The sequence below is a fragment of the Sphingomonas baiyangensis genome (assembly GCF_005144715.1).
Lineage (GTDB): Bacteria > Pseudomonadota > Alphaproteobacteria > Sphingomonadales > Sphingomonadaceae > Sphingomonas > Sphingomonas baiyangensis.
Map to the genome: position 1 here is coordinate 1,888,854 of NZ_SWKR01000002.1, position 109,501 is coordinate 1,998,354.

Sequence of the window (109,501 nt, forward strand, 5' to 3'; positions counted from 1 at the left end):
GCATATCGCCCGAGCGACCCGCAGATCGCGTTCCACCTCGCGCGCTTCATCGAGAATGTCCGCGGCATTCCTGCCGATCCTGTCGTGCTCCGCCAGAACTGGCTGCGCGGATATGACTTCACGACCGCACGCGGAGCGCTCGCGCTCAACGATTATGCGCGTAACAACGACCCGTTCGCGCAGGTCGGCAAGCTGCAGGTGGCGATCGACGTGTCGAGCGTGATCCGTGCCTCCGACGACAGCTTCCGCATCGCCTGGACCGAGCGGCGCTACCAGGACGGCAGCCTCGCCGCCACCGAGCGCTGGTCCGCGATCGTCACCGTCGCGATCCAGAGCCCGCGCACCCCCGACGCCCTGCGCAAGAACCCGCTCGGCGTGTTCGTCACCGCTCTCAACTGGTCGAAGGAGCTTTCGCAATGACCCGCAAAAGTATGGCGGTCGTGCCGCCCCTCTTCATGCTCGGCCTGCTGCCGCTCGCCGGCTGTGCGGCCTCGCGCGCGCAGACGCCTCCGCAGGCAGCCGAGGCGTTGGTGCCTGCAATTCCGGAGTCCGAGCAGCCGCGCAAGGTCGAGATCGTCCGCATCCCCGAACCGCTGCCGCTGCCCGGCCAGCTTAAGCCGATCAGGACCGCCGGCGTGTCAGAGACTGCCGATCCCAAGGCCCGGATCGGCAGCGCCAATGACGCCGCCCGCATGCAACCTGCGCGCGACGGCTTCCTCAATGCGATCCAGCAATATCCATGGGCCGAAGGCGCGCTTTACCAGCTCTACACCGCGCCGGGTCAGGTCACCGACATTGCGCTGCAGGAAGGCGAACAGCTTGTCGGCCCCGTTGCCGCCGGCGACACCGTGCGCTGGATCATGGGTGACACGCTGAGCGGCTCAGGTCCGGCGCAGCGCGTGCATATCCTGGTTAAGCCGACCCGGCCGGGTCTCTCCACCAACCTGGTCATCAACACCGACCGGCGCACCTATCACCTCGAACTGCGCTCGACCCCGGACACCTATATGGCCTCGGTCTCCTGGACCTATCCGCAGGATGCGCTGATCGCGCTTGCCGCGCGGAACCGTGAGGCCGCGGCGCCGCCGCCGGTGCCTGGTGTCAACCTTGAGTCGCTCAACTTTAGCTACCGGATCGATGGCGACCGCACGGCGTGGCGCCCGGTTCGTGCCTTCGACGATGGCCGCCAGGTCTTCATCGAGCTCCCGACAAGCATCGGCCAAAGCGAGCTCCCGCCGCTGTTCGTCGCAGGCGCGAAGGGCGCCGGCGAGCTGGTCAACTACCGGATGCGCGGCCGTTACCTCATCGTCGATCGGTTGTTCGGAGCGGCCGAGCTGCGGCTGGGTGGCGGCAAGTCGCAGAAGCGTGTGCGCGTGCTGCGCGAAGGTGCCCTTCCGGGCGAGAGGGCGAAATGAGCGAGCTTCCCCAGGCGCAGCCGATCGGTGCTGCCGCGCTGCGGCTGCGCGGAGACCCGCCCCGCGTGATGCGGCTCTCGCGCAAGACGCTGGCGGTCGCGGGTTTGGTGGTCACCGCCGGCATTGGCGGGGCGCTGATCTACGCGCTGCAACCAACCGCGCCCAAGGCACCGAACGAGCTCTACGAGACCGACAACCGGGCGGCCAGCGATGCGCTTGCCGGCGCGCCCAAGGACTATTCGCAGGTGCCCAGGCTCGGGCCACCACTTCCGGGCGACCTCGGCAAACCGATCCTCTCGGCCCAGCAGCGCGGCGTCGATGTGCCGCCCCCACCGAACGGCCAGCAAACCCAGCCGGGCGGACCGCCCGATGAGGCGCAGGCCGCGCGCGATCGCATCCGCCAGGAGCGAGACGCGGCCCGGACCAGCAAAATGTTCATCGGAAGCGAGAGCGCGGCGCCACAGACTCCTCCCGGGTCGCCCGCGGCGCTGCCGGCGCAGGGAACGGGCAGCGCGGCCGCGCCGTCGCAAGTGGTCGAGCGCCAAGGGCCGGCGAGCGGTCAGCCCGCGAAGCGCGATTTCGTGACGGCACGCAACGAGCATCCGGCCGAGAGCAGCCATCGGCTCGTTCCTGCCGCTTCGCCTTACATCGTCCAGGCAGGCAGCGTGATCCCGGCCGCGCTCATCACCGGCATCCGCTCCGACCTGCCGGGGATTATTACCGCCCAGGTGACGCAGAATGTCTATGACAGCGTGGCCGGCCGGCATTTGCTGATCCCGCAGGGCAGCCGCCTGATCGGCGAATATGACTCGCAGATCTCATTCGGGCAGAACCGCGTCCTGCTCGCCTGGGATCGGCTCATCCTGCCCGACGGTCGATCGGTCCAGCTCGACCGGCTGCCCGGCACCGATGCCTCGGGCTATTCGGGTCTGCAGGACCGCGTCGACCAGCATTGGGGCGGACTGTTCCGCGCCGCCTTGATCTCGACATTGCTCAGCGTCGGAACCGAGGTTGGCAGCGATGACGAGGACTCGCTGGTGCGCGCGCTGCGCGAAGGCACGTCTGACTCGATCGGCCGCACTGGCCAGGATCTCGTCCGTCGACAGATGAACGTGCAGCCGACATTGACGGTGCGGGCTGGCTTCCAGCTACGCGTGATCGTCACCCGCGATCTTGTGCTGGCACCGGGCGAAGGAGGTGCGAAATGACGCTGAAGCTCGGACCGATCGCCGACGACAAGCCGGTGAAGGTCACGCTCGACATACCCGCCGATGTCTATCGCGATCTCAGCGCCTATGCTGAAGCCCACGCCCAGGCCACTGGTCAAGCGTCCAGCGGCCCCGCCAAGCTGATCGTGCCGATGCTTGTCCAGTTCATGGCCACCGACCGCGGCTTCGCCAAAGCAAGAAGACAGCTGGGGGCCGGAGGATGAACTCGGCCCGCTGCCGTTCTAGTGCCGAACAGGGCGCTCGGGCGGTGCCCGGCCATATCGTCTCGCCGCCAGCGCCAGGAAGCGCGCGAGCGCGGGGTTCTCGTTCTCCTCGCGCCAATGGAGGGTCTGGCTGAGCCGCGTCGGACCGAACGCATCATGGACCTCGCGAAATGCCACGCCCCCGTCTGTCATCGACCCGGCGCCGGCCGTTACCGAGACCCGGTCCCGGGTGATGAGGCTGTGCAGATTGTCGCGGCTCACCGCCTGGGCGACGATTCGCGGCGCGTGGCAAGGCCCCGCGAGACGTGCCGCGATCATCGCTGCGATCAGATCGCCGGGATCGGCCCGGGTCACGAGGAAGGTCATCTCCCGGAGATCGGTCCAGTATAGTCGGTCGCGCTCGAGCAGCCGGTGCTGGAGGCTCAGGCCCACCGCCAGCGGCTCGCTCCACAGGCACAGCGCTTGCCCTCCAGCCCCTTCGCCGGCCACCACCGCCAGATCGAGACGACCCCGGTCCAGGCCATCGAGGAGTTGATCGCGGCCCGCCTCAATTGCCTCAAGCTCGACATCCGGGGCCTCGCGCCGGAAGTCCTCGATCGTCGCTCGCAGATCGCCGGCCGCCAGGGTGCCGTGGAAGCCGATGCGCAGCCTGCCACGCTCGCCGCTGGCGAGCGCCATGACATCGGTCGAAAGCATGTCGAGTTCGCCAACGATCGAGCGGGCCCGGGCGAGGAACTGGATCCCGCTCGGCGTAGGCGCGACACCCTGGGTCGAGCGCGTAAACAGCGGGACCCCGATACGAAGCTCGAGATGGCGGACGCGCTTGCTCAGCGTCGACTGCTTCACGCGAAACTGCTCGGCCGCACGGCTGAAGCTGCCGCTATCGGCCGCCGCCAGCGCATAGCGCAGGAGGTGGACCTCGATCATGGCGCATCCCTGTTCCGTCTTGCCCCGGCATCGGGGGGTGCTGTCGGTCAAGCGTGACGGCGAGTCGAAGCGCTGACAATTCCAAGAAATGGTGGAGTCGCACGGTCTTCGGAGGCGTGAGGGTCCCGTGGCGACTCCAGTCGCTTCGCTCAGTCGCTCCCTGGGTACACGCGCCACGGCCGAAGGCGCGAGGTTAGCCTAAGCCCCAACACCTGGGCGCGCCCCCGCACCGCATCGACCGTCCGCCCCAAGGCCCGGGCGATATCGGGCGTCTGCTGTTTCGCCGCTATCCCAGCCCGCAGCGAAGCATCGTCCTCGGCAGACCACGCCCGGGACGGCCTGCGTTGCGTTGGCTTGCCCTGCTCATCCGGCATCGCGCGCCTCATCGGCGGCATCCCTCAGGATTTCGATTCCACCCTTGATCGCAATCGCCGCCACCGCCACGCCGACAACGAGATCGGGCCAGTTCTGCCCGGTCCAGAGCACGACGCCGCCAGCCACTACGATTCCGCCATTGGAGACGAAGTCGTTGAAGCTGAAGGTCGTCGCCGCGCGCAGGTTTACGTCCGGCTCCTCCAGCCGCTTCAGCAGCCACAGGCAGATGCCGTTCACCACAGCGCCGATCAGCGCCATCGTGATCATCGCCGGGCCCAGCGGCTCGCTCCCCGTCAGGAAGCGCCGCACCGCGTCGACCAGCACGCCTGCCGCGAAGACCAGCAGCAGCACGCCGGAGACGCGCGCCGCGGCGCGCTTCCAATGGTCCGGGCGCGTGAGCGCGAGGAGGCTAATGACATAGACCAGCGCATCGGACGCATTGTCGAGGCCATTGGCAATGAGGGCGCTAGAATCGCCCAGCGCTCCCGTGATGCCGAATCCCGCCGCCAGCGCGACGTTCAGCGCCAGCACGATCCACAGCGTGCGACGCTTGTCCGCGGTGTCGAGCGACAGCCGTTCCTCGCTCATGCCACGACCTCCGCGCCCTCGCTCGGAGCCGGCATCTCGCGCCTGCCGAAGCGCGCGTAGAGCGTCGGCAACACGAACAGCGTCAGCAGCGTGGCCGAGATCAGCCCGCCGATCACCACCGTCGCCAACGGCTTCTGGACCTCGGCGCCCGCGCCATGGCCGAGCGCCATCGGCACGAAACCGAGCGATGCCACCAGCGCGGTCATCGCGACCGGGCGAAGGCGCGCCAGCGCACCCTCCCGCGCCGCGACCGCTCGATCGCGGCCGCGCGCGATCAGGTCCTGGATCGCCGAGACCATGACGAGGCCGTTGAGCACCGCGACGCCGGACAGTGCGATGAAGCCCACGGCCGCCGAGATGGAGAAGGGCATGCCCCGCAGCCACAGCGCCAGCACGCCGCCCACCAACGCCAGCGGCACGCCGGTGAACACGATCAGCGCGTCGCGCACCGAACCGAGCGCACCGTAGAGCAGAAGCATGATCACCACGAAGCAGATCGGCACGACGATCATCAGGCGGTCGCGGGCCGATGCCAGATTCTCGAACTGGCCGCCCCATTCGAGATAGGTGCCCGGCGGCATCTTCACCTGTGTGCCGATCGCCGTCTGCGCGTCGGCGACGACACCGGCGACGTCCCGGCTGCGCACATTGGCCTGCACCACCACGCGGCGCTTGCCGTTCTCGCGGCTGATCTGATTGGGACCATCGACGATGTTAATGTCGGCCACGGTCGAAAGCGGCACAAACCCCCCCTCGGCGGTCGGTACCGGCACCTGCGCAATCGCCGTGAGGTCCGATCGAGCGGCTTCCGGCAGGCGAATGACGACGGGGAAGCGCCGGTCGCCCTCGAAGATCATGCCGGCCTCGCGGCCGCCGATCGCCGCCGCGACCGTGTCCTGTACATCGCCCGCCGTCACGCCGACGCGCGACATGGCGGTGCGGTTTGGGCGGATGTCCAGCATCGGCAGGCCTTCGGTCTGCTCGACGCGCACGTCCGTCGCCCCTGCGGTTTTGCGTAAGGCGCTCGCGATCGCTTCGGCAGTCGCATTCATTTGGGCGAAGTCGTCGCCGAAAACCTTCACGGCGACATCGCCCCGCACGCCCGCGATGAGCTCGTTGAAGCGCATCTGGATCGGCTGGGTGATCTCGTAATTGTTGCCCGGCAGCCTCGCGAGCCGCTTCTCCAGGCGCTCGACGAATTCTGCCTTCTCCAGGTTCGGGTCCGGCCACTGCTCCCTCGGCTTCAGGATCACGAAGGTGTCGCTGATGCTGGGTGGCATCGGATCCGAAGCGATTTCCGAGGTGCCGGTGCGCGAGAAAGCGAACTGCACTTCGGGTTCTTTGGTGATCGCCCGCTCGACATGCGACTGCATCGCCTGGCTCTGGTCGACCGAGGTGCCGGGCACGCGGATCGCCTGAACCAGCACATTGCCTTCATCCAGCTGCGGCAGGAACTCCTGGCCGAGCGTGGTGAAGGCGACGCCGGCCAGCGCCAGCGCGCCGACCGCGACGCCCAGGGTGGCGCTCGGGCGACGCATCGCCGTGTCGAGGCCGGGCTCGTAGCGACGGCGCAGCCAGCTGACGATGCGCCCCTCCTTCTCCTCCACCCGCTTGCTCAACCAGATCGCGATCGCGGCGGGCACGAAGGTCAGGGACAGGATGAAGGCGAAGATCAGCGCGATGATCACCGTCAGCGCCATCGGCTCGAACATCTTGCCCTCGACGCCGGTGAAGGTGAGCAGCGGCGCATAGACGAGGATGATGATCGCCTGGCCATAGACCGAGGGACGGATCATCTCGCGCGACGAAGCAGCCACGATGGCCAGCCGCTCCTTGAGCGGCAGCGCATCCTCCCGGCCATGCTGCGCCTCGGAAATGCGTCGCAGCGAATTCTCGACAATGATCACCGCGCCATCCACGATGAGGCCGAAGTCGAGTGCGCCGAGACTCATCAGGTTCGCAGAGACGCCCGCCTGGAGCATGCCGATGCTGGTGAGCAGCATGGTGATGGGGATGACCATCGCCGCGATCAGCGCGGCGCGGAAGTTGCCGAGCAGCGCGAACAGCACGACGATCACCAGCAGCGCGCCCTCGGCGAGGTTGCGGGCGACGGTCGCGATAGTCGAGTTGACCAGGTCGGTGCGGTTGAGCACCGGCTTCACCACCACGTCCACCGGCAGCGACGGTCCGATCTCATCCAATCGCTTCGACACGCCGGTCGAGACGGTGCGGCTGTTCTCGCCGATCCGCATGACCGCGGTACCGACCACCACCTCGCGCCCGTTCTCCGATGCCGAGCCCATGCGCAGGCCTTGGCCGGTGCGCACACCCGCCACCTGGCTCAGCACGATCGCCACGCCCTCGCGCGTGGCGATCACGGTGCGGGCGAGTTCGTCCGCGGTGCGGATTCGGCCGTCCGCACGCACAGACAGCCCCTCGCCGTTGCGATTGACGATGCCGGCGCCCGTGCTCGTGTTGTTGCGCTCGAGCGCGGTGGCGAGGTCCTGCAGCGTGATCTTCATCGCCGCCATACGCTGGACATCGGGAACGACGAGATATTCCTTGGTGTAGCCGCCGAGCGAGTCGATCCCGGCAAGGCCGTCGGCGCCCTTGAGCTGCGGCGCGACGATCCAGTCCTGGACCGTGCGCAGATAGGTCGCCTTGTCGGCTTCGCTGACCAGATGGTCACCCTCGGGCGTGATATAGCTGCCGTCCGGCTGCAGGCCGGGCTCGCCGCTCTTGTGATTTACTTTGTCGAGCTCGCGATACTCGACCGTCCACATGAAGATGTCGCCGAGGCCCGTAGCGATCGGCCCCATTTCAGGGTTCACGCCTTCGGGGAGATCCTCCTCCGCGGTGCGCAGCCGTTCCGAGACCTGCTGGCGGGCGAAATAGATATCGGTGCCCTCGTCGAACACGGCGGTCACCTGGGCGAAGCCGTTGCGACTGAGCGAACGCGTATATTCGAGGCCGGGAATACCGGCGAGCGCGGTCTCGATCGTAAAGGCGACCTGCTTCTCGACCTGATCGGGCGAGAGCGCGGGCGCGACGATGTTGATCTGGACCTGATTGTTGGTGATGTCGGGGACGGCATCGATCGGCAGTCGCTGGAGCGCGAACATGCCGGCGATGGCGAGGGCGGCGGTGAGAAGCAGGACGAACCAGCGCCGCTCCACCGAGAAGGTGACGATGCGGGCGATCATGGATCAGTCCTCATGCTCGGCTTCGCCCTTGCCGAGCTCTGCCTTGAGGGTGAAGGAATTGGTCGAGGCGATCTGCTCGGTACCGTTTAACCCCGCGGTGACGACCACCTGGCCGCCGTTGCGCCGTCCGAGCGTGACCGGCACCGCCTTGAAGCCGGTGGGCGTCCGCACGAACACATGCGGCTTGTCCTCGATCATCTGGACTGCGGCCGAAGGCACCGCGACCGTGGTGTCGCCGCCCGCCGGCACGATGATCGAAGCGCTCACCGTCTCGCCGACCCGCCAGTCGTTCGCACCATTGTCGAGCGTGGCGATCACCGACACGAGGCGGGTGGTCTCGTCGAGGATTGGCGAGACGAACGTGACGCGCCCTTCCTGCCGCCGACCGGGAGCCGTCACCTCGACGCGCGAGCCGGGCCGCACGCGCCCGGCGTCCGCCGGAAGCAGCGACATCGCAATGCTCACCGTCGAGAGGTTGGCGATGCGGAACAGCTCCGCGTCCGCCGTGACGGTTTGCCCAAGCGTTGCCGACCGGGCGACCACTTGCCCGGAGATCGGCGCTCGCACCGTGATCCGGTTGAGGGCGCCGCCGCCGCCGCCCGTGGCGGCAAGTTGCTGCTGGGCCTGGCGCAGCGCGATGTTGGCCTCGGTTGCAGCCGTACGCGCGGCGATCAGGTCCTGCTCGGGCGAAACGCGCTCGGCGAACAGGCGCTGCTCGCGGCGCAGGTTCGATTGTGCCAGCGCAAGCCGCGCCCGAGCCGCCTCGATGTCGCCTCGCAGCGTCGCCGCCTCGCGGCTCTCGATCACCGCGAGCACGTCGCCCCTGGACACCGACTGTCCGAGATTCCTCGTCAGCGAGACCAGGCGGCCACCGATCGCTGCGGATGCTACCTGCACGCCCTGGGGATCGCCCTCGATGGTCGCGCTGACTTCGATCGCGCCGGCGACGCCACCGACGGTCGGCCGAACGACCTCAATACCCGCCTCCGCGATTTGCTGCTGGCTGAGCGTGACGACGCCTTCTTCTGCATGCCCTTCTTCCTCGGCATGCTCGGCTGCTTCATTCCCCGCAGGCGCGCTCCCGCCACCGCAAGCGACAAGCGTGAAAGCAAGGGTGGCGGGCGCGATCGCCCGCAGCATGGACATCTTCATGGGCGATCTTCCGTGATTGAGGGCGCGCGGGCGGTGAGCCGCTCCAGGCGGGCCTGTGCATCGTGATAGGCAGCGAGCGCGTCGATTGCCGCGGCGCGGGTCTGGGCAAGCGTGCGCTCAGCCTCAAGCAGGTCGAGCTGGCCGAACTTGCCTTCGCGATAGCCGATCCGGGCGATGCGTGCCGCCTCCTGCGCGGCGGCGAGCGCCGGCCCCGCAGCGGTTCGCGCGTTGGCTTCGGCGTTGGCGACTTCGGTCTCGGCGGACGCGATCGCCTGCTGGGCATCAAGAACCGCGCCGCGTCGCAGCGCCTCTGCCTGATCGCGCTGCGCGCGCGCCGCATCGAGATTTGCGCGGCCGTTGTTGAACAGGGGCAGCGGTACGCTCACCCCGAACACTGCCGCGACATCATTGGTCGCCTCGAGCCGCCGCGCGCCCGCACTGAGCGTCAGGTCCGGGACGCGCTGACTGCGCGCGAGGCGCACCTGCGCGTCGGCCGTGGCGATATCGGCCTGGGCAAGTGCCAACGCGAGCGTGCCGTCGGCGCTCTTCGACAGCTTTGGCCCAAGGCCGTCGGTTCGCTCGAACCATGCGAGATCCAGCCGGCCAGGTTCCCGGCCGATCAGCCGAGCAAGGTTTGCGCGGGCGAGCGCGGCGGAACGCTCGCCCTGTGCAAGCGCGGTCTCGGCGTTGATGCGCTGGACGTCGGCGCGCTGCTCCTCGAGCGGCGAGGCGCGCCCGGCACGGACCCGCACCCGGGCACCGCGCAGGCTCTCGTTCGCGATGTCGCGCTGATCGCGAGCGACGCCAAGCCGCCGCTCGGCTGCTGCCGCCTCGACGAACGCCTGCGTGACCTTCAACCGAAGGTCGGCCTGGGCGGTAATCACTTCCAGCCGGGCACGGGCGGTCTGGGCGTCCGCCACACCGATCCGCGCCGAGCGCTTGCCGCCGAGCTCAAGCGGCAAGGACATGCCGACCGTCGTTTCGGCCGAGCTGAGGCCGCTATAGGGCCCGGTGCCGATGACGTTCTCGGCTTCCACGTTGATTGACGGGTTCGGGCGCAGTCCGGCCGCCCGGCGCTGGGCCTCGGCGGCGCGCACGCCGGCGGTTGCTGCCTCGACCCCGGGCGCCGTGGCACCGGCGAGCTCGAGCGCCCGGTCGAGCGTGAGGGTCTCGCCCGTCGGCTCGGCAGCGGGTGGCGGACTGGTCTGCGCCTGCACGGGTTGCGTGCAGGCCGCTGCGGCCAGGACGGCCGCTATGACACGATACATTGGATTGCTCCTGACGATGACGAACAAGCCGCGCGCTGTGTCGCGCGGGCGATGATCGGCGTCAGGCGATCGGCGGCCTCAGCGACCGATCCAGGGGTGCAGCAGTCAGGAGCGTCGACCGAATCGCGAAGAAGCGTGCCGGCAGAACCGAAGGAGCCTCGGCCTCGGAGCTGCCAACGGGGTCGGCGAAGTGGTGACCATGGCAGCCGCCATGGTGGTGCGGAACGCCCCTCTCCGTGTCCGGTGCCTGGTCCGCGTCGCCGTCGACATGACCGGCAAGCGCCGCGGCTGCCACGTTGCCCGGCAGACAGAGCTGCTCGCTCGCATGCGCGAGTGGCGCCATCCCCACCGAGAGGAGGAGCGCCATTCCGACGAGAAGGCCAAGGAGCCGCTGCACCCCGCGGGCGATAGCAGCACCGGCATCACCTGTCAGCGTCCGAACCTTGCTCATCCGCCAGCCTCCTCAAGCGCGCGCCGCAGATCGCCGGGGACCGGCATGGGTGCGAACGGATCGACCCGCGCCCGTCCGGTGTTCCCGACGGGCGTCCGGCCGCTGAGCGTGCCCAATGGCGCAAGGGCCAGCCTCAGAAGCTGACCGGCCGCCTCGCGCAGGTCAGCGGTGCGGAGCCCATACATCAGCATGATCCCATGGACGCGCAGATGTAGGAACAGATCGGACTGGGAGACGATATGTGCCCGCTCCAGTGCCCACCAGGCGCTGCCGACGTCACCGACCGAGGCTGCCCAGCGTTGACGCTCGAGTTCGGCGTCCACGAGGCGGCGAAGGTTCGGATCGGCGGGCGAGTTCGCCATCATGCCACGCCGGCCAGCGGGTCGTCGCAGGCGTCGCGCTCGCCGGCGAGTTCGCGTCTGGCCTGGCGGATGATCTGTACGCCGCCCGAGATTCCGAGGAGCGCCATGATGGCAGCGACGATCAGGTCCGGCCAGGCGGTGCCGGTTCCGAACACGCCCGCCGCAGCCAGCACGACCGCGACATTGCCGATCGCGTCGTTGCGCGAGCAGATCCATACCGAGCGCATGTTCGCGTCACCCGAGCGGAAACGGTAGAGCATCAGGGCGACGCCGGCATTGGCGACCAATGCTGCCACGCCGACCACGCCCATGAGTTCGGCGTCGGGGGTGCGCCCCTGCCAGACCGCCCACAGGCTCGCGGCAAGCACATAGATTCCAAGGATGGCCAGCGTCGCGCCCTTGAGCAGCGCTGCGCGCGCCCGCCAGGCGAGCGCCATCCCGGCGACCCCGAGGCTGATGGCATAGTTCGCGGCATCGCCAAGAAAGTCGAGTGCGTCCGCCTGAAGCGCCTTGGAACCGCCCGCCACGCCCGCGGCCATCTCGGCCACGAACATCGCAGCGTTCACAGCAAGCGCGATCCACAGTGCGCGCCGCCACGTTGGATTATTGTTGGCGTCGGGCTTTGCCGACGCACAGCTGTTGCAGGCCATTTCCACCTCGAACGACTCGATGTGAGAGGCTATATGCACCCTGTAGCAACTCTAGGGTCAAGGGCTGGCAATGCAGATTGGCGAACTCGCACGATCGACAGCGACGAAGGTCGAGACAATCCGCTTCTATGAGAAGATCGGATTGCTGCCGGCTCCGGCGAGGACCGAAGGCAATTATCGCGACTATGGACACGCGCATCTGGCTCGCCTCTCCTTCGTTCGCCGGGCGCGCGACCTCGGCTTCACGCTCGATCAGGTGCGTGCGCTGCTCGCGCTGTCGGACGAGCGGGACGGCTCGTGCGGCGCGGTCGATGCGGTCGCGCGCATGCATCTCGCGGAGATCGACCGTAAGATCGCGGACCTACGCGCGCTGCGTCGCGAACTCGACGACCTGATCGGCCAATGCTCGCAAGGATCGATCTCGACCTGCCGGATCATCGAGGCGCTCGGTCCGGCGGAGGCGGCTTGACCCTAGAGTCACTACAGGGTGCACAATGTGTCCGACTCGCACGAGGAGGACAAGGTGGGCGAACAGAACTATACGCCACCGCTCGGAACCGGTGACACCCAGGACTATGATCGCGCAATCCGTATCTGGACGCGCGAGCGACGTTGGCGAAGCGCACTTCTACAGGCGACCGCGCCCGTAGCGGGCGAAACGATCATCGATTTCGGCTGCGGCACCGGCACCTTCGCCGTGATGCTGAAAACTGCGCAGCCCGACGTGCGCGTCATCGGCATCGATCCGGACGAGGAAGCGCTGACGATTGCCCGCGCCAAGGCCGAGCAGGCGGGTGTCGACGTCGAGTGGCGCCGAGGGTTTGCGAGTGATCTCGCCGGCGACTCAGCCGACGCGGCCGTGTCCAGCCTCGTTTTCCACCAGATGCCGGTCGTGGAGAAGGCGCGCGCCTTTGCGGCGCTTTTGCAGGTACTGCGCCCCCGGGGGCGACTCCTCGTCGCCGACTATGGCCGCCAGCGCGGCCTGATGCGGCTGTTGTTTCGAGCGACGATCCAGCGACTCGACGGCGTCGCCGACACCCAGCCGAATGCCGACGGCATTCTCCCGGACCTGATCAGCGAGGCAGGCTTTGTCGATGTTCGCGAGATCGACCGCGTGCACACGGTAACCGGCACGATCATGCTATTGGAAGCAAAGCGGCCCGCCTGACACAGGAGCAGGAATGGACGTAGTCATGGAACAACGGCTGGTGCGGCGCGGAGCCGTGCTGGCATTCGTCCTTACCGTCGCGGTCTGCACGGCATCGCTGCTGCTGTTGCCGCGCCTGATGGCATTGCCGTCTGAGATAGCGCCCAGGCTGGCGCTCGCGATCCAGACCAGCGTCCCGCATCTGCTGTGCGTTCTCGTCGCTATCCAGCTCGTGTCCAGCGGCAGGTATCGCTCGGCGGCCGACATCGCAGGCGCGGCGGCAGGTCCACCAAGCCCGCAGCTCGCGGTCAAGGTGGCGTTTCTGCAGAACACGCTCGAGCAGGCGTTCGTCGGCGTGTGCATGAACCTTGCGCTGGCTTCAGTTACGGGCGGCAGCGTCCTCGCGCTACTGATCGCCTCCGCCATCCTCTTCCCGATCGGTCGCCTGCTTTTCTACCGCGGATATCCAGGTGGCGCCGGCTCGCGAGCCTTGGGCATGGCATTGACCGCGCTCCCGTCGCTCGCCTGCCTCGGTGCCGCCGGCGTCGTAACGATAGCCAAGCTGGTCGGCGCGTAGAGCGACCAGCCGTGTGGCCATGGCGCGATGAGCGAAGCGAGAACATCGCGAATGCGGCCGGTAATATGGTCGACCTGCGAAAAGCCGCTTGACCCTCTAGCGGCTAGAGGGTGCAAATCGCGAACGATTCCTAAGAAGCGATTCCGTCAATGAACCGAAACTTTCGCGCTCCCATGCCTGCAGGAGATGTAAGCCGCCGATTCGGCAGGTGGCTGGCGATCGTTCTGGCGTTGCTCGCATTCTGCCTCCCGGCAAGCGCCTCGGCCAACGCTGCTGGCGTACAGACGATCTGGCGGCTGCTCGATTACATCGCAGTCGATTATGCCGGCGCCGTTTCGGGCGGCAAGGTCGTGAGCAGCGCCGAATATGCCGAAATGACGGAGTTCGCCGGGCAAGTCGAAGAGAGGGTGCAGGCGCTGGCGCCGACCTCGGCCAAGTCCGACCTGCTCCGGCGAACGGGGATTTTGCGCGTAGCAATTGCTGCCAAGGCTGACCCCAGGGCGGTAGCGGAGCAATCCAGAACATTGGCGTCGGCCTTGCTCGCGGCCTATCCGGTGCCTCTCGCGCCCACGTCTCCGCCTGATCTTGCACGCGCCGACAAGCTCTACGCACAGAATTGTGCCTCCTGCCATGGAATGAACGGCGACGGCCGCGGCCCGAATGCTGCCCGGCTCGATCCGCCGCCGATCGCCTTCAGCGACAAGGACCGCGCCGACCAGCGCAGCCTGTTCGGGCTCTATCAGGTGATCAGCCAAGGTCTCGACGGCACGGCGATGCAGAGCTTCGAGGCGCTACCCGAGATCGACCGCTGGGCGCTCGCGTTCCATGCCGGCCAGCTCGCTTATCCGGAAACCGCGGCGCGCGAAGGCGAGCGGCTGTGGCGCGAGGATGCGACGGTACGCGCCAGATATCCCAACCTGGCGGCGCTGGTCGGCTCGACACCAGCTGCGCTAGCGGCCGATCTCGGCGGCGAAAAGGCGCTCGCGCTTACTGCTTATCTGCGCCGTCATCCCGAAGCCGTGACCGCGCGCCTCCACGGCTCGCTCGCGCTGACCCGCGAACGGCTCGGGCAGAGCCTTGCCGCTTACCGCAAAGGCGACCGAAAGGGGGCGTCGGATCTTGCGCTCTCCGCTTATCTCGACGGCTTCGAACCGGTCGAGCCGGTGCTCGCAGCCCGCGATGCAACGCTGATGGCGAGGATCGAGCGTGGGATGGCGGAACTGCGCGCGGCAATCGGGGAAGGCCGCCCGCTCGGCGAGGTCGAAGCCGCAAACCGCGCGCTCGTCAGCCTGTTCTCCGAAGCCGAAGCCGCGCTGGCGCCGGATCGCGCGAGCGGCCTGTCCAGTTTCCTCGGCGCCTTCGGCGTGCTGCTGCGTGAGGGCCTCGAGGCGCTGTTGATCGTCATCGCAATGATCGCGTTCCTCAAGAAGACCGAGCGCAGCGAGGTGCTTGGGTTCGTGCATGGCGGCTGGATTGCCGCGCTCGTCGCCGGCGTCGCCACCTGGTTCGTCGCGACCTATGTCATCAGCGTGAGCGGCGCGTCGCGCGAGCTGACCGAAGGCTTCGGATCGCTGTTCGCGGCGATCATCCTGCTCACCGTCGGCATCTGGATGCACGGAAAGAGTAATGCTGAGGCCTGGCAGCATTATGTGAAGGAGAAGGTCAGCGCGGCGCTGTCTCGCCGGTCGGGTTGGTTCCTGTTCCTGCTCTCCTTCGTGGTCGTCTATCGCGAGGTGTTCGAGACGATCCTCTTCTATGCGGCCCTGTGGGCGGAGGGGAACGGGGTCGCCATGCTCGCCGGAGCCGCCGCTGCTGCAGCTCTGCTGGCAGTGATTGCATGGATCATGTTGCGCTATAGCGCTCGCCTGCCGATCACCCAGTTCTTCTCCTGGAGTTCGATCCTGATCGCCATCCTCGCGGTCGTGCTCGCCGGGAAGGGCATCGCGGGTTTGCAGGAGGCGGGCGTTATCGGCGTGCGACCGCTCGACAGCGTGCCACGTATCGACATCCTCGGCCTGTTCCCGACCGTCCAGACCGTGCTTGCCCAGATCACGGCGATCCTGATCCTGGCCGCGGGCTTCTGGTTCAGTGGCCGCAGCGCGGCCGCCACACGTTCGCCGGCGTCGCCAGCCGAATAGCGCTTGGCTCGAGTGCCGAGGCCGCGCCAGCCGTGAGCCGGCTATTCGGCGGGTGAGGCGACATCCCGGCCGGTGGACTGCAGCCGTGTGTCCGGACGGATGGCAATCGCCGAGTGATCCTGCTCGCCAGCCGCTGGCTTGTTCGCCGCCTTGCGCTCGGAATATCGATCGACCAGCTCTTCCCGATGCAGGCGGATCAGAATGGTGAAGCGAATCAGCTCCTCCATCACGTCGACGATGCGGTCATAATAGCTGGAGGGCTTCATCCGCCCAGCTTCATCGAACTCCTTGTACGCCATCGCGACCGACGACTGGTTCGGGATCGTGAACATCCGCATCCAGCGGCCGAGCAGCCGCAGCGTGTTGACCGCGTTGAACGACTGCGATCCGCCGGAGACCTGCATCACCGCGAGCGTGCGACCCTGGGTCGGCCGCATGCCCTTCATCTCGAGCGGCAGGTGATCGATCTGTGCCTTCATGATGCCGGTGATCTGGCCGTGCCGCTCGGGGCTGCACCAGACCTGCGCTTCCGACCAAAGCGCGTGCTCGCGCAGTTCGTGGACGGCGGGATGGTCGTCGCCCTGTACCTGATCCGGGAGCGGCAGGTCGCCTGGATCGAAGATGCGCGTCTCGGCGCCGAACAGCTGGAGCAGCCGCGCGGCCTCTTCTACGGCGAGCCGGGAGAAGGAGCGCTGCCGAAGCGATCCGTAGAGCAGCAGTATGCGCGGCGGCGGCTGATCGTCGCCAAGGCCGAGACCAAGACGCTTGCGCACGAACGCCGGGTCGAGCGCCGGCAGATAGTCTGGATCGACCAGGGTGCGGAGGCGCTTCATGCGGCTCTCGGCCCGAACAGGATAATGCCGGCACCAACGAGACAGATCACCGCCCCGCCCACGTCCCACCGGTCGGGCCGCAGGCCTTCGATCGCCCATAACCATCCCAGCGAGGCGCAAATGTAGACGCCACCATAGGCCGCATAGGCTCGGCCAGCTGCCTCGCTGTCCACCAGCGTCAGCATCCAGGCGAATAGTGCAAGCGACACCATGCCCGGCACGACCCACCATGGCGAATGTCCCAGCCGCAGCCATGCCCAGAAGGCGAAGCAGCCGGCGATCTCGGCGAGCGCAGCGCCAATATAGGCCAGCGGAGTCATGCGGCTTCGCACCACGGGCGCGTACGCTTCACGATCGCGACGACCGAGAGCATGACCGGCACTTCGACGAGGACGCCGACCACGGTCGCGAGCGCGGCGCCCGAGTGGAGGCCGAACAGCGAGATCGCCGCAGCGACTGCCAGTTCGAAGAAGTTCGACGCGCCGATCAGCGCGGCGGGGGCGGCGACGCACCAGGCGACGCCGAAACGCCGCGACAGCCAATAGGCGATGCCCGCGTTGAAATAGACCTGGATCAGGATCGGCACCGCCAGCAATGCGATGACCAGCGGCTGGCGGACGATCTGCTCGCCCTGGAAGCCGAACAGCAGGATGAGCGTGGCGAGGAGCGCGACCAGCGAGGCGGGACCCAGCCTGCCGAGCAGCCGATCGAGCGCCAGCTGACCGCCCGAGGCGAGCACCGCCGCCCGGACGAGCTGGGCGACGATCACGGGAACGACGATGTAGAGCACGACGGACAGGAGCAGCGTGTCCCAGGGGACGGTCACCGATGCGACGCCGAGCAACAGGGCGACGAGCGGCGCGAACAGGAAGATCATGAGCAGATCGTTCAGCGCGACCTGGCTGAGCGTGTAGGTCGGCTCGCCGTCGCAAAGGTTCGACCACACGAACACCATGGCGGTGCACGGGGCGGCGGCGAGCAGGATCAGGCCGGCGATGTAGCTGGACGCCTGTCCTTCGGGCAGCAGCGGCGCGAAGAGCCAGCCGATGAACACCGTGCCGAGAAGCGCCATCGAGAACGGCTTCACTGCCCAGTTCACGAAGAGGGTAACGCCCACTCCTTTCCAGTGCTGCCGCACCGAACCGAGCGCGCCGAAGTCGATCTTCAGGAGCATGGGGATGATCATCAGCCAGATGAGCGCCGCCACGACGAGGTTGACTCGAGCGACCTCCGCCGCGGCGATCGCCGCGAACGCGCCGGGCAGCGCATGACCGAGCGCAATGCCGATCACGATGCACAGCGCGACCCACAGGCTCAGATAACGCTCGAACAGGCTCATCGCCGGACGCGGCGCAGCGGATGCGAGAGTCGCCACTTCAGACCAGTCGATTGCCGGTGACGTCGACGACCTGTTCGCCATCTTCCTTCGCGAACGCGCCCTGCTGCGGTTGCGGTAGGATATCGAGGACCGCTTCTGAGGGGCGGCAGAGTCTCACCCCAATCGGGGTCACGACGAGCGGCCGGTTGATCAGGATCGGATGCGCCATCATCGCGTCGATCAGTGCGTCGTCGCTCAGGCTTTCGTCGGCCAGGCCGAGCTCGCCATATGGCATGCCCTTCTCGCGGAGCAGCGCGCGCGGCGTGATCCCGGCACGCTCGATCAGCTGGACGAGCAACGCGCGGGCCGGCGGCGTCTTCAGATACTCGACGACATGCGGCTCGATGCCGGCGTTGCGGATCATCGCCAGCGTGTTGCGGGACGTCCCGCACTCGGGATTGTGATAGATGATGACGTCGACGGACATTGGAGCCTCAGTAGCAGGTGGTGAGTTCGGCGACGAGCGGCCCGCAAAGCTCCGCGCGGCCCTGGCAGCAGTCCTTGGCGAGAAAGGTCATCAGGTCTCGCAGCGCGTCGAGGCGCACCCGCTGGATGAAGTGGCGACCCCGCTTGTCGGACTGAACAAGACCCGCCTTGGCAAGGACGGCGAGGTGAGTGGAGAAGGTGCTCTGCGACAGGGCCAGCGCTTCGACGAGTTCACCCGTCGAAAGGCCCTCGGGCTCGTGGCGAACCAGCAGGCGGAAGGTCGAAAGCCGCGTGGGATGCCCAAGGGCGGCGAGGATCTCGATGGCGCTTTCCTGGTCCATGCATCGGGAATAGCCGATGCAATCTGGGACCGCAAGACGTATCGTATTTTTCCGATGCGTTTGGTTGTCCCCTTGGCCACGGCGACGCGTCAGGGTCTCTGGATCGCACCATAGTGGTTTGACTTCATGGGTAGCTGCTTGCCAGAGAAGGTGTTGCCGGCCTAACCTTTGTCCGTGCCGTGACATCGGCACCGAGGCGTGAGAACCTCGTAGGGTACCCTGTTCACTGGCCGACCGCCGGGTGGCCGACGCGCATGTCCAGGCTTCGCAGCTAAAGGCGTCGGCGCATGTAAACCCTACGTGTTCTCAACACCCGGCTTCGCCGGAGCCGTCTCGATCGGGAGACGGATCATGACACGCGCGGCACGGGCGGACGATACTGGCAGAGGCCAAGGGTGAAGGGGCCGGCGACGTTCCCCTTTGCCCAGCTTGGCACCGCCGAGCCGGACGCCGTCGATATCGACCGGCTATACCGCAGCGAGCGTTCGTCGCTGATCCGCTTCTTCGCGCGCAACCGTGCATCCGCGCATGAAGCCGAAGACCTCGCGCAGGAAGCCTTTCTGCGCCTTGCCCGCGCCGACGACGGTCCGGCTTCGATCACCAGGCCCGCAAGCTATCTCCGCCAGATCGGCCGCAACCTGCTCAAGGATCGCGTGCGATCCGCCGAGTTCCGGCACATGGCGCCGGATGTCGATGTGGCGCACGCCATTTCGGACGTTGATGAGCTTGGCCGCCTGGAAGCGCGCGATAGTCTGCGCCGGCTCGAGACAGCCATGATTCGTCTGAAGCCGCGGTCGAGGGATATCTTCCTCGCCCACCGTCTTGATGGCATGACCTATCTCGAAATCGCGGAGAAGACGGGGTTGAGCGTGAAGCGCGTCGAGAAGATCATGTCGAAGACGATCGGGCAGCTGACGCGCTTCATGGAGCAGGATGCCTGATGCCGGGCGGCGAGGACGCGCGCGAGGAAGCCAGTCGCTGGTGGGGGCGCATGCACGGGCCTCATGCGGAGGAGTCGCGCGCCGAGTTCGAACGCTGGCGCGCGGCAGATCCGCGAAACGCGGCCGAATACGCCGCCCTCGAGCGGACCTGGACGCTGGCGGAAGGCCTGGGCGCCACTGCGGTCGGTCGGGACCGGTCGCTCAAGCCGCAGCCGCGCCCGCTCGCCTGGGCCACCGCGCCTCGTCTCGCGCTCGCTGCCGCCGCGATGATCGTCATAGCGCTGTTCGTGACCCTCCAGCCCGGGCGCAACCCGAACCTCTCGCTCGTATCCGTGGCGCACGCGACCTCGGTCGGCGAGATCCGCACGGTGACTTTGCCTGACGGGTCGTCGGTGACGCTCGACACAGACACGCGGGTGGAGGTCGCGTTCGACGACAAGGTCCGCAAGGTCAGGCTGCAGCGCGGTCGCGCGCGCTTCGACATCCAGCCCGATCCCGCCCGCCCGTTTCTCGTCGAGGCGGGCGGGAAGGTGGTCTCGGCCCCGGAGGCGGATTTCGACGTTCAGGCGCCGCCGGCCGGGCTTTCGGTCGTGTCGCTGCACGGCGCTTTGGAGGTTCGGCGGACGGGAGATATGGATGCACCGGCGGAACTGCGCATCCAGCCGGGACAGGCGATGCGCTTCGCCGCGAGCGGAGAGCCGCTCGCACCCGCCGGACCGGCCGGGAAGGGCAGCGACCAATGGGTATCGGGCATGCTGGTGTTCCACGGCGCGCCCTTGTCGGCGGTGCTTGAGGAAACCAATCGCTACGCTTCGCGCCCCATTGCGCTCGGCGAGCCGTCGCTCGGCGCGATCAAGGTCACCGGAGCCTTCCGTCCGCTTCCGGTCGATGAACTTGCGGCAAGCCTTGCTGCGGCCCTCGAGCTTCGAGTCCAGCGCGACGCCAACGGCAATATGATGCTCGTCCGACCCTAGTCGATTTTTTTCGCATGGATGGGGGGGGGTAAGTCCGCCCCGCCCCGTCCCGCCCTGATGTCCGCGCTCTGTGCGCCGACCCGGGAGGGACAGAATGCGAAAGAAAATCGGGGTTGTGCTTTTTTGTGGCGTGGCACTGTTCGCCACGCCGGCCGCGCGCGCGCAGCAGGACGGCGCGCGCGACTATGATATCGTGGCGCAGGATCTTGGCACGGCCATCACGCAAGTCGCGCTCAGGTCCGGCAGGCAGATCATCGTCGCCGACGACCTGGTCAGGAACCGCCGGGCGCCCGCGCTCCGGGGCCGCTATTCGGTCGATGCGGCGCTCGCCGCGTTGCTCGGTGGCACAGGTCTTCGCGCGATCATCGTCGGCGACACGCTGGTGATCCAGCGATCCGACGCGCCGGACCAGGATGCGGACGACGGCGGCGACATCATCGTCACCGGCTCCCGCATCCGCGGCCGTGGTCCGGTAGGATCGCCACTGGTGACGATCGATCGCACGGCCATCGATCAAGCCGGCTTCGCCACGACCCAGCAGATCGTCCAGTCGATCCCGCAGAACTTCGCGGGCGGTGCCAACGAGAATACCAGCGGCCTTATCAGCGCTGCGGGCAACGGGAACGCCTCGCGTGGAGCCGGCGTGAACCTGCGCGGGCTCGGCCAGAACTCGACGCTCCTGCTCATCAACGGCGACCGCCCGCCGCTCGCTGGTGCCGGTGGGACCTTTTCCGATCTGTCGGTTATCCCCGCCTCGATCATCCAGCGCGTCGAGATCGTACCCGATGGATCATCAGCGATCTACGGCTCGGACGCCGTGGCCGGGGTCGTCAACGTGATCACGCGACTGAGCTTTCACGGCGCGGAGTCCAGCTTTCGGATCGGCACCGCCGATGGCGACGCACAGGAATATCAGTTCAGCCAACTTCTCGGCACGCAGTGGGCTTCCGGTGGGCTCGTTCTTGCCTATGAATTCTACAAGCGGGACAATCTGCTAGCGGCGGATAGGCCCTACGCCACCGAAGATCTGCGGGTGCTGGGCGGCCCTGACCGCAGGGGCAATTACGCCAATCCCGGCACGATCTTCGCCGGCGGGCAGAGCTATGCGATCCCTGCGGGCCAGAACGGTATCGGGCTCACGCCGGCGAGCCTCGCCGCAGGCACCCTCAATCGCGGCGACCGCTGGCTCGGCACCGACCTGCTGCCAGACCAGCGGCGCCATTCCGTGTTCGCATCGCTGAGCCAGGACCTTGGTCCGGCGCTGCGCTTCTATGCAAACAGTCTGGTGACATGGCGCAACTTCGACGTGGCGGTCCAGCCTAGCGGCGACGCGCGTCGCACCGTGCCGGCGAGCAACCCCTTTTACGTCGACCCGGTCGGCACGCGCCAGCCGATCGGCGTCAATTACAGTTTCGTACGCGACCTCGGTCCCGAGCGCTCGCGCGGGCAGGTACAGGCCTATGGCGCCACCGCTGGCCTCGAGGCCCGGCTGGGCGCGTGGCGCATCGACGTCCATGGAAACTGGGGGAAGCAGGTCGAGAACTACGACCAGATCAATCGCGTCAACACCGCGCGTCTGGCACTGGCGCTCGCCGACACCAATCCTGCGACAGCCTATAATCTGCTCGGCGACGGCCCGAATACCAACCCGACGACGATCGAGTCGGTGCGCGGCTATACCAAGAGCCGCTATTATGGCGACAGCTGGTCGGCGACGTTGCGCGCCGATGGGCCGCTGATCGGCCTGCCGGCAGGCGCGGCCCGCCTCGCCGTCGGGGCGGAGTACAGACAAGAGCGCTACCGTGCCGGTGAGACCATCTTCTATACCTCGACGCTCACCCCGTCAGTGGCCGCACCTGTGCCCTATCCGGGCGCACGCAAGGTCAGCGCCGCTTATGCCGAGCTGCTCCTGCCGGTGTTCGGCGAAGGCCTCACCATCCCCGGCTTCCGCCGGCTTGATCTCTCCGCTGCGATCCGGGCCGAGCATTATTCCGACTTCGGCGGCACGCAGAATCCCAAGCTCGGCTTCACCTGGGAAAGCCTGCGCGGCCTGACGGTGCGCGGCAGCTATGGGACCTCGTTCCGCGCGCCGCTCTTCAACGAGCTACGGCAGGATCCAACGTCGATCGGCTATTTCGCATGGCCTGCGGCCGATCCGTCATCGCCGACGGGCATGTCCAATCTGCTGGTCATTCGCGGTAACGACCCTGACCTGCGCCCGGAACGCGCGACGAGTTGGACGCTCGGCCTTGATTTGAAACCCGCCTTCCTGCCGGGATTCCGAGCCGGCGTGACCTGGTTCGATGTCGATTACCGCGACCGTATCGCTTCGCCCGTGGCGAACCTCGCCAACTTCCTGATCAACCGCAACGTCTACGACCCGATCCTAACCGCGAACCCCTCCCCCGCCCGCATCGCCGAGATTTATGCCTCGCCTTACTATATCGACATCTTCGGCATCCCGCAGACTGCGCCGTTCGTCGCCGAAGCCGATGCCCGGCTGCAGAATCTTTCGTCGGTCCAGCAGTCCGGCATCGACGTCGACCTGGCCTATTCCTTCGACCTCGGGGGCGGGCGTGCCGAGCTTGGCGCCGTCGGCACCTATATCTTCCACATCCGTCAGGCGCTGACGGCCACTGCCGCGCCGATCGACGTCGTTGATACGGTGGGCAACCCGGTCGATCTGCGGGGCCGGGCGCGGGTCACCTGGAGCAAAGGCGGGTTCGATGCCGCGCTCTTCGTCAATCATGCGGACGGCTATATCAACCGCACGACGGCGACCCCGCAGAAGGTCCAGGCCTGGACGACTTTCGACCTCAATCTGGGCTACCGGTTCACGGATGAGAGCGGCATCTTCAAGGGACTACGCGTCGCCCTGAGCGTCACCAATCTGCTCGATGCCGACCCGCCCTACGTCACCTATCTCGTAGGCACCTACACCGCTGGCTTCGACGCCGAAAATGCGAATCCCCTCGGCCGCTTCGTCGCTCTCCAGGTCACCAAACAATGGTGACCGCGCCTGGAGCGGCAGCGGTCGTCGCCCTGCTCCTCGGCACGATCACGATGGCGCACGCAACGCCCGCGACGTGCCGGGAGCGCCTGTTGCCGCCTCCTTTGGGGGCGGCAACAGGTAAACGGCCAGTGACGGCGCGCGACCTGATCGAACTGCGGGATTTCGGTCCGGCCGACAATGCGCCGGGCGCGCGGCCGGCTTTCTCGGTGTCGCCCGACGGGCGTGCCGCCGCCCTCGCCATCCGCCGCGCCGACATCGCGAGCGACAGCTATTGCTTCGGCATCGCGCTCGTACCCCTCGACGGCACCGGAGCCATGCGCCTGCTTGATGTCGGCGGATCTTTCATTCCCGCGATCAACGATATCCGGGGCATGTCCGCGATCGAGAGCGGGGTGCCGCTCGTCCTCGCCCCGCTCTGGTCGCGCGACGGACGTGCGATCTATTATTTGCGGCGCGACCATAGCGTGACCCAGGTCTGGCGCGCCGATCTCGCCGGGCACGCGAGCGCTGTAACCTCGCTCAAGAGCGATGCGCTTTCGCTCGAATGGGCCGCGGACGGGACCACGTTGCTGATCGGGACGCGCCCCGCATTGCAGGCTGCCGAAGCTGCGATCGACCGGGAGGGCCGCGATGGCTATCATTTCGATGCCCGTTTTTGGACGCTGTCCGAGGCCCGTCCCCGCCCCCGCGCACCCCTGCCCGAGACGGTTCTTCTGCTCGACACCGCGAACGGCCGGCTTCGGTCGGTGTCTTCCGAGGAGTCTGCACAGCTGCGAAATCGTGCGGCGGACCGGCCGGCGGGAAGCGCGTTGTTCGCCCCCGGAGCCGGCGGGCGCCGCGCATGGACGGCGCCGGACGACCCGCGCCTGGTCTTCGCGCCTGCGCGGCTCCAAGTTGCCACTCGGCAAGGAAAAATCGCCTGTCCCGAGGCGATTTGCGCGCGCCGCGTCGCAGGCATCTGGTGGCGCGAGCCTGACGAGCTGCTGATCCTGCGCGGCGGCGGACCCGAAGATCGCGGGCAGTTGCGCCTGTACCTCTGGCGTCCCGGCATGGAGACGACGCCCCGGTTGCGCGTCACGACGGACCACGCGCTGACGGGCTGCACGCTGTGGCGCAAGACCCTGCTTTGCGCGCGCGAGGCCGCGAACGAGCCCCGCCGACTGGTTGCCATCGATCCCGAAAGCGGCGCGGAGACACTGCTGTTCGATCCCAATCCCGAGACGGCGGGCCTCGCCCTCGGCGCCGTCCGGCGCCTTGGCTGGGCCAATGCGCTGGGCATGCGGACTTACGGCGATCTCGTGCTTCCACCATCGCATCGTTCCGGCCAGCGCCATCCGCTGATCCTCGTCCAATATGTCAGTCGCGGTTTCCTGCGCGGCGGCACAGGGGACGAGTACCCTATCTTCCTGCTAGCGCAGCACGGGTTCGCAGTGCTCAGCTTCCAGCGACCCGCTGCTCTGCCGGCGACCGAGCATGCCACTGACCTCAACGCTCTGCAGCGGATCAACATCAAGGATTGGGCCGAGCGGCGGGCCATCGTCTCGGCGCTCGATCGCGGCGTAGATGCGGCGATAGCGACGGGGACCGTCGATCCCGGCCGCCTCGGGCTAACCGGTATGAGCGACGGCGCCACCACCACGCAGTTTGCGCTCAACAGCTTGAAGCGGTTCAAGGCGGCGGCGATCAGCACATGCTGCGACGAGCCGAGCAGTCTCTTCACCACGGGCCCGGCTTACCGCGATGCGGTGCTCGCCTGGGGCTATCCGCGCCAGGGAGACGATGGTTCCGCCTTCTGGAAGCCGATGTCGCTGGCGGCAAACGCGTCCAACATGCGCACGCCTTTGCTGATCCAGATACCGGACGCCGAATATCGCTGGTCGCTCGAGACGGTTTCCGCGCTCGAGCAGCATGGCGGGGCGGTGGACATGTACGTCTTCCCCGACGAGAATCACGTCAAGGCGCACCCGGCGCATCGTGCCGCCATCTACAGACGCTCGGTCGGCTGGTTCGATTTCTGGCTGCGCGGCGTCACCGACTTGCCTGGCCTCGACGAGGAGGTGACACGCTGGAAGGAAATGCGTCAGGCACTCAGCCGGAATTGACCGCGCGACCAGGATGCCCAGCCACTCGCCCATGCCTCGACATCGGCAATCCCCAGGAGTTCGGCGACGACCTCACCGTCCGCGATGTCGCCCCGGAAGGCGCGATCGATCGTCTCCGGGTCTGCGATCCCCTGTCTCACCAGAACTCCGTCGAGCAGCATCGCGCGTAGCTGGGTCGCGTTCCGGCGGATGATCTGCGCCCCAAGGCTGTCGAACGCAGCCTTGGTCCGCCGGCCGATCACGGTCGCCGGCAGCATTCCCGCAAATGCTTCCCGCGCAACGGAACGGTTGCGGCCTTGTTCGAACCAGAGCCAGGTCGGGATGCGGAGGCATGTTTCGACCACGGGCTGCGACAAAAGTGGCGAACAGATCGGCGCCAACTGTTGCCGGCCGAAGCCTTCCAGATGATTGAGCACGCTGACGAGCGACCAGACATGACGCCGCTTGCCCGGTAGCGCATCGTTCACGGCCTCCAGCCAGGGGTTGTCGGCCGGCCAGGGCAATTCGGCCTTAACTGCCTTGTTGAGGAAACGGTTTACCCATGGCCGTGGGCGGGACTGCGGCGTTTCGAACCGGCGCCGTGCGGTGTTGCGCAGTGCTTCCCAAAAGGTGACGTCTGCGACTTCGGCCACGTCCAGGATCGCTCGGGCGGCGGTCCGGCCAAGACCCTTGCGCTTAATAAGGTCAATCACCGCCAGAGTGGATTGCAAGTGGCAGAAGATGTTATCGCCGCCGCCGCCGCTGAAGAACATGTCGGCGCCATGCTCCCGCGCGGCCTGCTGCAGGGGCCTGTCGAGCGCCTGGGCGAAATTACGCGCGCATGGGCGCGGCAGCCATGCCGCATCGGTGCGCGTCACATCAACCGAGTCCGGCGCCAGCGCCACCTCTTCGAGACGGACACCGAGATGATCGGTCACGGCTTGGGCGTATTTGCGTTCATCGGAATCGCCGGCTGACGGAATGAAGGTCACGCACAGCGGATCGGCTCCGGCGGCCGCCAGTCCGGCGGCCACGATCGACGAATCCAGGCCGCCGGAGAGCTCCACAAGGGGATGCCGGGTCGTGCCAGCCCAGGATCTCGACACTTGCAGAACGGTCTCGCGGACCTGTTTCGCCGCGACCTCGAAGCTCGCCAATTCCCGATCCGGTGTTGCGAGCGTCCATGGCGACCAGATTTGCGCGGTATCGAGCCTGTCCTTCTCGAACGTCAGACTCATTCCGGGGAGGAGCTCGCTTATCCCTCTGAGCGCGGTCCGCGCCGGCCGGAGGTCGCGAAAGGCGAGAGCCTGTGCGACGATGGTCCAATCGATCTCGGGCTCCAGCAGTTCGAGCTCGAACAACAGCGCCGGCACCGAGGTGACGACATGCATCGTGCCCAGCGAGGCGAGGTAGACCGGGATCATGCCGGAAGGATCGCGGAACAGCTCAACCCTTCCCTGAGTCTCACGCAAAGCCAGATAGCCGCCCCAATATTGCGTCACGAACCGGCTCAGCGGCGCGAGAAGTTCGGCGTCGTCGGCGCGCAGTGCAAAGCCGGCGCTGCGCCGGTCGAACACCGATCCCCAGAAGATGCGGCCCGGCGCTTGCGGCAGGAAATGCGGTGCCGACGATCGACCGAGAAACCGCACCCCGGGCGTGTCGAGGAGCAGGGCGAATCCCATGGCCCTGAGGCGTTCGGTCAGGCTGGAGAGCCGGCTCGTATCCACTGCGCCCGACCCGCCAATGAGCGCGACATAGGGCGCTACGTTCATACCCGCAGGATCGGCGTGTAGCGCCGGACATGATCATAGTTGTCGTTCAGGATCATCGTCGGGCTCTGAAGCCAGCAATGCGCGAGAAAAGGTTCGAGCGTCACACCGAACACGAGATGGCGGCCGAGATCTGACCCGCCGAGCCAGAGGTCGAGCGCGAGTGAATCCATCAGGCAATTCTTCGCGACGGGCACCAGCCTGCGAGCGCGATGATATCCGGCCAGACGCTCGCATGTGACGGCATCACCGAGTTGCGGTTGGGCCGTCCGCCAACGCCGCCGCGCGAGGACAACGGACTGAAGCCCGCGCGTCTTGAGCTCGATCCAGGCCGAACCGACCGCGGCGGCGATACGCAAGCCTTCCCCGGCGCCAATCGCATCCGGTGTCGCCGGAGCCTCGAGCATTTCCGGTATCTCCATCTGTGTTGCGAGGGCGCTCAGGGGCGGGTCGCCTGCGCGCAGGACGCCTTGTCGCTCGAGCAGGTCGAGCAATGCCTGCGGCGGGGCATCGGACGGCTCCTCCAGCCATTGGCGGGCCGTACTGCTGAGCGAAGCGGGCAAGCGGAAGTACCGATCCTGGCGCAAGTCGAGCAGCATGACGCCCTCGCCGACGAAGCACGCGGTCAGATGTGGAAGCAGGGTCCAGAGCATCTTTGGGATGCGCAGCTTCGCCGGCGCGGCACCTGCCGCGCCGGCGGGTCTGCTCAGTTGTCCGAGAGTCCGGGCAGCTGCTGGAGCTGAACGCCGTCGATCTTGCCGAAATCGGCACCCTGGGTCTCGACGCTCGCCGCGCCCAGGTCGATCAGTTCGACTGCGTCTTCGTTGGTGCGTTCCATGGTCATTCTCCGTGTTGCGTCGCTCGAATCGCGACCACGGAAAGATCGGCCAGGCAGCCGATTATAAGAATTTTATAATCCGATTATAATCCGGAGCGCGCTCGCAGCAGCTCGCCGGCTGCGCGCATCCGCGCGAGATGGTAACGGCGGATGGCCGCGGGCCTGCGCGGCGAAGGATCGAGCAGCTCTTCCAGCTCGCCCAGTACAGGCTCCAGCACCTGCGACTCCGCGATGCGGAACGGATGGAGCCGATCGCTCGCGCGCGCCACGGCTGTTCGAAGCTCGGCGTTCGGCGAAGACGCGGCGAGCAGGACGAAGCAGGCAGCGGTCGCGTCCGCCAAGGTATCCGCACCCATCACCTCCTCTACCGCGCCGGCGGCCGGTTTGATGCGGGCAGTGCTCGCCGCCATGACCGCGAGCGCCGAATTCCATTCGTAGAGGTCACGCAGTTCGGCTTCGCCGGGACGCGGCACGTGGAAGCCCTCGCCGCTGCTGGCTTCGACCAGTTGCTCGCCGGCGAGGCGGTTCAGCGCATCCCGAACGGGTGTCATACTCACGCCGAGTTCCTCGGCGATCCGGTTGGCTTCCAGGCGATATCCGGGCGCGAAGGCGCCGTCGCGAAGCAACTGCTTGAGCGCCGCGTAACTGCGTTCCATCGCCTGGGTCGGGCTCATCGTTCCTGCTCGCGGCGATGTTGCGCGACCGCCTCGACCTGCTCGGGCCGTAAGGCGTCCACGGCGCCGAGATGCGCCGGCACCGCGTCCTGCAGCAGCACCGAAGGGCATACACCTTCATAATTGCCGAGATTGGGCCGGTGCTGGCGATAGCCGATGAGCCCGGCAAGCTCCGGAGCAAAGGCTCGAGCGACCGCGGGCGGATAGGCGAGCCATTGATTCTCGTACGGTTTGAGCCAGCCGAGGCAATAGCTGACAACCACAGCGGCCCGCACGTCGGTGCTCCGGTTCGCGCCGGCGCCATGCAGGGTCGAGCCGAGGAAGACGATCGCATCTCCCGGTCGGCATTCCGCACTGATCGCACCGCCGCGCCAGTCCGCGCTGAGCGCTTCGGGACCGTGGCTTCCAGGATAGATCAATGTGGCGCCATTCTCCTGGGTGAAGGGCGTCAGAGGCCACATCACGTTGACGAGATATTCCACCTCGCCCTTTATGCCCTGCCACATGTCCTGATCCCGGTGCGGGAACTGGGCCGGCGCGCCCGGGTGGAGCGCGATCGCCTGTGCCAGGTTGAGCTGGATCGTGTCGCACCACGGCAGGAGCGCGTCCTCGACGATTGCGAGGATCTCCGGGCACTGGATCAATGTCGCCGCATGGCGCGATCGTTTGAGCAGGCTGCCGAACCGCTTGGTCCGGCCACCATAGAAGTCCCCGGTGCAGAACGGCGTCGCTTCGAACACCGGGCGCAGGTCGCCGGAGAGTGCATCCATGATCGTCTCGGGCATCAGCCCGCGGAGTATGCACCAGCCCTCGGTAACCAGCTGGTGCGCGCCAGCGGTCGTGTTGGGAGATTGGGGAGCGGTAGCGAGCATCAAGGCCTCCTATGCGTGCGCGGGCTGGGCCGCGGTCGAAGCCATCTGATCGGTGGGCAGCCAGATTCCGGTGGCTCTCAGGCGCGCCTCGGTCTCGGTGGTGATGTCGATCCGTATCGCGCCGAGAAGTCTGCCGTCAGTCGGCAGCGGCTCGCCGAGCTGAGTCGCGTCCCAACCGAAATCCAGTATCTGCCGCAGCCATGGGAGTTCGGCGACGCCGGTATAGGTGCGGATTCCATTCGCCAGCGCGAACTCCACCAGCGCGGTCACGAGCCGGTTGCGCACCTCGCGGCGTCGAGGCGCGGCAAGGCTGCGGTCGAGGCAGAATCGGGTGATCTCGTACGTGGCCGGGCCGCGCGGAACAGGACCTGCGCACAGCTCCGGAAACAGGTGGTCCAAAAGGTGCGGGCGTGTCGTTGGAAGAAGGCGCGCAGAGCCCAAATGGGCATGGCTGCTGTCGGCCAGGATCAGGTAGCGGGCGTGCTCATTGTCCAGGTGATCGAGCTCGAAGCGGCCGTCGAGCACCGGCACGTCCCAGCCGAGCAGATCGACGAACACCTCCTTGCGAGCTGCGAACATGTTCCGCATCGCGGCGTCGCACGCCGCTTGCTTGGTCGTATCGATCAGGGAGATCATCGTTCCTCATCCCATCTGGTTGAGGGACGAGCATCCGCAGTCCGCCGTCAGCGCGATATACCAAGAAATGGGGGTAGCGGCGGGGCTCCTAGTGGATGAAGATGTCCGAGAAGCAGATAGTGCCGTCGAACAATGCCATCACCGCCAGGTGCGCGCGCTTCTGCACGCCATAGCGTTCGCGCGCATGCTTGAGATGCTGGATCACAGTCTCATGGCTGACGCCGAGGATGCGCGATATCTCCCAGTCGGTCTTGCCGCGTGCCGCCCAAAGCACGCAATCGCGCTGCCGATCGGTCATCGGCATTGTCGGCTGTGGTGCGCGCCGCGGCTGGGCAATGCGCCTGGCGGCCTCAAAGGCGAGGCCGCCTACCAGTTGCGCGACCAGCATGTGCTCGTGCGGGAGCGGTCCGTCGTCGGCGACGGCAAAAGAACAGGACCCATTATACTCACCGGGAACATGGGCGGGGACAGTGAATCCATCGCCGATCCCGAAGCGCCGGGCCTGGCGCAGGACTTCCTGATCGCCGTGGGTGAGCTGAATCATCTGCGGCACGTTGGACCAGGAGAAGCCGATATTCGCGACATGGCTGGCGCGATGAATCGGGTCGAAGCGGCCCAACGCTCTTTCGTCGAACCACTCTTCCCAGTGTCCCGGATAGTTGTGAAGGCGGATACCAAGATCGGGGGCAGTGGCGAAATCGACATGGTGGGTTAGCGCGAAATAGCGGAAGCCCATGGCTTCGGCGCTTTCAGAGAGGGCATCGAAGAGGTCGGGCAGCGCGACCGCGCTCTGCACTATTGTTTCAAAGGTTTCCGCCAGCATCAGCCTTGCCATGGTGACCACCATCACTTGCAAGGGTGGCCCAACACACCACATGCCCGGTTCGTCTAAACCACGCGTCCGCTCAACTTCTCAAGGCAGCGGCTTTGTGAAGCTTTGTATTTGCTTCAATAATTCAGGCGCGTTGTCAATAGCTGCTATTGATAGGCAGTATCGGATTAGGGGGCTCAGCCCCGGTACGCTGCTTGCACCCCTTGCTTTGTCCGAAATTTGTAGGCATTTTTCGGACATGGCTGATCCTTCCCTGCGCGCCCAGATCGAGGACCGAACTGCGGCCGCTCCCCGCGGAGCGGTCTGGACGCCGGCTGATTTCCTCGGCCTCGGCTCGCGCGATGCCGTCGACAAGGCGTTGCAGCGCTTGGTTGCAGACGACCTGCTGCGCCGGATCGACCGCGGCCTTTACGATAAGCCGACCCGAAATGCCCTCACGAAGAAGCCCAACCCTGCCGATCCTCGGCAGGTGATCGACGCTGTCGCCCGGCGCGACCAGATCCGCGTGTTGGTCGACGGCATGACCGCGGCGAACGACCTCGGCCTTACCAATGCCGTACCGTCTAGGATCGTCGTCCACACCGATGCGCGGCTGAAGGCGATCGAGCTCGGCAATATGAGCATCACCTTCAAGCCGACGGCGGCAAGCAAGCTCTATTGGGCAGGCCGGCCAGCGATGCGGCTGGTCCAGGCGCTCCATTGGCTCCGCGACACGCTCGGCGATCCCGACGATCGCGCGACCCTGCACGCGCGCATCGATGACCTGCTGCGCGCCGGGCCGAACGCCGCAACGCTTCGCGCCGATCTGGCCGACGGAATCGCGACGTTGCCCACCTGGATGCAGGACCTGCTGCGCCCGATGCTCGCCGAGGATCCGTTATGAACCAGAACTACGATCTGGTCCTCGCGTCCGACGACGAGACGCAGGCCGGCCTCTTCACCACCACGGCCCAGCGCCTCGGCACGACACCCCAGAACGTCGAGAAGGACTTCTGGGTCTGCTGGACGCTCGATGCGCTCTTCAACGGCCTGCCGCCGGGCCCGCGCCTCCTGTTCAAAGGCGGCACCTCGCTGTCCAAGGGGTTCGGCCTGATCCGGCGCTTTTCCGAGGACATCGACGTCACCGTCTTCCGCGACGATCTCGGCGAAGGCTATTCCGTCGAACAGCTGCAAGCCATGTCCGGCAAGAAGCGCCAGACGGCGCTCGACGCGATCCGTGCTGCCTGCCAGGCGCATATCAGCGGCCCCCTACTCGAGCAGCTGTCGCAGGTCGCCACCGAGACCTCACAGCGCAATGGGATCACGGCCGGTCGGCTCCGCGTCGAACTCGACAAGCAGGATAGCCAGACTCTGCTACTGACCTATCCGACCGCGACCGGACGCGATGCTTATGTCGACAAGCGGGTGAGGATTGAGTCAGGGGCCAAGTCTGCCCTCGACCCCAATTCCATGCGCACCGTCACGCCCTATCTCGCCGAGGACGTGCCCGATGTCGACCTCATCATCCCCAATGTCACCATCGTCGATGCCGACCGGACCTTCTGGGACAAGGTGGTGATCCTGCACGGGCTCAGGCGCTGGTTTGAGATCAGGGGCGTTCTAAAGGGAGGCGGCCATCGCATCTCGCGCCATTATTACGATCTGCACCAGCTCATGCTGTCTGAGACCGGCAAGCACGCGCTCGCGAACCCTGCACTCGGTGCCGACTGCGTCGCGCATGCGCGGATGTTCTTCAATCGGCCGGACTTCGATCTCGCCTCCGCCCAGCCCCCGAGCTTCGTGCTGGTGCCGGAGGGTGACATGTACGGCGATCTGCGCCGCGACTATGCGGCAATGTCCGGCATGATATTCGGAGACGCGCCGCGCTTCGATGATGTCGTGGAGAGCATCGCCGAGCTGCAGTCCATCGTCAACGCAACGTAGAACGGCGGCTTCGGGCGACGTCGGAGCCGCCCTGACGAAACCCTTGCGCTATCCGTCTGCTTATGGGCCGATTGTGGAATGACCGCTTTCGACGCCCAGCCAGCGAAAGCGGACCCAACCATCCGTCTTGTCGGTCCTCACCGCCAACAGCCCCGAGGAAGGCATTCGCAGTGCCTGCGACCGAAGTTGGTTCGATCTGCAGGAACGTCGAACGGGTACCGCTATAGAAGGTCAGCCGATCTGGATCGAATCACTTGGATAAGCGAGGCCGAAGACCAACCAAGAATACTAGCGCCTACCGCTCAGGATAGACCCGAGCACTCCGCCCAATCCGCCTCCCAGACCGCCGCCGCCGGCACCTCCCATGCTGCCGATTACCTGACCCAATATATCGCCGAGACCGCCTGTCTGCCCGGGTTTGTTGCTTTGCGACGACAGGTATCCCGCGACGAGCATCGCCACGATCGGCAGCATCTTCTTCAGGAGTGCCGGATCCAGACCGGTTGACTGCGATGCTTCTCCCGCCACCTGTCGGCTGACGTCTTTTGAGCCGAATATTTGGCCCAAGATGTCGTTACCTTTTTCGACACGTGTGGGTTCTGGTCCTACGACATTGCGGCTGAGGTCTGCTCCACCAAGCGATTCCAGGACTGCGTCCAGGCCGCCGACGCCGCCGCTCTCCGATCCGCCAGCTCGCTGGCCAAAGCCGCTGAGGATGGAAGGTAAGAGGGCCGCAGCACCTTGTTGTGCCTGCGCTTCTGAGATGCCCAGCTGGTTGGCAATCGCGCCGATGCCGCCTTGCGAGCGAAGAATTTCATTGAGATCCATGGCACTCTCCGTTTCTTGCCACTTTCCTGCTTCTTGTAGGTAATTACGCCACGGAAGCAACGCAGAGACTGGCTCTTGCCAATCTCGGGGAGGGGGCGCACCCTGTCGCGGCTGCAACAAGGAGAATTCCATGAGCATCTTCGGAAAGATCAAGGACGCTATCTTCGGCAAGGCGCACGCGGCCACGCCGCCGCCCAGCACTGGTAGTGCCCCGCCTCCAAGCAGTCCCGCTGCCCCGTCGCAGCAGGCGGCTCCCATTGAAGTCTCGTACGTCGATGTCGAGCGCAACCTTGCGGCGATGGCTGAGGGCAAGAACCTGAACTGGCGCACCTCGATCGTCGATCTCATGAAGCTGATCGAAGTCGACTCAAGCCTCGACAATCGCAAGGAACTTGCGCGCGAGCTGGGCTATACCGGTGAGCTTGACGGTAGCGCCGAAATGAACTTGTGGCTGCACAAGGCGACGATGCGCGAACTCGCGGCGAATGGCGGGAAAGTTCCAGCAGAACTTCTGGACTAGAAGCCGCAATTTTCAGACAATCGGTCTCGCAGCACGGATGGCATGCGAGACCGATTGACTATCTATCGCTATCGCTTGACCGCAACCGGCCCTTGTCCCGGCGACGTGTACACCTGATAGCTCTCTCCGCCTGAGCAAGTGGCGTTTATTGTTCCGTCACTTGCTCGCTCCGCGTTTGCTACCTGCCCGCATGTCTGGCCACTAGCTGTAATCACCTCCCGCGCTATGCGTGAGGGCAGTCCTTCGGGAGCAGGTTCCATGGCTACGGGTGAGCCCATCGTCGGGGCCGGTGCCGCCGCTACTGTCGAAGCCTCGGTTGGCGCTGCCTCGTCCGCAGACTTGGATCCGCAGGCTGCAACCACCGCGCAAAGGCAAAGGATTCCAAAGGTTCGTGCGCTCATTTCACAGCTCCTAGTAAGATTCAAAATCTATGTCATTTCCCTGTATGGCACGGATCCGACACCTGTCAGCTGTTGTCCTCAATAGCTGCGCCGGGTCCGTTCTTTTTGAACGATTCAATGGCAGACATTGCGGACGATTTACTGGCGTAACCTTCCGACGAAAACATCACCTCGGAATTGTATTTGAAGCGAATGCGGAACTCACCCTTCTTGTCCTTATAAACTTCGAAATTGTGTGGCATCAGTCACCTCCCCGGTTCAGTTGACGATAAATGTAACGACCATCGTCACGCGCCATTCGGCGACACCGCCATCACGAACGACGACCTTGGTGTCTTTGACCCATGCGCCCTCGATGTTATCGACGGTTTGCCCGACCTTGGCGATCCCATCGCGGACCGCGGCTTCTATGCCTTGAGTTGAACTCGCTATCACTTCTATCGTTTTTGCAATGGCCATGTGGCTTCTCCCTTGGGCTGCAATGTCGTGTGCAGCTACCTTGCACTCCTCCGCCGCTGTCGAACGGACATGCTGGTGAATGTTAGACCCGCCCGCTCGCACACGACAAGCCGTAAGCACCGAAACTTCGATAAGGTACGTCTTTTCACCTTGGAACCTGATTTCGGTGCGTCTGCTGTCACGATCGCGTGGCAGCTCGCGGATGGTCGGGATTTGGGGCGCCTAGCCGCCGCGCCGGCTCAGTGGAGTACGAATGTCGGCTCACGACCCCAGTGCGGACCTTCGCTCGTAAGTCACACCGCTAAGCAGAACTCCTGTCTCGGCGGGCGCCCCACGCAAGCAGCACCAGAACAGCCGTCCAAATCACCACGTTTGCCAGGAAGGGCAGCCAGTCGAGCCGGTCGGCCGCGATCCACACCTCAAGGATGTCGGCCGAGTTGACCACGGACATGCCGGTGTAATCCCGAACGAACACCAAGGGCCATCCGCTCGCGGCCACCCTGCAGCTTTGCTCGCAGCCCATTATCTCCGGGTAGGTGGCGATAGCCGAGCGGGTGCCGACAAAGGTAGACAGAAGTGTGATGAATGTTGCGAGCAACGCCGAGGCAAGCACTCGCCAAAGGATGTTTGTCATGGGCCCTGCTCGCCGATCGAGCGGTCTCGGTAGCGCACGACGGCGGGAGGGCGCAACGCTAACGTTCGGCCTGCGCTGCCGACGCATGAGGATGTCCGCTAACCACCCAATAGCAGCCGTTGCCGGCTGAGCTGAGCGAATGACCGCTTTTAGGCTTGGGCTTGGCGTCCCTGAACGACCGATATGGGGCGCATTCCAGACCGGCAGCTCATGCGGAAAACGGCTCTTCCGCTTCTGGGCCGATTGTGGACCGTCAGCTTGCGTGTGAAAGAGTATCGGAAGCGGACCTTCAGGCGACGGCGGTCGCATAGCTGTGGGTGACGTGGCCCTTCGCGCTCTTGTAGCTCTTGATATTTTCAGTGCAGCGCCTTCAATCTTCCGTCCGCTCCTTCTCGTCCGGCTCCTCGCCAGATCGGTAGCGCGGGCTGGGTTGTGGCAGGATCCAATAGGCTGTCGCGGCGAAGCTCAGGGCAAGGCCCAGCCGGGGAGCGATCAGGGCGATCAGCGCCGCGAGCGCCAGGACGGACGTTCCCGCGACGTAACGCCGGGTCATCTGGCTGACGTACTCGGGCGCCGGGCGGCGGTCGATCAGCCGGCGCTGCGGGCTCGCATAGAGCCACTTCATCAGCCAGAACATCGACGGGAGCAGTAACCCGGCCGCGAGCATCATATTGGCCTGCTCCTCGCCCGGACTGTCCAGGTGAAAAGCCCAGACCCGCACCGGGTACGGCAAGGCCATGATGCCGAACAGGAAGCCCAGGTTGATCACGCTGAAGACATGGTCGCTCTTGGCATAGAGACGGCCGCTGTAATGATGCTGAAGCCAATAGATGCCGATGCCAAGGAAGCTGACGATCAACGCCAGGTGTTCCTGCCACTGTTCGGCGACCGCCCGGGCGGGCTGCGCCCCGACAGGCGGCCCGTCGGGACTGCCCGGCGGCTTGATTTCGACGAACAGCAACGTCAACGCGATGGCGAAGACGGCATCGGTGAATCCTTCGAACCGCTTGCGGCCGCGTTCGGCGCCGCTGGTGGCCGCCATGGGATTCTCTCCCGAAGCTCTGGTTTGGTCTGATCACAGCCGGCTCCGTGGCGCGAGATCGTCCCTGATCGGTTCCCCGGCGCATCGCGGATGACAGCCCCCCGCCCGCAACTCGCGGGCGGGATAGAGTCGATCCCCTTCGGTGACCGTCTTCCGCCTTGGATCGGCCTAACCCGCATGCTCCGGCATCCCGGATGCGGGCGCCATCGACGAAGACGATCCGGGTCGCTTCGAGGCGGCTTCAAGGCCCGGCCGCAGGACCACCTTGATCACGCCGTTCTCCTTGTCGCGGAAATTCTTGTACATTTCCGGGGCGTCTTCGAGGCTGGCGGGGTGGGTGATGACGAAGCTCGGGTCGATCTTGCCGGCGATGATCTTGTCGAGCAGGGGCCTCGTATAGGCCTGGACGTGGGTCTGCCCCATCTTGAGGGTCAGCCCCTTGTTCATCATGGCGCCGATCGGAAGCTTGTCTCCCATGCCGACATAGACGCCCGGGATCGAAATGGTCCCCGCCTTGCGCACGCTCATGATCGCCTCGCGCAGGACGTGGACCCGGTCGGTGGCGAGCATGACGGTCGCCTTGGCCTTGTCGAGCATGGAGTCTGCCGAGCCGTGCGCCGATGCTTCGCAGCCGACGCAGTCGATCCCGCTGTCGGGCCCGCGATTGTCGGTGCGGGCCATCAGCTCGTCATAAACGTCGACCTCGGCGAAGTTGATCGTCTCGGCGCCGCCGGCTTCGGCCATGGCGAGCCGCTCGGGCACTTCGTCAATCGCGATCACCCGGCCCGCGCCCATCATGATGGCCGAGCGGATCGCGAACTGGCCGACCGGACCGCAGCCCCAGATCGCGACGGTGTCGCCGTCCCTGATCTGCGCATTCTCTGCCGCCATGTATCCGGTCGGGAAGATGTCCGACAGGAACAGGGCCTGCTCGTCGGTGATGTTGTCGGGGATCTTGATCGGCCCGACATCAGCCATCGGCACGCGCAAATACTCGGCCTGGCCGCCGCAATAGCCGCCGAGCATGTGGCTGAAGCCGAACAGGCCGGCCGGCGAATGGCCCATCGCCTTGATCGCGATCTCGGCATTGGGGTTGGTGGTGTCGCAGCAGGAGAACAGCCCCTGCTTGCAGAACCAGCACGAGCCGCAGCTGATCGTGAACGGGACGACGACCCGATCGCCCTTTTTCAGGTTCGTGATTTCCGAACCGACCTCGACCACTTCGCCCATGTTCTCGTGACCGAGGATGTCGCCGGCTTCCATCGTCGGCTGGTAGCCGTCGAGCAGATGGAGGTCGGAGCCGCAGATCGCGCAGGCGGTGATCTTGATAATCACGTCGCGCGGATGTTTGATCTCGGGATCGGCAACGGTGTCCACGCGAACGTCGCCTTTTCCGTGCCAGCAGAGCGCGCGCATGACCATTCTCCCATTGTCGTGAAGACCCCTTAACCTGCGGATGGTATCCGAAGTTCCTAGGGTTAACAGATAAATAGTGTGGCTGGATATCTTCAGCCTCCCATTACGCAACTAAATCGGACGCCCGGGCGTATCAGTGGCGCAGGAGGTTTAATGCGAGATGCCACGGCCTCCGGCTCCGTCCGACTTCGCGGCGGGCGCTCCGCCCTCCGTGCCGAGGCCTGCCGCCGTGACCTGCGAATTCCAAAAGGAGAAAGCCGATGATTGACCGCGCATTGTTCGTCCGGATCGAAGCGAAGGAAGGCAAGGAGGACGAGGTCGAGGAATTTCTCAGGAAGGCGCTCGCCGACGTGAATGAGGAGGAGGGGACAATCAATTGGTATGCCGTCAAGTTCGGCTCGCGCGACTTCGCCATCTTCGACACGTTCGGAAGCGAGAAGGATCGGCTGGCGCACCTTGCCGGAAAGGTCGGCCGTGCGCTGATCGCCCACACCCCGACGCTCCTCCACGGCATACCCAAGATCGAGCATGCCGAGGTGCTCGCGTCCAAATAATCCAGGGCGGGGGCAGGAGGTTTGAATGATGTCGCAAGCCCTTCAGCGCATGGAGCGGCGACGGTTCGGTCCCGTGCCGCGCGAGGTCGCGGTGATCGGCCAGGGAACCTGGTATATCGACGACGCGCACCGGCCGACCGCGACGGCTGCCCTGCGCCGCGGCCTCGATCTCGGCATGACCCATATCGACACCGCGGAGATGTACGGCGACGCCGAGATCGTGGTCGGCGAGGCGATTGCGGGGCGGCGCGACGAGCTTTTCCTGGTTTCCAAGGTGCTGCCCGGCAACGCTTCGCGTAGCGGGACGGTGGCCGCCTGCGAACGCTCGCTCGAGCGCCTCCGGACCGATCGGCTGGACTGCTACCTCCTGCACTGGCCCGGCTCGCACCCGCTCGAGGAAACCTTTGCCGCCTTCGAGCGGCTCCGCGAACAGGGCAAGATCCTGTCATGGGGAGTCAGCAACTTCGACGTGCCCGATCTCGAGGCCGCATGGAAAGCCGGCGGCGAGGGCCGGATCGCCTGCAACCAGATCCTCTACAATCTCGGCGAGCGCGCGATCGAGCATGCCGTTCTGCCCTGGTGTGAGGCGCACGGAGTCGCGGCGGTCGCCTACAGCCCGTTCGGCCATGGCGATTTCCCGGGCCCGCGCACGCCGGGCGGAGTCGTGCTGGAGAAGATTGCGGCGGCGCATGGCGCGACCGCGCGCCAGGTGGCGCTGCGCTTCCTCGTGCGGCAACCCCCGCTGCTGACGATCCCCAAGGCGTCTAGCGCCGAGCATGCCGAGGACAATGCCGGCGCCGGCGCGTTGCGGCTGACGGCGGACGAGCTCGAACGGATCGATCGCGCGTTCCCGCTCGGGCCGCGGCCGCGCCGTCTCCCGATGCTGTAGTTCCCGAACCGGTCGGACGCCGCGCGGCATCCGCAACCCAACGGGGCGCCCAAGCGTCTCAGAAGCCAGGAGGTTCGAATGCCAGATACCCCGGCCTCCGGCTTCGTCCCGCCTTCGCGGCGGGCGCGAGCACAATCTCAAGAATGTTGACGTCGACATTCCGCGCGACGCGCTCGTCGTGTTCACGGGCGTGTCGGGATCGGGCAAATCGTCGCTCGCTTTCTCAACCCTCTATGTCGAGGCCCAGCGGCGCTATCTGGAATCGGTCTCGCCTTATGCGCGCCGCCTGTTCCACCAGATGGACGTGCCCGAGGTCGACGAGATCCAGGGCCTGCCGCCGGCGGTGGCGCTCCAGCAGCAGCGCGGATCGCCGACCACCCGCTCGTTGGTCGGAAGCGTCACCACGCTCTCCAACCTACTTCGAATGCTCTATTCGCGCGCCGGCGACTATCCGCGGGGCCAGGCCCATCTCGATGCGGAATCCTTCTCGCCCAACACGCCCGAGGGCGCCTGCCCGCGCTGCCACGGCCTCGGCCGGATCCACGAGGTCACCGAAGCCTCGATGGTGCCCGATCCTTCGAAGACCATCCGGGAGCGCGCCATCGCCGCCTGGCCGACGGCCTGGGGCGGCCAGAACCTGCGCGACATATTGATCAGCCTCGGAATCGACGTCGACACGCCGTGGCGGAAGCTGCCGAAAAAGGAGCGCAACTGGATCCTGTTCACCGAGGAGCAGCCCCAGGTCCCGGTCTATCCCGGCTGGGGCCATGACGAGATCCAGCGCGCGATCCGCCGCAGGATCGAGCCCGCATACATGGGCACCGGCGCGACCCCATACCCACGCACGTGCGCCTGCCGCCACTGTCGATGTCCGCTTTGAGGATCGTAGGCTGACAAACCGAGCGGCCGGAATTGGGGCGCGTAGCTGCCATGCTGCGTACGACGAACGTGCATCACTGAGTTGCGGCAAGTATCACTGCAACTGTCTCGTCAGGTTGGTCCAACATTGGAAAATGCCCGCTTGCCTTAAACCAGTGCAGCTCGGCGGAAGGAAAGGCGGCGGTCGCACGCGCTGCCTGTCTTGGAAGGCACAGTCGATCGTGGCGACCCCAACCGATAACGATCCGCCGAGACGGATCGGCCGCTGGACCAATTTGCTCAGGCCCGCTGGCGAGATCAGTCACCAGAGCATCGAATGTTGACGTGGCGCTTAAGCTTTCAAGCTCGGTCGCGACGACTGTCGGGTCGAGCGCCCAAGGGCGAGCAGACAACTGCGCTAGCAGCGCTGTGCGTGACGCGGCGTTCTTGCTTAGCGTTGGCAGCATAGGGCGGATTGCCCGAACCAACCGCCCCGAGACGCCGATAGTGATTTTGAAGAACGTGCGTTCCCATCCGCGCCAGAAGCCACCAGGATCGAGGGCCACGACGTTGCCGACCCGGCCACGCCTCGCAAGCTCCAGCGCGATCCGCGCACCCATCGAGCTACCGACGACATCGATTCCTTCAAGTCCGTGTTCCGCGATGTAACGCTCGACGCTGCCAACGAGACCATCGAACGTCCCGCTATCCTCGCCGGTTGGACTTGCGCCGTGTCCGGGAAGATCAACCGCGATAAGCGATCGCTCGGCACTGAGGGCGTCCATGACGGTGCTCCACGACTTCCAGCTTCCGCCGAGACCGTGAATAAGTAGCAGCTGGCGGCCAGAACCGCGTCGAACCTCATGCATTCAGGAAACTCCAATTGGTTACCCTGAACCATCGGCATCGAGCTTCGGGGCCGAAGACCGCGTCATCGAATTGACGATGCGATTTCAGTCAGTCGGATCATCGCGCGAACGACAGCTTCTGGAATACATGATCGCGGCGTCGAATGACCGCTATTAGGGCGCGTAGCTGCCATTCAAGGTGAGAGCTGCCGCCGGCTCGTAAAAAATGGTGATTACCCGGTGATTACTTCCTTTAGAAATCGACGATAAAAGGCCCATTTTATGTATTTTCCTCAATCGCATAATCGATATTAGCACTTAATGTGTGGTACTTCCGCTACCGCCGCCTTTGACGCGCGATCCCCGCGCCGGGCTATTCGCGTGACAAGCGCCGGGCGGGAAGCTAGGCGGCGCCGATGACCGCGCTTCGCCGCCTTTGCTCGCACAGTCCAGCGCTCGTCGCGCTGATGCTTGCGGCAGCGCTGGTGATGAAGCTGCTCGTGCCCAACGGGTACATGGCCGACACGTCCGGCGCTTCGGGCATGACGATCACGGTCTCGATCTGCTCGGGCACCGGTCCGCAGACGACGGCGATCACCATTCCGATGGACGAGCAGCACGACGACGCCGACCGCGCGGTCGATGCGATGCCCTGCGCCTTTGCCGGCGTCCCCGGTGCGATGCTCGCCGCCGTCGATCCGGTGCTGCTCGTCGGCGCGATCGTCTTTGTGCTCGCCTCGGGCCTTGTACGCCAGCAGTTCGTGTTGCCGCGCGCCGTGCGCACGCTGCGCCCACCGTTGCGGGGGCCACCGACTACCGCCTGACCCAGCCAAGAGCCGCCAGACCAGGCGGCTTCCCGCGCGCCCATGCGCGCTGTCTGTTCAGGTGATATCCCATGCATTTTCTGTCGTGCGCGCCATTGGGCGCGTCCTTGCTGCTGCTTGCCGCCCTTCCCGCTCATGCCGATGATCGCGACGATCAGAACCGCGAAGCGATCGTCGTCACTGCCGAACGCCTCGCCGACGAGGCCGAAGCCGCCATCCGGCGCACGCCCGGCGGCGCCGATGTCGTCACCGCCGAGGACTTCGAGAACACGCTGGCCGTGTCGCTGCGCGACGCGCTCGCCTTTTCGCCCGGCATCTACGCGCAGCCGCGCTATGGTCAGGAAATCCGTCTGTCGATCCGTGGGTCGGGCATCGGCCGCGGCTTCCATGTGCGCGGCCTGATGCTGTTCCAGGACGGCGTACCGATCAACCTCGCCGACAATAGCGGCGACTTCCAGGAGCTCGATCCGCAGGTCTTCGAGAGGATCGACGTGCTGCGCGGCGCCGACGCGCTGCGCCTCGGCGGGTCGACGCTTGGCGGCGCGATCAACGCGATCACGCCAACCGGACGCACCGCGCCCGGTATCGAGACGCGCATCGACGGCGGCAGCTTCGAAACGCTGCGCGGCAAGGTGGCCGCCGGCTTCGCCGATGCTCGCGGCGACGCCTATCTGGCCCTCACGCACGATCGTTCGAACGGCGATCGCGAGCACGCCGACCGCCGGTCGACCCGCCTGAACGCCAATATGGGCATCCGGCTTGGCGACCGCGTCGAAACGCGGTTCTACGCGACGATCAGCGATATCGACCAGAAACTGCCCGGAACGCTCACTCGGGCTCAGGCGCTCGACGACCCGCGTCAGGCGCTGCCCGCGCTGATACTGGGCGATCAGGCGCGCGACGTGCATTCGATCCGCGTGCAGAACCGCACCACGCTCGATCTGGGGCGCGGCTCGGTTTCAGGCGGCGTGTTTGCCAACGCCAAGCAGCTCTATCACCCCATTTTTCAGGTCATCGATCAGAAGTCGTTCGATTACGGCGCGTTCGCCCGGCTCGATCTCGCGGGCGATGTTGCCGGCATGCCGGTCGATCTGGCGCTGGGTAGTACGGCGCGGCTGGGATCGGTGAACGCGCGCCAGTTTGTCAACGTCGCCGGCAGACGCGGCGCAGTGACGGCGCGCGCCCGGCAGGAAGCGCATACGATCGACAGCTATGGCGAGGTGCGCGTGCAGCCGGTGCCGGCGCTGTCGCTCGTCGCCGGTGCCGTCCATTCGCATGGTCGCCGGTCGGTCGACAATTTCCTCAACGGCGCGCGCAGCGGCAGCGCGAGCTTCGACCTGTTCTCGCCCAAGCTGGGGCTGCTGGTCACGACGGGCAACGGCATCCAGTTCTTCGCCAATGCCAGCCGCTCGGTCGAGCTGCCGGGTTTTGGCGACCTCAACCAAACGCCGTTCGCGGTGGGCGGCGTGGTGACGCCCGGTTTCGTCGATCTCGACGTGCAGCGCGCCTGGACGATCGAAGCGGGTACGCGCGGCACGCTCGGCGCAGTCCGATGGGACATCACTGCATACCGCGCCGATATCCGCGGCGAGTTGCTCCAGTTCAATCAGGCGCCCGATATTCCCGCCGCCACCTTCAACGCCGATCGCACGCGGCATCAGGGGCTGGAAGCGGGGCTCGACATCGATCTGACGGAATGGCTGCGCCTCCGACAGGCCTATCAGCATAACGACTTCACCTTTCGCGGCGATGCGCAGTTCGGCGACAATCGGCTGCCGGTGGTGCCCGAACATCTCTATCGGGCCGAATTGACGCTCGGCACCGATCGCGCCAGCGTGTCGCCCGTCGTCGAGTGGGTTCCGCGCGGCGCCTTCGCCGATTACACCAACAGCACGCGCGTCCCGGCCTATGCGCTGCTCGGTCTGCGTGCGCAGGCGGCGCTGCGCGAAGGGCTGACGCTGTTTCTCGACGCCCGCAACCTGACCGGCAACAAGGCGATCGGCGACGTGTCGGCCGTCGTCACCGCAACGCCGGCTTCGGCGATCTATTATCCGGTCGAGCGGCGCGGCATCTATGGAGGCGCTCGTGTCCGCTTCTGATCGCCGCGGCGCGCTGTACCGGTCGGTCTGGCGCTGGCATTTCTACGCGGGACTGCTGGTGCTGCCGTTTCTCGGCTGGCTGGCGATCACTGGCGGGCTGTACCTGTACAAGAACGAGATCGAACGGCTGGTCTATGCCCAATGGATCGCAGTGCCGGCCGCCGGCGTGCTGCCCGCCTCGACGCTGGTGGCAAACGTGCGCGAACAGACCGGCGCGACGGTGACGCAGATCATTCGCCCCGCCGCCACGAACGAAAGCTGGCGGATGACGCTGTCGGTCGATGGTGAACGCCGCACCGCGTTCGTCGATCCGGGCACGGGGCGGGTTCTCGGCACGACGGCGTATGGCGGGGTCATGGCGACGGTTCGCTCGCTGCACAGCCTCGTCATCACGGGACCGATCGGCAATGCCCTTATCGAAATCACGGCCGGATGGACCATCCTGCTCGTGGCGACGGGGGCGTATCTGTGGTGGCCGCGCGGACGCAGTCCCGCGCTGGGGCTGCGCGGCCGACCCGCCGCCCGGCTGTTCTGGCGCGACCTGCACGCCTCGACGGGGATCGTGGCGGGCGCGGTGATCCTGTTCCTTGCGGTGACGGGCATGCCGTGGAGCGGCATCTGGGGACAGGCGCTCGGGCGGGTCGTCGCCGCGCGGGAGCTCGGTCGCCCGGCGGCGCCCGTGCCGAACGATCATCACGGCCTCGGCTGGTCGCTGGCACACGCCGCGCCTCCCGCCTCCGAAAGCGCCGGCGATATCGGGGTCGATCGCGCGTTGCGGATCGCCACGCAACGTGGGATCGGAGCGCCCTGGATGCTGTCGCTGCCCGCCACGCCGGGCGCGCCCTATCTCGTGAGCCCGGTCGCGCGACAGGCACAGGATGCGCGCGCGCTCTATCTCGATGCCGGCGACGGCCGCGTCCTGCAGGACGCGAGCTATCGTGAGTTCGGCGCCGGCGCGCAGGCGATCGAATGGGGGATCGCCACGCACGAGGGGCGGCAATATGGCGAGATCAACCGGCTGGTGATGCTGGCGGGCTGCCTCGCAATCCTCGCGCTCGTGGTGAGCGCGCCGGCGATGTGGTGGAAGCGCCGGCCCACGCGCGGACTCGGCGCGCCGCCGGCCCCGCCGCACCGCTCGCGGGGACTGGTGGCGCTGATGTGCGCGGCAGGCGCGGTATTCCCGCTTACCGGACTGACGATGCTGATCGCGCTTGCCGTCGAACGCCTGGCACGGTGGTGGCGCCCGCAACTGCGCTAGGCGTCCTATCCGAACGGTGCTCGTGGCGGCCCGTCAGGACGCCAGCGGCCTGTGCGCGCGCTCAGCGCGCGCAGGCCACCCCGGCCGCGTCGATCGCGGTGGCGGCGCCCGCCAGCGCATATACATCGGCGAACGGCGCACCGTTGGCTGCGATCGTCTCGACGCTCATGCTGCGGCTGCCGCGCATCGCCGCCACGATCGCGCGGTCGGTTGCTGGATCGGGCGCCCAGGCGTCGCGCGGGCCGGCGACGAGCGCGAACCGGCGCGCGCCGATCGCCAGCGTCACGCGCGCCCGCGGCGTGCGTGCGCGGCTGAGGCGGATGTGCAACTGCTGGCCGATGCCCTCGCCCGGCCAGAAGGCGACGCTGCCGAATGCACCGCTGCGCGCGCGCCGCACCGGCGCGGCGATGGCGTAGCAGCGGCGTGGCGATGCATCGCGGAACGCGCCCCATCCGTCGAACACGCCAAGCGTCTCGCGCGGGACGCGATCGGCCTGCGCGGCCATCGCCATTGTCGCAAGCCACGCCAGCATCATGCCGGCGCCGAGCCGCTGCCGGTGACGACGATGCGTTCGCTACCCTTGTCGATCAGCGATACCGATCCCTGTGCGAGTCCGGGTGCGATCGCGGTGCCGAAGGCGGGCAGCGGAGCGGCCCCCGTCATCAATCCGCGCAACACCCGGCTCGACATGCCGTGCATCACCACCAGCCGGTCCTCGCTGTCGTGCGCGGTGTCGGCGAGCCAGCCGGCAAGCCGCGTCGCGACGGCGCCATAGCTTTCCCCACCCGGCGGCGGCGCCGCGAAAAGCCCATGTTCGGCGTTCCAGAAGCCCCCGACCTCACCTGCCAGCCCGGCATAGTCACGCCCGCCCCAGGCCCCGACATCGATCTCGCGCAGCCGCGCATCGGTGCGCACGCCATGCCAGGCGAGTTCGAGATGCTCGGCGATCACCGCCAGCGTCTGCAACGCGCGCCCCGTGGGCGATGCCCATAATGTAAGCGCCGGACGCGCGCCGAGCAGTGCGCGCAGCCCCGCTCCCATCGCTTCCGCCTGCGCGAAACCCGCGCGCGTCAGCGGCGTATGCGGCGCGTCGCCCTGTAGCCGGCGCGCGGCGTTGAACACCGTTTCGCCATGGCGGGCGATGAAGTCACGACCGGCGCGGCGCTGATGATCCATCGGCGTGCTTTCAAGCCCCTGTGGCGCAAAAGCAACGCTTTTCCGCGTTTATCTGAGGTTCATGCAACTTCGCTGCACCGCAACCATTTGAGCCTCCCCGCCCGGATGTGAACGGGCGTGTACAGTTAAGGAGTTTCTCTATGCGTTACGCTATCGCAGCCGCACTGGTCGCATCGTCGGCGCTCGCCGCCCCCGCCTTCGCGCAGGACGTCAATCCCGCCTTAACCGGCCCGCGCGTCGGCGTGATCGGCGGCTATGACGGCATCCGCCCCGGCAGCAGCGAAGACAGCGACATCGACGGCGACGACCAGACCGTCGACGGCTTCGTCTACGGCGTCGATGCCGGCTATGACGTCGCGATCGGCGGCTTCGTCGTCGGTGCAGAGCTCGAATTGAGCGATTCGACCGGCAAGGTCGAGACCGATCGTCGTAACCCCAACACCTTCGGCTTCGGCGAAGTCAGCACGGGCCGCGACATCTATCTCGGCGCACGTGTCGGCGCGCTCGCGACCCCCAACACGCTCGTCTATGCCAAGGGCGGCTACACCAATGCCCGCCTCAACGTGCTGGGCGGTGACGGCACCACCGTGCTCGACGAGAATTTCGAGCTCGACGGCTGGCGCGCCGGCGCCGGTGTCGAGCAGGCGATCGGCACCAACACCTATGCCAAGCTCGAATATCGCTACTCGAACTATTCGAACGCCAATTTCGAGTTCTTCGACGGCGCGACGACGAGCGACTTCTCGATCGACACCGATCGCCATCAGGTCGTGGCCGGCGTGGGCATTCGCTTTTAACGCCGCGCTAACAAGCCACTTCTAGGCCGAACGAGGGTCGGGGCGCTTGCCCCGGCCCTTTTTCACGTTAGACAAAACGTCCGGGAGAATCGCCGGGCACGGTTGGCGGGCGCATGCCCGGGGGTTGGGAAACGATGAAGGCCACGATCGAACGCGCGACGCTGTTGAAGGCGCTGAGCCACGTCCAGTCGGTGGTCGAGCGGCGCAACACCATTCCGATCCTGTCGAACGTGCTGATCGACGCGCAGGCAGGCGGCGCGATCCGGCTGATGGCGACCGACCTCGACCTGCAGATCGACGAGACCGTCGCCGCCGCCATCGACCAGCCCGGATCGACCACGGTCTCGGCGCACACGCTGTTCGATATCGCGCGCAAGCTGCCCGAAGGCGCGCAGGTCGAGCTTTCCGCCGCCGAGGGCCGGCTGACGATCAAGGCCGGGCGTGCACGCTTCACGCTGGCGACGCTGCCGCGCGACGACTTTCCCGTTATCGCCGAAGGCGAGCTGCCGACGCAGTTCGAACTCCCCGCCGATCTCCTCAAGGCGATGATCGACAAGACGCGCTTCGCGATCTCGACCGAGGAGACGCGATACTATCTGAACGGCATCTTCCTGCACGTCGCCGACGAGGGCGGACCCGCAGGCGGCGGCGCCGTGCTCAAGGCCGCGGCGACCGACGGTCACCGGCTCGCGCGCGTGACGGTGCCGCGCCCCGACGGCGCCGAGACGATGCCCGACGTCATCGTGCCGCGCAAATGCGTGGGCGAGCTGCGCAAGCTGCTCGACGAGATCGACGGGTCGGTCGGCGTGTCGCTCAGCCCGTCGAAGATCCGCTTCGATCTGGGTTCGGCGATCCTCACCTCCAAGCTGATCGACGGCACCTTCCCCGATTATTCGCGCGTCATCCCCAGCGGCAACGACAAGCTGCTGAAGCTCGATCCACGCAGCTTCATGCAGGGTGTCGACCGCGTGTCGACGATCGCCACCGAGAAGACGCGCGCGGTGAAGATGGCGCTCGACCGCGACAAGATCACGCTGTCGGTCACCTCGCCCGAGAACGGCACCGCCGCCGAGGAAGTCCCCGGCGACTATGCGGCGATGGGCTTCGAGATCGGCTTCAACAGCCGCTATCTGATGGACATTCTGGCGCAGATCGAGGGCGACACGGTCGAAGTGCACCTCGCCGACGCATCGGCACCGACGCTGATCCGCGAGAACGACAAGTCGCCGGCGCTGTACGTGCTGATGCCGATGCGGGTGTAGGCCAGGGAATTCCGTTCGTGTCGAGCGAAGTCGAGACACGGCGCCGAGCGAAGCCGATGCCCGCCGCGCAACACCTCGCCTTCGCTCGGCCAAGCCCCTCGACTCCGCTCGGGGCGAACGGGGATTGGATTATCCGCTGTTCCTGAGCGCCGTCGCGATCGCGTTGATCGATAACAGAATGCCTTCGCCGATCCGCGCATCGGCCTCGCCCGCGCGGTGGCGCTTGAGCAGCTCGATCTGAAGCAGGTTGAGCGGTTCGATATAGGGCAGGCGCAGCCGGATCGAGCTTTCGAGCGCGGGGCTCTTCTCGAGCAGCCGCGTCTGGCGGGTGATGCCGAGCAGCCCGTCATGCGTCGCCTGCCAGCCGTCACGGATGCGGCCGAACACGGTATCGCGCAGGTCCGCATCCTCGACCAGCGCGGCATAGCGCGCCGCGACCCCCATGTCGGACTTGGCGAGCACCATCTCCATGTTGGCAAGCGTCGCCGCGAAGAACGGCCACCCACTCGCCATCTCGCGCAGCAGCCCCTTGTCGGCAAACGCGTCGATCGCGGCGCCCACGCCGTACCAGCCGGGCAGCATCACGCGCGCCTGCGCCCAGCTGAACACCCAGGGGATGGCGCGCAGATCCTCGATCGCGTCCGACTTCTTGCGGCTGGCGGGACGCGAGCCGATCTTGAGGCCCGATATCTCGGCGATCGGCGTCATCTGGCGGAAGAACTGCCGGAAGCCCTCGGTTTGATAGACCAGCCCGCGATAGGCCTTGAACGCCGTGGCCGACAATTCGTCCATCGCCGCAGCGAAGCGCGCGGCATCGGCCGGGGCCAGCCGCTCGGGCTCGAGGCTGGCGAGCAGCGTGGCCGATGTCATCGCTTCCAGATTGGTCATCGCGCTCGCGCGCGTGCCGTATTTGGCGGCGATCACTTCGCCCTGCTCGGTGATGCGGATGCGGCCCTGCACCGTGCCCGGCGGCTGCGCGCGAATGGCGGCAAATGCGGAGCCGCCACCGCGCCCAACCGCGCCGCCGCGCCCGTGGAACAGTTGCAGCCCCACCCCGGCATCGGCGAACACCTCGGCCAAGGCCGCCGATCCGCGCGACAATTGCCAGGTCGAGGTCAGATAGCCGCCATCCTTGTTCGAATCCGAATAGCCGATCATCACTTCCTGATGGCCGCGCGCGCCGGCGATCGCCGCGACTTCGGGCAGCGCCAGCCAGGCGCGCATCACCTCGGCGCCGCCTTCGAGATCGGCGACGGTCTCGAACAGCGGCACCGCCATGACATGCGCCTGCGGCGGATCGCCGGGCACGTACAATCCCGCTTCCTTGAGCAGCAGCTGTACCTCGAGCAGGTCCGACAGCGACTGCGCCATCGAGATCACGTAGTTGCGGATCGAGGCGCGCCCATAGCGATCATGGGCGCGCGCGGCGGCATGGAGGATCGCGAGCTCGCCTGCCGTCTCGTCCGAATAGGACGCATAGGGGCTGGCGAGCGGGCGCGGGCTCGCAAGCTCGCGGCGCAACAGCGCCACGCGCGCATCCTCGTTGAGCGCCGCATACCCGCTCTCGACGCCCGCGACCGCGAGTAGCTCGGCGACGACGCGCTCGTGCACTGCCGCGTTCTGCCGCAGGTCGAGCGTCGCGAGATGAAAGCCGAATATCTCGACCGCGCGGATCAGCCGGCCGAGCGCGCCGCCGGTGCCGAGCGGCGCATCGCTTGCACCTGCGAGGCCATGCGCGATCGCCGCGAGATCGTCACGCAGCGCCTGCGGGTGCGGATAGGGCTCGCCGGTGAGCGCGCCGGGGCGCGGGGCGCGCCTGCCGACCAGCTTCTCGTGCGTGGCGGCAAGCCGAGCATAGATGCCCGACAAGGCGCGGCGATAGGGCTCGTCGGCGCGGCTGGCCGCGGTATCGCCGCTCGCTTCGGCCAGCCGGCCGACATCGCCGTTGACCGGCGTGATCTCGGTCGAGATCGAAAGCTCGGCACCGAGCGCGTGGACGGCATCGAGATAATGGACCAGCGCGACCTCGGCCGCGCGGCCGAGGGCATGTTCGAGCGCATCGGCGGTGACATAGGGATTGCCGTCGCGATCGCCGCCGATCCAGCTGCCCAGCCGCAGGAAGCCGGGCGTGCGCCGCCCCAGCGCGCGGTCCCAGCGTGCATAGAGCGCGGGCAGCGCGGGCAGGAACACGTCGCGCATGTAGCTGAGCGCGGTTTCGACCTCGTCGGCGACGTACAGCCGTTCGCGCCGCAGCACGCGCGTCTGCCACAAGAGCGCGATCTGGCGCAGGATCGCCTGCTCGACGCGGTCGCCGTCCTCGGTTTCCTCGATCCCGCGGTCCATGAGCGCCAGCAATTCGGCGATGCGGTTACGATGGTCGATCATCGACTTGCGCCGCACTTCGGTGGGGTGCGCGGTGAGCACGGGGGCGACCAGCGCCTGCTCCATCAGCGCCACGACCTGATCGCGCTCGACGCCGCGCTCGGCGAGCTTCGCCAGCGCATGCGCGACATCGGCTGATTCCTCGCGCGCTACCCCCTGCCGGTCCTCGGCGAGGTTGGCAAGCATCGAGAACAGCATGAAGCCGCGCAGGAAATCGAGCGTTTCGTCGAGGCTGAGGCGATCAATACCCGGATCGATCGCGTCGGCGCCGGCGATGCCGCGATGGCGGTCGACCGAGGTAGAGCGGATATATTCGGTGCGGCGGAACAGTTCCTCGCCGCCATAGGCGCGGATGACGTCGCCTAGCAGCCGCCCGAGGAAGCGGATGTCGGGATTGTTCGCGATCGATGGTAAGCTGGCCATCATGCTTCGCTGCTTTGCAGCGGCGATGGCGTCAACGCATTATTCGATAATTCGTATGCCGCGCATACGCAATTTCATTTCAGTTTCGTGTCACCAAGCTGAGCAGGACCTTGGCCGTGCCGCGGCTGACGATGCCCAGTTCGCGCGCGGCCGCCTTCGACAGGTCGATCGCGCGGCTCTTCACGAACGGTCCGCGATCGTTGATGCGCACCACCACACTCTTGCCGCTCAGCGCATCGGTCACGCGCACCAGGCTGCCAAAGGGCAGCGTGCGATGCGCTGCCGTCAGCTGCTCGGGATCGCATTTCTCGCCGCTGGCGGTGCGGTTGCCCGCAATCTCGCGCCCGAAGAAGCTGGCAAGGCCGGCGCCCAATTGCTCGATCACCGAATGCGGCTCGGCCTTGTCTTCGGCCAGAGCGGGCGTCGCGATCGTGCAGAGCAGCGCGGAACCCAGAATCGCGAACGAGCGTTTTGCGAGCGACAAATCGTTTCCCCTTGCAGCCCTTGCCTGCACGCAGGCGTACCGAAGGGCCGCAAGGGGTAAAGACTACACGTCGAGATTCGCGACGCTCAGTGCATTCTGCTGGATGAACTCCCGCCGCGGCTCGACAACGTCGCCCATCAGTCGCGTGAAGATCTCGTCGGCGACGTCGGCTTGGTCGATCGCGACCTTGAGCATCGATCGATTCGCGGGGTCGAGCGTCGTTTCCCACAATTGCTCGGCGTTCATCTCGCCCAGTCCCTTGTAGCGCTGGATCGACAAACCCTTGCGACCCGACAGGAGCACCGCCTCGAGCAGCTGGCTGGGGCGGCCGATCAGCGTCTCGCCCTTGGCGATGACGAGCGGTTCGTTCTCCTCGCTCTCGGTTGCGGCGGCGTCGTCGGCGCCGCTCTGTGCGCCGCGGATAGGCACCAGCCGCGCGGCCGCGGCATAGGTCTGCGCTTCCTCGGCGGCGAGGCCGTGGAGCTTGCGCGCCTCGGCCGAGGCAAGGAACGTCGCCTCGATCACATGATGGTCGGTCACGCCGCGCCACACGCGGCGGAAGTGGAAACCGCCCTCGCCGGTCATCTCGGCCGACCAGCGTGCTTCGCTGTCGGCAAGATCGAGCCGGCGCGTGACTTCGACGAGGCGTTCGCCACGCTGCTCGCGCGTCGCTTCGGGATCGAGCGCACCGCCCAGCGCCAGCGTCTCGATGATGCCGGCATCGTAGCGGCGCGGCACATAGCGCATCAGCGTGCGCATCCGGCGCGCATGGTCGACGAGCGCGCGCAGATCGGCGTCGGCGCGCGTACCGCTTGCGGTTTCGAGCAGGTTGAGGCCAACGCCGGCCTCGACAAGATACTGGTCAAGTGCTGCATCGTCCTTCAGATACACCTCGCTGCGCCCCTTCGTCGCCTTGTAGAGCGGCGGCTGCGCGATGTAGAGATGGCCCGCCTGGATGATTTCGGGCATCTGGCGATAGAAGAACGTCAGCAACAGCGTGCGGATATGCGCGCCGTCGACATCGGCGTCGGTCATGATGACGATCTTGTGGTAGCGCAGCTTCGCGAGGTTGAAGTCGTCGCGCCCGATGCCGGTGCCCATCGCCTGGATCAGCGTGCCAATCTCGCGGCTGCCCAGCATGCGGTCGAAGCGCGCACGCTCGACGTTGAGGATCTTGCCGCGCAGCGGCAGGATCGCCTGGAAATGGCGGTCGCGGCCCTGCTTGGCGCTACCGCCTGCCGAATCGCCCTCGACGAGGAACAGCTCGGACTTGGCGGGATCGCGCTCCTGACAGTCGGCAAGCTTGCCAGGCAGGCTGGCGATGTCCATCACGCCCTTGCGCCGCGTCAGCTCGCGCGCCTTCTTCGCCGCCTCGCGCGCGGCGGCGGCGTCGATCACCTTCTGCACGATCGCCTTGGCGTGCGCGGGATTCTCCTCGAGCCATTCGGCCAGCTTGTCGGCCATCAGGCTCTCGAGCGGCTGACGCACTTCAGAGCTGACCAGCTTGTCCTTGGTCTGGCTCGAGAACTTCGGGTCGGGCAGCTTGACCGATACGATCGCGGTCAGCCCCTCGCGCATGTCGTCGCCGGTGAGGCTCACCTTCTCCTTCTTGAGCAGTCCCGACTTGTCGGCATAGTTGTTGAGCGTACGCGTGAGCGCGGCGCGGAACGCCGCCAGATGCGTGCCGCCGTCGCGCTGCGGGATGTTGTTGGTGAAGGCGAGGACATTCTCGTAATAGCTGTCGTTCCATTCGAGCGCGACGTCGATCGTCACGTCGTCGCGCGTGCCCGAGATCGCGATCGGCGCTTCCATCAGCGGCGTCTTGGCGCGATCGAGATACTGGACGAACGCCGCGATGCCGCCTTCGTAGAACAATTCGACCTCGCGCGCTTCCTCGTGCCGCAGGTCGCGCAGGAACAGCCGCACGCCCGAATTGAGGAAGGCGAGCTCGCGATAGCGATGCTCGAGCTTGTCGAAATCATATTCGGTAATCTTGAACGTCGCGGGCGAGGCGAGGAACGTGACGCGCGTGCCCTTCTTGCCGTTCGAAGGGCCGATCACCCGCAGCGGCGCCTCGGCATCGCCGTGGCGGAAGCGCATGTAATGCTCCTCGCCATCGCGCCAGATATTGAGATCGAGCCATTCGCTGAGCGCGTTGACCACGCTCACGCCCACGCCGTGCAGCCCGCCCGAGACCTTGTAGGCATTGTCGTCGCTGGTGTTCTCGAACTTCCCGCCAGCGTGCAGCTGGGTCATGATGACCTCGGCCGCCGACACGCCTTCCTCGGCATGGATGCCCGTCGGAATGCCGCGGCCATTGTCCTCGACAGAGACCGATCCGTCAGCGTTGAGCTCGATGAGGATACGGTCGCAATGGCCCGCGAGCGCCTCGTCGATGGCGTTGTCGCTGACCTCGAACACCATGTGGTGCAGGCCCGAGCCGTCGTCGGTATCGCCGATATACATGCCCGGCCGCTTGCGAACCGCGTCGAGCCCCTTCAGCACCTTGATCGAGGAGGCGCCATATTCATTTTCGGTGGGTGTTGCCATGCCGAGCATATAGGGTTTCGCGGGCAGGAACGGAAGCGAAATGGGGCGGTGCGGCCGCCGGCCCGGCCGAGGCGATACGCACCTGATTGCGGCCCGCGCGCTTGGCGGCATAGAGCGCCGCATCGGCCGCCGCGAAGCAGCTTTCGGGCGATCCCTGCGCCGCCGCAATCCCCGCCGACACGCCGAAATGCACGAGCTTCCCCTGCCAGGCGACGGGCGAGGCCAGCAGCGGGATTACGCGCGCGATAAGGCGCGCGCGCGGCAGCATCGGGCCGTGCGGCAGCAGCGCGGCGAATTCGTCACCGCCCAGCCGCGCGATCAGCGCAGCGTCGCCCAGCGTATCCCACAGCCGCATCGCGAAGCTGCGCAGGCACGCATCGCCCGCGTCGTGACCGTAGCGATCGTTCACCTGCTTGAACCCGTCGAGATCGAGCAGTACCAGTGCGCCGATGCCCGCGCTGGCAGGATCGGGCAGATCGAGGAAACGCGCCTCGAAGGTCGCGCGATTGCCAAGGCCGGTGAGCGGATCGCGCTCGGCGCGTGCACGGAGTTGCTCGAGTTCGGCGCGCTGGCGCGTCACGTCCTGCTTGAAGCCGTTGAGCGCGACTGCCCGCCCGTCGCGGCTCTCGACCTCGCCCCATACGCGCATCCAGCGCCGCTCGCCCGTTACCGCGCGGATCGCGGCATCGAAGGTAAAGGCGCTGCCGCTGAGAATCGCGGCGCTGCGCACGCGCTCCATCGTCTCGCGCGACTCATCCTCGTACAGCCCGACGATCTCGGGCCGTTCCACGCGCACACCCGGATCGATGCCGAACAGGCCGTAGACGCCGTGCGTCCAGCCCAGCCTTTCGCCGGCAAGCTCGCATCGCCACGCGCCGCCGCCCGCCAGCGTCGCCGCCCGCGCGATCATCGCCGGCGGCACGCTGTGTTCAGGTCCGATCGCGTGGACGTCGCTCATGGCCCCCCCGGATAGCCGTGCGATGGTTAAGCACCGATTTGCGGTGCTCGTTACGCTACGGTATCCGTTTGGCAAGCGATATCGGCGCGCGCGAGCCGCCGCGATCGGTCAGCGCTGGCCACCCGCACGCTGCGGTCCGCCACGGCCGCCGCCGCCCGGACGACCGCCGCGACGCTGCTGGCCGCCGGGCCGTGCGCGCGCATCGCCCGCGGGCTTGGCGGCGTGCGTCGCGCGCGGACGGCGCGGACCCTGTTCCTGGCGCGGCCGATCGGGCCGCTCGGCGGGAATGGGGCCGACGCGGCTGTTACGGATGCGCTCGGATTCGGCCTGGAAATTCTCGGGCAGCGGCACCACCGGAATGCTCTGGCGCGTCAGCTTCTCGATGCCGCGCAGATAGGCGCGCTCGTCATCGGCGCAGAAGGCATAGGCGATGCCGTCTTTGCCCGCGCGTGCGGTACGGCCGATGCGGTGGACATATTGCTCGGCCACGTTGGGCAGCTCGAAGTTGAGCACATGGCTGACGCCCGGCACATCGATGCCGCGCGCGGCGATGTCGGTGGCGACGAGGATCTTGACGGTGCCCGCGCGGAACGCTGCAAGCGCCTTCTCGCGCTGCGGCTGGCTCTTGTTGCCGTGGATCGCATTGGCGGCGATGCCGTTGGTGGCGAGCAGCTTCACGACGCGATCGGCGCCGTGCTTGGTGCGCGTGAACACCAGCGCGCGCTCGACATCGTTCTTCTGGAAGAACAGCGTCAGCAGCGCCTGCTTTTCGGCCTGGTTGATGAACGTCACATATTGCTCGACGCGCTCGGCAGTCGACGAAACCGGAGTCACGCGCACTTCGGCGGGATCGGTCAGGAACTTGTCGGCCAGTTCCTTGATGTCGCGCGGCATCGTCGCCGAGAAGAACAGGCTCTGGCGATCGACGGGCAGCATCGCCACGATCTTGCGCAGCGTATGGATGAAGCCGAGGTCGAGCATCTGGTCGGCCTCGTCGAGCACGAGGATCTCGAGATCGGCAAGGCTCATGCAGCGCTGCTCGATCAGGTCCATCAGCCGGCCCGGCGTGGCGACGAGGATATCGACGCCCGCTGCGGTATCGCGGCGGTTGCGCGCGATGGGCGTGCCGCCGAACACGGTGGCAACGTTGAGCTTGGTGTATTTGGCGTAGGCGCGCGCCGAATCGGCGATCTGGCTCGCCAGCTCGCGCGTGGGCGCCAGCACGAGCATCCGGCAGCGCATCGGCTTGCGGCGGATATTGGCCTTCACCAGCCGGTCGATCGAGGGAAGCATGAACGCGGCGGTCTTGCCGGTGCCCGTCTGCGCGATGCCGAGCAGATCGCGGCCCTCGAGTAGCGGCGGGATCGACTGGAGCTGGATTGGCGTCGGCGTGTCGTAATTCTTGTGCGCGAGCGCGTCGAGCACGGCCCGCGAAAGGCCAAGCGACTGGAATGTCATGAAGATAGACTCGTTCTTTGCGCACCGGGCGCAACCAGACGCACGGCGGGCGGGGGTGAAAGGCACCCCGCGTGACTTGGGAAGCTGGTCGGTCGCGACGCGAGCCTGGACGGTTTCCCGCCCGATCACGCTGCTTGGGTAAGCGTCGCTGCGCTGCGGCAAATGGGCGCAATCGCCCGCCAAGTCAAGCCGGCGCGGCCTCGCCACCCGAAAGCACTGCACCCTGCCCCACCACCATGTGCGTCGCATCGCTGCCGACGGCATCGAACAGCGCAGGCTCGGTGCCCGTCATCCACACCTGCCCGCGCCCCGCAAGCTGCGCGAACAGCGCGGCGCGACGCGCGGGATCGAGATGCGCGGCCACCTCGTCGAGCAGCAGCACGGGCGGTGTGCCGGTCCGCGCGGCAACGATTCCGGCATGCGCGAGCACCATACCCAGCAGCAGCGCCTTCTGCTCGCCGGTCGAACACTGCGCCGCCGCCTGGCGCTGGTCACGGTCGTGCACCAGCAGATCGGCACGATGCGGCCCCACGAGCGCGCGGCCCGCCGCCGCATCGCGCGCGCGCGCCTCGCGCAGCGCCGCCGCAAGCATCGCGCCATCGCCCTGCCATCCGTCGATCGCCAGCGCCGCGCGTGGAAAGGCGCCCGGCGCGCGATCGCCAAGATGCGCATCGAGCAGCGCCACCGCGTGCCGGCGCGCGGCGTCGAGCGCAGCGCCATGCTCGGCCATCCGCGCCTCGAGCGCCGCCAGCCAGTCAGCATCGGGGCGTGCATCACCCGCCAGCAGCGCATTGCGCTCGCGCATGGCGGCCTCGTAGCGCGCGGCATGTGCTGCGTGCGACGGAGCGAGCGCCAGCACCAGCCGGTCGAGAAAGCGACGCCGTTCGCCCGGCGGCTCGACGAACAGCCGGTCCATCGCCGGCGTCAGCCAGAGCACGCTCAGCCGCTCGGCAAGTGAGGCCAGGCTTGCTGCGCCGCCGTTGATGCGAACCACGCGCCGCTCGGGCGCCTCAGGCTGCGTGCCAGTGCCGATCGCATCGCCCGAGCCCAGCGTGGCAGCCACGCCGAAGCCGCCGCCGCCGCCCTGCCGCGCCATCGCGCCGAAACGCGCGCGTCGCAGCCCGCGCCCCGGCGCCAGCAGCGATACGGCTTCGAGAATGTTGGTTTTTCCCGCACCGTTGGCACCCGTCAGCACCACGAAGGCCGGGCCGGGGTGCAGCACGGCATCGCGATGGTTGCGAAAGTCCGACAGGCTCAGGCGGGTCAGCATCCCTGCCCCCTTAGCGCGCGGACTTCGCAGCGGAAACGGCCGGCTTCGATACGGTCACGCAACCTTCATCCGCCCAGCGGGTTGAGTTGCCCGCAAACAACGATGGAATGCACGATGTCCTACCGCCTTGCCCTCTCGCTTGCCCTCGTCCCGCTTGCCGCGGCATGCTCGCCGCAGACCCCGCAGGAGCAGCGTGCCGAAGCGCTGCGCGACGAGGCAGACGCGCAGGCCGATGCCATCGAGGCGGCGGCCGACAATCAGGCCGCGCAGATGGAGTCGCAGGCAGCGCAACTCGTCGAGCAGGCCGGCCCGTCCGAGAGCTTCGAGGCGCAGCGCCTGAAGGTGCAGGCCGATTCGCTCAAGGAGCAGGCAAAGCTCGTGCGCCGCGAGGCCGAAGCCAAGGCGCGCGCCGCGCGTGACCGCGGCGAGGCCGAAGCCAGCGCATTGCTGGCACAGTAACGCTCAGATCCCCTGCAAGCCGGCGGCGCGCAGATGACCCTGCGCGCGCCGGTAAGCAACCGGATCGCCGATGCCCAGGCGGCGCCGCGCGACCGCGATCGGCTCGGCCAGCAACGCCTCATAGTCCTCGCCATGCAACCAGCGCGCGCGGCGACCGTGGCGCCACCCCTCGATCACCGCCCGGGCGAACAGCGTGTTGCCGGTAACGCGCACGCTCTTGATTGCGGCACCGGCGGCGATGAACGCCCAGCCGAGCCCGCCGGTCTGCGCATAGCTGAACGCGACGAGGCACGCCTCGCCCAGCGGCTCCTCGGCGGTGTAGCCGGTCAGCACGTGCCAGATATCGTGAATGTCGCGTTCGCGCCTGCCGAACCACGCATAGGGATGCTCGACGTCGCGCCAGTCGGGATTGTCCGACGTGCTGATCTCGGCAAGCCCGTTGGCGGAGAAACCCGTGCGGTCGAGGAACGCGCGATACTCGGCACCAACCGTCCCGGCGGGCAGCGACTCGAGCCACGCACGGTCCGAAAAGCGCTGCGCCAGCTCGGTCCGTCGATAGGCGATACGGCCGCCCTCGGGATGCGCGAGCAGGCGGAGATAATTGCGGTGGCTCACATCGGCGTTGAGCGCGCGCATGATGCGAAAGACCTGCGTCGTATCCTCGGCATCGGCAAGCAGGCGCCGCAACGCCTTGAATGCGGCGCCCCAGTCGCGGCGCAGCGGACGGCCCGGGTTGATCGTCGTTACGCTCATCTTCGCGCCCCTGTTACTGACAGTAGTGTCAATAGTCCGATCGCGGCGAGCCGACAAGTCCCGGCGACGTCGGTCCGGCGGGCATGGCTCTGCCCGCCCTATGCCGCCCCCTCTCGACTTCGCGCGCGTCTCGCCCGATAGGCCGCGCACATGACATCCAGCGACCGCCGTACCTTCGCGATCATCTCGCATCCCGACGCAGGCAAGACCACGCTTACCGAAAAGCTGCTGCTGTTCGGCGGCGCGATCCATCTCGCGGGCGAGGTGAAGGCGCGCGGGGCGGCGCGACGCGCGCGATCGGACTGGATGAAGATCGAGCAGCAGCGCGGCATCTCGGTCACGTCGAGCGTGATGACCTTCGAGCGAGCGTTCGACGGGCTGGGCGACATCACCTTCAATCTGCTCGACACGCCGGGCCATGAGGATTTCAGCGAGGATACCTATCGCACGCTGACCGCGGTCGACTCGGCAGTGATGGTGATCGACGCCGCCAAGGGCATCGAGCCGCAGACGCGCAAGCTGTTCGAGGTCTGCCGGCTGCGCAACGTGCCGATCATCACCTTCGTCAACAAGGTCGATCGCGAGGGTCGCGATGCCTTCGCGCTGCTCGACGAAGTGGCTGACATGCTGGCGCTCGACGTGTGCCCGATGACGTGGCCCGCGGGCATGGGCGGCCAGTTCGAGGGCATCTACGATCTCGTCGACAACCGCCTGCTGCTGCCCGAGGGCGACAGCCGCGAATTCCAGGGCAAGGTCGAGCGCTTCACCGGGCTCGACGATGCGCGGCTCGACAGCGTGCTATCGCCCGAGGGCGTCGCGCGACTGCGTGAGGAAGCCGAACTGGCGATGGCGGGATACGAGCCTTTCGACGCCGCCGCCTATCGCGCGGGCGATCTGACACCCGTCTATTTCGGATCAGCACTCAAGGAGTTCGGTGTCGATTCGCTGATCGACGCGATCGCGCGCCACGCGCCGCCGCCGCGCCCGCAGCCCGCCGAACCCGCGCCCGTCGATCCCGGCGCGGGCGAAGTCACCGGCTTCGTGTTCAAGGTGCAGGCCAACATGGACCCCAATCACCGCGATCGCATCGCGTTCATGCGGCTGTGCTCGGGCACCTTCAAGCGCGGCATGAAGCTGACGCCCACCGGGCATGGCAAGCCCATCGCGATCCATTCGCCGATCCTGTTCTTCGCACGAGAGCGCGAACTCGCCGACGAGGCGTTTCCCGGCGACATCATCGGCATCCCCAACCACGGCACGCTGCGCGTCGGCGACACGCTGAGCGAGCGGGCGGCGATCCGCTTCACCGGCCTGCCCAATTTCGCGCCCGAGATTCTGCGCCGCGTGGTGCTCAAGGACCCCACCAAGACCAAGCAGCTGCGCAAGGCGCTCGACGACATGGCCGAGGAAGGCGTGACGCAGGTCTTCTATCCCGAGATCGGATCGAACTGGATCATCGGCGTCGTCGGCCAGCTCCAGCTCGACGTGCTCTTGAGCCGGCTCGATGCCGAATACAAGGTAGCCGCCGGGCTCGAACCCGCACCGTTCGATACCGCGCGCTGGGTATCGGCAGCCGATCCGGGCGAGCTGGCGAATTTCATGGATCTCAACCGCAGCTCGATGGCGAAGGATCGCGACGGCAATCCGGTGTTCCTCGCCAAATCGGCATGGGAAGTCGGCTATGTCGCCGAGCGCTACCCCGCCGTTACCTTCGCCGCGACGCGGGAGCGATGAGGGGGAGCGGACCGCCGCCGCGTCATTCCGGGGCTGATGGTCATCGGCCTGACCCAGCCGTTCGTCCTGAGTAGCCGCCGAGTAGCTGCGCAGCAGCGTATCGAGGTGGAGTATCGAAGGACCTGTTGTCAGGCGCCAACGGTGCTTCGATACTAGTCCTCGATACGCGCCTACGGCGCTACTCGGCCTATACTCAGTATGAACGGGTGGAGGGCTGGCATCGTTGTGGTCAACGCGCCGGGCGTACCGGCACCGGCACGTTGCACACATCGGCCCCGCCGGCGGGCACGTTGAAGAACGCATCGCGGCGATTGGCGCGCGCCTCGGCATAAGCCCTGAAGCTCGCGCTGTCGGTCGAGAGCGATTCGAACGCCGGCCGCTCGGCGGCAGGAAGGTCGCTCGCCAGGCGGATGCGCGCGATCGGCGTCCGCTCGGCTGCCGTCTTGTAGAAACCCAGCGCCTCGGTTCCGCGCGGCAGGCTGGAGAGATGCTCGATTCCGGCGATCACGCGCCCCACCAGCGCGATGTTGCGATCGAGATGGCGCGGCGCGTGGCCGATGACGGCATAGAGCTCGGCGCCGCTCCCCGTATCGGGTGCCAGATTGCGCCCCACGCCCACCATGCCATAGCAATGGACGGGCCAGGCGCGATCGCCCGCAAAGCCGATCGGCCAGCCGCGATACAGCCCCTCGCCCGCGGCATAGGGCGTGCGCGCCTCGCGCGCCGCGATGCCGGCGGGGGGCAGCGCGATCGTATATTGCGTCGCCGGCGCCGGCCGAATGCCGGCAGGAAGCGGCTTCTTCTCGGTCGCGTCGCCCCACTGGACGACATAATTGTCCTGCACGCGATTGACACTCGTGCCGTCCCACCAGCGCGCGGATGCCAGCGTGCGGATGTTGGCGATCCATCCTTGTGCGAAGGGCGCCGGCATCAGTTCGATTACCGCACGCCGCGCACGGCCGGCAGCGTCGGGCGCCAGATCGACGACGAGCAGATTCGACGCGTCGATCGACACCCAGTCGGCTGCCGGCGCCGCCGCCGCGATCTCGCCGGGCGCGCGCGCATCGGGCGCGACACGCCCCTGCGACTGCGCGGCCGAAGCCTGGACGAGGGCGAATGCTGCAAGGATCGCGATCATGGCGGCGATGCTGCCCCCATAAGCCGCACGTTGCAATGCCGGCGGCTGCGCCGCCCGGCTTGCGCACCCCGCCCGCCTCGCCTAAGCGCCCGCTTCCGGCAATGCGGAGCGGTGGCCGAGTGGTCGAAGGCGCTCGCCTGGAAAGTGAGTATACGGCAAAACCGTATCGAGGGTTCGAATCCCTCCCGCTCCGCCACCAAGTCTGCGGCTATCAGGGAAGAGGGTAGCTGCACCGCCGAAAGCCGCAAATTTGCGCCCTTTCGAGACGCCATGCGTACCAACAGACCTACTCTCCCGTCCTAGAACCTCGCTTTTTGCACCATTTTCTCCGGGCTGCAGCCCGGCAGTACCGTTTGGTGTTGTCCTTCATAAAAATGGCAGTTTCACCCTGTTTTCGCGCAGTAACAGGGAAACGAATGGCGCTTCTTGAACAGGGACTGGTGCCGGTACTCGTGTTTTCAAGCGCTTAGGCGCCCGGCCTAGTATATGTGACATCGATGTAACAGGGAGGAATCCTAAGAATATCACACGTCACAGGGACGATATTTGCGCACCGCCCACCTCTCCGCCTGGCGAGCAGCGAGCCCTTTCAATTTTAAAAGTCTGGTCTTAGAAAGACTGCGGACACGGTTACCGCCCTCGGGCAGGTGACTGGCCGACCCCACCACGGAGCATCATGTCGTCTGAATTTCAGTCGGCAGAGGTTTTGAACGGTCCGGGGATCATCGATGTCCAATTTCGACTTGCTTTACATGGCGCCGAGCGAGCTCAAGCCGCGTGATCGAGCGTATCGTACGCATCCTGAAAGTCAGATGGAGCGATTGTGCGGTTCCATCATTGCATACGGGTTCAATGATCCGGTCGGGATCGACGCCGATAACCGCATCGTCTCCGGTGCCGCGCGCGTGGCTGCTGCCGAGAGGCTCGGGCTCAACCGCATCCCGGTCATCCGCATCGATCACCTGAGTCCGGCCAAACTCCGCGCCTACGCGATCGCGGTGAACAAGATTGCTGAGCTCGCGGGATACGACGAGAGCGAGCTGGCGCTCGAACTGGGTGAAATCCAGTCGTTGCTCGGCGACCACGAGTTGCCGGAGCTGGGGTTAGAGACCGCCGAGCTCGACCGGCTACTGAGCCTTGGCGACGACATAGCCGAAGAGGAGGTCGTCGACGAGCCCGACCCCGATCGGGTGATTTCGGCAGTCGGAAGCATTTGGGACCTCGGTCGTCACGCGATGCTTTGCGGTGATGCGCTGTCACGCGACAGCTATGTCTCGCTGATGGGCGACGAGCGCGCGCGCTATATCATCAGCGATTTGCCGTACAATCTGAGCACCGACACCTTCTCGACCACGGGTCGACACTCTGATTTCTGCCAGGGGGCAGGCGAGTTAGACAGCGCTCAGTTTACCCGGTTCCTCACGACCGCGATGCGCCACATGGCCGCAATGAGCGCGAACGGCTCGATCCACATGTTCTTCATGAGCCATCACTTCTTGCTTGAGCTGCTCCGCGCTGGCCGGATCGTCTACGGCGACCATAAGACGATCATCACCTGGAAAAAGCAGTTCCCCGGTCTCGGCTCTTGGTACCGCAGCCAGAGCGAATTTATCGCCGCGTTCAAGAACGGCGACGCACCGTACATCAACAACTTGGGTGTCCACGGCCGCAACCGCAGCACGGTCTGGGAATATGATGGGATGGCCGGCTTCGGGCGCGAGCGGGACGAACTGCTCGCTGCGAACGTGTCCGAAGCCGCTCCCGCTCATCGCCGATGCGATCCTCGACTGCAGCAAGCGCGGCTCGATCGTCCTCGACCCCTTTGCGGGATCGGGCACGATCCTGCTCGCCGCCGAGCAGACCGGGAGGAAAGCCCGAGCGATGGAACTCGACCCGCTCTACGCCGACGTGGCCATCCGACGCTTCCGCAAGGTGACGGGTATCGAACCGGTGCTGAGAGCTACCGGAGAGACGCTGGCCGACCTGGAAAACCGGCTCGAGGAGTTGGGGGGAAACACGAAGGAGAAGAGCGATGGCAACGTCGGGTAAGGGGCCGAAAGGCCCGGACAAGACAGGACCGGGGAACCCGCCCAAGGAGTACCGATGGAAGCCCGGGTGCGCGTCCCCCAATCCCAAGGGACGGCCCCCATCGCGGAAGCGCAAGATCGCCTTGGCGCCGGTCGACAAGATGGCTGAACTCGTCGAGCGGGTCGGCGGTATGATGACGAAGGGCGCTAATCCGGTTGAGTACAGAGAGTACGTCCACCTCAAGCTCTATGACATCGCAATCGGCAAAGAAGACGCCAACCCGATTGGCAAAAGGGCGAAGGTGTCGACCGCTGATCGGCTCGCGGCGATCAAGCTGCTCGGCGAGTATGAGCGTGAGAGCGCGCGCATTCTCTCCGAGGGCCGCCAGCAGCAGTTCAACGCGGCGATGGACTACAAAGAGCGTTGGACCGCGAAATTTCACGCAGCGGAGAAGGCCGGTCGACCCGTACCCACCTGCTTGCCGCACCCGGACGACATGATCGTGCACATGCCGAGCGGACGAGTGTCGATCGTCGGACCCTGCACCCCGGCGGAGCAGATCGAGCTGGAGGAGCGCGTGGCTAACCGCGACGAGATTGTCGCCAGTCTGAAGGCTTTGAGCGAGGGGGAGCCGACGTCCGCGAACAAAAGGTTAGTGAACAAGCTTCGCAAGGTTCTACGTGGTTACAACGAGATCCTGCCCCCGCGTTTGGCCGTGGAGGTGCCGCCGCCCTTGCGCTAAAGTCGAATATGCCAGGCTGGGTACATAGCGCGTGCCCGGCCAAAAATCTCGTTCAGCATCATCTCCTGATGTTCGCCGGACACCGTGTTCACGAACACGAACCTGTAGCGTTCACCAACACTCTGAGCGGTCAGCAGCTCAGCTGCAGTGATGTTGAAGAAATAGCCTTTGAGATCGCTTGCTATAACTGTGCGGTTTGTTGATTTAATATCGCATATTGTGATCGCGCCGATATCGGCAGCGATGGCATCTGCGTCTAGCAGGTCGATTTCTCGCTCCAGTCGAATCACATCGAAGGCCGCGCCGTACAGAACCTTGCGGTGCTTGGCGAAGCCGACCAGCAAGGCGTCGCGCTCGGAACGTGTGGGACAGCGATAGGCCGGGTCTGCTTCAAGCAGAATATCGACAGCGCGCTTGGCAGTGCGATGTCCTACCCCTCGAAACGATGGTTCTACCGGCGTCCTAGTCGCAATCATTGCAGCTTGTGATCGCGGCGGTAGCGATCGACCGCTATTAACAGGCCGGCGGCTTCCGCGGGCGCGATATCGTCGGTCCAATCCTGCCCGTTTTCAGCCTTGAAGCGAACGCGCCAGGGTTGCACTGGGCGCTCGGCAGCGCGCATGGCTAGGGCTCGCATCGTCTCTTCCGGCACTGTGAACGCGACGTCCTCAATGCCGCCGCAGTTGCCATAAAGACATTCGACCCGACGATCGGCGACAATCAGCGGCACACCGGTCGGCTGACCACCGTCGTCATAGTTTGCGACCGTGAAGCGGCGCATCTCGCCCGAATATCTGAGCCTGGCATACAGCTGATAGACGGTAGCGCCGGTCTGCTTGCCGACGATCGCGCGAAAGAACGTGTCTGCGCGGACGCGGTCGGTGAGCCCGCCTTTGAATACAAACACTCGCTCGGTAGAAAGTGTCGCTGCTGGTTCGAGATCGTCGTCGGCTACGTCGACGATCTTGGCGACGCCCTCCGGGGTCAGGAACGCATACCGCTCTATGCGCAGTCCTAACTGCTTCTCAGTCCAGCTGACGACCGCTTGCGCATACGCTCCCGTAACGTGGACAGGCGAACACAGCGCGCAGGTAAGCGCTACCGCATAAGTGAAGCTCATAACTTTGGTCCGGCTGGGCACCCTTGTCGCTCCTATGTCCTCTCGGGGCGACGGCCTCAAAGCCGGATGTTGGAAACCTGCTACTCACAGGCGCATGCGCCTTTACCGTTGCCGGCTGGACATGCGCGCATGCCACCCGGCCGACAGCAAAGCTGCTGACCGAGCATGAGTAGAGGGGTTTCCACGCCCCGCCTCCGGGCTTTCACCGAAGGCACGGGCAATTTGCTCGGAGTCGCGCACGAAGCAAGTCAATTCGACGAAGCGAGCGCTACCGCGCCTCCTGATCCTGCTGACAGGGCGATAGAGGAGCGGCTGCTTCTGGCAGAGGTTCGACCGTTGTGAGCGGCCGCGTTATGGGTGAGAGCTGATGCTAACCAGATCGGATGCTGATGTCTGATTTGGGTGGAAAGCGGCCGGTCCGCTTTCCGGCACCGGCACCCCCTAAACAGACGTTCGTTCAGTCAGTCTGGGACGGCAACTAAGCGCCTCCATTTCGGTCGCTTACCCCCCACTGCAGCGTGCCTGAAAGCTGCCTGTCGGCGTCGCGAGCGAAAGGGGGAAGAGCGCGACCGCCAGCAGATGCACTGGTTGGTCTGGGGGATGTGGACGCTACGGCCGAGCTCGGCGGCTTCGTCGAGAAGAGCTTCGGCACCGCAGAGCAGTGGAGCGGCCGGCTCGAAGTTCGTCGCGGCTTCGGGGGGCCATGAGGGCGTGCTTGCGGGTGCGTCGCTTTCGTACCAGCTGCGCAGCGGACGCACGATCGTGGATGTCGGACCGTGTGCGAGGAGCTCGGCCGCGTGCCCTTTGTCGGCTATTCCGAAACTTGCGTGTCCTGCAAATTAGCCTCAGGCCGCCATCAACTCGTCGGCGGGGCCGAAGAACTCGAAGTGGATCCGATCCCGCGGGACGCCTGCGAGGGTCAGCTCGCCCACGAAAGCTCGCAGAAAGGGCTTGGGGCCGCACAGGTAGTAATTGGCCGCGGCGAACGAAGTGTTCGCGCGCAGCCAGTCTCCGGTGATCAGGCCCTCTTGGTCATAGTCCCGGCCCTGCACGTCCTCCGTGCGCGGCTGCTGATAGAAGGTGGTGACGCGCACATCGCTGCTCTGTTCCGCCAGTGCCCGGACATAATCGCGCATCGCATGGGTGGAGCCGTTGAGCGTGCCGTGGACGTAGTGGATCGGCACGGATGCGCCTTCCCGCACCAGGCTTTCCAGCATGCTGACCATCGGGGTCAGGCCGACGCCGCCGCTCAGCAGGACGATGGGCCGCTCGGCCGCGTCGGCAAGGAAGAACTCGCCCGCCGGGACGGAGACCTTGAGCGTTGCGCCAACCTCGACATGATCGTGAAGCCAGCCGGAGGCGATGCCCTGAGGCTCCCGCTTCACGCTGATGCGGTAGGTCTCGCCATTTGGCGCGGCGGAGATGCTGTAGTTGCGCTTGAGGGGGTGTTCGCCGGGGATGTCCAGCCAGAGGGTGAGGTACTGGCCGGGCTTGTGCCGGACGACGGCTCCACCATCGACGGGGCGCAGCACGAAGGAGGTGATGATCTCGCTCTCCTGGTGCTTTTCGACCACGGCGAAGTCCCGCCAGCCGCGCCACCCGCCGGGCTGATCGGTCAGCGTTTCATAAAGCTGCGCTTCGCGGCCGATCAGGATGTCGGCCAGGAACCAGTAGGCCTCGCCCCAGGCTTCGAGGATTTCGTTCGTCGCGGCGTCGCCGAGGACATCCTTGATCGCGGCGAGCAGGGCGGTGGCGACGGCAGGGTAGTGCTCGGGCAGGATCTGCAGGCCGACATGCTTCTGCGCGATCCGCTCCACCGCCTCGGCCAAGACGCCGAGGTTCTCGATGTTCTGCGCATAGGCGAGCACCGCGGCGGCAAGCGCCTTCGGCTGGGAGCCGGTCTCTCCATGGTGGGACTGATTGAACAGGTCGCGGATCGCCGGGTCCTGGAACAGGCGGGCATACATGGCGCGCGTGATGTCCAGCCCATGCGCCTCCAGCGCCGGAACGGTGGCCTTGACGATGGCGATGGTCTGCTCGCTGAGCGTGCGGGACATGGGGGTTTGCTCCTGGTTTGCTTGGCAGATGCACGGCGGTGTATCGCCCTTGCATCCACCTAGGTGCAGCGGCGCAAACCGTCATTTTGGGTCATGTCCCTACGGGCCGTACCGGAGGTGCGCGGCGGCCCGCCGGGTCAGGCGAGGCGGGCGATCGTGACCATCCGCACCAGTTCCGACAAGGTCTTCGCCTGCATCTTCAGCATGACGTTGGCACGGTAGACTTCCACCGTCCGCGCGCTGATCCCGAGGTCATAGGCGATGGCCTTGTTCGCCTCTCCGGCGACGAGGCCCTCCATCACCTCCCGCTCTCGCATCGAGAGTGTCGCGAGCCGCTCCTGCACCCGGTCCCGCTCCGATTGCAGCTCATCGCGATCGGCCTGGCGGGTAATGGCGGTGCGGATGGCACCCAGCATCGTCTCATCATCATAGGGCTTCTCGATGAAGTCGGAGACGCCGGCATGCATCGCCTGCACAGCCAGCGGCACGTCTGCATGGCCGGTGATGACGATGACCGGCACATGGCTTCCGCGCCGCTTCAGCTCCTGCGCGAGCTCTATGCCGTTCATGCCGGGCATGCGCACATCGGTGATGACGCAGGCATGCTCCAGCGGCGGATCCGCCTTGAGGAAGGCATCGGCGGAGGGGAAGGAGCGCGCCTTCAGCCCGGCGCAGTCGATCAGGAACTCGAGCGAATGGCGCGCGCCTTCATCATCATCGATCACATAGACGACCGGCTCACTCGCCATCGAACAACTCCTCTTTCCCCACGCGCTGGACTGTGAAGGTGAACAGCGCGCCGCCGCCTTCGTTCGCCTCCGCCCGGATGCGGCCGCCATGCGCCTCTACGATGGTTCGGGAAATCGACAGGCCGACCCCCATGCCCGTGGGCTTCGTGGTGACGAACGGCTGGAACAGCTGATCGGCCACGTCGGGGCTGATTCCGGGGCCGGTGTCGGCGACTGTGATCTGTGCCATCTCGTCGCCGTCAGGCTCGACCCGGATGGTGAGTTCGCGCCGCTGCAAATCGGCGGCGACCATGGAATCGACCGCGTTGCGGACGAGGTTCACCACCACCTGCTGGATCTGCACCTTGTCCACCAACACAAGATCGAGCTCCGGGCTGAAGGAATAGTGGATGTGGATGCCGTGTTCCCGCGCGCCGACCAGCGCCAATGCACTGGCTTCCTCGATGATCTTGGGCAGGCTTTCCACCGTGCGCTCCGTTTCTCCGCGCGCGACGAAATCGCGCAGGCGGCGGATGATGGCGCCGGCGCGCAGGGCCTCCTCGCCGGCGCGCTCGACTGCATCGGCGACCTTGTCGTGCGGCACTTCCTCGCGCGCGAGCAGCATGCGGCTGCCCTTCAGGTAGTTGGCAATGGCGGAGAGCGGCTGGTTCAGCTCGTGAGCGAGGGCGGAGGCCATCTCGCCCAAGGCGGTGAGCCGGGAGACGTGGACCAGTTCGCTCTGCAACTCCTGCAGACGCGTCTCGGTCTGCTGCCGCTCAGTCAGGTCGCGGATGAAGCCGGTGAAGTAGCGCCGCCCGTCCAGCCGCATCTCCCCCACAGCCAGCTCCATCGGAAAGGTGGTGCCATCCTTCCGCTGGCCGACCACTACGCGGCCAGTGCCGATGATCCGGCGCTCGCCCGTGCGATAGTAGCGTTCCAGGTAGGAATCGTGCGCTTCGGCGTACGGGGAGGGCATCAGCATGGCGACGTTGCGCCCCTTCGCCTCTTCCGCGGTCCAGCCGAACAGCCGCTCGGCCGCTGGGCTGAAATCGTGCATCAGCCCGCGCTCGTCGATCACCACCACCGCATCCGGCACGGTGTCCAGAATTGAACGCAGATGCGTTTCGCGCCGCGCAAGCTGCGCGGCGGCGGCTTCGGTCTCCGTCCGGGCGTGCTGAAACCACTCGCCGCCAAGGGCCACGGCAAGGCCGATCGCCACGAATGCCGCTGCCGCGACCAAGCTGCCGTTCTCGATCGGCCCGCTGAGCCAGTCGCACCACAGCCCCACGCCGGCACCAACCACCGCCGCCACCGCGCCGGCGCGCAGACCCGAGAGGGCGCTCGCCACCACGACCCCGGGCACGAAGAAGATGTAAGTCGCGCGCTGGCCCAGCTCTTCGCCGAACACCAGGCGCACGGCCGCCCCGGCCGCGATCGCCAACACGGCCAGGACCAGCGCCGTCGAGACCGACAGGCGCGGCAGGAAACGGCTGGCGAAGCGCGCCCGCCCCACCTCCGGGATAGCCCTTAGGGGATGAGGGGTAGGGACAAGATCCAAATGTTCCGGCTCCCTCGGCAAGCGTAGATGGCCTCCAACAGCGACGCACCAGTGAACGCGCCGCCTCAGACGGAGACTATCAATGGTTGCCCCCTTCATCGACCTTGGCGTCCATCACAAGCCCCGTGGGCTTTCCGACCGGGTCGCGTTCGGCTTCACCAAGGCGCTGCGCTGGTGCGCCGACACCTTCTTCGCGGAGCGTTACGGCCACCGCGCGGTGGTGCTGGAGACGGTCGCCGCGGTGCCCGGCATGGTCGGCGCGACGATCAACCATCTCGCGTGCCTGCGCCGCATGTGCGACGACAAGGGCTGGATCAAGACGCTCATGGACGAGGCCGAAAATGAGCGCATGCACCTGATGACCTTCATCGAGATCTCCAAGCCCACAATGTTCGAGCGGGCGGTGATCATCGGCGTGCAGTGGGTGTTCTACCTGTTCTTCTTCGCCCTCTATCTCGTCAGCTCGAAGACGGCGCACCGCGTGGTCGGCTATTTCGAGGAAGAGGCGGTGATCAGCTACACCCATTACCTCGCCGAGATCGATGAGGGCCGCAGCCCGAACGTGTCGGCGCCGGAGATCGCCAAGCGCTATTGGGGCCTGGCCGAGGACGCGACCCTGCGCGACGTGGTACTGGTGGTGCGGGCGGACGAGGCACACCACCGTGATGTGAACCACGGCTACGCCAACGAGCTGGCCGGGCTTCCCGTCGGCAAGGTGGCCGAATGCCCGCCGCACGTGGCGCTGGAGCCGACCTGGAAGCAGGCGGCCTGAACCGAAACGGGCCGGCGGGCGACTGCCGCCCCCATCCTTTGGCGAGAACCGAGCATGATCCCTTCGCGCCCGATCCTGGTGTACGAGCAGGACCGATCGGTCCTTGCCTCGCTCAAATTCGCCCTGACGCTGGAGGGATATTGCGTGCTCGACGGGACGAGCGCCCAGGCCGATCCGCGCCGAGCCGCATGCCTGATCATCGAACAGCGGTATGGTTCGGGCGACGGGCTCGGCCATCTGAAGCAACTTCGGGCCAGCGGATGCTCGGCTCCGGCCGTGCTTCTGGCGACCAATCCGACCCGCGCCATACGGGATCGGGCGGACGCGGCCGGAATCACATTGGTGGAAAAACCGCTGCTGACCGACGATCTGACACGGGCGCTTCGGAGCGTGGTCCGGCAGCAGGAGGCAGCATGATTGGCATCGGCGTGGTTTCAGAGGCGGAGATCGCCGCCGTGATCCCCGCCTTCTACGCGAAGGTGCGCAAGGACCCGATGCTCGGCCCGATCTTCAACGACGCGATCGGGGATTGGCCGGAGCATCTGGAGAAGCTGCAGGCCTTCTGGTCTTCCGTCATGCTGGCCAGCGGCCGCTACAAAGGGCAGCCGATGCCCGCCCATGTGCGCCATGCGGCGCGGATTACGCCCGCTGCCTTCGCCCGCTGGCTGGAGCTGTGGGACGAGACGACGCGGGAGCTTCTGCCGGCCGAAGCGGCGGCGGCGATGCAGGACAGGGCTGAGCGGATCGCGGAGAGCCTGGCGCTCGGCATCCAGCTTTACCAGGCCCGCGAGGCCGAACTCGCGGCGGCGGATTGAACGGAGACTGGAGATGGCGAGCGACCAACCCGTAGCGCCGGCAACCCACCTTCCTGAAGGGCTCGAATCTTACAGCCGCACCGTCTCGTTCACCGAGGAGACGCTGCCGGCCGGCCTGCGGAAGGACCACACGACCAAGGCGGGAAGTTGGGGATTAATTTGCGTCGAGCAGGGCGTGCTACGCTACCGCGTGACCGATCCGCGCCGCCTGCCGACCGAGCGGGACCTGACGCCGGAGACCGGTCCCGGCGTGGTCGAGCCGACAATCCTGCATCACGTGGAGCCGATCGGGCTGGTGCGCTTTCACGTCGAGTTCCTGCGCAACTCTGCCACGCCCGTTCCGCTGTGCCAGCATGAGAAGTTGGCGAAGCAGGAGAATCGTGAATGCTCCCGCCGCTAAGAGGTTCAAATCGCGGCCGACCGGTGCCAACGGGCCGCGCCATGCGTCATTTCGTCCGCCGCCTTCCATCGACCTTCGCTCGCGTGGTGGCGGGGGAATGGCCGCGCAATGCAGCCGGCGCGTTGATCGGCATTGCCGCCATGGGCGCGTTGACGACGTTGGTCGTGGGCCCTTCATCAAGCCTGCCGATCCTGATGGCCCCTATGGGGGCGTCCGCCGTTCTGCTGTTCGCGGTGCCCGCCAGCCCGCTGGCGCGCCCCTGGGCGGTTCTTGGCGGCAATGTCCTCTCCACTTTGATCGGTGTGGGGATTGCGATGTCCGAGTCGTCACCCGTTCTGGCAGCGAGCCTGGCTGTCGGCGCAGCCATCGCCGCGATGTCGCTGCTGCGGTGCCTGCATCCTCCAGGCGGTGCTTGTGCGCTGACGGCCGTCCTCGCCATGCCGCAGACGATCGGAGAAGGCTTCTTCTTCGTCCTCTTGCCGGTGCTGATCAACTCGGTGCTGCTGGTGATCGCGGCTATCATCTGCAATCGGGCGCTGGGCCGATCCTATCCGCATCGCGCTCACGCAACGCAGCATCCGCACGCGCATCCGGCGAACCTGCTGACCGAAGCGGATTTCGACGCGGTGCTCGCCGATTACGGAGAGGTACTCGACATCAGCCGGAAGGATCTCGAGATGCTCTACTTGGAGCTCGTTAGCCGTGCGGACGATAAGCGGGTGAACCAGCCACGTTGAGGGCTAGTTGGACTCTTCACGACCAGACCGCTCCAGCACGGCTGACGTGATCGAGGCATAGCCGTTCGGCAAATGCGCCTCCAGCCGATCGGCCGCTTTCCAGGCTTGCTCACCGCGAAGCGGACATTCGGCAAGCGGCCCAGAAGCGGAAGGGCTGGTCTCTACCTAAGCCAATAGACGGGATGCGCCCTAATCTCAGCCATGCACCGAGACCGGCGCGCAACCAGCGAGTTGCCGTTCGTCGCCCCCCCGCCTCCCCCGGCCTAAAGGCATGACAACTGTTACCTAGAAACCAACTGCGCGGCGACATGCGATTGGGACGGTGACCGGACGACAGGCGACCCTGCGTCCGGAGGCGGCTTGTTGATCGACATCGCGCCGATCCCCACTCGCCCTCCAATACCACTAAGCATGCATCCGATCGCGAACTGGGGCATTGGGTCTTGAGATGTTCGTTATCCTGCTGATTTCCCTGATCGGGGCATGTGTGATGCCGCTCGCCGCACGCGTGATCGGGCGCGGTGCGGGATTGGTGATCGCACTGCTTCCGATCGGCTTGCTCGCCGCCTTCGTCTCCATGGCACCGGTGGTCGAGCGCGGCTGGGTGTTGGGCGAGGGGAGGAATTGGGCGCCACGGATCGGGCTCGATCTGACCTTGCGGCTCGATGGCTTCTCTTTCCTGTTCTGCCTGCTTGTCACCGGCATCTGCGCGTTGGTCGTGATCTATGCCGGCGGCTATCTGACCGGGAAGCCGCGTCAGGAGCGTACGCGCTTCTTTACCCTGATCCTGCTGTTCCAGACGGCGATGCTGGGCACGGTGCTGGCCGAAAGCCTGCTGGTGATGCTGCTGTTCTGGGAAGCGACCAGCATATTGTCCTTTCTGCTGGTCGGGTTCGACAGCCGCAGCGCGCGCGCGCGGCGCGCGGCGCTGATGGCGCTTCAAGTGACCGCATTCGGCGGGCTGATGCTGCTCGCCGCAGTGCTGATGATCGGCCATGTGCTGGGCAGCTATTCGATGGCCGAGGCGGTGCGGCAGGCCGAAACCATCGCGGCGAGCCCCTTGGGCACGCCCATCGTCGCCTGCATCCTGATCGCGGCCTTCACCAAATCGGCGCAGTTCCCGTTCCATTTTTGGTTGCCCAATGCGATGCAGGCGCCGACCCCGGCGTCAGCCTATCTTCATTCGGCGACGATGGTGAAATTGGGCATTTATCTGCTCGCGCGGTTCGAGCCTGTCTTCGCCGCGACAGGATGGGGACGGGGCGTGGTGGTGACGGTGGCATGCCTTACCATGCTGGTCGCTGCGCTGCAGGCGTTGCGGGCCGAGAACTTCAAGTCCGCGCTGGCCTATTCGACGATCGCATCGCTGGGCATCCTTACCCTGCTGGTCGGGCTGGACGGCCCCGCAGCGACGGTGGCGATGGTCGGGTTCTTGCTCGCCCATGCCTTGTACAAGGCGGCGCTGTTCTTCTGCGCGGGTGTCGTCCTGCACGCTACGGGTCAGCAGAATCTGCGCGCGCTTGGCGGCCTGGCGCGGGTGCTGCCGTTCACCGCGCTCGCCTGTGTCGGTGCCAGCCTGTCGATGGCCGGCATTCCGCCCTTTATCGGCTTCATCTCGAAGGAATTCCTGTTCGAGGCGCAAATCGAAAGCAGCTGGGAGACCGCCCCACTGGCAATCGCGGTCATCGTCAATGCCGCGATGGTCGGCGTTGCAGGCGTGGTGACGCTGCGTCCCTTCTTCCTCGGCGGCGCCAAGCATCGCGAGCTTCGCAATGGCGAGAGCCTGTCACTGGTCGCGCCACCCTTGCTCCTGGCGGTGGCAGGCCTGCTCATCAGCCTCGACCCCGACTGGATCACGCGCGTCGCGCTACGTCCGGCGGTGGCGGCGGTCTATGGACGTGCGGTCGATGTCGATATCGCGGTCTGGCACGGCCTAACGCCGATGCTGATGCTCAGCGCTGTGGTGATCGGCATCGGCGCGCTGATCGTGCGGTACTGGAGACAGATCCACATCCGGCTGCGCGGCGCCGAGCGGTTCGATCGGCTTGCCCTCGAGAAGCTGTGGGAGCGTAGCCTGCGCGGGTTGATGCACGGTTCGCGCGCGCTGACCGGATGGGTCCAGCATGGCGATCTACGCCGCTATCTGCTGGTGGTCGTGGGCGGGATGGCGGCGCTGATCGCGTGGTCGGTGATCGCGGCGGGGGCGGTGCCGCGATTGCCGGACGCCGGCACATTGCGCCTCGCCCCGGCACTGGTGGCGCTGGTCGGGCTCGGCGGCGCGGTCGCGGCGACGCGTGCGCAATCCCTGTTCACCGCGATGATCGCGACCGGCCTGACCGGCTTTTCAATCGCCCTTACCTTCATGCTGAACGGTGCGCCCGATCTGGCGCTCACCCAGTTCGCGGTCGAGGCGTTGCTGGTCGTGCTGCTGACCGCCTTGCTGATGGCGGTTCCCCTTGCCAGCCCAGCCACCCGCACGCCGGCGATGCGGCGCAGCGACGCCGTCGTCGCGGGGGTGATGGCGCTGATGCTGGTGGCGGGCATCGTCGATATGGCGGCTGGTCCGCAAGGCTCGGCGGCCAGCGCCTTTTATAGCGAGATGAGCTATCTCGGTGGCAAGGGTCATAATGTCGTCAACGTGATCCTGGTCGACTTCCGCGCCTTCGATACGCTGGGCGAGACGATGGTGATCGCGATGGCGGCGGTGCTGGCCCGCTCGCTGCTGATGCGTCGCGGCCGCGCGGCGCAGGAAGCGGCGCAGCCGTCGGTGCATTTCTCATTTCAGGCCTTTGGGCGTGTCCTCAGCTGGACCCTGCTCGCGGCGTCGCTGGTGATCCTGTGGCGCGGGCATGACCAGCCGGGTGGCGGCTTCGTCGGCGGGCTCGTCGCGGCGCTGTCCTTCGCCCTGCTGTCGCTGGCCTATGGGGTCGAGCGCGCGGAGCGGACATTGCGCGCCGGACCGCTGACATTGGTGGGCATCGGCATGGCCTGTACCCTGGCCAGCGGGCTGCCGGGCCTGATCGCCGGACGTCCCTATCTCACCCATTTGTGGTGGGAGCCTGTCTGGTTTCCCAAGCTGGGCACGACGATGATCTTCGACCTCGGCGTCTATCTGGTCGTACTCGGCGCGGTCCTGGCCTTCCTGTTCGGCCTTCAGCGCGAGGCGACGAAGTGACGATCCTTTACGCGCTCACCGGGGCGGGCATCATCGGCTGCGCGATCTTCATGATCCTGTCGCGCAATCTCGTCCGGATGCTGCTCGGTCTGTCCCTGCTCGCGACCGGCACCAACCTGCTGCTGTTTCTTGCCGGGCGGATTGGCAGCGAACAGCCCCCGATCATCCGCGATGGTGCCAAGGCGCTGGGCGTGTCCGCGGATCCGGTTGCACAAGCACTGATCCTCACCGCGATCGTCATCGGGTTCGCGCTGACGGTGATGCTGGGCGTGCTGGTGCTGCGCGCATGGCGTTCGGGCGGTACGGTCGATGCGCGCGAGGTGGATGCCGCGGAGATGGTCGGCCCGGCTCAGGAACGGGATGACCTGCATGGGTGACGCGCTTCTGCTCACGCTGCCCGTGCTGGTGCCATTTCTGGGCGCGGCGCTGGCGCTGCTGCTGCGCAAGCATCCTGCGGCGGCGCTGATGACAGGGCTGGCGGCGAGCGGGTTTGTCCTGCTGGCCTCGGTCGCCCTGCTCACTCGCGTGATGGTCGATCCGCGCGTCCCCCTGACGGTGTTCGGCGGCTGGCCACAGGGGTTCGGCATCGGTTTCTCGGCGGCACTTCCAGGTTCCGCGCTGGTCGTGGTGACCGCGCTGATCCTGTTCGCCGCGGCGATCTATGCCATCGGTGATATCGGCCCGCGCCGCCGGCGCGGAGGGTATGATGCGTTGATGCTGGCGATGGCCGGGGCGATGAACGGTGCCTGCCTCACCAACGATCTGTTCAACCTTTACGTCTGGTTCGAACTCGCATTGCTCGCCGCCTTGGGACTGCTGACGATCGACCGCCGCCCGGCGCAGATCGACGGCGCGATCCGTTATGCCGCGTTCGCGATGCTGGCCGCGACCTTCATCCTGATCGGCGTCGGCATGATCTATGGCATGACCGGTACGCTCGATATCCGGACGGCGGGGGCGGTGCTGGCGGACAGCCCGGCAAGCGTCGCATCGGCAGTTGCCGCGGCGCTGCTGCTCGGCGGGCTGATGCTGAAGTCGGGGCTGGCGCCGTTCCACCTGTGGCTTCCGGCCTCCTATCACACGGCACCGACCACGGTAGCGGCGGTGTTCGCGGGGCTGCTGACCAAGATGGGTTTCTATGCGCTCCTGCTGGTGATGGTGGTGATCTTCGGGGTGGGGCGAGGTGCGCCGGGGGGCGCCCAATTGACACCTCTGCTCGGTGGCATCGCCGCGCTGACGATGCTGCTGTGCGTCGCTGGCGCGCTGGGACAAACCGATATGCGGCGCATCCTCGCATATCATGTCGTCGCGCAGGTCGGGTATATGATGGCGGCGCTCGCGCTGGGGACGCGCGACGGGGTGACCGCAGCGATCTTCTACATGGTGCATTCGATGATCGTGCAGGCGAACCTGTTTTTCGGGGCCGGGCTGATCCGCCGTGCCTCGGCCAGCTGGGATCTGACCCGCGCGGGTGGCATCGTGCGGCGCGAGCCCCTGTTCGCCTTGCTGTTCGCGGTTCCGGTATTGTCACTGTCGGGCATCCCGCCCTTTTCAGGTTTCTGGGCGAAGCTGTTCGTGATCCGCGAGAGCCTCGACGCCGACATGGCCTGGCTGGGGGGTGTCGCCTTGCTGGCGGGCCTGCTGACGATCGTTTCCATGTCGACCTTCTGGTCCGATGCCTGCTGGAAGGATGCGCGGCGCACATCGATGCGCGCGGTGCCGAAGAGCGGACTGGTGGCGATGGCACTGCTCTCCGCCGCCACCGTGGTGATCGGGCTGATGCCGCAATGGCTGTGGTCGATCGCGCAGCTGTCGGCGCGGTTGCTGGAGGGACAGGGATGAAGCAACTCCGCCGTCTCCGGGCGATATGCGTCCTGACCGCGATCTTTCTGTGGGATTTGGTCGTCGCATCCGTCTCGGTCGCACGTATCGTGCTGGCGCCGACGATCCGCACGCATCCGGCGATCATCGCGGTGCCCGTGTCGGTGAGACGGCCCTGGGCCGTGGCGCTGTTCGCCTATTTCACCTCGCTCACACCGGGGTCGACCTGTCTGCACGTGTCGGACGACCGCACGCGCCTCTATCTTCACATCCTCGATACCCAAGATGCCGAGGCGTCGGTCGCGCGGTTCAAGCAACTCTACGAACGCTGGATCCTGGAGCTGGAGGCATGACGCTGACGATCCTGTCCGCCGTACTCGGCCTGGTGCTCGCCATCGCACTGGTGCTGGCCGGATGGCGGATGGTGCGTGGGCCGGGCTTTGCCGATCGCGTGATCGCGCTCGATATGCTGACGGCGATCGCGGTCGGCTTTGCCGCACTGACCGCCGTGACGACCGGGCGCGGTGCGTTTCTCGACATCGCGCTCGGTATTGCACTGATCAACTTCGTCGCGACATTGGCGTTCGCGGCATTTCTCGAACGGAAGCGGAGGGAACCATGATCGTCGTGGCGATGGTGCTGATGACGCTTGGCACCGCGTTTGTTCTCGCGGCGGCGATCGGTGTCATTCGCCTGCGCGACCCGTTGCAGCGCATGCACAGCGCCACCAAGGCGGGCACGCTGGGCACGGCCCTGCTGATCCTGGGCGCATTGCTGACCGGCACGATCGATCGAACCGGCACCGGCCTTCTCACCCTGATCTTTCTGCTCATCACCCTGCCGCTCGTCGCGCAGGTGCTTGCGCGTGCCAGCTATGTGTCCGGGAGCAGGCTGGAGGGGATCGGAAGCGACCCGCTGGACGGCGAACTCGACCGCACGGACGAGATGCTGCGCTAGTTCGGCAGGCTGGTCAGCCCAGTGTCGGTCGGTGCCGGCGCGCCAGTTCCGATCCTGTCGCGGATGTCCAGAAACGCGGCGCGGACGTCGGGGTCGATTTCCGAGTCTTCCGCATAATCGTCGATCAGGATGCGCAGCCGGTCTTTCGCTTCGCGGCTCGCGACGACCGCAGCATCGTCGTCATCGCCGAACCATTGATCGATCCCCAGTTTCAGCCGATCAAGGAATTGCAGCATCGAGCCGGGCTTCCCCTTGATCCCTGTCGACACCTTGCTGGCGAGTGCCTCCAGACGATCCGCGCGATCGTTCATGATCCGGGTCAACCCGGGATCGCCGGCTGTCCCCGCAGCGGATCGATGGATCCTTCCGGCATCCGCAAGGGCATCGGCAAGCGCCCGCAATGCGGTCTCGTCCTGCTCGTGCGACACGGCTTCGATCCCCAGTTTTGTTTGTACTGGCTAGGTGAACCATCGCTTCAGCTCACAGTTCCCGCCGGATGCCGGAGCGGCGCCACGGGGAAAGCAACAACGACTAATGTCAGCTCTCGCGAATTTTCGACTAGCAGCCGTTCGTCCACTCCTGGCCCATTTTCGGCTACAGCATTTGCCTGAACCGATGTCCGCTCCCCGGTCGGCCGCTGAGCTAGCGTGAACGACCGATTCTGGGTCGGTAGCCGCCATGCACCTTTGCCGTCCAACGACGGCAGCTTTCGTGCGGCGCTCGCCTGAAAGCTGCCTGACTGCTCCCGGCCCAATCGCGGACGTAACCTACTGCCTTAATGAACGTCCGCTTCCGGGCGGAAGCGAAGCGGGAGCAAGTGACCGTTTGATGGGTCAGCTCGCCCAAACTTGAGCTCTAAGTTCTTCGCTCGAGTTCAGGCTGGCGGCCGCAGACTGAACGGCTTCGGTAACATCCCGCACCCCCTCAATCAGCCACACCGCGTCCTCGAAGAGGAAGCGCCAGCCATTGACGTGTTTGATGTGCATCGCCCTGCTTGCAACTGCTGCATGAGGGATGATGGCCGCACGGCTTACAGCGAAGTCGCAATCGAACAACGCCGCCGCCAGGTAATCAAAGGCTTTGTCGGGCAAGCCGCGGAGTACGCCGAGCTGGCGCTCCCCGGCCACATTGTTGCGCAGCCTACGCGCTTTAATCTGGTAGCGTGTGCCTTGATTGTCCTTGGCGTCATAGCCCGTCGCCGAGTTCACCGTCAGTTCCCAGCCGAAAGCTTTGGCAAAGAGGTGCTCGGCATAGTCGCCCAGCGGCGCATTCCCAGTCCGGACCACATGGCGACGCCGGAGCTCTTCGACTGCAGCCGCCTGCAAACGGAGAAGCGTGGTCGCGGTAGCGGTTTGCAAGAATGGCCACTCAGCATCGAGCGGAGCGGACCGATGCGCAACGGCAGTCGCGGTAGGTGACGGACTCGCGTCCTCACCCGGTGCGGGTCGGATGCTGTAAGCCGTCTCGGGAACCAATCGGCGCAGTCGGTTGCCTACGTTCATTCGCTGCTGACCCGCATTGAGGTGGGCGTACTTCGCTGCATCCACTCCGAACTCGGCAGCGACCGCTGCCAAAAGCCCGAGGTCTAGAAGTCCGTCGCGGCCTGTTGTGCGCGCCCGTAGCCAACGGTTGAATGGACTGTCGCGCGTCTCCGCGTTCCAAGCCTCACGTTGTTCCGGTGTGAAGTGCATTGCCGCTGAACCCCCTCAAGCCGATTGACTCTGGGTGTCTATCGGAGTGACGGGCTGCCGACGAGAGTACTGCTGTCCGGGAGCGGGTACCCGCATGGTCATGAACGAGTGGCCGATTCCGGGGAGCGCCGCAGCGGCACTGAATGGCCGACTTTGGGTCGTAACGGACGGCGACAGGAGACGACGGCGAAAGTTTCATCTGGGTCGCTATAGCGCGTTAAACCGTTAAGAGTGCTGAGGACGATCGGTGCTCGTGGTTTCGGGGCGTGGCCGTTTCGCGGCGCGCATCGGTCAATCTGCACGACAGGACGATCCAGCGACTGGTACATCGCACGGCCCGCTTGCTCCAAGCTCGTCCAGTCGCGGCAAGGAAGCGCGTCTGAATGCCCTCGGCGCGCTGGGCGAAATCGGGAAAGTCGATGCGATGATGGGCAAGGATGAGCGTGCCCCCACCGCGAAGCGCCGCTGCGGTGTCGCGCGCTGTGCGTTGCATCTGGCGCGGCGTCAGATAATAAAGCAGTTCGGCGATGACGATCGCGTCATATTGCGGCTGTGGGAAGTGGCCGGGTACGGCAAGTTGCATCGCCCGCGCGCGCGGCGCTTCCTGCGCGATCGCGCTGGCTACCAGCGCAATACCGCTTGCGGTGGCTTCGGTGGCGTCGAGCCGCCGGGCGCGTGGCGCGATCGCGGCGCTGTTCGAGCCGTTGCCCGCGGCAAGTTCGAGCACCCGTCCGATCGGACCTGGCCCGAGCGCGTGCAGGATCGCCCGGCGTTTCACCGCTTCGTCATGGTCCGTAAACGTCGACCACGGGTCGGCACTTGCCGCGAACTTGGCGTCAAAGCCGTCCAGCGTGATCGCTCTCAGAATGTGTGCACCACGAACGTCTCGTAGGGTCGGCTGAAGGCGGCGACCTGCGCCCGCGTCATCGCAAAGCCGGCCGGATCGTCGGTGATCCGGCCAGCCTGGGTGCGATAGCGCCGGATCGCGAGGCGCTTCGCCAGCCGCGTCTGCCCGCCGAGCGGCAGGGCGATATGATGCGGCAGCACGCGCCCGGCGGGCCAGACGGGATAGCTTACGCGGCGAACCCTCGCACCGCGGCAATCCGCAAGCGCGCCGGCGACGACGCGGTGGTCGGGGTGGTCGTCGTCATCGGCAGGACCGAGCAACGTCAGCGGCCTTGGCGCACGCCGGACCTCCGCGGCGATCAAACGCCGGGCCGACGAAACCATCGTCGAAAGTCCGCCATCGGGCAGACTCAAGAACTGGATCCGATCGGCCGTTACGCCGATCCGGCGCATTTCGCGTCGGGTCTCGCGCCGGCGTTCGGACGTCAGCCGGGCGGGCGGCCAAGCGCTGCTCGACGGATGGGACGCAGCCCCATCGGTGACGACGAGAATGCGAACCGCCACGCCCCGGCGGCGGAGACGCCAAATCAGTCCATAGGCGCCGATCGCTTCGTCATCGGCATGCGGTGCCACCACCAGCAGGCAGCGAGGGCGGGCCAGCTGACGCATCACAAGGACGGCGCAAGGACGCCGCTCGCCACCGCCTGGCCGACACGCATGCGTTGCGCATCGGGGCCGGGTTGGCGCAGATAGACCGACAAGTCGGTGATCGTCGTCGCCAGCGGATGCTGAACGAACATTGCCTGCAGGCCCACCGCCTGCTGCGCCAGCGTCAGCGCCGTATCGCCAGCGGTATAGACCGCGCAGCGCGCGGCGCTCACCAGCGGCAACCGCGCCGTTTCGTCGTCAAACCACGACTGCGCCGCCGTGCGAACGGCACCGGCGGCAGCCTCTGCCGCGGCATAAAGCGCGGCGAGGCGGCCGAGCTGGTGGGGATCGTCCGCGCGGTCGACTGCAACCAGATGATCGCGAACCCCGTCGACCAGCGCCGCGATCCCGCCCGCCTGCACGGCAGCAAAGCGAAGCGCGCCGCCGCTGAACCAAGGCTCGCGCACATAATCACCGGGTTCGCCGATCAGGTCTCCGGTCTGAAGCGCCGCATTCTGCCATCGCACGACATGCGTTTCCGACCGCTGCATTCCGACGACGTGCCAGAAGCCTCGGTCGACGACCGGCGGGACCCTATCGAGGTCGCACAGGATCAGTCGCGGCCCGTCGCCCGTCTCGGCGGTGACCAGCGCGTGCGAGATCACGCCAGCGCCAGAGGCGAAGCTTTTGCCCCCAGACAGATTGCCTTCGTCATGGCGCAGTGGTTCGCCCGGCAGGGCCGCGTTCCACACGCCCAATATCGCGCCGTCGCCCACCGTCGCCGCCAAGCGTGCGCGCTGGTCGGCATTTCCGTACCGATGAACGATCTGGACGGCATCGACATGCCCTTCGAACAGGCGGGCGAGGGGTAGGTCGGTGCGTCCGGCATCGTAGAGCAGCCGAAGGAGGTCCATCAGCGCGTCTGGGTCGACCGGGTCGCCAAGCGACGGCACCAGCGCCGCGCGCGCGACCAGCGCTTCGCGCAGGGTCAAGCCGCGACCCTTCCGAGCGACATCGCGGCAAGCTCTGCCTCCGCGACGGGCAGCGGGACGTTGCGCATGCCGCCGGGGGGCACCGGCACGATCCGCATCGCGAACGCTTCGCCATTCGGGCACTCGCGGGCGACGCCGACCGCGTGATCGGGGGTCAGCGACAGCGCGGCGGCGATCCGGTGGGGCTGTCCCGCATCGAACGCCCGGCGCGCGTCGGCGTGCAATCGATACTGCCATGTCTCGTCGGCGGGATGGGCGACGATCGTCGCGCTCGCCTCCCGCATGTCGGACTGGCGCAGCGCCTCAGCAAGGCCGCCGGGGCAACGCCCCTCACGCCGATCTGAGGTTTCGACAACGCAGGCGGCATCCCGCCGCACGCGCAGCCCGGCGCGCGCTGCTGCGTCGAGGAGGGCCGCATCCTCGCCGGTCGCAACCGGCGCGAAGCCACCCAATGCACGATATGCATCGGCACGGATGCCGAGATTGGCGCCGCCGCCATAGTGATGCGTGGCGGCGGCTTCCCACGGCACCGGATCGAGCCGCCGGCGAAGTGCAAACAGCGCGTCGTAATAGGCCTCGAGCCGATCCTGAAGTGCGCTCGGTCGCTCGGTTTGCCGCACGATCCGCCCGGCCACGGCATCGGCGTGCGTCAGGGCCTGCGTCATGGTCGCGACCCAATCTGGCGCCGGTCGACTGTCCGCATCGGTCGTCAGGAGAAGGCCGCTCGTCCTGTTCAATGCCGCTAGCCCTGCCTGCATCGCAAGGTGCCGCGCTTGTCCGACATTCGTGCACGTGGCCTTGGCGGCGACCATCCATATGCGGGGCAGCGCACGATCGCGATAGCGTCTTACCAATGCCTCGCTGTCGTCGCTGCAGCCGTTCAGCAGGAAGCAGACATGCGCCGGTTGGGGATGCAGCCGTTCCAGCGCATCGAAGAGCCTAGGCAATTCGGCCGCTTCGTTGCGAGCGGGAATGCAGATGGCAACAGGCGTCAGCGACGATCCTTCCCGGCTGTGGCGAGTATGACTAAGGACGGCTTCTCGCATGACGACGCCTGAACGCGCCTCAAATGGATCAATATCGGGCGATAAAGGCTAGCGGCAAGGGCCGCTGCGGACTGAGGACGTTGTGTCTCGTTGAATTGTCGGGTCGCCGCTTGTGCCACAGGTACGAGCGCGGGCGTTGAAGCACCGCGTAGCGTCCGCCTCCGGTCCGATCGCGTTTCGGCATGGCAGCGCGCGCAGGGCATCGACGCGGGCCTCCTGACGGTGTTCTGCCGACATACGTCCGCGTCACTGCTGATGCAGGAGAACGCCGCGCCCGAGGTGCGCGGCGACATCGAACGCTATTTCGCGCGGATCGAGCCGGAGAGCGACGATTATGCACCTGACGATGAAGGGCCCGACGACATGCCGGCGCATCTGCGCACGGCGCTGACCCAGGTCCAGCTGACGATCCCGGTGATGGGCGGCGAACTGGCGCTCGGCACATGGCAGGGCATCTATCGCTTCGAGCACCGCCGCCGCCCCCATCGCCGCCAACTGGTGTTGCACCTTCTCGGTGAATAATCGCTCTTTCGAAATGTAGTGCAGAAGATGAACAGGCGACCGAATACGGGAAGCGGCCGGAGGGTGCCGAATGACCGAGTATGGGTCTTAACAGCCTGCCCCACAGGATCGGTGAACCGCGCACAGCGTTCAGATGTCGGCCTTCGCGTAGAACAGCGCCCTTTCTGGGCGATAAGAGATGGCCGACATGCCGTAGTACTTTCCTTCGCTGGAGAAAAGCCCATGTGGCGTTCCATTTTGATCGGCCTGGTGGCCGGACAGCGCGGCTTGACGCCGCTGGCGGCTGTCGCAATCGCCACGCACCGTAAGAAGATTTCCGCCGAGCTGCCCTTGCAGAAGCTGATGTTGAATCCCGTTATCACGACGGGGACCGTCGCTTTTGCGGCGGCCGAAATGGCGGGCGACAAGATGAAAACGGCGCCTGATCGGACAGTGCCGATCGGCCTTGCGGTCCGCAGCGTAACTGCCGGCTATGCTGGGGCTGCGCTAGCTCCGCGCGACAAGCGTGTCATTGGCGCAGCCATCGCGGTCGGAACAGCGCTTGCCTCGTCGTACGTCGGGCTTGCCGCGCGCAAGTGGGGAATGCGGCGCTACGGGCAAACCGCGACCGGGTTCGTCGAGGACGCGATAGTCTTCGGGAGCGGGCTGTCCATCGCCAGTCCTTCTCTCGTTGCAGGCAGACGATAAGCACGGCGTCATTGAGATCTACAGGCGGCGCTGGTGCGATCCGGTCAAATGTCGGCACCGGCAGTTGAACGTCCGGCCCTGCCGCGAGTGATCCGATCAATGCGAGTAGTTTGCACACCGTGCGCTCCGGGTGATTGCGAGCCTGCGCACACAATCTCGAAGGGACGAGGACACCAGACCACAGGGGTGATCGCCGGCGGGTCCTGTCCTAATTGCACCGCTAGACGGCAACGAAAGATCCGGCTGTCCTACAACGCCCTGGGCATGCGATGATTTGCGCATGCGCCATGACCCTGACCCAAAATCCCGCTGGATCGAAATCGAATTCGGTATCCTAACAATTATAGTCCTAAGTGCATTCGTTGCCGGTGCGGTCGGCGCAGTACGTTCGCTGTGGTCCTGACGATCTTCCTACAGGTTGCGGCAGCTGGTCAGTCGTTCGCCTGTACACCGGTACGCGTATGGGATGGCGACGGCCCGATCTGGTGCGCCGAAGGCCCACGAGTGCGGCTAGCGGGGATTGCCGCACGTGAGATGGACGGGTCCTGCGCAACCGGTCATCCTTGCCCTAACGCGAGCGCGGTCGCGGCTCGGGACGGCCTCGTTCGCCTGGTAGGTAGACCTGTCGGCCGGTCTCGCCAGGGGCACGTCATTGTCCAAGCCAGGCCGCTCGCCTGTCGATCCACGGGTTCGGCAGTCGGAAAAAGAACCGGGGCGTGGTGCTACACCAGTACCGGTCAGGACCTGTCATGCGAAATGGTTCGGCTGGGACTGGCTGCGAGGTGGAACCGGTACTGGGGGCAACACCGCTGTGCAACATTCGGTCGGTCGTAACCCACCCGGATCTGGCTACCTAGCTGATCGACTAATGTACCTGCACGGCGCGTTGCGATCCGGCCCCCCTCAGCCACGCTGATACGCCTGATTTCATGCCCTTAAATTTGGGCCAGTGATCCGGATCGTCTGTCGTAGGCATTACCATCAGCGCGCAGCTAGGTGGCAGCTGTCGTTTTACCGAGTGGTATAATCGCGATCGGGTAAGGGTAGTTCGCACCAGCCACATGCAGTCGCTTAGTGGATATGCGTCGCCATCCCAGGCGATCGGTGTCGCCACAGCCGTGACCGGCGCTTCAAACCAGACCAGATAAAGCAACATGACGAAGTGATCCTGCTAAATTTGCCCGCCGCAACGCGCGGACTTTAGCGCGGCTGCGATCGCAAACTGCATTGAGGTCGCAGACTTACCGGCCCCTACGCCATGTCGGCACCGGCAAGGTTCGTGTGTCCGATCGCCCTTACCTTCGCGTCAGACCGGCTACCAGCTGCGACTGCATACCGGTCTCCATTGAGCTTTTACCGGCGGTCGGCGTTTCCTCTTTCAAAGGAGACGATGATGGCGACCATTTCCGAAAACGAAGAGCCCGCCCGTGAGCACGATATGAATGAGCCGTCCGACGATCAGAGCAGCAGCTCGGACCGCGCTACGAAAGACCGGCCCGGCGGCAAGCCCGATATCGAAGAGGCTCAGGAGGATGCCGCGCATGAGCGCGAGGAAAAGGGCGGCTATCAATAGGCATAGCTGCGCCGACATACATGGGTGATCCGCCGTGAGTGAGACCGAGACGCTTTCCCCAGCGCTACCTGATGAGATCGAGATACTCGCCCATCGCGTGTTAAAGCGTGCCTGTGACCGCAACCTTATGCTTGCGACTGCCGAAAGCTGCACCGGCGGTCTGCTGGCGTCGCTGCTAACCGACGTGGAAGGATGCGCGAATGCGTTCGAACGAGGTTTCGTAACGTATTCCGCGGCCGCCAAATGCGAGCTGCTCCATGTTTCTCGCGACAAAGTTGAACACTGTCACGCCGTCAGTCGTGAGGTCGCGGTGGCCATGGCCGAAGGTGCGCTGGCGGCAAGCCATGCTCATATCGCCGTTGGAATAACCGGTTTCGCTGGTCCAGGTGCGCCAGAGGACGAAGCGGGTCTTGTCCATTTTGGCTGTGCATGTCGCAACCGTCAAACCGTTCACCGTGAGGCACATTTTGGGGATATTGGTCGGGGCGCAACGCGGATCGCTGCGATACGCGTTGCACTCGAACTGTTCGAAGAGGCGCTGGAGTAACGTCGAGCCCCTTTACCCTTGCAGAGCGCAAAACTCTAAACGGGCGACCGGCCTTGCAGACAATTGGGCGCTCTGCTGCGATCTACTATCGGGTAGCCGGTCCGCGTTCTGGATGAGCTAAGTCACGAAACGAACTGACGCCTCGCGGCAGCGACGTGCAACTGCGCTTGCGGATCAGCAAGAACCTAACGGTTGAAGGAACTGCCACCGCGAAAGGCCTCGTAGGGATTAGCGCAATCATCGCGACAGCCTTGCTCGGTTCGGCTGTCATGGTGGTTGCCGCAAAGTCTCGATCGCTACAGCTTCGCGGATCGCCTTGGCCACGCCTTAAGGGCTGACCATGGCGCGAAGCTGCGAAAACGGAGGCCATGGACGAACGATTGTGAGCCGCACTTCGGCGCTCGAATGCGGCCCGACTTTTTGATCAATTAGCTCATCGCAGGAACGCGACGGACGAACCACATACAGCGGCTTAGCCGACGACTCTTCAGAATCCGAAGAGCTCGTTCAGATGGGCACCTTGCTGGGCATGGCCGGTTGTGCCCAACCTTCATATCGCGCCGATCAGCGCACGTCGCTGCGCGTCCCAAGCAGGATCAACCCCGCTTCCCAGTGTCAGCTCAGCGACCGTTGCCCCTGCCCCATGCCGCCCGGCCAGCATTGCCTCGATCACATCGGGTGCCAGGAACGCCAGCCGCAGCACGCGTGTAAGGTAGGAGGCCTGCACGCCTTCGCGCATCGCCAGCGTCCTGGTGTCGAGCTCGCCCTTGCGTAGTTCATCCCACCATCGATGGGCCTTGGTGACCAGCCGGACCAGCGCTGCGTCCGGGGTGGCGAGCGCCGATGTGCCCTTGCCATTGACCAACCGAACCACGCGGCCCGAGCGGGTCAGCCGTGCCTCGCAATGTAGCAGCGCGCGGGTCGGCGCCTCGGGAGCCGGCAGCCCCAGCAAGGCAGCGATGGCGCCGCCCGAGCAGACGATATCGATGCTGCTGCTGGCTATTTTGACCTGCTCGATCAGTTCGGCGATCGCCTGCCTCGAAGGCGCGATCTTGTCGCCGTGTAGCCGCAGCACATCGTGCGGCGGCACTGATAGCGCAGCCTTGTCAGCCAGCGAGAACGGGTCCGCCAGCTCCTCCTGTATGCGGGCGATGACGAGCGCCTCGAGCTCACGCGCCGGGATGCGCATGCCCGGCACTTCGCCGCGGTGCGCTTCCTGGGTCACATAATAGCGATAGCGCACCCTGCCCCCGCCCGCCGCGTCAGCGGCGGTGCTCCCAACACTTGCAACGCGCTTGGTGGCGTGTGCCGCGATCAATGGCCTGCCGTCATCATCGACCACCTTGCCTGCCAGCAGGCTGGGACTGCTGGCGCGGCCCCCTGTGCGATGCCCCTGCAGATTCTGCGCAAGCCTGGCCTGGACCTGCTCCCACAGATCGGCGTCGATGATGGCGGGATGAAGCCCTTTGAACCGTGCGCCCTTATGTTCGATCAGCCCAAGATAGATCGGGTTGGACAGCAGCTTGTAGATCTGACCGCGGGACCACGCGCAGCCACCATAGGCCTTGCCCTTGCCGTTGATCCGCTGCGGTGTCGTGATCCGATCGCGCGCCAGCGCGTCGGCCACCTGCCGCACATTGCCAAGCTGCAGATAGCGCTCGAACACCGCGCGAACCTGCGCGGCTTCGGGCTCGACCACCTTGAGCGTCCGCCCGTCAGGCGCATAGCCGATGGGCGGATTACCACCCATCCACATGCCCTTGGCCTTGGATGCCGCGATCTTGTCGCGGATACGCTCGGCCGTGACCTCGCGCTCGAACTGCGCGAAGCTCAGCAGCATGTTGAGCGTCAGCCGCCCCATGCTGGTAGTCGTATTGAACGACTGGGTGACCGACACGAACGATACGCTGGCCGCGTCCAGTCGCTCGACCAGTTTGGCAAAGTCGAACAGCGAGCGCGTCAACCGGTCGACCTTGTACACGACGATGATGTCGACCTCGCCCGCGTCCACCCGCGCCAGCAGCCGCTGCAGCGCCGGGCGCTGGAGCGTGCCGCCGGACAGGCCGCCGTCATCATAGATGTCGGGCAGCGCCGCCCAGCCCTCGCTTGCCTGGCTCAGGACGTAAGCCGCACAGGCCTCACGCTGCGCATCGAGGCTGTTGAACGCCTGCTCGAGCCCCTCGTCGCTCGATTTGCGCGTATAGATTGCACAGCGGACCGGCTTCATGCCGCGACCCTGCGCTTCAACCCGAAGAACGCAGGCCCCGACCAGCGGGTGCCGGTAATCGCGCGCGCCACTTCGCTGAGCGAGCGCCACTCGCGATCCTGCCAGCGGATGATCTGGTCTTCTCCGATCACCACCACATGTGCGATGCCGTTCCACTCTCGCACCAGCCGCATGCCCGGGGTAGCGGCACTGGTACGGGTCACCCCGCGTGCAAGCTGGGCAAGCTTCTGGCGGGTGACCCGGGGCAGCCCGCCCGACGCACGGGCCTGGATCTCCCAGGCAAGCGCCAGCCGCAGCATTGCCGGGCTGACCCGGGGCAGTGGCGACCCGGTCAGCCGCCGCCACCGATCCCTCAGTTGGGCCGACGACAGGGTCGCGAGCCCGGCCAGGTCTGCTTCCACGCTACCCATGGTCACGACGCTGCCTCGATACGGTAGCAGGTCGCATCGCCACGCTTGCTGCGCTCGATTGCATGGCCCTTCTTGCGCAGGCCAGTGAGCGCCGCGCGTGTGGTGTGCGGCAGCCAACCGGTGGCCTCGATCAGCTCGCCAAGCGTTGCGCCGGTGTCGCGGCGAAGCAGGCTGATCACTGCCGCGCTCTTAGAGAGCCGCTTTACATCAGGTGCGGCTAGCGGCGCCGGCACCGAATCAACGCTGTCAACGTGCTTCGGACCTGCGTCGATCGCGGCCAGACCGGCAGCTGTGACGAACATGCCAAAGCGAAGGTCGCCGTCGGACCGATACACGTTTGCCAGGTCGCCAGTTTCGCGCTCATCGGCAAGCCCGCGAGCCACCAAGCCAGCGATCGCCTTGTCGGCGCGACCGGCGGCCAGCACTTCCGGCAGCGGATACAAACTGCCGCTATCGCGCTGCGCTGCCGCCGAGAGCAGGACACGCTGGGCATCGTTCAACTTCATCATCTTGGTGGTCTCCGCCGGAAGCGGCACCATCCCGCTCCCACCATCCACAGCCCCGTCGGTCGTCCCGATCGGAGCAGGCGCCCGTTCGTTCGGCGCGACTCGATGGACACGCTGTTCGCTCTGCTGCGCAGCAAAGTCGAATGGATATTTGGCGCGGGGAACGGTTAGGTGCTCCGCATGGCCTCGACATCGCCCAGAACAAACGATGCGTCGGCATGCATGATCACGAGCCGCGCGGATTCACTCTGATGCCTTTGAGCGCGCGGCAGATTGTTGCGTGGTGTCGAGTGGATGTTTCCGGCGCTGGGACGAAAGCCGCAATGCTAAAATGTACGCGCAGAGACCAAGCGCGATGCCCCCGCTGGCACCAGCCGGCAGCGTCTGCGCCTCCAGCGCCATACTGCTATTGCGCACGTAAACGTTTTGCGAACCGCGAACTGTGCCATCGCTGGTTGGCTCGTAAAGGTTGCCGCGCCTCGCCGACCCGCCGGGGTCACCAGGCTTTTGTTGAATGCGGGTTCCGATCAGTTCCATTACTCGATCGGTCATGCGCGGAGCCACCTGGCCGATAAGGGAGGACAGCACACCTGCGCCACCAACGTACAGCTGTCGCCTTGGGGTCGAGCAAGCGAATAAAACGGCATCGGCAACAAGTGCCGGATCATAGAGGGGCGGCGGAAGGCGCGGCGCATCACTCATATAATTTCTAGCATGTTCAGCGTATGGCGTGTTGATCGCGCCAGGCTTGATAAGCGTAACGGAGATGCCGGCACGCTCCTTCTCCAGCTCCATACGTAGCGCATCTGTCAGGGCTTGCACCGCATGTTTGGTGGCGGAATAGGGCCCTTGCTGGATAATCGCACGGTCGCCCAGAATCGACCCCAGATTGATGATCGCACCGCCGCCCCGCTTCCGCAAATGTTGTGCTGCAACGAGACAGCCATGCAACGTGCCAAAATAGTTGACGTCGAAGACGCGCTGGTGATCCTCGATCGAGACCTGCTCGACAGTGCCGTAGGTAGCCGCGGCAGCGTTGTTGATCCAACTGTCAAATCCGCCAAAGCGCTCGACGGCACAGGCTGCAAGTCGCTCGACATCAGCGACTTTGGCGACGTCGGTCTGCACAACGGCTACCCGCCCGCCCTGCTCCTCTAGTTGCAGTTTGATGATTTTGAGCGCCTCGAGATTGCGGGCGCCTAGAACAACTGCCGCGCCACGCTCGACAGCGGTGATAGCGGTCGCCAACCCGTTGCCGCTACTGGCGCCGGTAATGACGATCGTTTGTTGATGGAGTGCCTTTAGCTGCATAGGGCATAAAGGGCCGCGCGCCTTTCAGGGTTCCTACACATTTTCGGCACAAATCGGATGCATGCTGCCCCCGAGAGTTCGGGATCGCACTTTGGGTCTTGGGCTGCTCGATCGTCGTGATGCTGCCGTACAGTGCTCAAGAAACTGGCCGTCGCCTATGAAATCTCACGCGGCACCCACGGTTAGTGGTATTCGGCAACTCGCATACAATTGCGCCCCGCAGCTTTTGCCTCGTACAGCATCGCGTCAGCTTGCTTCAACCAGCTTTCGAACGAAGTCGTAGCTGATGTAAAGTAAGCCAACCCGAAGCTGGCGGTGATATGAATATTTGCAGAACCATTGATCGTTATAGGGTAGGCGGCGATCGCCTGACGCAGACGCTCGATGACAAATTGCGCGTCGTCACCTGTCGTTTCCGGCAGCAAAACCGCAAACTCCTCACCGCCCAGGCGACCGAAGACATCGCTAGGTCGCAGCGTTGCGCTTATGATCTCGGATATGGTTCTCAAAACTTGATCGCCAGCAGCGTGGCCATGGGTGTCGTTGACCGATTTAAAGTGATCGAGGTCAATCATAACCAGCGTGCCAAAGCGGCCGTTACGACGAGCGCGCGCGATCTCACGTTCAGCCTGTTCGACGAACCCACGCCGGGTGAGCGCGCCGGTCAGTTGATCGACCTGCGCTACCAGCCGAAGTTCCAGCTCATCGCAGACAATGCTGGCAAAGTTGGACAGAATGGCAATGTCGGCCGGGCTGAAGCGACGCGGCCGCGTATCCATCGCGCATAGCGATCCGACATTATAGCCCTCGGGCGTGCGCAGCGGGATGCCGGCATAGCTTTTGACGTAAGGGGGCCCCTGTACCAAGGGGCTGCGGGCAAAGCGCGGATCGCGGTCTGCATCTTCCACGATCAGCGGTTCGCGTTGCTGGATCGTATGCGTGCAGAACGAAACAGAGCGGGGCGTCTGATCGGCGTCGAACCCACGCTTGGCCTTGAACCACTGGCGGTCACGATCAACGAGCGTCACCGTCGCGATAGGCACAGCAAGCACAGTTCGAACAAGCGTGACGATCTTCTCGAAGGGCTGCTCAACTGCGGTGTCGAGCACGCCGAGCCGCTCCAATGCCGCAACGCGCGCAGGCTCATCGCTCAGCAGCGGATCAACCATGACGCTCTGCCTCCATCATGCTGCGGATCGCAGTCGTGAGCTCGTGGGCATAGCTATCTACGAGTAGACGCACACTCGCATCGATAGCGGCCCCGGCCATTCCGGCAGCGCGCATGCTGGCGATCAACGATGTCAGATGTGCCTGATGACGTCGCACGCTGGCAAGCAGCTGGACCGGAATTTCGAGCGGTTCCGCGACCGTAGGCGCAGGCTGAAGCTGATCGATACGCATGGCTCATCCTCAACGCGGCGTAGTCCTGCGTTAGGAGCAAAAAGTTAACGCGAAACCAAATGGGTGGGGGATAAAGGCCACGAAGATGCCCGACCGTTCGTATGGCAATCGCACTCCGCGGAAGCCATCTACCTACGGCCTCCGTTCTGTCAAAGGAAACGCCTCGCCCTCGGCTTGCAGGGCGACGATGACAGCAGATGCTGCTAGCCCGGGAAAGACTAGCCGCGGCCTTGACTCGCGCTCGATCGTGCATACCTCTCGTGTGCGGGCCGGGCCCCTCTGGCGCCTTTTTGGGAGGCGTGATGTCGGACCGCATCGGGTGATCTCGATGCTGGCCTGGTCGAAACAATCCGCATCGATGCATCCGATCTTTCAATCCTTTGATTGGAGAGAGGCATGAGCGTGCATGAGAATTACTTCTGGCGATTACACGGGGCACTCGATGAGCAGCCGCGTGTAGAGCGATATCCTGGTCAAATTACGCTCGCTGAACTCGGCCGCCCCGAGCTTCGCGCTGAAGATCAGATTTCGGCGTTCACATAGCGAACACACCGCGCTGGGTCACATTGCAAGCCTGTAGGTATGGTGGCCTGCAAGAGAGTTCGTCCAGAAAATAGGAACCCGTATGTTCATTCCAATAATGGCGCTAGTCGCCGCTTCTTCTATGCCCGCTGAAACGCTTACCCGCACGATTGACCTTCCCAGCGGTGCCGTGACTGCCGAGTATCGGGGCGACGTAGAGATTGCCACGAAGCAAATTGGAGCAGTCGCCCCCGGCGGGCGTCCATCGACGCTGCGCTGCAGCTGGACCGCTAGCCTCAATGTCGAGCGGCAGGCAACCGGCGGTGGCGTAATCGCTGCCCGCAGTTTCACCTTGCCCAAGGTTGCAGAAGGCAGCCGCTCAGGCTGGTGCGACGGTCAGCGTAAAGCGATAGGGAAGGAAGTTGCACAGCGAGTGCAAACCGGCGCGTATCTCGAAAGGGCAGCAAATGCCGATCGTGGGAAACTGCGAGCGGACTTCGACCAGCTGGCGTCGGCTCGTCGTTGAGGCCAAAGTGGGGCGCTTCTAATCGGAGCGCCCCGATATTGCCAGATATAATTCATTATAGCTGGCTGAACCAAAACCAACAGTAGCAGAGATCAATTGGTGAATTTGGTTCGGGGTATCAGACAGCACTAGATTTCGAGCGGCCGAAAGAACAGGGCGGCGATGTTGCTCACGCTTTCCGGCCCTGACCTTACCGCTAACGGATTTTCTTAAGCGACACGCTCTGCTTAAGCGCTCTACGCAGGTCGATAAGCTACACATTCTAGGAGAGGCAAATCCGCTCCTTGCTCAGTCCACCGCGAAGTATGGCTGGAATGGGCGCCTGCTAGCGCACTGTCATTAGCTGCGACGGAAATGGAGCAGCGAGCGCGAGCGCTTGATCGAGCGATCCGAATAGCCAGGTCAACTCGTCATCGATCGCGAGCAGCACTGGCATCGCTTTGGGATGGATCGGCGCGACGAGCGGATTAGGCTCGGTCGTCAGGAACGCCATCACCGGACCATTCTCGGTGGGGCGCCACACGCCGGCAAAGCTGGTGATCGGCTGCGACGGAACGTAGAACCAGCGCTCGAGCTTGCTGCCCGTCTCCCCCTCCCACTCACAAAATTCAGTGAACGCTACAAGGCAACGCCGCTCGGGGTTTTTCAGCGCGCTGCGCCAAAAGGGCGAGGCGTAGTTGCGTACGTTTGTGACGGCTTTCTCGATCGGCTTGCCTGATTTGCCCCGGATCGTGATCGGAAACCCCCAAGCCATCGCCTCGGCTGTCCGCACGCCATCTTGCTCGCGGATCGTCCAAGCGGCGCGCTTCGGGAATAGCTCGGGCGGTGGAATCGTGAGATCTGGCGGGAATGCAGCGATGCCGTAGCGCGCGGCAAGCTCGGCCTGGTTCGCCGTCATTCGATAGCGATTGCACATGGCCTATGATGACATAGCTCACCGCCCTGTCGAGAGCCGCTTTCCTACAACCCAGTCGTTCTGCTTTCGTTCGCGCTTAAAACGGAGGCGATTCGATGCGACAGGTATCCCGCGATCAGCTCATCACAAGCGTGCGCTTCACCATCGGGCGGGTGCGGCCGAGCATCCGCTCGATGCTCGACCATCACGACCCGAACACTCGAACCCGGGGCTGCGACATCATCGCTGAGATGGTCGTCGATGGACCCCTATCTCGATACGAGATACTCACCTCCGGGCCAATCCCGCCTTCCGAGATTGAAGGCTATGCAATCAATGGAAAGAGCTCCGAATAAGGAGAGAAGCGTGGCGATCAGCGACTGGGAAGTGTGGGCCTGCGCGCTCAACGTAGAGCGTGTTTACGGCGAAAAGGCGATGGATCATATTGAGGAGCGGATGAAGGACCTGTCGCAGGCCGGCGACAACAAGGGCCTTCTGACATGGCTCAGGATAGCTGATTGCCTCGATGACCTGCGACTGGCAAATCGGACGCCACACTAACCGCTCGACGTCATTCGTCGGCGCTCAGGCTGTCCTCGCTATTGCGCCGGCTTCGAGCGTATGAAAAAATTCGCAAGCCGAAAATGTACAAGGACACCTTTGTCCAATTTCTGGGTATGCGGCTCTTACTGCTGGAAAAAATCATCACGGCCGGTCCGAACTTGAGACCCGGGATCGCTGCCAGCATGCGCCCAGGGTGCAAGGTTGAAAGATCGCGACCATACTAAAGTATGAGAGGTCCAGTGCTTAACACCAGCCCGACGTCGCTATCCGCGGCTCAGAGGCTACTCCATCCTATACCCCCCGCGATCACGATCAAGATGTGAGCGATAGCCTGGATCGCCTGCACGTACGGGCGCTGCGCTAGCAGATCGAGCCACACTTCAACTACGGTAGTATACCGGCTCGGCTTCCTTGCTTACTTCAACGGCCTGCACTAGCGCCGGAAAAGGCTTTGGCATGTAGTAACGTTCGAACAGCCTACGTTTCGTTCTCAGGGTCGCTCGTCAGGCGCCCGGCCGCGAATGTGACCAGCACGACCAAAGCTAAGCTGCCCGAACCGTGCTGCTGCGATTGGCAGATAGCCACACGCGAACGTCTATCTGTCAATTGTTTCAGCGTCGCGCCGGTGAGGATACAGGCGAAATGAAGGCATCGCAAATCGCGAGCGGAGATGGCTCCCCGAAGTGTAATACATCAAACGAATGGTGGCAGGTGACCGGCCCTGACTAGGAAATGTGTTGTGGCTCCGCCTGTTGTCGCGGCGATTGATATGGAGCTTTGTCGCATCCCGAGCGTGACGCGCTTCGCCACTTAACGCACGCAGAGCCATGCCATCAGGATTACCTCGAGAATCCCCATACGCCTTAAGTCCTGTGACCAGTTTGGCTGACGATATATTGAAGCCTGACCTTCAGCGCTCGGTCAGCTGCAATGTCTTCGGTGCGAAGCTCTTCAGTTACCGCTAGGAGGTCAGAGATATTGATGCGGCGGGCGAGCGCGACCGCGGTTTCATGGGAAACAATCTCTGACGCCTTCGCCTTCCGGATCGCGCCAATCAGAGCAATGTCGAGCAGAGGCCCGGACAGAATTTGACGTGTGTCGCGCTCAGCGTCGTCGAGGATTCCTGCTATCCACAGATTTCGCGGACTAGCCATCTTAACACGTTCGGCTATACGCCTCGCCTGCACAGCCACTCGAGCTGCCTCAGTCGTTACCACCGCCACCAAAGTCCGATCAGAGCACTTCGCCGCCAACCCCGGGAGCCGTAAAGCTTGCGTAGTTTTCCCAGAGTGAAGGTCTTCAAGCGCGACATGCAGCAGTGCCGCCAAGGAATCGGTTTCGGCCATGATTTGTCAAATACTATCGACGCATTAGGTTCCCAAGGCTTTGTCGCTTTAGCGCTCGTATCATGAGACCCAATGCAGTGGGCTATGATCGCGATTCTGTATCTGCTTCTATCGTAGGCCTTGTCCTCTCCTTGCAAACAAATGCGACCACGTTTTGTAGATAGCTACCTCAAATTGGGCGACATAAGCGTAATGCCTCAAGAACTATGGACAGTGGCCGACCGCTAGGATCGCCGCTGCTACGCGCGACGGGCTGGTGTGGTGGATCATGTGCCCCACCCCTTCAATTCGCGTCTCCACCGCCTTAGGCAGTTGCTTGGCAAGGACCGGCGACTGGTCTTCCTGCTCCACCAACTTATCACCATCCCCCCAGACAATTGCGATGGGCAGGTCAAGTTCGTCGTAGCGCAGGGCCAGTCGCGCAGCAGATGCGGGCATCTGGCCGCTGTCGATCGCAGTCGCGCGTAGCTGCGATGGCCGAAGCATCAGCGCAAAGGGCGTGTTAGTAAGAAATGCATCGGTGGGATCGGCGGGCGAAAAGATGATCTTGTTGCCCAGGGGTCCGGTAATCCGGGTCTGTAGAGGCGCAACGGTGTTAGCGAAGACGTCACCTATACCAGGCGCACCGGCAATCGCAGCGATCGCCGCGTCGGGCCGCCCGGTCGGAAAATAATAGCCCGACAGCAGCGCAAGGCCGCTGATTGCCTCAGGGTTATTGAGTGCCCACGCCAGCGCTGGCAGCGTTCCCCAACTGTGACCAACCACCAGCGGTCGATCGATGCCAAGCTGGGCGCAGGCAGCTACCAGCAGCGATGCTTGCCGCTCCGGCGTCCAGTCGATGTCGCGCGGGCGACGGGTATAGCCATAGCCAGGCCGGTCGAACGCGATCACGCGGTGATTGTGAGAAAGCAAATCGACGAGCCCACTGACAACGAAATCCTCAACCAGCGAGGCACTGCCGTGGATCAGCACGATCGCTGGCCCAGCGCCGCGCTGATAATAATGCACGGGCATTCCATCGACCTCGACAAACGCACCGATCGGCGGATGATCGCGCTCGGCGCGCGCGGCCGACCAGCGGTTAAAGATCGCGGCACCGGCCAGCGTGGCAAGGCCTGCTCCGAACCAAGTTGCAGGGGCGCTGCGGGCTATAGGCTTGCGAACGTTGGCCATAATGATCCCAGATCAAAAAAGGTTGGGTTGTCGGCCAAAGCGTATCCGACGAGTTCGTGACGATGGCCGGGTTGCGACTGATACGCACAACAACCAGGGGTTTTGCCGAACGTTCCGCATCGAAAGAGACGCGGCAACACAACGACAGCGGCGGAACGTGCGGTTACGGCAAGGGTTAAGTCAGGGAGGGAGTGCTCCTATGACCCAAGGCCGAATTTCGAAGCCGAATACCTCAGTCTCATCGCGTCCTACTGCGTCCGCGATCGGAGACGGTCCCGGCTATTCGGGCCAGGAACATGGTTCCGTCGATCAGCGCGATGCCGACCACCCTCGAAAACCGGTACTGACCGGTCACGAGCACGCGATTACTGGTGCGGTCGCATCGGGGGTCGATTTGCGTGGATTGCCTGGCAATGCCGGCCGCCGCAGTGCGCTCGAGCAACGGACTGGTGAAGTTCATGGCAGCGGTGCCGGCGCGGGCGGCGGCAACCCTGGCGAGGATTATGACAGCGATACCGGCGGCGATCAAAGCGATGATGGTATGCGCTGATCGTCTTCTACGAAGCTTTTTTCTCCTATCAGGATATCTCCATGAGCGACAGAAAACCGATGCAGGCGAGCGGCCAGGATACCGATCGCAACGCGCCAGATGGCGTCAGCGACATCAAAATCAGCGGCAAGACGGGCAGCGAGAGCGCTGGCGCGGCCTACCCCAACCCGCATACGGGCAAGGACGGCAACCCTGATGCCGACAAACATGGTGGCCAAACGGAGATCGCCTATCACGGCCCTGGCCAGTTAGGCGAACAGAAGGTCGGCGAAACCCATAATGCGGTGACCGAAAACAACTAGCCTCGGCGTCGTTACCCTTGAGACTATGCTACAAGGTTATCCCCCATAGCAGGTAAAGAGGGGATCACCAGCCACACCACCGTCCTAAAAGAGCTAGTTGCTGGACAGGACGAGAAGATTTCGAAGGAGCACTGCAAGGCAATGGAAGGCCTTGTCGCGGAAGCCACCAAACATGCGCTCAAAGAGGGTCCGGACTCAGGTCCCGTTTTGGACGTGCTGATCATAGCGCAATATCAGCGCATGACTCATTACGCCATTGCTGGCTTCGGACTGCGGCGGCGTGCGCGAAGGCGCTGGATCTTAAGGACGACACCAGCAAGCTACGCGAAGCCACGAAAGAAATATATGGCGGCGACGATTACATGACCAAGCTTGCCGAAAGCTCCGTCAACGCCCGCGCCGAAGACGCTTGACCTGGTGCGTCCGCCTGGCCTGGAGGAACGGACGCTCCAACCGTAGTGAAAACTGATATGGCATTCTTGCTGACGTCAGGCTCTACCGCGCCGGATTGCAGAATGACCAGCGGCACAATATCTTGGCTATCGGACTAATATCGCATAGAGATATCCTTTGAATAAGCAGCCCGATGTGATCGTATATGGAGTTCAGAATGTCTGAAGAGATTAAACTAGATTCGATTAAGCTTGCTACGGAACTGACCATTGCATGGCTCGGCAATCAGAATAATCGCGCAGCTGCGGAGGATGTCCCAATCTTTCTCCGCCAGATGCACCGTACCATCAGCGAACTGGCCGGAACAACTGGAGCACCCGGCCAGGAACCTGTTTCGGAAGCGGATTCAGGATTCAATCCCGCGGTGACGGTTCGGAAATCTCTGGCATCGAAGGATCACATCCTTTCGATGATCGACGGCAAGCCATACAAGACGCTTCGCCGCCACCTCTCGAGACATGGTATGACTCCCGAGCAATATCGCGAGCGGTTTAATTTGAAGCCCGACTACCCGATGGTTGCTGAAAACTACTCGGAAGCCCGCCGGGCAATGGCACATAAAATCGGTCTCGGATCAAAAGGACGACAGGCCAGTGTTACCGCTGCTTCGAGTGAAGCAAAGCCCAAGCGCGCGCGCAAATCGCCAGTCAAGCCTGCGGAATAAAGTCCTGGGGCAGCGCTGAACCACGCGGGCCCGCGCTGAGTTTGTCACTTAGCTGCGGCGCCAGCCTCACGTTGGAGCGCCGAGCTCGGTTGGACCAAATCCAGATCGCCATGTGCTTGGCGGGAAATAAACGCAGACCGCGCAAGCTCCGCTTGCGCGTTTCAATTTAGAATTGGCAGCTAAATGGCTCCTCAAAATGCCAAGGTTCGCGGTATGAGAGCGGATCGGATTAGTTCGCTAGGGCACCGCCTGATAAGGTCTAGATCGGTGCAATTACCTTTGCAGCTCCCGTTCAAAAACCGCGGGGCGATCAAATTTACGACTTGGCAGGTCAGTCTTCCACCTCATGTAAATAAAGGAATGCCGGATCGAATTCAGCAGCTTTCTGAAGGCCACTTGTGTTATGTATTTCGACCTTTCCAGACCTGAATGTAACTAGCCCTTCTTCTCGAAGTGTCCGAAGCGATCGATTTATATGCACCGGAGTTAGCCCCAAACACTCCGCAAGGTCGGCTTGAGTCAACTTAAGCTGGTATCCTGTTTCGTCAGCCAGCCCCACCAAGGCCAAGCGAGCCTGAAGTTCACAAAAAAGATGTGCCACTCGCGACGCTGCATCGCGACGGCCCAAAGACAATTCCCACTCTCGATGAATGGCCGCGTCTAGATTGGTGGAGAACCAATAGACGCGGGTCAAATGCGGTTGATCATATGTAAGCGCTGTGAGCCGCTCATGAGGAACCAAAGCTACCCGACATGGGGTTAAGGTCATGATATTATGATCAAGACACTTTAATGAGAAGCTATGGAGGTCTGCAAAATCACCAGGAATATGCAATTCGGTAATTTGTCGCTGGCCATTTCTCAGATCCTTATAGCGACACATCAAACCATCGAGCAGAATTGTACTGTGGTGGAGCCTTTCTCCTGCATGGATGAAAGTTTTCCTGGCCTCGTATTGCCGGGTCTCGCTCACAAGCGCTCGAATTGATCCCTCTTCTTCTTCAGTTATAGTATGACGGGCTCGCGTCCGCATCAAATGCTTGTCTATCATGTATCCTCGGCTGGAAGGCGCAAATCGAACGCATCGATGAATGCAACGGTAAATGCCACGTCCTCGTTATCACACCAAACGTCAATCTCCCCGCTCAGGTCAAGCTTTCCGAGCAAGGCTTCCTCACATATTATCGAACGGATACTTTCGATGGCGATTCGCCGCGCTGCGCTGGCATCACATGCCAACTGGCCCTCCTCATCAGGCGTGAACCCATTCCCGTTTCGGACGTTGAACCAATAGCGCATCCTTCAACTCATCTAATTAATCGTGTTGAAAATCGAAAACTTAGGCATGGGGGGCAGCCGGCGTTTAGGTGGCATTCCATGACTTGCTAGCGCTTGGATCGGAACTTAATCTCACGCGCTTTCTGCCCGAACCCATCTTGTAACGCGGGCGCTAGTGGTGTGAACCACCGAAGCCAGCGAAACGATGGCCCGTCGGGTGATGCCGACGGGCCATCGCCTTACATCGCGTCCGCCAACTTCATGGCGTCTTGGATGTCGTCTGCGGCCCCCATATCCTGGGCGGTTACCCGGCCCGCTCCGGGGCCGGCACCAAGGTCGACACCAGTCGTAGGGTTCTCGCTTGTTGCCGACGCCGTACGCGCCGCAAGCGCTTCGGCGACCTCAGCATCGGTTGCATCGAGACCAACCGATGCCGTCCCGTCACCATCATCAATAGGCATTGTTAGCGTCAGATCGTCGATGCGGTCCCATTGCTCACCCGAATTCCATGGTCCTTCGACATCGCCATCGCCCTGCGACGTGTTGACATAGACGTTCGCATATTTCGCAATGCCGGGCAGTTTGCCCGACGGGAAATTGTTCTCGATCGCGTACAACGCCTTTTCGAACGACTTCTGATGCGCGATCTCTCGCGTCATCAGAAAGCCAAGCGCGTCCTTGATGCCGGGATCGTCAGTGACGTTAATCAACCGTTCGTACACAATCTTCGCGCGACTTTCGGCCGCAATGTTCGATCGTAGGTCACAGGTCGGATCGCCGCGGCTGTCGATATACGCCGCAGTCCACGGCACGCCCGACGAATTAGTTAACGACGGACCGCCACCATAAAGTAGTGATTGTGTGTGACTGTTTCCGCCTGCGGTCATAGACAAATAAAGCTCGGCTTCTTCCATAGCACTTTCTGCTAGCTGAGCTTTAGCACCCTTGTTCAGCATTGCTACGATCGATCCGATAACCTCCAAATGGCTAAGCTCCTCGGTGGCGATATCTATCAGTAGGTCCTTGCGCCCCGCGTCGGTTTCACCGAGGCCTTGGGTAAAGTAGCGCATCGCGGCAGCCAGTTCGCCATCTGCTCCACCAAACTGCTCGAGCATCAATGATGCTAGGACTGGGTTTGGCTCTGCTACACGGACCGTATATTGCAGCCGTTTATTGTGCATAAACATAGATTATCGTCCCAATTGGTCATGTACTGGAGGATAAACCGATGATTTTTCAGGTTGTTCCTGGAATTTACGTATCTTCCGGCTATTCTAATTTGGATTAGGGCGATTTTACTATTGCAACAACTAAACCGGATATACGACCCACCGACCATCTGTTTATGCTCGAAACGAACCGCTCGGTAAGAGAGCAATCGAAAGCGCAGCAATCCTGCGCCGCTGTGCGAGCCTTTTTCGCCGAGTTAATCCCAGGTGAGGTGGTGCGTCTGGTTGTGATGCACGTTGCTCTACGCTGTCGCCGCGGTAGGTCGAGGACCTGCTATTCGCGCGGGAGCATCGTGCTCAATGCCTGACGCGCGGGTAAAAGGCTGGTTCCGGGAACGACAGCCTTAACCGCGCTGGACTATACCCAAGCGTACCATTTCGCCCCGCGCGTATCGCTCGTACTGCTCAGCCAAAGCCAAATGTGAGCAACGGGCGGCTTTGTCGGTGGCCTTCTCAGCCATCTGGCGTTCCCGGCACGCGCGCTTGGTGTAGTAGTCTTTCCCCTCTGGCGTCATTCTGGCCTCCATAGCGCTTTCCCGCTCGTCCGACCGGACAACCGAGCACTTCGTTCGGTTTCAAGTCACGCGTAAGGGGGGCGGCTGTTCGTCGCTACATCCTAGGTTAGGACGAAAGTCTCTATCCGAATGACTTGGGCCGGGATGGTCTGCCTGTGGCCTGCCGTCGACCAGGAGGGCAAAGTCCACGAAAGCTACGTCACCAGGACCCGCAACAAGGACGCAGCGTTGCGCTTTATGAAGCGAGCACTCAAGCGACACGGTACGCCTGAAGCCATAACCACCGACGGCTTGCGATCCTACCGTGCGGCGATGAACGAGCTCGGCAACGCCGGGAAGCAGGAGATCGGCCGCTGGGCCAACAGCCGGGTGGAGAACAGACACCTGCCCTTCCGACAACGAGAGCGAGCGATGATGCAGTTTCAACAGATGAAGTCGCTGCAGAAGTTCGCCAGCGTGCACGCCAACGTCCACAACCTCTTCAATCTCGAACGCCATCTCGTCGACCGCCAGACCTTCAAGGAACGACGCTCGGCTGCCCTGGCTGAGTGGCAATCCTTCGCAAGCTAGGCCCCTGCCCTCAAAGACCGATCTGCATCGTGGGAGAGCTCTTTGCGTTAGACTGACAGCACCGACCGACGCCTCTAAAGGTTGAGGCTTGGTTGCTCGGGTTTGTTGTGGCTGCTGGCCTCACTGTCAGCGTCACCAGTTTTGGCGCGCGTATTCTCGGCCTGCGTCACTAACATAATCTGTGACGGGAACGGCTTGACGAGGGTCAACACCTCGTCGAACGAACCCGTCAGCCAGCGTTCCTCGTGGCCCTCGTCAAGCAGCACCGGCATTGCCTTGGTTTGGATCGGCGCGACGAGCGGGTTCGGCTCGGTCGTCAAAAAAGCGAACACCGCGCCGCTATCGGTCGATCGCCAGACGCCCGCGAAACTGACAATCGGGCGGCTTGGTACGTCGAACCAAAACAGCGGGCGCTTGCCGGTGGGGCCGGGGCCATATTCGCTGAAACTGGTGAACAGCACGAGGCAGCGACGTGCCGGGTCTGCGAGCGCCGACTTCCAGAACGGAGATGTGTAGTTGCGGACGTTTGTCACCTTGGTGTCGAGCATGATCGGTTTGCCGGAAACCTTGTCGATCCGTTTGCCGGAAACCTTGCGCGGGAAGCCCCATGTCATTTTGTCCAGCCGCCGCCCTTCGGCATCCTGCCGGATCACCCATGCGTCGCGATCGGGCAACAGCTCAGGCGGCGGGAACGTCGCGTCCTCAGGATAGACCGCGCCAACACCGTATCGCGCGGCCAGTTCGGCTTGCTTGGCTGTCATGCGATATCGGTTTCACATGATGATATCCTGCAAGTTGAAAGTTGGCGCCATTCCTCACGACTGCTTATCGCGGCATTCTTGACCAGGTCAAAAAGCCGTATCGCGAAATGCGAACGGATCGATTTTCACGCGTAGCGCTTGAGCCAATTCCGAGTCAGCGTGGATCGACCGTGGAAACTGACCTTGAAAGACTGGCCCGATTGGCGCGCGAATGCCGCTCCGCCGCCCGCGCGACGACCCTCGATCACGTTCGTGACGAGCTTGAACGCATGGCGCGCGAGCATGAGGACCGAGCCGCCAAACTTCAATTCGAAGCATGCACGCAGGTGCGGATGCCTCCTGTCGCCTGACCCATTCGCCCTTATTCGTTGCCTCTAGTACCGAGGTGGATCGAAACGGGCTTTGAATGATTCCTCTCGCCAACTGGACGGGGTAGCCGCTTTAGCCGCCAGCCTCGCATAGCGGACGGAGCGTCAAATGATGCCTAGCGAGAGCGCAATCGCGCTTCTGCAACAGCAGACCGGCATGGACCGCATGCAGGCAATCTATCATCTCAGGGCGCGCGAAACGCTCAGTCGTGCGGCGCTCTTGGTTAAAGGCGTGCGGCTGAGGCCGCGACTTTGAAAATCTGGCGTGACGTTCAAACCAGAACCTCGCTAGCTGGCTCTGTCAGACCAAATGCACCGCTCGTTAGCGGCCAGCTGGTAATGGGGTCGCATGCCCCGCCCGCGCAAACCCGCTAGCCCGTTCCGGTACTTCAATTCATCGCCGGAGGTGATCCGCCTGGTGGTGATGATGTACGTCCGCTTCCCGCTGTCGCTGCGCAATGTCGAGGACCTGCTGTTCGAGCGCGGGATCGATATCAGCCATGAGACGGTGCGGATGTGGTGGAACCGGTTCGGCCCGATGTTTGCCGGCGATATCCGGCGCCAGCGAAGGTCGGCGATGCGAGGGTTCCGTCACTGGCGGTGGCATCTCGATGAGATGTACGTCAAGCTCAACGGCGAGATGGTCTACCTATGGCGAGCCGTCGACCAGGAAGGCGAGATCCTCGAGAGCTTCGTCACCAGGGCCCGCGACAAGGACGCAGCGCTGCGCTTCATGAAGCGGGCGCTCAAACATCACAGTGCGCCTTATGCCATCACCACCGACGGCCTGCGATCCTATCGTGCGGCGATGAACGAGCTCGGAAACACCGCGAAGCAGGAGGTCGGCCGCTGGGTCAACAACCGGGTGGAGAACAGCCACCTGCCCTTCCGACGAAGAGAGCGAGCAATGCTGCGGTTCCGGCGAATGAAGTCACTGCAGAAGTTCGCCAGCGTGCACGCCAACATCCACAACCACTTCAATCTCGAACGCCATCTCGTCGACCGCCAGACCTTTAAGGAACGACGCTCAGCCGCACTGGCTGAGTGGCAATCCTTTGCAAGCTAGGTCCTGCCCTCAAAGACCCAGCTCCATCCTGGGGAGAGCAGTTCGCATTAGACTGACAGCACCCGTCACGCCATTCCAAGAAGTGAAGAGCTGGAACCCGATCGACCTCGACATCAGCTACGAAATCCAGAGCGGCGGCATCCTCGACGGGCTGTCGCTGGGCATCGCCGTCACCAACGTGCTCGACGAGGACCCGCCGTTCGTGAACATCGCCGGCGGCTGGGATCCGGGCCAGGCCAGCGCGCTGGGCCGGCTGGTCGCCTTCACGCTCGCCAAGCGGTTTTGATGGACGACGGTGCCGCCGACCTGCCGCTGGCGCGGTTCGAAGGCGCGCCGCCGCCACGCTCGCCATGGCTCGCCGATACGCTGGCGATGTCGCCCGAGCGGACGCGCTTCGCCTGCGAGGGTGCCGGCATCGAACTGCTGACCTGGGGCGAGGCCGGCAAGCCCGGCCTCCTCTTCCTCCACGGCAACGGTGCCCATGCCGACTGGTGGAGCTTCATCGCCCCCGCCTTCGCCGCGAGCCATCGCTGCGCCGCGATCTCGTGGAGCGGCATGGGAGGGTCGGACTGGCGCGACGGCTATTCGATCGAGGGCTATGCGCGCGAGCTGCTCGGCACGATCGACGCCGCCGGCCTCGATCAGGCAGGTCCGCCCATCGTCGTGGGACATAGTTTCGGCGGCATTCCATTGATGTACGCAGCGGTGCACCACGGCAATCGCATCGGCGGCGGCATCATGGTCGACAGCTTCGTGCCCCCGCGCGAGCGGCCGGCGCCCGACTGGGCGGTTTCGGGGAAGGCACCGCCGCGCTATGCCAGCGAAGCCGCGATCGTCGCGCGCTACCGCTTCGCGCCGCCGCAGGACAGCGCGCATCCCGACATCGTCGATCATCTCGCGCGCGGCTCGGTGCGCGTTGCCGCCGACGGATCGGGCGAGTGGATGTGGCGGTTCGATCCGCGCATGTGGGCGACGCTCGATCGCAGCGGCGCCGATCCGCTAGTCGAACGCGCGGGCGTCCCGTTCGGCATCCTGCACGGAGAGCTATCGGCGCTGGTATCGGCGGATCATGCCGAACGGCTGGCGGCGCGACTGCCCGACTGCCGCTTCGTCGCCGCGATCCCGCGTGCACGGCATCACATCATGGTCGACGAGCCGATCGCGCTGATCGCGGCGCTGCGCGTCGGCATCGCAACCTTGGAGCACCGAACATGAAGATGTGGGCAAGCACCGCGATCGGCGGACCCGACACGCTGGCGCTGTATGATGCGGCGCCTCCGGTGCCCGCGCCGGGCGAGGTGCTCGTCGCCATCGAGGCGTGCGGCATCAACTTCCCCGACAGCCTCATCATCGAGGATCGCTATCAGTTCAAGCCGGCGCGCCCCTTTGCGCCGGGCGGTGAGATCGCTGGAATCGTGCGGGACGTCGGCGAGGGCGTCACCGCGCTTTCGATCGGCGACCGCGTGATCGCGCGCACCGGATGGGGCGGCCTTGCCGGCTTCGTCGCGGTGCCTGTATCCATCTGCGCGGTGATGCCGCCCGACATGCCGTTCGAGGAAGGTGCGGCCTTCCTGTTCACCTACGCCACCGCCTATCACGCGCTGGTACAGCGCGCGCGCATCGCACAGGGCGAGCGCGTGCTCGTGCTGGGAGGCGCCGGCGGCACGGGTGTGGCGACGATCGAACTTGCCAAGGCGTTCGGCGCGACGGTGTGCGCGGCGGTATCGAGCGACGAGAAAGCCGATTTCGCGCGCGCCTGCGGTGCCGACGAGACGATCGTCTATCCGCCCGGCCCGCTCGACAGCGACGCCGCGCGTGCGCTTGGCACGCAGTTCAAGGCGTTCGGCGGTTCCGACGGGATCGACATCGTGTTCGATCCGGTGGGCGGCGACTATGCCGAACCCGCGCTCCGCGCGATGGCGTGGAAAGGGCGCTACCTTGTCGTCGGGTTCACGGCGGGCATTCCCCGGCTGCCGTTCAACCTGCCGCTGCTCAAGGGGTGCGAGATCGTGGGGGTATTCAACGGCGGCCTCAATGCCAACGAGCCCGCGGTGGCCGAAGCCAATATCCGCGCGCTCATCGCGCTGTACGGTGAGGGCAAGCTGCGCCCGCGCGTGTCGCACATATATGCCTTCGCCGACGGGCCGCGCGCGATCGAGGCGATCGCCGCGCGTGGAGCGCTCGGCAAGCTGGTGGTGCGCGTCGGCGAGCCGGCCCGTGACTGACGCCGCCCTCGCGCGACTGCGCGCCGCCTATGCCGATCCCGCGGCCGAAGTTGCGCGTGCGCACGCAGCCGGCACGCCGGTTGTCGGCTATTTCCTCAATTCGGTGCCGATCGAACTCGTACTTGCCGCCGGGATGCATCCGATCCGCCTGACCGGCCGCACCGAACGCACCCCCGTGCGCGCCGACCGGTACATGGAGGAGTATTTCGACGGCGAGGTACGCGCCATCTTCGAAGCGCTGCTAGCCGGCGAGCACGCCGCGCTTGATCTGCTCGTGGTGCCGCGATCGGCCGAAATCTATCTCCAGCTCTATTACTGGATCGGCGAGATACCGCGTTGGGAACCCGAGGTCGCGCTGCCGCCGGCCTGGCTGTTCGACCTGTTGCAGACGCCGTCCTACACCACCACGCGCTATGTGATCGGCCGGCTGCACGCGATGGCCGAACGGTTGCACCGCGCGGGGGGCGTGGTCATCGACGATGCGCGC

Annotated in this window: 118 protein-coding genes, 1 tRNA gene and 1 pseudogene (2 of these 120 only partly in view); 56 read left to right on the forward strand and 64 right to left on the reverse strand. The window is 65.0% G+C overall.

Going from position 1 to position 109,501, the window contains the following annotated elements; translation table 11 throughout:
- The 4 genes in view from trbF to FBR43_RS12400 are tightly spaced (each overlapping or abutting the next) and all read left to right on the forward strand, a layout consistent with a single transcriptional unit that may run on beyond the window.
- Window positions 1–420 carry the 3' portion of a conjugal transfer protein TrbF gene (gene trbF, locus FBR43_RS12385; RefSeq protein WP_136943403.1) on the forward strand. It extends 264 nt beyond the left edge of the window, so only the last 420 of its 684 coding nucleotides appear in the window; the start codon falls outside the window, past its left edge; the stop codon is at window positions 418–420.
- Window positions 417–1,415 (forward strand): P-type conjugative transfer protein TrbG, encoded by a 999-nt coding sequence (trbG, locus tag FBR43_RS12390; RefSeq protein WP_136943404.1) that lies wholly within the window; start codon window positions 417–419, stop codon window positions 1,413–1,415. Before trbF ends, trbG begins: the two co-directional genes overlap by 4 nt.
- Window positions 1,412–2,623: a TrbI/VirB10 family protein gene (locus FBR43_RS12395; protein WP_136943405.1), complete on the forward strand. Its 1,212-nt coding sequence runs from the start codon at window positions 1,412–1,414 to the stop codon at window positions 2,621–2,623. The genes trbG and FBR43_RS12395 overlap by 4 nt, the downstream gene beginning before the upstream one ends.
- Window positions 2,620–2,847: a DUF2274 domain-containing protein gene (locus tag FBR43_RS12400; protein ID WP_136943406.1), complete on the forward strand. Its 228-nt coding sequence runs from the start codon at window positions 2,620–2,622 to the stop codon at window positions 2,845–2,847. Before FBR43_RS12395 ends, FBR43_RS12400 begins: the two co-directional genes overlap by 4 nt.
- Before the next feature lie 18 nt (window positions 2,848–2,865).
- Here FBR43_RS12400 and FBR43_RS12405 read toward each other — a convergent pair whose 3' ends face one another.
- The 8 genes from FBR43_RS12405 to FBR43_RS12440 form a co-directional block, all read right to left on the reverse strand.
- Window positions 2,866–3,774, reverse strand: a complete 909-nt coding sequence (locus FBR43_RS12405; RefSeq protein ID WP_136943407.1) for a LysR family transcriptional regulator — start codon at window positions 3,772–3,774, stop codon at window positions 2,866–2,868.
- Window positions 3,775–4,137: 363 nt separating this feature from the next.
- Complete coding sequence (locus FBR43_RS12410) at window positions 4,138–4,737, reverse strand: cation diffusion facilitator family transporter (RefSeq protein ID WP_136943408.1); 600 nt, start codon at window positions 4,735–4,737, stop codon at window positions 4,138–4,140.
- The gene (locus tag FBR43_RS12415) at window positions 4,734–7,940 is read right to left on the reverse strand and encodes an efflux RND transporter permease subunit (RefSeq protein ID WP_136943409.1); all 3,207 of its coding nucleotides are present in this window, start codon (window positions 7,938–7,940) and stop codon (window positions 4,734–4,736) included. The genes FBR43_RS12410 and FBR43_RS12415 overlap by 4 nt, the downstream gene beginning before the upstream one ends.
- 3 nt (window positions 7,941–7,943) lie before the next feature.
- Window positions 7,944–9,092 (reverse strand): efflux RND transporter periplasmic adaptor subunit, encoded by a 1,149-nt coding sequence (locus FBR43_RS12420; protein WP_136943410.1) that lies wholly within the window; start codon window positions 9,090–9,092, stop codon window positions 7,944–7,946.
- Complete coding sequence (locus tag FBR43_RS12425; RefSeq protein ID WP_136944207.1) at window positions 9,089–10,360, reverse strand: TolC family protein; 1,272 nt, start codon at window positions 10,358–10,360, stop codon at window positions 9,089–9,091. Before FBR43_RS12425 ends, FBR43_RS12420 begins: the two co-directional genes overlap by 4 nt.
- A 61-nt stretch (window positions 10,361–10,421) precedes the next feature.
- Window positions 10,422–10,811 (reverse strand): hypothetical protein, encoded by a 390-nt coding sequence (locus FBR43_RS12430; protein WP_136943411.1) that lies wholly within the window; start codon window positions 10,809–10,811, stop codon window positions 10,422–10,424.
- On the reverse strand, window positions 10,808–11,176 hold the full coding sequence (locus FBR43_RS12435) for a DUF3703 domain-containing protein (protein ID WP_249276580.1): 369 nt from the start codon (window positions 11,174–11,176) through the stop codon (window positions 10,808–10,810). The genes FBR43_RS12430 and FBR43_RS12435 overlap by 4 nt, the downstream gene beginning before the upstream one ends.
- A complete protein-coding gene (locus FBR43_RS12440) occupies window positions 11,173–11,823 on the reverse strand; it encodes a cation transporter (protein WP_136944209.1) in 651 nt (216 codons plus the stop codon). The genes FBR43_RS12435 and FBR43_RS12440 overlap by 4 nt, the downstream gene beginning before the upstream one ends.
- A 70-nt stretch (window positions 11,824–11,893) precedes the next feature.
- Here FBR43_RS12440 and FBR43_RS12445 point away from each other — a divergent pair, with 70 nt between their 5' ends.
- The 4 genes from FBR43_RS12445 to FBR43_RS12460 all read left to right on the forward strand — a co-directional run bounded on the left by FBR43_RS12445 (window position 11,894) and on the right by FBR43_RS12460 (window position 15,685).
- Window positions 11,894–12,292 (forward strand): MerR family transcriptional regulator, encoded by a 399-nt coding sequence (locus FBR43_RS12445; RefSeq protein WP_136943412.1) that lies wholly within the window; start codon window positions 11,894–11,896, stop codon window positions 12,290–12,292.
- A 27-nt stretch (window positions 12,293–12,319) separates the two neighbouring features.
- The gene (locus tag FBR43_RS12450; RefSeq protein WP_249276581.1) at window positions 12,320–12,991 is read left to right on the forward strand and encodes a class I SAM-dependent methyltransferase; all 672 of its coding nucleotides are present in this window, start codon (window positions 12,320–12,322) and stop codon (window positions 12,989–12,991) included.
- A gap of 13 nt (window positions 12,992–13,004) precedes the next feature.
- Window positions 13,005–13,547, forward strand: a complete 543-nt coding sequence (locus FBR43_RS12455) for an MAPEG family protein (protein ID WP_136943414.1) — start codon at window positions 13,005–13,007, stop codon at window positions 13,545–13,547.
- A gap of 173 nt (window positions 13,548–13,720) precedes the next feature.
- Entirely contained in the window at window positions 13,721–15,685 is a 1,965-nt protein-coding gene (locus FBR43_RS12460; protein ID WP_169542677.1) for a cytochrome c/FTR1 family iron permease, read from the forward strand.
- Window positions 15,686–15,726: 41 nt separating this feature from the next.
- Here the strand turns inward: FBR43_RS12460 and arsH are convergent, their stop codons facing one another.
- Genes arsH through FBR43_RS12485 form a run of 5 tightly spaced genes read right to left on the reverse strand, consistent with a single transcriptional unit; the run spans window position 15,727 to window position 18,663 of the window.
- The gene (gene arsH / locus FBR43_RS12465) at window positions 15,727–16,518 is read right to left on the reverse strand and encodes an arsenical resistance protein ArsH (protein ID WP_136943416.1); all 792 of its coding nucleotides are present in this window, start codon (window positions 16,516–16,518) and stop codon (window positions 15,727–15,729) included.
- Window positions 16,515–16,838: a YnfA family protein gene (locus tag FBR43_RS12470; protein ID WP_136943417.1), complete on the reverse strand. Its 324-nt coding sequence runs from the start codon at window positions 16,836–16,838 to the stop codon at window positions 16,515–16,517. Before FBR43_RS12470 ends, arsH begins: the two co-directional genes overlap by 4 nt.
- Complete coding sequence (gene arsB, locus FBR43_RS12475) at window positions 16,835–17,857, reverse strand: ACR3 family arsenite efflux transporter (protein ID WP_212611959.1); 1,023 nt, start codon at window positions 17,855–17,857, stop codon at window positions 16,835–16,837. Before arsB ends, FBR43_RS12470 begins: the two co-directional genes overlap by 4 nt.
- A 37-nt stretch (window positions 17,858–17,894) precedes the next feature.
- Window positions 17,895–18,323 (reverse strand): arsenate reductase (glutaredoxin), encoded by a 429-nt coding sequence (gene arsC / locus FBR43_RS12480; protein WP_136943419.1) that lies wholly within the window; start codon window positions 18,321–18,323, stop codon window positions 17,895–17,897.
- 7 nt (window positions 18,324–18,330) lie between these two features.
- Window positions 18,331–18,663: an ArsR/SmtB family transcription factor gene (locus FBR43_RS12485; RefSeq protein WP_136943420.1), complete on the reverse strand. Its 333-nt coding sequence runs from the start codon at window positions 18,661–18,663 to the stop codon at window positions 18,331–18,333.
- A gap of 395 nt (window positions 18,664–19,058) precedes the next feature.
- Here FBR43_RS12485 and FBR43_RS12490 point away from each other — a divergent pair, with 395 nt between their 5' ends.
- The 4 genes from FBR43_RS12490 (at window position 19,059) to FBR43_RS12505 (ending at window position 25,693) form a co-directional block, all read left to right on the forward strand.
- Entirely contained in the window at window positions 19,059–19,604 is a 546-nt protein-coding gene (locus FBR43_RS12490; protein WP_136943421.1) for an RNA polymerase sigma factor, read from the forward strand.
- Window positions 19,604–20,578, forward strand: a complete 975-nt coding sequence (locus tag FBR43_RS12495) for a FecR family protein (protein WP_136943422.1) — start codon at window positions 19,604–19,606, stop codon at window positions 20,576–20,578. Before FBR43_RS12490 ends, FBR43_RS12495 begins: the two co-directional genes overlap by 1 nt.
- A gap of 130 nt (window positions 20,579–20,708) precedes the next feature.
- The gene (locus FBR43_RS12500) at window positions 20,709–23,591 is read left to right on the forward strand and encodes a TonB-dependent receptor (protein ID WP_212611922.1); all 2,883 of its coding nucleotides are present in this window, start codon (window positions 20,709–20,711) and stop codon (window positions 23,589–23,591) included.
- Window positions 23,585–25,693, forward strand: coding sequence for an Atxe2 family lasso peptide isopeptidase (locus FBR43_RS12505; protein ID WP_136943424.1), 2,109 nt, complete (start codon window positions 23,585–23,587; stop codon window positions 25,691–25,693). The genes FBR43_RS12500 and FBR43_RS12505 overlap by 7 nt, the downstream gene beginning before the upstream one ends.
- Here the strand turns inward: FBR43_RS12505 and FBR43_RS12510 are convergent.
- The 7 genes from FBR43_RS12510 to FBR43_RS12540 all read right to left on the reverse strand — a co-directional run bounded on the left by FBR43_RS12510 (window position 25,672) and on the right by FBR43_RS12540 (window position 31,308).
- Window positions 25,672–27,444, reverse strand: a complete 1,773-nt coding sequence (locus tag FBR43_RS12510; protein ID WP_136943425.1) for an asparagine synthase-related protein — start codon at window positions 27,442–27,444, stop codon at window positions 25,672–25,674. The two genes, FBR43_RS12505 and FBR43_RS12510, sit on opposite strands and share 22 nt — an antisense overlap.
- Entirely contained in the window at window positions 27,441–28,094 is a 654-nt protein-coding gene (locus FBR43_RS12515; protein ID WP_136943426.1) for a lasso peptide biosynthesis B2 protein, read from the reverse strand. The genes FBR43_RS12510 and FBR43_RS12515 overlap by 4 nt, the downstream gene beginning before the upstream one ends.
- A gap of 53 nt (window positions 28,095–28,147) precedes the next feature.
- On the reverse strand, window positions 28,148–28,279 hold the full coding sequence (locus FBR43_RS12520) for a benenodin family lasso peptide (RefSeq protein ID WP_136943427.1): 132 nt from the start codon (window positions 28,277–28,279) through the stop codon (window positions 28,148–28,150).
- 83 nt (window positions 28,280–28,362) lie between these two features.
- Window positions 28,363–28,953 carry a GntR family transcriptional regulator gene (locus FBR43_RS12525; protein ID WP_169542602.1) on the reverse strand — a complete coding sequence of 197 codons (591 nt, stop codon included), beginning with the start codon at window positions 28,951–28,953 and terminating at the stop codon, window positions 28,363–28,365.
- Entirely contained in the window at window positions 28,950–29,825 is an 876-nt protein-coding gene (locus FBR43_RS12530; protein WP_136943429.1) for a phytanoyl-CoA dioxygenase family protein, read from the reverse strand. Before FBR43_RS12530 ends, FBR43_RS12525 begins: the two co-directional genes overlap by 4 nt.
- 9 nt (window positions 29,826–29,834) lie before the next feature.
- Window positions 29,835–30,461 (reverse strand): acyl-homoserine-lactone synthase, encoded by a 627-nt coding sequence (locus tag FBR43_RS12535; RefSeq protein WP_136943430.1) that lies wholly within the window; start codon window positions 30,459–30,461, stop codon window positions 29,835–29,837.
- 88 nt (window positions 30,462–30,549) lie between these two features.
- Complete coding sequence (locus FBR43_RS12540; RefSeq protein ID WP_136943431.1) at window positions 30,550–31,308, reverse strand: LuxR family transcriptional regulator; 759 nt, start codon at window positions 31,306–31,308, stop codon at window positions 30,550–30,552.
- Between FBR43_RS12540 and FBR43_RS12545 the strand changes: the two genes are divergently transcribed.
- Both FBR43_RS12545 and FBR43_RS12550 read left to right on the forward strand, forming a co-directional pair.
- A complete protein-coding gene (locus FBR43_RS12545) occupies window positions 31,295–32,176 on the forward strand; it encodes a DUF6088 family protein (RefSeq protein WP_212611923.1) in 882 nt (293 codons plus the stop codon). The genes FBR43_RS12540 and FBR43_RS12545 overlap by 14 nt on opposite strands.
- A complete protein-coding gene (locus FBR43_RS12550) occupies window positions 32,173–33,216 on the forward strand; it encodes a nucleotidyl transferase AbiEii/AbiGii toxin family protein (RefSeq protein WP_136943432.1) in 1,044 nt (347 codons plus the stop codon). The genes FBR43_RS12545 and FBR43_RS12550 overlap by 4 nt, the downstream gene beginning before the upstream one ends.
- A gap of 288 nt (window positions 33,217–33,504) precedes the next feature.
- On the opposite strand, the gene FBR43_RS12555 is transcribed toward FBR43_RS12550, so the two are convergent.
- Complete coding sequence (locus FBR43_RS12555; RefSeq protein ID WP_136943433.1) at window positions 33,505–34,044, reverse strand: DUF937 domain-containing protein; 540 nt, start codon at window positions 34,042–34,044, stop codon at window positions 33,505–33,507.
- Window positions 34,045–34,174: 130 nt separating this feature from the next.
- Here FBR43_RS12555 and FBR43_RS12560 point away from each other — a divergent pair, with 130 nt between their 5' ends.
- A complete protein-coding gene (locus FBR43_RS12560) occupies window positions 34,175–34,564 on the forward strand; it encodes a DUF3597 domain-containing protein (protein ID WP_136943434.1) in 390 nt (129 codons plus the stop codon).
- Between the two features lie 466 nt (window positions 34,565–35,030).
- Here FBR43_RS12560 and FBR43_RS12565 read toward each other — a convergent pair whose 3' ends face one another.
- The 5 genes from FBR43_RS12565 to FBR43_RS12585 form a co-directional block, all read right to left on the reverse strand.
- The gene (locus FBR43_RS12565; protein WP_136943435.1) at window positions 35,031–35,207 is read right to left on the reverse strand and encodes a YegP family protein; all 177 of its coding nucleotides are present in this window, start codon (window positions 35,205–35,207) and stop codon (window positions 35,031–35,033) included.
- Between the two features lie 16 nt (window positions 35,208–35,223).
- The gene (locus tag FBR43_RS12570) at window positions 35,224–35,424 is read right to left on the reverse strand and encodes a dodecin family protein (protein ID WP_136943436.1); all 201 of its coding nucleotides are present in this window, start codon (window positions 35,422–35,424) and stop codon (window positions 35,224–35,226) included.
- 301 nt (window positions 35,425–35,725) lie between these two features.
- Window positions 35,726–36,058 (reverse strand): hypothetical protein, encoded by a 333-nt coding sequence (locus tag FBR43_RS12575; RefSeq protein WP_136943437.1) that lies wholly within the window; start codon window positions 36,056–36,058, stop codon window positions 35,726–35,728.
- A 370-nt stretch (window positions 36,059–36,428) separates the two neighbouring features.
- The gene (locus tag FBR43_RS12580; protein ID WP_136943438.1) at window positions 36,429–37,100 is read right to left on the reverse strand and encodes a TMEM175 family protein; all 672 of its coding nucleotides are present in this window, start codon (window positions 37,098–37,100) and stop codon (window positions 36,429–36,431) included.
- Between the two features lie 168 nt (window positions 37,101–37,268).
- Window positions 37,269–38,516, reverse strand: a complete 1,248-nt coding sequence (locus FBR43_RS12585; RefSeq protein ID WP_136943439.1) for a zinc-dependent alcohol dehydrogenase — start codon at window positions 38,514–38,516, stop codon at window positions 37,269–37,271.
- A gap of 260 nt (window positions 38,517–38,776) precedes the next feature.
- Between FBR43_RS12585 and FBR43_RS12590 the strand changes: the two genes are divergently transcribed.
- The 3 genes from FBR43_RS12590 to FBR43_RS12600 all read left to right on the forward strand — a co-directional run bounded on the left by FBR43_RS12590 (window position 38,777) and on the right by FBR43_RS12600 (window position 40,839).
- Entirely contained in the window at window positions 38,777–39,070 is a 294-nt protein-coding gene (locus FBR43_RS12590) for a putative quinol monooxygenase (protein WP_136943440.1), read from the forward strand.
- 73 nt (window positions 39,071–39,143) lie between these two features.
- Window positions 39,144–39,959 (forward strand): aldo/keto reductase, encoded by an 816-nt coding sequence (locus FBR43_RS12595; RefSeq protein ID WP_249276582.1) that lies wholly within the window; start codon window positions 39,144–39,146, stop codon window positions 39,957–39,959.
- Window positions 39,960–40,137: 178 nt separating this feature from the next.
- Window positions 40,138–40,839, forward strand: coding sequence for an excinuclease ABC subunit UvrA (locus FBR43_RS12600; RefSeq protein WP_249276583.1), 702 nt, complete (start codon window positions 40,138–40,140; stop codon window positions 40,837–40,839).
- Window positions 40,840–40,912: 73 nt separating this feature from the next.
- Here the strand turns inward: FBR43_RS12600 and FBR43_RS12605 are convergent, their stop codons facing one another.
- Window positions 40,913–41,686, reverse strand: a complete 774-nt coding sequence (locus FBR43_RS12605; RefSeq protein ID WP_136943441.1) for an alpha/beta fold hydrolase — start codon at window positions 41,684–41,686, stop codon at window positions 40,913–40,915.
- A gap of 395 nt (window positions 41,687–42,081) precedes the next feature.
- Here FBR43_RS12605 and FBR43_RS12610 point away from each other — a divergent pair, with 395 nt between their 5' ends.
- From FBR43_RS12610 to FBR43_RS12620, 3 genes are all read left to right on the forward strand, one after another.
- Window positions 42,082–42,489, forward strand: a complete 408-nt coding sequence (locus tag FBR43_RS12610; protein ID WP_136943442.1) for a DUF2946 family protein — start codon at window positions 42,082–42,084, stop codon at window positions 42,487–42,489.
- Between the two features lie 71 nt (window positions 42,490–42,560).
- Window positions 42,561–44,588: a TonB-dependent receptor family protein gene (locus FBR43_RS12615; protein WP_136943443.1), complete on the forward strand. Its 2,028-nt coding sequence runs from the start codon at window positions 42,561–42,563 to the stop codon at window positions 44,586–44,588.
- Window positions 44,575–45,846: a PepSY-associated TM helix domain-containing protein gene (locus FBR43_RS12620; RefSeq protein ID WP_249276585.1), complete on the forward strand. Its 1,272-nt coding sequence runs from the start codon at window positions 44,575–44,577 to the stop codon at window positions 45,844–45,846. Before FBR43_RS12615 ends, FBR43_RS12620 begins: the two co-directional genes overlap by 14 nt.
- A 61-nt stretch (window positions 45,847–45,907) precedes the next feature.
- Here FBR43_RS12620 and FBR43_RS12625 read toward each other — a convergent pair whose 3' ends face one another.
- Together FBR43_RS12625 and FBR43_RS12630 are read right to left on the reverse strand one after the other, a co-directional pair.
- Window positions 45,908–46,381: a hypothetical protein gene (locus tag FBR43_RS12625; protein WP_136943445.1), complete on the reverse strand. Its 474-nt coding sequence runs from the start codon at window positions 46,379–46,381 to the stop codon at window positions 45,908–45,910.
- On the reverse strand, window positions 46,378–47,022 hold the full coding sequence (locus tag FBR43_RS12630) for a histidine phosphatase family protein (protein ID WP_136943446.1): 645 nt from the start codon (window positions 47,020–47,022) through the stop codon (window positions 46,378–46,380). Before FBR43_RS12630 ends, FBR43_RS12625 begins: the two co-directional genes overlap by 4 nt.
- A gap of 140 nt (window positions 47,023–47,162) precedes the next feature.
- Between FBR43_RS12630 and FBR43_RS12635 the strand changes: the two genes are divergently transcribed.
- Window positions 47,163–47,819 carry an outer membrane protein gene (locus tag FBR43_RS12635; RefSeq protein WP_136943447.1) on the forward strand — a complete coding sequence of 219 codons (657 nt, stop codon included), beginning with the start codon at window positions 47,163–47,165 and terminating at the stop codon, window positions 47,817–47,819.
- A gap of 134 nt (window positions 47,820–47,953) precedes the next feature.
- Window positions 47,954–49,081, forward strand: a complete 1,128-nt coding sequence (dnaN, locus tag FBR43_RS12640; protein ID WP_136943448.1) for a DNA polymerase III subunit beta — start codon at window positions 47,954–47,956, stop codon at window positions 49,079–49,081.
- Between the two features lie 129 nt (window positions 49,082–49,210).
- Here dnaN and ppc read toward each other — a convergent pair whose 3' ends face one another.
- From ppc to recF, 6 genes are all read right to left on the reverse strand, one after another.
- Window positions 49,211–51,886: a phosphoenolpyruvate carboxylase gene (gene ppc, locus FBR43_RS12645; RefSeq protein ID WP_136944212.1), complete on the reverse strand. Its 2,676-nt coding sequence runs from the start codon at window positions 51,884–51,886 to the stop codon at window positions 49,211–49,213.
- A gap of 79 nt (window positions 51,887–51,965) precedes the next feature.
- A complete protein-coding gene (locus tag FBR43_RS12650; RefSeq protein WP_212611924.1) occupies window positions 51,966–52,370 on the reverse strand; it encodes a septal ring lytic transglycosylase RlpA family protein in 405 nt (134 codons plus the stop codon).
- Window positions 52,371–52,433: 63 nt separating this feature from the next.
- Window positions 52,434–54,920 carry a DNA topoisomerase (ATP-hydrolyzing) subunit B gene (gene gyrB / locus FBR43_RS12655; protein WP_394344035.1) on the reverse strand — a complete coding sequence of 829 codons (2,487 nt, stop codon included), beginning with the start codon at window positions 54,918–54,920 and terminating at the stop codon, window positions 52,434–52,436.
- Window positions 54,898–55,878 (reverse strand): GGDEF domain-containing protein, encoded by a 981-nt coding sequence (locus tag FBR43_RS12660; RefSeq protein WP_136943451.1) that lies wholly within the window; start codon window positions 55,876–55,878, stop codon window positions 54,898–54,900. Before FBR43_RS12660 ends, gyrB begins: the two co-directional genes overlap by 23 nt.
- A gap of 108 nt (window positions 55,879–55,986) precedes the next feature.
- Entirely contained in the window at window positions 55,987–57,336 is a 1,350-nt protein-coding gene (locus FBR43_RS12665; protein WP_136943452.1) for a DEAD/DEAH box helicase, read from the reverse strand.
- 184 nt (window positions 57,337–57,520) lie between these two features.
- Entirely contained in the window at window positions 57,521–58,606 is a 1,086-nt protein-coding gene (gene recF / locus FBR43_RS12670) for a DNA replication/repair protein RecF (protein ID WP_136943453.1), read from the reverse strand.
- 114 nt (window positions 58,607–58,720) lie between these two features.
- Between recF and FBR43_RS12675 the strand changes: the two genes are divergently transcribed.
- Window positions 58,721–59,065: a hypothetical protein gene (locus tag FBR43_RS12675; RefSeq protein ID WP_136943454.1), complete on the forward strand. Its 345-nt coding sequence runs from the start codon at window positions 58,721–58,723 to the stop codon at window positions 59,063–59,065.
- 3 nt (window positions 59,066–59,068) lie between these two features.
- Here the strand turns inward: FBR43_RS12675 and FBR43_RS12680 are convergent, their stop codons facing one another.
- Window positions 59,069–59,818 carry a Coq4 family protein gene (locus FBR43_RS12680; protein WP_136943455.1) on the reverse strand — a complete coding sequence of 250 codons (750 nt, stop codon included), beginning with the start codon at window positions 59,816–59,818 and terminating at the stop codon, window positions 59,069–59,071.
- Between the two features lie 150 nt (window positions 59,819–59,968).
- Here FBR43_RS12680 and FBR43_RS12685 point away from each other — a divergent pair, with 150 nt between their 5' ends.
- On the forward strand, window positions 59,969–61,552 hold the full coding sequence (locus tag FBR43_RS12685) for a peptide chain release factor 3 (RefSeq protein WP_136943456.1): 1,584 nt from the start codon (window positions 59,969–59,971) through the stop codon (window positions 61,550–61,552).
- A gap of 229 nt (window positions 61,553–61,781) precedes the next feature.
- On the opposite strand, the gene FBR43_RS12690 is transcribed toward FBR43_RS12685, so the two are convergent.
- Entirely contained in the window at window positions 61,782–62,690 is a 909-nt protein-coding gene (locus FBR43_RS12690; protein ID WP_136943457.1) for a peptidylprolyl isomerase, read from the reverse strand.
- A 105-nt stretch (window positions 62,691–62,795) separates the two neighbouring features.
- Between FBR43_RS12690 and FBR43_RS12695 the strand changes: the two genes are divergently transcribed.
- Window positions 62,796–62,886: transfer RNA gene (locus FBR43_RS12695), tRNA-Ser, on the forward strand.
- 526 nt (window positions 62,887–63,412) lie between these two features.
- Here the strand turns inward: FBR43_RS12695 and FBR43_RS16660 are convergent.
- Both FBR43_RS16660 and FBR43_RS16665 read right to left on the reverse strand, forming a co-directional pair.
- Window positions 63,413–63,775: a hypothetical protein gene (locus FBR43_RS16660; protein WP_449448562.1), complete on the reverse strand. Its 363-nt coding sequence runs from the start codon at window positions 63,773–63,775 to the stop codon at window positions 63,413–63,415.
- A gap of 306 nt (window positions 63,776–64,081) precedes the next feature.
- Complete coding sequence (locus FBR43_RS16665; protein WP_449448563.1) at window positions 64,082–64,354, reverse strand: hypothetical protein; 273 nt, start codon at window positions 64,352–64,354, stop codon at window positions 64,082–64,084.
- A gap of 31 nt (window positions 64,355–64,385) precedes the next feature.
- On the opposite strand from FBR43_RS16665, the gene FBR43_RS16620 reads away from it, so the two are divergent.
- Both FBR43_RS16620 and FBR43_RS12705 read left to right on the forward strand, forming a co-directional pair.
- The gene (locus tag FBR43_RS16620) at window positions 64,386–64,739 is read left to right on the forward strand and encodes a DNA methyltransferase (protein ID WP_394344052.1); all 354 of its coding nucleotides are present in this window, start codon (window positions 64,386–64,388) and stop codon (window positions 64,737–64,739) included.
- Window positions 64,740–64,878: 139 nt separating this feature from the next.
- Window positions 64,879–65,460: a hypothetical protein gene (locus tag FBR43_RS12705; RefSeq protein WP_136943459.1), complete on the forward strand. Its 582-nt coding sequence runs from the start codon at window positions 64,879–64,881 to the stop codon at window positions 65,458–65,460.
- On the opposite strand, the gene FBR43_RS12710 is transcribed toward FBR43_RS12705, so the two are convergent.
- From FBR43_RS12710 to FBR43_RS12730, 5 genes are all read right to left on the reverse strand, one after another.
- Window positions 65,457–65,804, reverse strand: coding sequence for a hypothetical protein (locus FBR43_RS12710; protein ID WP_249276586.1), 348 nt, complete (start codon window positions 65,802–65,804; stop codon window positions 65,457–65,459). The two genes, FBR43_RS12705 and FBR43_RS12710, sit on opposite strands and share 4 nt — an antisense overlap.
- 128 nt (window positions 65,805–65,932) lie before the next feature.
- Window positions 65,933–66,580, reverse strand: coding sequence for a hypothetical protein (locus FBR43_RS12715; protein ID WP_136943461.1), 648 nt, complete (start codon window positions 66,578–66,580; stop codon window positions 65,933–65,935).
- A gap of 845 nt (window positions 66,581–67,425) precedes the next feature.
- Window positions 67,426–68,637 carry an NO-inducible flavohemoprotein gene (gene hmpA, locus FBR43_RS12720; protein WP_136943462.1) on the reverse strand — a complete coding sequence of 404 codons (1,212 nt, stop codon included), beginning with the start codon at window positions 68,635–68,637 and terminating at the stop codon, window positions 67,426–67,428.
- A 137-nt stretch (window positions 68,638–68,774) separates the two neighbouring features.
- Complete coding sequence (gene fixJ, locus FBR43_RS12725; protein WP_046411184.1) at window positions 68,775–69,386, reverse strand: response regulator FixJ; 612 nt, start codon at window positions 69,384–69,386, stop codon at window positions 68,775–68,777.
- Window positions 69,376–70,878, reverse strand: a complete 1,503-nt coding sequence (locus FBR43_RS12730) for a sensor histidine kinase (RefSeq protein WP_231622012.1) — start codon at window positions 70,876–70,878, stop codon at window positions 69,376–69,378. The genes fixJ and FBR43_RS12730 overlap by 11 nt, the downstream gene beginning before the upstream one ends.
- 127 nt (window positions 70,879–71,005) lie before the next feature.
- Here FBR43_RS12730 and FBR43_RS12735 point away from each other — a divergent pair, with 127 nt between their 5' ends.
- From FBR43_RS12735 to mnhG, 11 genes are all read left to right on the forward strand, one after another.
- Complete coding sequence (locus tag FBR43_RS12735; protein WP_046411186.1) at window positions 71,006–71,695, forward strand: alternative oxidase; 690 nt, start codon at window positions 71,006–71,008, stop codon at window positions 71,693–71,695.
- 54 nt (window positions 71,696–71,749) lie between these two features.
- Complete coding sequence (locus tag FBR43_RS12740) at window positions 71,750–72,112, forward strand: DNA-binding transcriptional response regulator (protein WP_046411188.1); 363 nt, start codon at window positions 71,750–71,752, stop codon at window positions 72,110–72,112.
- Window positions 72,109–72,510 carry a group III truncated hemoglobin gene (locus tag FBR43_RS12745; protein WP_046411191.1) on the forward strand — a complete coding sequence of 134 codons (402 nt, stop codon included), beginning with the start codon at window positions 72,109–72,111 and terminating at the stop codon, window positions 72,508–72,510. The genes FBR43_RS12740 and FBR43_RS12745 overlap by 4 nt, the downstream gene beginning before the upstream one ends.
- 13 nt (window positions 72,511–72,523) lie before the next feature.
- Window positions 72,524–72,910 (forward strand): DUF1971 domain-containing protein, encoded by a 387-nt coding sequence (locus FBR43_RS12750; RefSeq protein WP_136943463.1) that lies wholly within the window; start codon window positions 72,524–72,526, stop codon window positions 72,908–72,910.
- 41 nt (window positions 72,911–72,951) lie between these two features.
- Window positions 72,952–73,647, forward strand: coding sequence for an HPP family protein (locus FBR43_RS12755; RefSeq protein WP_052742633.1), 696 nt, complete (start codon window positions 72,952–72,954; stop codon window positions 73,645–73,647).
- A gap of 490 nt (window positions 73,648–74,137) precedes the next feature.
- On the forward strand, window positions 74,138–76,822 hold the full coding sequence (gene mbhE / locus FBR43_RS12760; RefSeq protein WP_249276587.1) for a hydrogen gas-evolving membrane-bound hydrogenase subunit E: 2,685 nt from the start codon (window positions 74,138–74,140) through the stop codon (window positions 76,820–76,822).
- A complete protein-coding gene (locus tag FBR43_RS12765; RefSeq protein WP_249276588.1) occupies window positions 76,819–77,199 on the forward strand; it encodes a sodium:proton antiporter in 381 nt (126 codons plus the stop codon). The genes mbhE and FBR43_RS12765 overlap by 4 nt, the downstream gene beginning before the upstream one ends.
- Complete coding sequence (locus FBR43_RS12770) at window positions 77,192–78,664, forward strand: proton-conducting transporter transmembrane domain-containing protein (protein WP_212611925.1); 1,473 nt, start codon at window positions 77,192–77,194, stop codon at window positions 78,662–78,664. The genes FBR43_RS12765 and FBR43_RS12770 overlap by 8 nt, the downstream gene beginning before the upstream one ends.
- Window positions 78,661–78,996 (forward strand): Na+/H+ antiporter subunit E, encoded by a 336-nt coding sequence (locus FBR43_RS12775; protein ID WP_136943467.1) that lies wholly within the window; start codon window positions 78,661–78,663, stop codon window positions 78,994–78,996. The genes FBR43_RS12770 and FBR43_RS12775 overlap by 4 nt, the downstream gene beginning before the upstream one ends.
- On the forward strand, window positions 78,993–79,265 hold the full coding sequence (locus FBR43_RS12780) for a monovalent cation/H+ antiporter complex subunit F (protein WP_136943468.1): 273 nt from the start codon (window positions 78,993–78,995) through the stop codon (window positions 79,263–79,265). Before FBR43_RS12775 ends, FBR43_RS12780 begins: the two co-directional genes overlap by 4 nt.
- Window positions 79,262–79,600: a monovalent cation/H(+) antiporter subunit G gene (gene mnhG, locus FBR43_RS12785; RefSeq protein ID WP_136943469.1), complete on the forward strand. Its 339-nt coding sequence runs from the start codon at window positions 79,262–79,264 to the stop codon at window positions 79,598–79,600. Before FBR43_RS12780 ends, mnhG begins: the two co-directional genes overlap by 4 nt.
- Here the strand turns inward: mnhG and FBR43_RS12790 are convergent.
- The 6 genes from FBR43_RS12790 to FBR43_RS12815 form a co-directional block, all read right to left on the reverse strand.
- On the reverse strand, window positions 79,597–80,028 hold the full coding sequence (locus tag FBR43_RS12790) for a ferritin family protein (protein ID WP_136943470.1): 432 nt from the start codon (window positions 80,026–80,028) through the stop codon (window positions 79,597–79,599). The two genes, mnhG and FBR43_RS12790, sit on opposite strands and share 4 nt — an antisense overlap.
- Before the next feature lie 405 nt (window positions 80,029–80,433).
- Complete coding sequence (locus FBR43_RS16320; protein ID WP_136943471.1) at window positions 80,434–81,291, reverse strand: hypothetical protein; 858 nt, start codon at window positions 81,289–81,291, stop codon at window positions 80,434–80,436.
- Window positions 81,292–81,508: 217 nt separating this feature from the next.
- Window positions 81,509–82,069, reverse strand: coding sequence for a class I SAM-dependent methyltransferase (locus FBR43_RS12800; protein WP_249276589.1), 561 nt, complete (start codon window positions 82,067–82,069; stop codon window positions 81,509–81,511).
- A gap of 83 nt (window positions 82,070–82,152) precedes the next feature.
- The gene (locus FBR43_RS12805) at window positions 82,153–82,806 is read right to left on the reverse strand and encodes a PIG-L deacetylase family protein (RefSeq protein WP_136943472.1); all 654 of its coding nucleotides are present in this window, start codon (window positions 82,804–82,806) and stop codon (window positions 82,153–82,155) included.
- Window positions 82,806–83,777, reverse strand: coding sequence for an acyl-CoA/acyl-ACP dehydrogenase (locus tag FBR43_RS12810; protein WP_136943473.1), 972 nt, complete (start codon window positions 83,775–83,777; stop codon window positions 82,806–82,808). Before FBR43_RS12810 ends, FBR43_RS12805 begins: the two co-directional genes overlap by 1 nt.
- The gene (locus FBR43_RS12815) at window positions 83,774–84,823 is read right to left on the reverse strand and encodes a glycosyltransferase (protein WP_136943474.1); all 1,050 of its coding nucleotides are present in this window, start codon (window positions 84,821–84,823) and stop codon (window positions 83,774–83,776) included. Before FBR43_RS12815 ends, FBR43_RS12810 begins: the two co-directional genes overlap by 4 nt.
- Before the next feature lie 90 nt (window positions 84,824–84,913).
- Between FBR43_RS12815 and FBR43_RS12820 the strand changes: the two genes are divergently transcribed.
- The 4 genes from FBR43_RS12820 (at window position 84,914) to FBR43_RS12840 (ending at window position 88,152) form a co-directional block, all read left to right on the forward strand.
- Window positions 84,914–85,345, forward strand: coding sequence for a secondary thiamine-phosphate synthase enzyme YjbQ (locus FBR43_RS12820; RefSeq protein WP_136943475.1), 432 nt, complete (start codon window positions 84,914–84,916; stop codon window positions 85,343–85,345).
- Window positions 85,346–85,567: 222 nt separating this feature from the next.
- On the forward strand, window positions 85,568–86,032 hold the full coding sequence (locus FBR43_RS12825) for a DUF4126 domain-containing protein (RefSeq protein ID WP_136943476.1): 465 nt from the start codon (window positions 85,568–85,570) through the stop codon (window positions 86,030–86,032).
- Between the two features lie 1,390 nt (window positions 86,033–87,422).
- The gene (locus FBR43_RS12835) at window positions 87,423–87,605 is read left to right on the forward strand and encodes a hypothetical protein (RefSeq protein ID WP_136943478.1); all 183 of its coding nucleotides are present in this window, start codon (window positions 87,423–87,425) and stop codon (window positions 87,603–87,605) included.
- A gap of 127 nt (window positions 87,606–87,732) precedes the next feature.
- Window positions 87,733–88,152 (forward strand): CinA family protein, encoded by a 420-nt coding sequence (locus FBR43_RS12840; RefSeq protein ID WP_212611961.1) that lies wholly within the window; start codon window positions 87,733–87,735, stop codon window positions 88,150–88,152.
- A 550-nt stretch (window positions 88,153–88,702) separates the two neighbouring features.
- Here the strand turns inward: FBR43_RS12840 and FBR43_RS12845 are convergent.
- From FBR43_RS12845 to FBR43_RS12870, 6 genes are all read right to left on the reverse strand, one after another.
- A complete protein-coding gene (locus FBR43_RS12845; RefSeq protein ID WP_136943480.1) occupies window positions 88,703–90,379 on the reverse strand; it encodes a recombinase family protein in 1,677 nt (558 codons plus the stop codon).
- Window positions 90,376–90,789 (reverse strand): DUF2924 domain-containing protein, encoded by a 414-nt coding sequence (locus FBR43_RS12850; protein ID WP_136944215.1) that lies wholly within the window; start codon window positions 90,787–90,789, stop codon window positions 90,376–90,378. The genes FBR43_RS12845 and FBR43_RS12850 overlap by 4 nt, the downstream gene beginning before the upstream one ends.
- Window positions 90,790–90,791: 2 nt before the next feature.
- On the reverse strand, window positions 90,792–91,298 hold the full coding sequence (locus FBR43_RS12855) for a DUF3489 domain-containing protein (RefSeq protein ID WP_136943481.1): 507 nt from the start codon (window positions 91,296–91,298) through the stop codon (window positions 90,792–90,794).
- A 240-nt stretch (window positions 91,299–91,538) separates the two neighbouring features.
- Window positions 91,539–92,606 (reverse strand): SDR family oxidoreductase, encoded by a 1,068-nt coding sequence (locus FBR43_RS12860; RefSeq protein ID WP_136943482.1) that lies wholly within the window; start codon window positions 92,604–92,606, stop codon window positions 91,539–91,541.
- Window positions 92,607–92,788: 182 nt separating this feature from the next.
- Window positions 92,789–93,775 (reverse strand): sensor domain-containing diguanylate cyclase, encoded by a 987-nt coding sequence (locus tag FBR43_RS12865; RefSeq protein WP_136943483.1) that lies wholly within the window; start codon window positions 93,773–93,775, stop codon window positions 92,789–92,791.
- Window positions 93,768–94,007 (reverse strand): hypothetical protein, encoded by a 240-nt coding sequence (locus tag FBR43_RS12870; RefSeq protein ID WP_136943484.1) that lies wholly within the window; start codon window positions 94,005–94,007, stop codon window positions 93,768–93,770. The genes FBR43_RS12865 and FBR43_RS12870 overlap by 8 nt, the downstream gene beginning before the upstream one ends.
- A gap of 664 nt (window positions 94,008–94,671) precedes the next feature.
- Between FBR43_RS12870 and FBR43_RS12875 the strand changes: the two genes are divergently transcribed.
- Window positions 94,672–95,055: a hypothetical protein gene (locus tag FBR43_RS12875; RefSeq protein WP_136943485.1), complete on the forward strand. Its 384-nt coding sequence runs from the start codon at window positions 94,672–94,674 to the stop codon at window positions 95,053–95,055.
- A gap of 325 nt (window positions 95,056–95,380) precedes the next feature.
- Here FBR43_RS12875 and FBR43_RS12880 read toward each other — a convergent pair whose 3' ends face one another.
- Entirely contained in the window at window positions 95,381–95,971 is a 591-nt protein-coding gene (locus FBR43_RS12880; protein ID WP_136943486.1) for an SOS response-associated peptidase, read from the reverse strand.
- 345 nt (window positions 95,972–96,316) lie between these two features.
- Between FBR43_RS12880 and FBR43_RS12885 the strand changes: the two genes are divergently transcribed.
- A complete protein-coding gene (locus FBR43_RS12885) occupies window positions 96,317–96,511 on the forward strand; it encodes a DUF6961 family protein (protein ID WP_136943487.1) in 195 nt (64 codons plus the stop codon).
- 284 nt (window positions 96,512–96,795) lie between these two features.
- Here FBR43_RS12885 and FBR43_RS16625 read toward each other — a convergent pair whose 3' ends face one another.
- The 3 genes from FBR43_RS16625 to FBR43_RS12900 form a co-directional block, all read right to left on the reverse strand.
- On the reverse strand, window positions 96,796–96,891 hold the full coding sequence (locus FBR43_RS16625; RefSeq protein WP_212611926.1) for an excalibur calcium-binding domain-containing protein: 96 nt from the start codon (window positions 96,889–96,891) through the stop codon (window positions 96,796–96,798).
- A 486-nt stretch (window positions 96,892–97,377) separates the two neighbouring features.
- Window positions 97,378–97,860 carry a DUF892 family protein gene (locus FBR43_RS12895; RefSeq protein ID WP_136943488.1) on the reverse strand — a complete coding sequence of 161 codons (483 nt, stop codon included), beginning with the start codon at window positions 97,858–97,860 and terminating at the stop codon, window positions 97,378–97,380.
- Between the two features lie 204 nt (window positions 97,861–98,064).
- The gene (locus FBR43_RS12900; RefSeq protein WP_136943489.1) at window positions 98,065–99,033 is read right to left on the reverse strand and encodes an alpha/beta fold hydrolase; all 969 of its coding nucleotides are present in this window, start codon (window positions 99,031–99,033) and stop codon (window positions 98,065–98,067) included.
- Between the two features lie 199 nt (window positions 99,034–99,232).
- Between FBR43_RS12900 and FBR43_RS12905 the strand changes: the two genes are divergently transcribed.
- The 4 genes from FBR43_RS12905 (at window position 99,233) to FBR43_RS12920 (ending at window position 101,002) form a co-directional block, all read left to right on the forward strand.
- Window positions 99,233–99,583 carry a hypothetical protein gene (locus FBR43_RS12905; RefSeq protein ID WP_136943490.1) on the forward strand — a complete coding sequence of 117 codons (351 nt, stop codon included), beginning with the start codon at window positions 99,233–99,235 and terminating at the stop codon, window positions 99,581–99,583.
- A gap of 41 nt (window positions 99,584–99,624) precedes the next feature.
- Window positions 99,625–99,885, forward strand: a complete 261-nt coding sequence (locus FBR43_RS12910) for a hypothetical protein (protein ID WP_136943491.1) — start codon at window positions 99,625–99,627, stop codon at window positions 99,883–99,885.
- Between the two features lie 117 nt (window positions 99,886–100,002).
- On the forward strand, window positions 100,003–100,251 hold the full coding sequence (locus FBR43_RS12915; protein WP_249276671.1) for a DUF892 family protein: 249 nt from the start codon (window positions 100,003–100,005) through the stop codon (window positions 100,249–100,251).
- 244 nt (window positions 100,252–100,495) lie between these two features.
- A complete protein-coding gene (locus FBR43_RS12920; protein ID WP_136943492.1) occupies window positions 100,496–101,002 on the forward strand; it encodes a MucR family transcriptional regulator in 507 nt (168 codons plus the stop codon).
- A gap of 331 nt (window positions 101,003–101,333) precedes the next feature.
- Here the strand turns inward: FBR43_RS12920 and FBR43_RS12925 are convergent, their stop codons facing one another.
- The 3 genes from FBR43_RS12925 to FBR43_RS12935 form a co-directional block, all read right to left on the reverse strand.
- Window positions 101,334–102,053, reverse strand: a complete 720-nt coding sequence (locus tag FBR43_RS12925) for a Crp/Fnr family transcriptional regulator (RefSeq protein WP_136943493.1) — start codon at window positions 102,051–102,053, stop codon at window positions 101,334–101,336.
- Window positions 102,050–102,301: a DUF6894 family protein gene (locus tag FBR43_RS12930; RefSeq protein WP_136943494.1), complete on the reverse strand. Its 252-nt coding sequence runs from the start codon at window positions 102,299–102,301 to the stop codon at window positions 102,050–102,052. The genes FBR43_RS12925 and FBR43_RS12930 overlap by 4 nt, the downstream gene beginning before the upstream one ends.
- A 218-nt stretch (window positions 102,302–102,519) precedes the next feature.
- Complete coding sequence (locus tag FBR43_RS12935; RefSeq protein ID WP_136943495.1) at window positions 102,520–103,467, reverse strand: manganese catalase family protein; 948 nt, start codon at window positions 103,465–103,467, stop codon at window positions 102,520–102,522.
- Between the two features lie 710 nt (window positions 103,468–104,177).
- Between FBR43_RS12935 and FBR43_RS12940 the strand changes: the two are divergent.
- Window positions 104,178–104,594: pseudogene (locus FBR43_RS12940) on the forward strand (DDE-type integrase/transposase/recombinase); the annotation flags it as partial.
- 74 nt (window positions 104,595–104,668) lie between these two features.
- Here FBR43_RS12940 and FBR43_RS12945 read toward each other — a convergent pair.
- Entirely contained in the window at window positions 104,669–105,355 is a 687-nt protein-coding gene (locus FBR43_RS12945; RefSeq protein WP_136943497.1) for an SOS response-associated peptidase family protein, read from the reverse strand.
- Between the two features lie 41 nt (window positions 105,356–105,396).
- Between FBR43_RS12945 and FBR43_RS12950 the strand changes: the two genes are divergently transcribed.
- From FBR43_RS12950 to FBR43_RS12975, 6 genes are all read left to right on the forward strand, one after another.
- Entirely contained in the window at window positions 105,397–105,705 is a 309-nt protein-coding gene (locus FBR43_RS12950) for a hypothetical protein (RefSeq protein WP_136943498.1), read from the forward strand.
- Between the two features lie 367 nt (window positions 105,706–106,072).
- A complete protein-coding gene (locus FBR43_RS12955; protein ID WP_136943499.1) occupies window positions 106,073–106,789 on the forward strand; it encodes an IS6 family transposase in 717 nt (238 codons plus the stop codon).
- An 82-nt stretch (window positions 106,790–106,871) separates the two neighbouring features.
- Window positions 106,872–107,075 (forward strand): hypothetical protein, encoded by a 204-nt coding sequence (locus tag FBR43_RS12960; RefSeq protein WP_136943500.1) that lies wholly within the window; start codon window positions 106,872–106,874, stop codon window positions 107,073–107,075.
- A complete protein-coding gene (locus tag FBR43_RS12965; protein ID WP_136943501.1) occupies window positions 107,075–108,004 on the forward strand; it encodes an alpha/beta fold hydrolase in 930 nt (309 codons plus the stop codon). Before FBR43_RS12960 ends, FBR43_RS12965 begins: the two co-directional genes overlap by 1 nt.
- Window positions 108,001–109,014 carry an NADPH:quinone oxidoreductase family protein gene (locus FBR43_RS12970; RefSeq protein WP_136943502.1) on the forward strand — a complete coding sequence of 338 codons (1,014 nt, stop codon included), beginning with the start codon at window positions 108,001–108,003 and terminating at the stop codon, window positions 109,012–109,014. Before FBR43_RS12965 ends, FBR43_RS12970 begins: the two co-directional genes overlap by 4 nt.
- On the forward strand, window positions 109,007–109,501 hold the 5' end (the start) of the coding sequence (locus FBR43_RS12975) for a 2-hydroxyacyl-CoA dehydratase subunit D (RefSeq protein WP_169542606.1). 651 nt of this gene lie beyond the right edge of the window; 495 of the gene's 1,146 nt are visible here — the first part of the coding sequence; it begins with the start codon at window positions 109,007–109,009; the stop codon falls past the right edge of the window. Before FBR43_RS12970 ends, FBR43_RS12975 begins: the two co-directional genes overlap by 8 nt.

Excerpts from the sequence above, each read along its gene's own strand:
- trbG (WP_136943404.1), top strand. The coding sequence starts at position 417 with ATGACCCGCAAAAGTATGGCGGTCGTGCCGCCCCTCTTCATGCTCGGC.
- FBR43_RS12395 (WP_136943405.1), top strand. The coding sequence starts at position 1,412 with ATGAGCGAGCTTCCCCAGGCGCAGCCGATCGGTGCTGCCGCGCTGCGG.
- FBR43_RS12400 (WP_136943406.1), top strand. The coding sequence starts at position 2,620 with ATGACGCTGAAGCTCGGACCGATCGCCGACGACAAGCCGGTGAAGGTC.
- FBR43_RS12405 (WP_136943407.1), bottom strand. The coding sequence starts at position 3,774 with ATGATCGAGGTCCACCTCCTGCGCTATGCGCTGGCGGCGGCCGATAGC.
- FBR43_RS12410 (WP_136943408.1), bottom strand. The coding sequence starts at position 4,737 with ATGAGCGAGGAACGGCTGTCGCTCGACACCGCGGACAAGCGTCGCACG.
- FBR43_RS12415 (WP_136943409.1), bottom strand. The coding sequence starts at position 7,940 with ATGATCGCCCGCATCGTCACCTTCTCGGTGGAGCGGCGCTGGTTCGTC.
- FBR43_RS12420 (WP_136943410.1), bottom strand. The coding sequence starts at position 9,092 with ATGAAGATGTCCATGCTGCGGGCGATCGCGCCCGCCACCCTTGCTTTC.
- FBR43_RS12425 (WP_136944207.1), bottom strand. The coding sequence starts at position 10,360 with ATGTATCGTGTCATAGCGGCCGTCCTGGCCGCAGCGGCCTGCACGCAA.
- FBR43_RS12430 (WP_136943411.1), bottom strand. The coding sequence starts at position 10,811 with ATGAGCAAGGTTCGGACGCTGACAGGTGATGCCGGTGCTGCTATCGCC.
- FBR43_RS12435 (WP_249276580.1), bottom strand. The coding sequence starts at position 11,176 with ATGATGGCGAACTCGCCCGCCGATCCGAACCTTCGCCGCCTCGTGGAC.
- FBR43_RS12440 (WP_136944209.1), bottom strand. The coding sequence starts at position 11,823 with ATGGCCTGCAACAGCTGTGCGTCGGCAAAGCCCGACGCCAACAATAAT.
- FBR43_RS12445 (WP_136943412.1), top strand. The coding sequence starts at position 11,894 with ATGCAGATTGGCGAACTCGCACGATCGACAGCGACGAAGGTCGAGACA.
- FBR43_RS12455 (WP_136943414.1), top strand. The coding sequence starts at position 13,005 with ATGGACGTAGTCATGGAACAACGGCTGGTGCGGCGCGGAGCCGTGCTG.
- FBR43_RS12460 (WP_169542677.1), top strand. The coding sequence starts at position 13,721 with ATGCCTGCAGGAGATGTAAGCCGCCGATTCGGCAGGTGGCTGGCGATC.
- arsH (WP_136943416.1), bottom strand. The coding sequence starts at position 16,518 with ATGAAGCGCCTCCGCACCCTGGTCGATCCAGACTATCTGCCGGCGCTC.
- FBR43_RS12470 (WP_136943417.1), bottom strand. The coding sequence starts at position 16,838 with ATGACTCCGCTGGCCTATATTGGCGCTGCGCTCGCCGAGATCGCCGGC.
- arsB (WP_212611959.1), bottom strand. The coding sequence starts at position 17,857 with ATGAGCCTGTTCGAGCGTTATCTGAGCCTGTGGGTCGCGCTGTGCATC.
- arsC (WP_136943419.1), bottom strand. The coding sequence starts at position 18,323 with ATGTCCGTCGACGTCATCATCTATCACAATCCCGAGTGCGGGACGTCC.
- FBR43_RS12485 (WP_136943420.1), bottom strand. The coding sequence starts at position 18,663 with ATGGACCAGGAAAGCGCCATCGAGATCCTCGCCGCCCTTGGGCATCCC.
- FBR43_RS12495 (WP_136943422.1), top strand. The coding sequence starts at position 19,604 with ATGCCGGGCGGCGAGGACGCGCGCGAGGAAGCCAGTCGCTGGTGGGGG.
- FBR43_RS12505 (WP_136943424.1), top strand. The coding sequence starts at position 23,585 with ATGGTGACCGCGCCTGGAGCGGCAGCGGTCGTCGCCCTGCTCCTCGGC.
- FBR43_RS12510 (WP_136943425.1), bottom strand. The coding sequence starts at position 27,444 with ATGAACGTAGCGCCCTATGTCGCGCTCATTGGCGGGTCGGGCGCAGTG.
- FBR43_RS12515 (WP_136943426.1), bottom strand. The coding sequence starts at position 28,094 with ATGCTCTGGACCCTGCTTCCACATCTGACCGCGTGCTTCGTCGGCGAG.
- FBR43_RS12520 (WP_136943427.1), bottom strand. The coding sequence starts at position 28,279 with ATGGAACGCACCAACGAAGACGCAGTCGAACTGATCGACCTGGGCGCG.
- FBR43_RS12525 (WP_169542602.1), bottom strand. The coding sequence starts at position 28,953 with ATGAGCCCGACCCAGGCGATGGAACGCAGTTACGCGGCGCTCAAGCAG.
- FBR43_RS12530 (WP_136943429.1), bottom strand. The coding sequence starts at position 29,825 with ATGCTCGCTACCGCTCCCCAATCTCCCAACACGACCGCTGGCGCGCAC.
- FBR43_RS12535 (WP_136943430.1), bottom strand. The coding sequence starts at position 30,461 with ATGATCTCCCTGATCGATACGACCAAGCAAGCGGCGTGCGACGCCGCG.
- FBR43_RS12545 (WP_212611923.1), top strand. The coding sequence starts at position 31,295 with ATGGTGACCACCATCACTTGCAAGGGTGGCCCAACACACCACATGCCC.
- FBR43_RS12540 (WP_136943431.1), bottom strand. The coding sequence starts at position 31,308 with ATGGTGGTCACCATGGCAAGGCTGATGCTGGCGGAAACCTTTGAAACA.
- FBR43_RS12550 (WP_136943432.1), top strand. The coding sequence starts at position 32,173 with ATGAACCAGAACTACGATCTGGTCCTCGCGTCCGACGACGAGACGCAG.
- FBR43_RS12555 (WP_136943433.1), bottom strand. The coding sequence starts at position 34,044 with ATGGATCTCAATGAAATTCTTCGCTCGCAAGGCGGCATCGGCGCGATT.
- FBR43_RS12560 (WP_136943434.1), top strand. The coding sequence starts at position 34,175 with ATGAGCATCTTCGGAAAGATCAAGGACGCTATCTTCGGCAAGGCGCAC.
- FBR43_RS12565 (WP_136943435.1), bottom strand. The coding sequence starts at position 35,207 with ATGCCACACAATTTCGAAGTTTATAAGGACAAGAAGGGTGAGTTCCGC.
- FBR43_RS12570 (WP_136943436.1), bottom strand. The coding sequence starts at position 35,424 with ATGGCCATTGCAAAAACGATAGAAGTGATAGCGAGTTCAACTCAAGGC.
- FBR43_RS12575 (WP_136943437.1), bottom strand. The coding sequence starts at position 36,058 with ATGACAAACATCCTTTGGCGAGTGCTTGCCTCGGCGTTGCTCGCAACA.
- FBR43_RS12580 (WP_136943438.1), bottom strand. The coding sequence starts at position 37,100 with ATGGCGGCCACCAGCGGCGCCGAACGCGGCCGCAAGCGGTTCGAAGGA.
- FBR43_RS12585 (WP_136943439.1), bottom strand. The coding sequence starts at position 38,516 with ATGCGCGCGCTCTGCTGGCACGGAAAAGGCGACGTTCGCGTGGACACC.
- FBR43_RS12590 (WP_136943440.1), top strand. The coding sequence starts at position 38,777 with ATGATTGACCGCGCATTGTTCGTCCGGATCGAAGCGAAGGAAGGCAAG.
- FBR43_RS12605 (WP_136943441.1), bottom strand. The coding sequence starts at position 41,686 with ATGCATGAGGTTCGACGCGGTTCTGGCCGCCAGCTGCTACTTATTCAC.
- FBR43_RS12610 (WP_136943442.1), top strand. The coding sequence starts at position 42,082 with ATGACCGCGCTTCGCCGCCTTTGCTCGCACAGTCCAGCGCTCGTCGCG.
- FBR43_RS12615 (WP_136943443.1), top strand. The coding sequence starts at position 42,561 with ATGCATTTTCTGTCGTGCGCGCCATTGGGCGCGTCCTTGCTGCTGCTT.
- FBR43_RS12625 (WP_136943445.1), bottom strand. The coding sequence starts at position 46,381 with ATGATGCTGGCGTGGCTTGCGACAATGGCGATGGCCGCGCAGGCCGAT.
- FBR43_RS12630 (WP_136943446.1), bottom strand. The coding sequence starts at position 47,022 with ATGGATCATCAGCGCCGCGCCGGTCGTGACTTCATCGCCCGCCATGGC.
- FBR43_RS12635 (WP_136943447.1), top strand. The coding sequence starts at position 47,163 with ATGCGTTACGCTATCGCAGCCGCACTGGTCGCATCGTCGGCGCTCGCC.
- dnaN (WP_136943448.1), top strand. The coding sequence starts at position 47,954 with ATGAAGGCCACGATCGAACGCGCGACGCTGTTGAAGGCGCTGAGCCAC.
- ppc (WP_136944212.1), bottom strand. The coding sequence starts at position 51,886 with ATGGCCAGCTTACCATCGATCGCGAACAATCCCGACATCCGCTTCCTC.
- gyrB (WP_394344035.1), bottom strand. The coding sequence starts at position 54,920 with ATGGCAACACCCACCGAAAATGAATATGGCGCCTCCTCGATCAAGGTG.
- FBR43_RS12660 (WP_136943451.1), bottom strand. The coding sequence starts at position 55,878 with ATGAGCGACGTCCACGCGATCGGACCTGAACACAGCGTGCCGCCGGCG.
- FBR43_RS12665 (WP_136943452.1), bottom strand. The coding sequence starts at position 57,336 with ATGACATTCCAGTCGCTTGGCCTTTCGCGGGCCGTGCTCGACGCGCTC.
- recF (WP_136943453.1), bottom strand. The coding sequence starts at position 58,606 with ATGCTGACCCGCCTGAGCCTGTCGGACTTTCGCAACCATCGCGATGCC.
- FBR43_RS12675 (WP_136943454.1), top strand. The coding sequence starts at position 58,721 with ATGTCCTACCGCCTTGCCCTCTCGCTTGCCCTCGTCCCGCTTGCCGCG.
- FBR43_RS12680 (WP_136943455.1), bottom strand. The coding sequence starts at position 59,818 with ATGAGCGTAACGACGATCAACCCGGGCCGTCCGCTGCGCCGCGACTGG.
- FBR43_RS12685 (WP_136943456.1), top strand. The coding sequence starts at position 59,969 with ATGACATCCAGCGACCGCCGTACCTTCGCGATCATCTCGCATCCCGAC.
- FBR43_RS12690 (WP_136943457.1), bottom strand. The coding sequence starts at position 62,690 with ATGATCGCGATCCTTGCAGCATTCGCCCTCGTCCAGGCTTCGGCCGCG.
- FBR43_RS16620 (WP_394344052.1), top strand. The coding sequence starts at position 64,386 with ATGGGATGGCCGGCTTCGGGCGCGAGCGGGACGAACTGCTCGCTGCGA.
- FBR43_RS12705 (WP_136943459.1), top strand. The coding sequence starts at position 64,879 with ATGGCTGAACTCGTCGAGCGGGTCGGCGGTATGATGACGAAGGGCGCT.
- FBR43_RS12715 (WP_136943461.1), bottom strand. The coding sequence starts at position 66,580 with ATGAGCTTCACTTATGCGGTAGCGCTTACCTGCGCGCTGTGTTCGCCT.
- hmpA (WP_136943462.1), bottom strand. The coding sequence starts at position 68,637 with ATGTCCCGCACGCTCAGCGAGCAGACCATCGCCATCGTCAAGGCCACC.
- fixJ (WP_046411184.1), bottom strand. The coding sequence starts at position 69,386 with ATGGCGAGTGAGCCGGTCGTCTATGTGATCGATGATGATGAAGGCGCG.
- FBR43_RS12735 (WP_046411186.1), top strand. The coding sequence starts at position 71,006 with ATGGTTGCCCCCTTCATCGACCTTGGCGTCCATCACAAGCCCCGTGGG.
- FBR43_RS12740 (WP_046411188.1), top strand. The coding sequence starts at position 71,750 with ATGATCCCTTCGCGCCCGATCCTGGTGTACGAGCAGGACCGATCGGTC.
- FBR43_RS12745 (WP_046411191.1), top strand. The coding sequence starts at position 72,109 with ATGATTGGCATCGGCGTGGTTTCAGAGGCGGAGATCGCCGCCGTGATC.
- FBR43_RS12750 (WP_136943463.1), top strand. The coding sequence starts at position 72,524 with ATGGCGAGCGACCAACCCGTAGCGCCGGCAACCCACCTTCCTGAAGGG.
- FBR43_RS12755 (WP_052742633.1), top strand. The coding sequence starts at position 72,952 with ATGCGTCATTTCGTCCGCCGCCTTCCATCGACCTTCGCTCGCGTGGTG.
- mbhE (WP_249276587.1), top strand. The coding sequence starts at position 74,138 with ATGCCGCTCGCCGCACGCGTGATCGGGCGCGGTGCGGGATTGGTGATC.
- FBR43_RS12770 (WP_212611925.1), top strand. The coding sequence starts at position 77,192 with ATGGGTGACGCGCTTCTGCTCACGCTGCCCGTGCTGGTGCCATTTCTG.
- FBR43_RS12775 (WP_136943467.1), top strand. The coding sequence starts at position 78,661 with ATGAAGCAACTCCGCCGTCTCCGGGCGATATGCGTCCTGACCGCGATC.
- FBR43_RS12780 (WP_136943468.1), top strand. The coding sequence starts at position 78,993 with ATGACGCTGACGATCCTGTCCGCCGTACTCGGCCTGGTGCTCGCCATC.
- mnhG (WP_136943469.1), top strand. The coding sequence starts at position 79,262 with ATGATCGTCGTGGCGATGGTGCTGATGACGCTTGGCACCGCGTTTGTT.
- FBR43_RS16320 (WP_136943471.1), bottom strand. The coding sequence starts at position 81,291 with ATGCACTTCACACCGGAACAACGTGAGGCTTGGAACGCGGAGACGCGC.
- FBR43_RS12805 (WP_136943472.1), bottom strand. The coding sequence starts at position 82,806 with ATGCGTCAGCTGGCCCGCCCTCGCTGCCTGCTGGTGGTGGCACCGCAT.
- FBR43_RS12815 (WP_136943474.1), bottom strand. The coding sequence starts at position 84,823 with ATGCGAGAAGCCGTCCTTAGTCATACTCGCCACAGCCGGGAAGGATCG.
- FBR43_RS12825 (WP_136943476.1), top strand. The coding sequence starts at position 85,568 with ATGTGGCGTTCCATTTTGATCGGCCTGGTGGCCGGACAGCGCGGCTTG.
- FBR43_RS12835 (WP_136943478.1), top strand. The coding sequence starts at position 87,423 with ATGATGGCGACCATTTCCGAAAACGAAGAGCCCGCCCGTGAGCACGAT.
- FBR43_RS12840 (WP_212611961.1), top strand. The coding sequence starts at position 87,733 with ATGCTTGCGACTGCCGAAAGCTGCACCGGCGGTCTGCTGGCGTCGCTG.
- FBR43_RS12845 (WP_136943480.1), bottom strand. The coding sequence starts at position 90,379 with ATGAAGCCGGTCCGCTGTGCAATCTATACGCGCAAATCGAGCGACGAG.
- FBR43_RS12850 (WP_136944215.1), bottom strand. The coding sequence starts at position 90,789 with ATGGGTAGCGTGGAAGCAGACCTGGCCGGGCTCGCGACCCTGTCGTCG.
- FBR43_RS12855 (WP_136943481.1), bottom strand. The coding sequence starts at position 91,298 with ATGATGAAGTTGAACGATGCCCAGCGTGTCCTGCTCTCGGCGGCAGCG.
- FBR43_RS12860 (WP_136943482.1), bottom strand. The coding sequence starts at position 92,606 with ATGCAGCTAAAGGCACTCCATCAACAAACGATCGTCATTACCGGCGCC.
- FBR43_RS12865 (WP_136943483.1), bottom strand. The coding sequence starts at position 93,775 with ATGGTTGATCCGCTGCTGAGCGATGAGCCTGCGCGCGTTGCGGCATTG.
- FBR43_RS12870 (WP_136943484.1), bottom strand. The coding sequence starts at position 94,007 with ATGCGTATCGATCAGCTTCAGCCTGCGCCTACGGTCGCGGAACCGCTC.
- FBR43_RS12875 (WP_136943485.1), top strand. The coding sequence starts at position 94,672 with ATGCCCGCTGAAACGCTTACCCGCACGATTGACCTTCCCAGCGGTGCC.
- FBR43_RS12880 (WP_136943486.1), bottom strand. The coding sequence starts at position 95,971 with ATGTGCAATCGCTATCGAATGACGGCGAACCAGGCCGAGCTTGCCGCG.
- FBR43_RS12895 (WP_136943488.1), bottom strand. The coding sequence starts at position 97,860 with ATGGCCGAAACCGATTCCTTGGCGGCACTGCTGCATGTCGCGCTTGAA.
- FBR43_RS12900 (WP_136943489.1), bottom strand. The coding sequence starts at position 99,033 with ATGGCCAACGTTCGCAAGCCTATAGCCCGCAGCGCCCCTGCAACTTGG.
- FBR43_RS12905 (WP_136943490.1), top strand. The coding sequence starts at position 99,233 with ATGACCCAAGGCCGAATTTCGAAGCCGAATACCTCAGTCTCATCGCGT.
- FBR43_RS12910 (WP_136943491.1), top strand. The coding sequence starts at position 99,625 with ATGAGCGACAGAAAACCGATGCAGGCGAGCGGCCAGGATACCGATCGC.
- FBR43_RS12920 (WP_136943492.1), top strand. The coding sequence starts at position 100,496 with ATGTCTGAAGAGATTAAACTAGATTCGATTAAGCTTGCTACGGAACTG.
- FBR43_RS12925 (WP_136943493.1), bottom strand. The coding sequence starts at position 102,053 with ATGATAGACAAGCATTTGATGCGGACGCGAGCCCGTCATACTATAACT.
- FBR43_RS12930 (WP_136943494.1), bottom strand. The coding sequence starts at position 102,301 with ATGCGCTATTGGTTCAACGTCCGAAACGGGAATGGGTTCACGCCTGAT.
- FBR43_RS12935 (WP_136943495.1), bottom strand. The coding sequence starts at position 103,467 with ATGTTTATGCACAATAAACGGCTGCAATATACGGTCCGTGTAGCAGAG.
- FBR43_RS12945 (WP_136943497.1), bottom strand. The coding sequence starts at position 105,355 with ATGACAGCCAAGCAAGCCGAACTGGCCGCGCGATACGGTGTTGGCGCG.
- FBR43_RS12955 (WP_136943499.1), top strand. The coding sequence starts at position 106,073 with ATGCCCCGCCCGCGCAAACCCGCTAGCCCGTTCCGGTACTTCAATTCA.
- FBR43_RS12965 (WP_136943501.1), top strand. The coding sequence starts at position 107,075 with ATGGACGACGGTGCCGCCGACCTGCCGCTGGCGCGGTTCGAAGGCGCG.
- FBR43_RS12970 (WP_136943502.1), top strand. The coding sequence starts at position 108,001 with ATGAAGATGTGGGCAAGCACCGCGATCGGCGGACCCGACACGCTGGCG.